This window comes from Halpernia humi (genome assembly GCF_900108025.1).
Lineage (GTDB): Bacteria > Bacteroidota > Bacteroidia > Flavobacteriales > Weeksellaceae > Halpernia > Halpernia humi.
Genome location: NZ_FNUS01000008.1, coordinates 1 through 115,343, shown reverse-complemented (window position 1 = coordinate 115,343; position 115,343 = coordinate 1). Strand labels below are relative to the sequence as shown.

Here is a 115,343-nt window from a genome sequence, read left to right as displayed (position 1 = left end):
TGAATGTTTATCTGTATTTTTTAGGCTTAATTTGTCTTCGAGTTTGTTAATAAAAATTTCTGTTTCGCCATCATTTGGCAGAAAATAACCGTTTTTTATCTCATTTTTTACGGGCAAAAACCACGCATTTGCAACGCCTTCTGTGTCTATTAATAATTTTCTGTAATCTATTTCCGTTAAAGCCGCGTTGGTAAAAATATTAGCAGCGGTAAAAAAAGTATTATTTTTTATCTCTCCATTTTTAACTGCAAGAATATCTTTAATGTCAAAATTTGCACGATAGCCGAGTTCTGTTATGGCGTAACTTAAAACTTCCAAAATACTAATTCCTGGATCGTGCGGATTGTAATCTGTCCAGAATTTGTTACCCAATTTTTCCACATATTTCATCCCTTCTTTTAGCAAGAATTCGTAATCTTGCGAAGCGGGCAACTTTCTGTCTTTTTCTATGTAATAATTTGTTGACATTCTGTTTTAAATTTCTTTTATTGGGTAAGATTCATTCGGAATAAACAAACTGAAATCTGTTTGCGGCGTAATTTTCGTTAAATTTTGAATCGCATTTCCAACGGTATTATTGTTTTCATCTAATAAATATTGCAGTATTTTAAAATCGGTTAAATAATCTACATAAGGTAGATTATCAATTAATTGTATGATGGAAGAAAATTCTATGTTGTTTGCAAAATTTAATTCATCATTTTCGTAAGCCCACGGAGAAAGATATCGGTTAATGGTATCCGTTAATTCGGCAATGTAAAGTCGCGTATCCATATTTTCTGCAGGTCGAAATTTCACGTTAAACTGAACGACAACTTTCTCTAATTTCGGTGGTTTCACATTAATCTGAACGTGTGGAGACGTAATTTTCGACAGAAATTTTTTAATTAAAGTCATTTTATTCAAACTCAACATGGGTTTCCAACTCACATTTTCTGTGTTTGAAGTTTTTGCAAACGGAATTAATGTTACAAAACCCGCAGAACTGTTATTAATTTCTGTGTCATATCTATAATGATTCAAAGTTTTTACCCGAAAAACTTCTGGAAATTCTTGCAAAATAATACGTTCATAATCCCAAGAAGTAATTGCTCTGGCTTTGTGGCGCAATCTTTCGCTGCTTCTTTGGTAAAGATTTTCGTCTTTTTCTGCCAATTTTCCGCCGAAAGAATCATAAGGTTGCGATACTTTTTTCACTTCAATAATATTGCTGAACAATTTGCTGATGGTTTCTTTGGGCGTGGTTTCTAAAAATGCAGTTCCGATATTTTCAAAATCTGTTAAAACCACTTTTAAAGCCTGTGTATGAACGCCAAGAAAATTGCAAACCGCTTGAATATCTGAAACAGAAATTTTTACCCAAAATAAATTTGGTGGTAAAATGGTATTTTTTGATGCATTAAAATCTGGAATTGTAATTCCAACCAAGCCCGATTGCGAGAAAGAAAAAGTTTCGTCTGCAAGAGCATCAGATTCTAAAGAATTCCATTTGTTTTGACTTAAATAATACCAAGAAATTTTTGCAGATTCTACCATCGGATTTGCCGTTCCATCTTGCAATTGAATTAAAAAAGTAAGCGTATCTTTTGGTGTCGCGTTTTCAAAACCCAGAAAAATATCTCCTTCAAAATCATTCATTTTAGAAAAATGTAATGCTTTGTTTTCTAGTTTTAAAAAACCGTAAGGAAAAACCTGAAAAAGTTCTAACAAATTATTTTTAGTTGATTTTTTAGTAAAATCAATCACTTCAGAAACCGAATAATTAAAAGTAAATTCTTTTATTTTTGGCTTGTAAGGCAATGCAGAACCATCTTTACTTGCTGCAATGAAGGTTTCCAAAAAAGTTTCATTTTCAAAACTAGAATTCTGTAATTCTATCCGAAATTTTCCGTTGGAAGTGATTTCTGGGTTTGCAATATCTTTAAAATTGAAATTTAAAAGCGGATAATTATTTGGCAGAGAATCAAAAATAGAATCTACTTTTGCTGTTTTTCTCGTTTCATTAAAACCATTACGTTTTTCTAAATATTCTTTTGAAACTGGCGGAAACGCAACAAATTTGCCGTCATTTAAAAAGAAAGTTTCACAATTATTGTCGAAATAATTAGCCGCTTTTCCGTCGGGTATTAAACTTAAAGTTGCAACTGCATTTTCTTTCATAAAAAACTCATTAGACTCTAAAGTAATTCCGTTTCCAGATTTGGGAAATTCGCCAAAAGGGTAAAATGGTTTTTCGGGATTTATGGTGCCAAAATCTGATTCTAATATGAAAGATTTAAAATCTGTGACTTCAATATTGAGTTCAATTTTATTGATAGTAGAAATAATGCTTCTATTTTTTGGCATAATTTTCAACACAGGAAAACTGGTTTTAACCAAAAATTCTGGATGCAGTTTTTCATCAAAAGGAATTATTTTTTTCTCGGTTGCGGGAATATTTAACGCGATAAAATTGCCTTCATTTTTACCAGAAATTTCAATCACTTTTTTTTCACCTGTTAGATAAAAACTGAAATCTTTTGCGCTATAATTTTTACTATTAAATCTAATATTGATGGTTCTTTCGCCGCTTTGTAAATACAAAATTGGACTCGCAATCATAATCCCTTCCTGAAATTCCGTTGCTGTGGAAGTGAAAACATTAAAACCTTTATTAACACCATTAAAAGGAAGCAAATTTTCTGTTTTGAAATATTGCGCTCCGTTTCTGGATTGGCTGTAAAATGCGTTTAAAGAAATGCCGTTTACGGTTTGGTCTGAAGTAGAAGCAAAATATTTTTTTTGTCCGCTGGAATTTTTACCTCCAAGAAAAATGGTGTTTTTTGGAATTAAAAAAGGTAAATTTTTGTAAGGTGTAATTGCCAAATGTGCGAAATCTGGCTTTGCAATTTGGTTTTCTATGTGCAAAATATCTTTATAATAAAAATCTAAATGTTTCTTGGTAAAGCCATTAAGTTGATTTTTTGCAAAGTTTAATAATTTTAAAAATGAAAGAAAAAGCGCATAATGCGGTGAATGTTTAGAGTAATTATTTAACTGAAAATCTACGGCGATTTGTGAAAAATTTTTCCAAGATAAAAGCAAACCAAACAATTGTTGAGCGGCTTTCAAGAAGGTAAAATGTTTTAATAAAGAAGGAATATTTGTAGAGGCATTGATTTGATTTTTTATCTGTGTGAAATTTTCTGAAATGGCGTAAGAGGAAGCGGTTAAATTTTCTTTTTCAGAAATATCGTTATCTAAAAGATTGATTTTACCTAATAATTGGTTAAAAATACTTTCAAGATCATTAAAAAAATCCAATAATAAATTTTGCTGAATAGCGAAGTCTGTGTTTAATAAAATTTCGTTTTTCTTGATTTCAAAGGAATTTTGAACCAAATCTATATTCCAATTGGCGATTAAAATGAGAATTGCTGTGGATTCTTTTTCGTAAAAATTGGCCCAATTTCCTTCCTCAATATTAAAGCCATTAAAATATTTTACGTAATGCGATAATTTTTGCACAAATAGAATGAAATCTTCTTCATTTCTTTCATCTAATAAAATAAAATTTGTTTGTAAAGCAGCATTAAACCTGTCGATTTGGGTGGTTCCCATTCCGTTATGTATTGATAATATGTTGTTACAATTTCCCATTTTTTATGATTGATTTACAAAAGTGCCTTCTTCTAAATAGTATGGAAAAACATAATTTTTCCGAGAATTAGTGGCGTTGATTTGGTAAATAATTTCAATGTTTATTAAGCCTGAAAGTTCATCAGTTCGGGTAAAATCTGTATCTATTAATTTAATGCGAGGTTCGTATAATAAAATGGCCGTTTTAATAATATCTTTCATTTTTGTGAGGAGTGTTACGGTAATATTTTCATATAATAAAGGCGTGAGATCGCAGCCAAAATCTGAGCGCAAAATTCTTTCTTTTAATTGTGTAGAAAGCAAAATTTGCAAACTTTGAAGGATGTCTATTTCCTGGGAAACAGTTTCAACCGTTCCCGCGCTTTTACTAAATGTGGGTGGAAATGCCCAACCAATACCTAAAAATGAATTTTCTGCCATGATATTTATTTTTTTTAACCTCCTATTAAAACTGTTGCACTACCAAGAACAACCGTTCCGCCATGCGCTGTGGAATCTCCCATTCTTACGGCGGGACTTCCTGCAATAAGAACCGTTGATGAACCTTGGACGAGAGAATCTGGCGGCCCGATGCAAACGCAAGAATCTCCTACAATTGCCGCTGGTAAATTTTCTATTAAAACCGTGGAGTTGCTTCCTGGCAAAATTGGACCGCCAACGTGTGGAACAGAACCCGATGCGGCGGGACAAACATGCATATCTGATGCTCTTGCTGCGGCTCCCATTTTAATTTAATTTAATTAATGATCCTTTTAATTCCATAATTGCTTGTGATTCTACTTTTACTTGTACGCCTTCAATTTTAACATTTCCGTTTGCTTTTACATTAAAATCTTTGCAACTTTCTATTGAAATTCCGTTATCGTCTAACACTATTTTATTACTATTTTCATCTTCTATGGTAACGCCTTTTAAATCGTCACTAATCGTAATTTTATTTCCTTTTTTGGTGCTGATTTCTACGCTTTTATTATCATCATCCATTAAAATTTTTGTGCCTTCTTTGGTTACAAATCCTTTAAAAAAATTGTCATTATCAATTGTAAAAGGCATTGCTCTATTGCTGCTGTAAAGACTTCCCAAAATAATGGGTGAATCTGGATTATTGCCCAAACAACCGACGATCACTTCATCTCCAACATCTGGAATAAAAAAACTTCCCATGTCTTTTGAAGCATTTAAAGTTGCCAATCTTGCCCAAACGCCTTCTCCGTTTTCCGCCAAAAGTGGAAGTCTTACTTTTATTCTAAATTGATTTTCCGAATCTTCAATATCTGTTACAATCCCAATTTGCAAACCATTGATGGAATTGGATTGGCCCACTTGCGCTTGACTATTATTTACGCCAGTCGTAGTTTTTTCGGTGAAAGATTTTTCAGTTTCTAAACCGAAAGTGTATTCTGTTTTCCAGGAGCCATTTTCTATGGTGTGAACTTCTGCGGTGATAAGGAAATTTTGATTGTCCACATCATTATTTAGGTGGCTAAACCCAATATAATCTCCGGCTTTAGCTTCTAAATTTCCGAATGTAGAAACTTTGCCGTGCATTGAAGCGATATTGCTTTTAATTTTGATGGCATCGGCCATTCTTTGAAGTGTAGATTCTTCGTAATTATGATCATTTTTTATGATTTGCTCATTTTTTTCAGCGTCTTGTGTAGATTCTACTCTTTTTACTTCTTGGTTATCTGCGTCCCAAGTTTCTATAACTACGGAAGATTTAATAATTTCTGTATTTTTTTTACCAGAAAAAGAGAAAATATTGGTTCCATTTTCTGCGACAAATTTTTCTGTTTCAGGATTTGTAACGTCTATTAACTTAAATTCGCTATTGCGCAAAGCCGTCATCAAACCAACTGAATCTAAATATCCTTCCAAATAATCCCACGGAACAGTTGCCGAATTGTGGGTAATAAATTCATTTAAAAACGAATATTGTGAGATAGAATCTAATTGAAGATTGGCATCAGAAACATATTTTTCTAATTTATCTGAAAAAGTATCAGTATTATTTTCATTTACATTGATGGGTTTTGTTAAAATATAGCCTTCATCTTTGCATTCTATTTTTGCAACAATCTGGTTATTATCGTTTTGATTTTCTAAAGATTTAATAAAACCTTTAAAAAAAGTTACAGAATTATCTTTATAAGACACTTTTACTTCTATTTTTCGGGGAGAATCTTCGGAGGTTCTGGTAAGAGAATCAATTGCTGTTGTTTCTTGGCCTGTTGTTTCTTGGGTAGAAATAAAAGTAAATTTAGCGAACGGAATTTTATTTAATTCAAAATTTATGGAAGCCTCATTTAAAAAGTTACTTAGACCCATGTTTTGCCCATCAATTAAAATTTCTAGTTTTAAAGGTGATTCATTTGGGATATATGGATTTATTAGTGGCATAAAATCTTATTTTATGGGCGGAAAATTTATTTTTTGTCCGACAGTTACATTTCTAAAACTGAGCAAATTATTGGTTTTTGCCACGTCTATATAAAAATCTTTATTATTGTAAATGGATTCTGCTACTAATGGAATTTTGTCATTCATCGTCATTATTCTTTCGTGTGTAAGATCTGGTGATTGGTTATTTTGCTCTGCAAGCATTAGTTTATATTCCACAGTTCCTTTAAAAGTGCATTTTGCTTTTGCACGAATTGGTCGGCCGTCTTTTCTGAAAAGTGAAAATTCTATGTCCATACTTTTCAATCTGCAACTTAGATTATAGCCGCCCCAAAGTAATTTTAAAAAAGGCGTTTGATGTTGGTCTCCATTGTATTCCATTATTGCTTTTCTAAAATCTTCCACTTGTTTTTCTACCGATTCTACTTCTGCAAGTGGATTAATGAAAGTGGGAGAAATAGAATCTGTAATATCACTTAAAGAAAGACCTACACCTGCGGCTCCTTCTACAATTTTTCCCGGTGGAACTACGCCAGAACTATCGAAAACAAAATCAAAAGATACTTCTTCGGGTTCTATTTTATTAAATTGCAAATCGGATGATGTGCTGCCAATTGCTTGCCCTTCGTAAAATACCACATTGTGTTTCATAGTATATTTTTCGGGATTTAACTGCACGAAAATGGTCTTTTTTGGCGGCACTGTTAAATCTTTCGTATCGAAAACTTCGATGCGCATTTTATCAATAATTCCAAGGGCAGATTGTATCATCTTTCAGATTTTTCTTTAATTTTTTCTAAAACTTTTTGCACACATTCGTTCACAATTTCAGCTTTCAGTTGCTGCAATTTTATAGCCTCTACTTTTTTATGAGAAGCATTATTGTCTGTATTTTCATCACTTACATTTACTTTAATGCGAAGTTCTTTTATTTCGATTGGCATCATTTTAAATTTAAAAACCAGGGATTGGTAATTCTTTGAAAAAATTATATTTCAATGTAATGGTTTCAATCACGATTTTGTTTTCTTCTGCATTAAAATCACTGAACTCATAACTCAAAGGAATGGCGTGCGAAACGTACCAAACCTTTACAGGAAGCCCGTTTTCATTTAATAAAGAAATAACCAAATTGGCGGGCGAAAAAACAAAATCTTCAATGGCTTGGTTGCACCACATTGCAAGAGCGGAAAATTCTGAAGTTAAACCTCTTTTTAAAATCAAATCTTGATAGCCACTTCGCAGCGGCAAATTATGTTTAAATCTATTTTGTCCGCCTTCTGTGTAGGGTTCGGTCTCGATTGTTGCTTTTAAACCATTTACGCTTTGAAACTTTGTATCCACAAGCGTTTGCGGTAGTAATTCAAACACCACAGAAAAATAAAAACCTACAATAGGATCATTACTAGCCATTTTTTAGTTTATAAATATTCAATTTTGAAACCGTGATTGGCAATTTCTACCGTGTCGATCGCCGCTTCATTAACGTCTGATTTCATATCGGTACATTTTAATGACACAATGAAACAGTCTTTTACCGTCCAAACCACTTTTGGCTCATGGTTTTCATCTAAAAGCGAAATGGTAATATTTCTTCGTTCTACGGTGTTCAGAGCGACAGTGTTGTACCAGTCGAAGAATTCGTTATCATTAATGAAAACCCCTCTTTTTAAAGTAATGTTGCTGAGTTTTTGCAAACCGGGCATTTTTCTTTTAAAAAATTCTGGGCTAGATCCAACGCGATGCTCTATCACATCCATCTCTTTGTTTAGGCCAGAAACTTCTGTGAAGGCTATTTTGCTTCCGCCCCAGGCAACGCTAAAATGAAACTTCGGTAGTGGAAAATCTGTATTTGGCATGATGTTTAATTTTTAAATTTTGTTAATATTTTTTTAAGCACGTTGTTGCATTTGTTTGAATTCTAGGATGATGAATTCGGCTGGTCTTGAAGGCGCATAACCGATTTTCACTATCATTCTTCCTTCTAAAATATCTTGAGCAGACATGGTTTGTCCCAACCCGATTTGTACAAAAAAGGCATCATTTGCTTTAGAACCGACCAACGCGCCGTCATTCCAAAGAGAGTTGAGATAATTGTCTATCATTCCTTTTACGTTTACCCAAGTTTGCGGTGCATTTGGCTCGAATACAAATTGCATACAAGCTTTTTTTGTAGATTCTTCAATCATATTTGCAAGTCTGCGAACGTTGATATAGCGCCAATCGTTAGAATTTCCTGCTAAAGTTCTACCGCCCCACACCAAAAATCCTTGCCCTGTAAATTTTCTTAAAGCATTGATGGATTTCCCAGTCTCGTGGATGTTCATTTCCATTTGATCGGCGTCATTAATATCATCCGTTAAACCAACAACTCCGCTGATACTGATGTTTGCCGGAGATTTCCAAACGCCACGGTTTCTATCTGTTTGCGCGTAAATCCCTGCCATTGCACCAGAAGGTGGAACAGTGTTCATGGATTGTGAAAGTTTGGCAACAATTCCAGACCAAATCGGGATGTTGGAAACCAGATTATTTTCTTCCTCGTTTTTGTAACTATTAATAGCAACAATTAAATTTTTCAAACTTGCAACAACTGCTGTATAAAGTTTATCTAACTGTGCTTTTATTTTAGTATAATCTGCGGCATTATCTGGGCCATCTGGATTTGAAGTCAGTAATTTATCGTACAAATTCGGTACTGAAGGTGCAAAAGCCACATTTTTGCGCCACGGAACGGCATCAAAATCTGGACTTAAAGCAATGTATTTTGCAGTATAAGTGATGCCGGTTAAACTTGCATATTTTGCTTCAATATCTAGCACTTTTTGGGCAATTCCTTGCAAAGAAATTGCAATAATGTTATTCAAATAAGTTGTTAAACCTGCATTTGTTAACGCACTTGGTGCTTTAAAGACGGATAAAAGATTCCAAATATTGGTGGCATAGTTTCCAAAATCAGTTTTATTGGCAACTGGATTTACCGCTAAATTTGCTGTTTTGGCATCGTTCCAATTTTTTATTAAACCAGAAGTTTCATCGCCAATATCAGTGGTAAGTGTGGCGAAACTTTCTATAAGTGGTTTTATTTTTGTGTCTGATGAATAAATGGTTTTGAAATCAACTTTCCCTGAAGCAGTTCCGTTGATGTCATTAAATCTGTAAACATAAGGAAACGCACATTGCAAATAAGGGTAATATGCAGATCCGTATTTCAGGTTTTGATTGCCAGTTCCATCTCGGAAATTTTTAGAATCTGTGATTAATCCTGCATCTTGTTTTACATCCATAATTGTAAAGCGATCCATCAAATCGCCACATTGTGTTAAAGCGTTTTGCTGCACCAAACCTAATTTTATAGCGTCTAAATTAACAGCGTCTGGAAATAAAAGCAATGTAGGCTCATCGAATTTCTTCAATAAATCTAAACCATCGGTAAAGGCAGAATCGCTTGTGATTGCTGTTTTATAATTTCCGATAGAAACGATGTAGCAAACGCCACCGCCATTATTATAAAATAGCCGCATACTGTTGTATAATTTATAATTGCTTTCAGTAACGGCGCAATTATCTGTTGGCATCAGATTAACATCTAATTCCACTGAAACTGATGCCGGAACTGGTGCGCCGCCAAAAACTTGCGAAAATTCCATAAATGAAGAAATTCTTGTAGGTTCTGGCGGTCCTTTTTCTGTATAACCTACAAATGCTGGTATCGCAGTGGCTACTTGCGCGACTGACGGAGGAAAAGCATCAATCTCATTGATGTAAACTCCAGGCGTTTTAATTGAACTTAAATTCATGATGTTTTTATTTTAAAGTTATTACTCAAATTTTTCTATTATTTTACCATTTTCGTCCTTTCCAAATTTTAAATTTTGGGAACTTTCTAGCAAACCTGCGGCATCTTTTTTATCGTTTTCCCAAAGTTTAATTTTTATTTCTTCTATGCTTTTCACAACTTGCACAGTATCTTGCTGCACTGGAAGAACTCGCATTTCGTATAAAACTGAAGGCATATATTTGGAACCCAAATAAGACCACATTTGGTTGGTTTGTTCTAAACTTAAATCTACCGACAAGACGGTGAACTTAGAATATTTATCTTTTTCATTTTCTGTTTTCAAACTATATTGCGCAGAAGTGAGCACTTCATTTTTATTTGGCGCCGATATTTTGTAAAAAAATAAATTGTTTTGCTGAAAAAAATCGATCACGGTTTGCAACTTTCCAAGTCCATCTAAATATTTTAGTGGATCGATATTATATGAAGCAAAAAGGATAGAAACAACCAAATATTTCGTAGGATGTGCAAAGCGATTAAAATTATTATCTATTATATTTCTTTGAAAAACAGGTTGGTTTTTCATGGTTTTATCTTCCTGAATATTTACAACAGACATTGTAATACTCGATTTCTGCTCCAAAAACTCGTCACCATCACTTAGCGTTGCAATGTTTACAAGATTTATAAAACTCGAGTTGTTGGGATCAATTAATTTTGAAAATCTATCTAAGATTACACCTAAATCCATAATTAAAACTTTGTAAATGAATGACTTGGATTTTTAACCTAGTAAAGAAATCACTTATTAAAATAGATTTTATAAGGAAATACACTAAAAATAAGAGGGTGTTTTTCCTGTTTTTTATAGGGTGTTTACACCTTTTATTTTTTAAAAAAAATGTAGGATTCACTCAACTTGTTCCAAATAATTGGCTTTATGAAAAGGCTTTCCCGAAAGAATTGATTGTAATTTTAAAAACTTTAATTTTAATTTTTAAACTTATGGGTGACAATTAATTTCAAAAATACGGCAACTGCCTTATAGTTTTTCAAGTTGTATTTTCAGAATTTTACCCTAATAAATAATCGAAGTTATGAACAAGGAATCTGATTTCTTAATACAAGATTTTGAGGATTATTAATGAACCTTAAAAACATAAATGATGAAAAATTTTATTTTATTTAAAACAAAACTGCTTCTATTTCTGCTTGCTTATAGTTTGGGCTTTTCACAAGTTTTCGAACAAAATTATGAGGCTAATAAATCGCAAGAAGCAATTCTAATAGCAGCAAAATATTATGAAGCAGCGATGAGCGCTGAAAAATGGACTATTACCAAAACGAATGTAGAATCTCCGTTTAAATACAATATTATTTGGGAAAATATATCCGATAATCAATTTAAAATGAAAACAACTGTTCATTATGATTTGCAAAATAAAAAGGCGGTTCTCAATCTAATTTCCACCCAGTATATTTATCCAAACAAAGAAATTTTAATTACATCAACCGACACAGAAACCAATAGAAAAAAAGCCTACGAAGTTAGCCGACAACTTTTTATAGATTCTTTTTTCGATTTTTTAAAATACTAAACTCACTTTTAAAACAATAAATTTCAACCTTAAAACCACAATTATGACCACAACAACAATCACCAAAAGAATTGTATTATTTGCCTTATTATTTATTGCACAACTCAGTTTTGCACAAGTATTTAACATGACTTATGCTGATGGCATTACTAAAGAAAAAGCACTCGCAAACTCTAGATTTTATGAAGAAGACATTGCGAAGTACGACTACACCTTCGAAAAATCTAATGTTATCTCACCCGAAAATTATGAAATATATTGGAGTAAACCCGATAAGAAAGGCGGTCTATTGAAGGTGAGAATGGGCTATCACTTTGAAGAAAAAGGAATGAAAATAGAAATAATTAATGCATTATATTCTACCAATGGCAAAGTGATTGCCATCACACAAAACGATCCACTGCCTGCAGTGAAAAATGTGTATGATGCCAACAAAAACCTTTTCGTAGATGTATTTATGAAATATATCAATCTTAATGAATAGTTAGAATTTTGCACGCTGCAAAGTCATAAATCATAAACTGCTTTCTTAAAAATTTATGTTTACTTTATCACTTCTCATTTTTTGTGGGATTGCTTTAATTATGGCAATTGCGCGGGAAATTTTTAAAAAAAAACAAACATTTACCGCGCTTCATTTAGATTTGACTAATGAAAAATTAAAACTAGATTCTAACTCTAAAGAATTAGAAATTTATCAAATTGAAAATGAACAACTTCTCATGAGACTTGCCTGCTTAAAAACAATTTACAAACAAGAAATAGATCATCCAATTCTATTAGAATATTGGTTAAACGCCGAAAATTTAAACGAATCTATTTATAAAATTTCAAAGACAAATATTTAAAATTTACCAACTTTATTAATTAGAATTATAATTACTGCAAATCGAATTTTATCTTAAAAACATTTTTCGAAAAATAAAAAATAACAAGTTAGCCACTTGTTATTTTTTTTATATTATCTTTAACTTTACAATTGATATATTTAAAGTAATGAAGAAAAAATACTTATTTACTATCTTATTAATAATCTTTACGCTTTTTTCTGCTCGCGCACAGATTAGCACAAAAGAAGCCGACAGTTTGGAATTAGTTTTCAAAAACAAAACAGATGCGCAGAAAATTATTTTACTTAAAAATACTTTCGAAAAAGTAAAACCAGACAATGTTGATCTTACTTTGCACCTCAGCAAAATTGGTTTTAAACTAGCCAAAGAACTGAAAGACACCAAAAATTACGCTTTTTTCACAGAAAATACAGCCATCGCTTTTCACAAAAAACAGCAGATGGATTCTGCGATGTATTACCACATTGCCGCACTTGAAACTTACCAAAAATTGGGCGATAAAAAAGCAGAAGCCAATATTTACAACGAAATTGCAAAACTAAACCGAAAACTAAATAATAATGAGCGTGCTTTGAAATATTACGACAAAGCACTCACTTTATTTAATGAACTTGGAGATTTAGAAGGAAAAGCCACAGTTCTAAATGAAAGCGGCGTGGTTTATGAGCAAATGAACCGAATGGATGAGGCCTTAAAACGCTATCAAAGTTCTTTAGCAATACAACGCGCAAGAAAAGACAGCGTGGGAATTGGCTATTCCCTAGAATTTATCGGCTACAACCAAATGCTGCAAAAGAATTTTAAAAAAAGTGAAAATTATTTGCTTCAAGCACTAGAAATTCGGCAGAAATTAAAAGATGAATTTGCCCTTTGCCTTAATTATTTTGCCATTGGAGAACTCTATTCTAAAATGGGGAAAGTAGCAGAATCTAATCAATACATTAAAAAAACCTTCGAACTTTCGGATAAATTAAGTTATGCGCCAATAAAAAAAGAAGCGTACCAAATTTTAATTGCAAATGAAGTGCTGCAAAATAATTTTAAAACAGCATACGAACTTCAAAATAAACTGAAAAAGTTTAATGACAGTTTGTTTAACGTAGAAAAAGAAAAAAATGTAGAACTTCTTACCCAAAAATATGAAGCGGTTGAAAAAGAAAACAAAATTTTAGAGCAAAAAAACATGCTCAATAACCGAAAACTTTGGCTGATTTGGGTTCTAGCAATTACCGTAATAACCGCGCTTTTAGGTTTGCTTTTTTACTTTAAACAACGCAATAAAATACGCAGCCAAAAGAAAGAAAATGAACTTCAACTGGCGCTATCAGAAATAAAAACACAAAATAAGCTTCAAGAACAAAGGCTAGCAATTTCACGAGATTTGCACGATAATATCGGCTCGCAACTCACTTTTATCATTTCATCGGTAGATACCATAAAACATTTTATGGGCGCAGAAAATAGCAAAATAAGCGAAAAATTAACGCGCGTAAGCAGTTTTACGAGAGAAACTATTTCTGAACTTCGAGACACGGTTTGGGCAATGAATAAATCTGTGATTTCTACAAAAGATTTAATAGCAAGACTTTCAAAATGCATCAACAAAGCCAGCGAAAGTTTAGAACATATTAATTTTCGGCTAAATTTTGAAAATGCTGCAGATAAAAATTACGATTCTAAAACCGGAATGTATGTTTATAGAATAGCACAAGAAGCTGTAAATAATGCGATAAAACACTCTGGTGCAAGTGAAATCTGTGTGAAAATTGAAGCTGAAAATGATGGCAATTATTTTCAGATTTCAGATAACGGAAAAGGTTTTAATCCTGATAATCCCGACCATCACAATCTGCAAAGTATGCGTTCTCGGGCTAAAGAATTAGAAATTCCATTTGAAGTAAAAAGCAACGAAAATGGCAGCCAAATTTTATTTAAAATTTAAAATATGAATCCGATTATAAATATCGCGGTAGTTGATGATAATCATTTTTTAATAAAAGCGGTTGAAGAAAAACTATCTTTTTTTGATGATATTAAAATTAAATTTACGGCTTACAATGGTGCAGAAATAATTGAAAAACTACAAACATCCGTGCCTCATTTAATTTTGATGGATATAGAAATGCCTGTGAAAAATGGCATTGAAGCCACCGTAGAAATTAAGAATAAATGGCCGCAAATAAAAATAATTATGCTGACTGTTTTTGATAATGATGAAAATATTTATAAAGCCATAAAAGGCGGCGCAGACGGCTATTTACTAAAAGACATTGAAGCCCCAAAATTATACGAAGCTATTTTAGAAACTCTAAATGGTGGCGCTGCGATGACGCCGTCTGTGGCCATGAAAACTTTAAAATTATTAAAAAATCCGGTGGAATTTTCAGATATTTCTGAAATAGAAAATATAAAATTAGGCAAGCGTGAAATAGAAGTTTTGGAGCAATTGAGCAGTGGTTTACAGTATGTTGCAATTGCAGAAAACCTATTTATTTCGCCCGCTACAGTGCGAAAGCATATCGAAAATATTTACGCTAAATTAGAAGTGCATTCTAAATTAGAAGCTGTGCAAAAGGCGAGAAAAAATAATTTAATTTAAAAATAATATCTCACAGATTTTGCGGATTTTTTTTTGAAATTGAAATCTGCTTTATTTAGGGAAAATACCGGTTTGTAATAAAAAAAAGAGCAGAAATTTCTGCTCTTTTTTTCTTTATTTGTTTGAAGAATCTTCAGAAGGTTTGTCTTCTTTACCTTCCGGTTTTACCTCCTTCTTCTGATCTTCTTTTGGCTTTTGTGGAAATACTTTTTTTTGTTCTTTCTCAAAAGCGCTTAGTTTCTCATCCCCTTTTAAGTAGTTTGGTAAATTTAATCCAGCCATATTAAATAAGTCATTCAACGGTGGTACAGATTTCATCATTCCTGACACGAAATTAGCGGTAGAAGTGTTTCCATCTACATTATTTCCGCCGTCCCAAACGGTGATTTTATCTATTTTAATATTTTTAACGGCTTCCACTTGTGTTTTCACCAATTCTGGCAATTTTTCAATTAATAGTAACTGGAATGCGCTATCGGTATTTCCGCCAGCCGCTTGTACAATTTTATCATAACCTTGCGCTTGCTTGGTTAAGATTTCATATAAACCTTTTGCTTCGGCATCCATTTTTGCAAAAATAGCGTCGGCTTCACCTCTCGCTTGTAATCTTATTTTTTCGGCATCTGCTTCGGCATCAATAATTTGTTTTTGTTTCGCGATTTGCGCTGGTATTACAATATTTGCGTTTTGCGTGGCGCGTTCTCTTTCCGCTCTAGCGTTTTCTGCCATTTGCTCAGCAACATAAGATTCTTCTAAGGCTTTTGCTGACTGTACTTTTTCTGCAGTCATTGCTAATTTTAAAGCTTCTGCTTCTTTCTCACGGCGCAAAGCATCCGATTGTGCGATGGTAATTTTCGCGGCATTTTCACCTTTCACGGCTAATGAATTGGCTTCAGAAGTTGCAACTCTAGACTCTTTTTCGGCTTCAGCTTTACCAATATTTTCATCTTTTGCAGCTGCAGCGATGCTTACTTCACGGTCTTTATTGGTAATAGCAATTTTTACATCACGATCGCGGTGCGTTTCTGCAATTTGTGTTTCGCGTTCTCGATCGGCAATTGCTTTTCCAGTCTCACCAATTTTTTCTTGTTCTGCGACAGAGACTTTTGCTTCATTGATGGCTTTAGCAGCCGCTTCTTTCCCCAATGCTTCAATGTAGCCAGACTCATCTTTAATATCTGTAACGTTGACATTTATTAATTTTAAACCAATTTTTTTGAGTTCTGTATCAACATTTTTAGCAATATTTTCTAAAAATTTATCGCGGTCGGAGTTTATTTCCTCAATAGTCATCATCGCAACTACCAAACGTAATTGCCCGAAAAGAATGTCTTTAGACAATTCCTGGATTTGTTCAGTAGATAAACCGAGAAGGCGCTCCGCTGCATTTCCCATAGAATCTGGCTCTGTGGATATTGCAATTGTAAATCTACACGGCACATCTACTCTAATATTTTGTTTAGATAAAGCGTTCGTTAGATTAGCCTCAATTGAAATTGGTTTTAAATCCAAGTACGAATAATCTTGAATAACGGGCCATATAAATGCACCGCCGCCATGAACGCATTTTGCAGATTGACCGCCAGTTTTTCCGTAAATCACTAAAATTTTGTCTGACGGACAACGTTTGTAGCGTGATACTAAAGCGAGAATTGTAATAAAAACTACAAATGCGCCAATCGCAATTAAAATAAATCCTTCCATTAATTATTGTTTTATTTAAATTTTTTCTACTATTAAAATTTGGTTTTCTACTTTTACTACTTTCACCATTTCGCTGGCGAATATTGTTTCTGATTCTTCGGTGACGGCTTCCAATTCGTGAAAACTCCCTTTTATACTCATCTGGATTTTACCAATACCATTTTTATGAGGCGGGATATTCATGTAAACTTGTGCGGTTTTGCCCAAAGTATTTTCAATCTTAAAACTATTGTCTTCTTGTAATTTTAGCATTTGCTTAATGATGAAAAAGAACATTGCCACGAAAATAATCCCTACAACGGCGGCAAAAATTACGACTAAAGTATCGCTATATTTTCCATAAAATGCAACGCCCGTCCAACCAAATCCGAGTAAAAAATTAATTAAATTTCGGAAGGTAAAAAGCACAAAAGGCGCATCAAAATGATTGGTATCGGCATCAAAATCTGTGCTTAAATCTCCTGAATGTGTGCCCAAAAGCGTCAAAATCGTTTGAAAAATAAATATCAAACTTGCAAATGCGGCAAGGTACCAAAAAGATTGTTGCAAAACTGGCAAGGCCGAAAATGTTTCTGGAATCATAAGTGTTAAAATGAAATGCTAATATATGGAAATTTAAGATAAATTAATCTATAATTTTAGCCGTTGTTTTTTGCTATTTATATTAAAAATAAATGTAATAAATTTTCGAAATTTTGCTTCAATAAATCAACAAAAGACCTAATTTTGACTAGAAAAATAACTAAAATGGCAAAAAATAAAAATCTTTTCGAAAAATTTTCAAATGCTGCAACTACATTTACGGGAAGCAGTTATGCTTTTTTGGGCTCGGTTGCGATTGTATTGATTTGGGCAGTTTCTGGCCCTCTTTTTAATTATTCAGAAACTTGGCAATTGGTAATTAATACTGGGACTACGATTATCACATTCTTAATGGTTTTTTTAATTCAAAAAACGCAAAATAAAGATTCAAAAGCCATACAAATAAAACTGAATGAATTGATTGCTGCGAGCAAAAACGCTAGTAATAGAATTGTAGATATTGAAGATTTAACCGAAGACGAATTAGACCAATTGCATAAATATTACGTAAAACTAGCAATGGAAGCAAAAGATGATATTGATATACACAAATCGCATTCTATAGATGTTGCGACTAAAAATCAAAAAATCAAATATTTAAATAGAAAAAAAACCTATTTTTCAGATGAACATTAGATTAACAAGCAATTAAAATAAAACCACTTTTAAAAAAGTGGTTTTTGAATTTAAAGATTTAATGCATGGCTTCGCTTAAATCTATTTTTGTTTTGCCTTTTCTCTCTTTTACGAGTAAAATAAAGGGAATACAAATAAGAAATAACAAGCCTAAATATAGGAAAACATCCATATAAGAAAGTACTGCTGCCTGCTTTTCTACACTATATCTCAAAGATTGATAGGCAGATTTTAGCGCTACATTTGGCGCCATTCCTTTTGCAATAAATGCGTTTTTCAGGCCAATTATTCTTTGCTGAACCATCAAGCTATTGGCGTCTAATTTCGAGGCCAAATCTGTGGCGTAACCAACGTTTCTATTTGCCATAAATGTAGTGATAGAAGCAATCCCAAAAGAACCGCCTAATTGACGCATCATCCCAGAAAATGCTGCACCCTGCCCAATTTCTTGCCCTTTTAGTGTACTTAAAGCCAATGAGGTAATCGGGATAAAAAGCATTCCGAGACCTGCGCCACGCACAATTAGCATCCAGAAAAATGCATCTTTACTGGTGTCTGGCGTTAATATTCTGTAACCCCAAAAACTATAAACGAAAAATAACAATAAGCCACCCGCCACTAAATATTGCTGTTTAACCCCGGCTGTTAGAAGCCTGCCAATTATTGGCATCATTACAGCGGTGGTTAATGCCGCTGGAATCATTAAAGCACCGGATTCTAAAGCCGTCCAACCCAAGATAGTTTGTGTATAAAGTGGAACAATAAAGGTTGAACCATACAAGCCAAAACCAAGCACGAAGGACATTATAGTTCCAAGCCTTAAATTTCCATTTTTCAAAACTCGTAATTCTACAATTGGATACCGAAAACTGAGTTCACGCCAGATAAAACTTACAAAACCTAGAACTGCAAAAGTGGTAAACAAAATAATTGTATTACTATCAAACCAATCATCTTCATGGCCACGTTCCAACACAAACTGCAAAGAGCCAACAGTAACCGCAAGAAGTGCAATCCCCAACCAATCCACATCTGAAGCACTCCTTTTTTCTGAAAATTTGGGACTTCGCACAAACTGAATCGTCATAATTGTAGCGATAATCCCGATAGGAATATTAATATAAAAAATAAAAGGCCAACTAAAATTATCTACAATATATCCGCCCAAAGGTGGCCCTAAAGTTGGCCCAATAATAACACCTAAACCATAAATAGCTTGCGCCATACTTCTTTTCGCTATTGGATAAGACTCGGTGATGATGGTTTGCGAAGTCACCAAAAGTGCACCACCACCAATACCTTGTATAAATCTAAAGCCAACCAATTCCCAAATATTTGTCGCATTACCACACAGAAATGAAAAAAGTGTAAAAATCATTATAGAAGCTGCGAAATAATTTCTACGTCCAAATTGTTGAGACAGCCAACTCGTCATCGGAACTATGATTACGTTACCAATCGCGTACGCCGTAATTACCCAACCAACCTCCGACAAAGTTGTGCCCAAATTCCCTTTCATTTCTGGCAATGCAACATTCACAATCGTGGTATCCACAATTTCTAAAAGTGCACATAAAATAGCGGTAATGGTTATAATAAAGCGTCTTGCGCCATATTCTACTAAAGAATCGTCTTGCATTTATTTTTATTAAATATTAAAAGATTAAACTGTGAAAAATCTTGGTTAATCATCTATCATTTATCAATTATTCTACTGATACCGTTACATTCACATTCATACCTGCGCGCAATCGATCTTCTATTTTCTGGTCTATATTTACAAAATTTATCTTTACAGGTAATCTTTGTACCACTTTCACAAAATTTCCGCTGGCATTATCTGGAGGCAAAATAGAAAATGTAGAACCAGTTGCGGGTGAAAATGAACTTACCACGCCTTCAAATTTTTTGTTTGGGTAAGCATCAATATCGATTTCTACTTTCTGGCCTTCTAGCATTTTAGAAAGTTGCGTTTCTTTGAAATTGGCGACCACCCATTTGCTATTGTCTAAAACGATACTAAATAATTGCGCGCCCGCTTGCAAAAACTGCCCTTTTTGAATCGGTACTTTTGAAACAAAACCATCTGCTGGAGCTGTAATTACGGTATAAGATAAATTTAGTTTTGCATTTTCAACATCTACTTCTCTCTGTTTTGCTACAGAAGTTGCCACAGCAATTTGCTCTGAACTTGCTGCAGTTTGCGAATTTACAACGCCTTGTTGCTGTGCAATTTGATTTCTTTGGTCTATGAGCACTTTTAATTGTGCATCCGCCGTTTGCTTGGCTGCCAAAGCCACATCATACTGTTGTTGAGTGATGCTATGATCTTTTATTAAATTTGAATATCTGGCTAAATCTTGTGATGTTCTTCTTACATTCACTTTTGCAGCTTCAATTTGCGAGGTCGCAGTTATAACAGCGGCACGTGACGTATTAATATTTTTCCCAGTTGCGGCAGAAGCAGCTCTTGCACTTGCAATGTTGCTTTGCGCCGTTCCCAGTGCGGCTTCCGCTTGATCTAGCATTAATTTTTGATCTTTGTTGTCTAAAATAATCAAAGTATCCCCTTTTTTCACAAACTGATTGTCTTTTACTTTCACTTCAGAAACATAGCCAGAGATTTTCGAAATTACCGGACTTAAATTAGCCGCAATTTGCGCATCATCTGTTTCTTCATGTGCTTGGCTATATTTGTAATACCGGTAGCCAAAAAAACCTCCTACTAAAATTATCGCTCCAAAAATTATCGGAAAAAGTATACTTTTTTTCTTTTTCGCTTTTGGGAACAATTCATCTTGCAATTCCTCTTTTTCGTTAATATTTTCCATTATAGTTTATTTCTTTTTTTTATTATTTATTAATTAAAATTCCACTAGTTTGCAAAAGTTTTCTATAAGCCAAAGCGGCGTCTGCTTGTGCATTTGCAATATTTACATCCGTAGAAATTTTTGCTACATTGGCATCCAATAGATCTGTGATTGTGGCTAAACCATTGTCGTATTTATTTTTTACGATTCTAAAATTTTCCGCTGCTTGTTCTTGCGCTTTTTTATAAACTTCAATTTTTTCTTTTGCAAAGTTTAAGTTTAAATAATCTCTATTAATTTCTAATTTAATTTGATCATTTAGTAAATCATTATTTGCTGCCAATTCTGCTTCCATTGCTTGTGATTTACTGTAAGCCGAATTTTTCTTCCAAAGATTCGCGAGGTTATAATTAATGCCTACACCAATATTTACCACATTATACGCCGTTAAAATTTTAGGAACATCTGCGGCAATGTAACCGCCTGTTAACGCGACACTTGGTAAATTTTCCGCTTTTGCAGATTTTGTTCCTAATTCTGCTGCTCTTCTTTGTAAAGTTAAAGCCTGCAAATCTTTGCGATTTTGTTGTGCTGCTTTCAGATAATAATCTACAAAATTTACGTCGTTTTGCTCCGAAATATAACTATCATCAACCTCTAGAGCCGTGCTTTCGGGCAAACCAATCAATAAATCCATATTAATTGTTGCAATGGAATAATTATTTTTGGCTTCTAACAGTTGTAATTCAATATTTGAAGTTTGAAGATTGGCCTTCAACCGATCATTTCTAGCAAGAAGACCGTTATTTTCTAATTTTAAAAAAGTTTCATCGCGTTTTTGCGAAGCCGATAAATTTTCTTGTAGCACTTTTATGGCTTGGTGGGCTTTAAACAAATTATTGTAGGCCTGCGCAATATTATAAGAAACGGCTTGCTCATTATTTTCGTTTCTAAGTTTAGCGGCTTCTACTAAATACTCTGCCGATTGAATGCCGTATTTTATTCTTCCGCCAGCATAAATGGGAAGAGACAAATTGGCTTGCGCAAGCATTGCAGAAGATGGACTTGGTGCGCCGCTTCCGGAACTAGAATTCAAAAATTTTAAATCTACATTTGCATTTCCTAATCTTAAATAAGAGGCAGATAATTTAAAATCTGGCAATTGGCGATTTTTAGCTGCCAACAAATCTGCTGTTGCCTCCGAAATTTTCGCCGCGTCGATTTTTAAATTTTTACTATTTTTCAGGCCCATTTCTATGGCTTCGTCCAGAGTGAGCAATTTGGTTTCTTGCGCACCCACGAATGAAATGCCCAGAAACAAACTAAAAGCGAATAGGCTTTTATTAATTTTCTTCATAACCCAATAGGTTTTTTAAAACTTGTTTAATATGTATATTTAATTCTGCGTAATAATTATCATCAAAAGTAGTGTCTGAGGCTGTTTTCTTGTAATATTCCTTGTACATTGGCAGACCATTCATTGCGTAAAACATCGTCCCAATTAAAGTGGCATGCAAAAGAGCAATGTTTGGGCGGAGTTTAAAAATTTTATTTTCAAATCCTTGCTTTGCTAAATCTTCATAAACCTTTAAATAACCTAATTTTGAATTTTTAAGATATTTAATAATTTGCTCGTTTTTATTCGTTAATTGTTCTGTTTGCAGGATATTATAAAAAACCTTCAATTCGCGCACTCTACTTGTATAGCGATCGATTATTAAAGAAATTTTTTGCCATTCATTGATGTCTTGGCGTATCAATATCTCATCTAAAAAAGATTGGCTTTCTGCCATTCTCATATCAAATAGACTAACGAGCAGGTTTTCTTTAGAGCCAAAATAGTAGGAAATCATAGAAATATTAACGTTTGCTTCTCGCGAAATTTCTCTCGTAGAAGTCTTCTCGAAGCCTTTTTCGGAAAATAATTTCTCCGCTGCAAATAAAATATTGTGTTCTTTTGAAATCATCTTTTGATTTTTTTGACGGTGCAAAGTTACAAAATAATTAAGCAAATCAAACGTTTGATTGATTTTTTTTAATTAAATTTTTAGTCGTTAATTTTCCTTGGATAATCAACTTAAATTTATTGACAAGAAAATCTAATGAATGTTACGCCGTGCGATGTATAAAACGCGTTAATTTTATACCTAAATCTGTCCAAACGATTTTAGAATTGGCGTTTCTAGTTAAATGATAATCTGCTTCAGAAATTTCTTCTAAAATAGATTCTATATTTTTCCCGTGGATGAAGTTGGCGAAACTTTCCCATTTAAAGTTTCCTTGTGCAATTTTTTTATAGACTAAATTTTCAGCGCCATAATTTTGCATCAAAGCCAAACGAAACATTTCTGCACAATAATCGAGAAACTGTTTCTGTTTTTCCTTATTCCAACCCGCAATATTTCTACCCCACTTCACAATATCCTTTAAAACTTGTGGTTTCTTTTTGGCCTGAAAAGCAAAACGAACCCAATTCACAAAAAGTGTTTCAAATTCTGAAACAGATTCATTTGCACTCAATAAACTTTGCGCAATATTCCAATTACCTTCCGCCGAAAAAATAATTTCATCTATTTTTTCTTCCGAAACAGTAGTTCCTTTTAATTTTTTTCTAATCGCTTCATCAGAAATTCTTGGCACTTCTACCAACTGGCATCTTGAAAAAATAGTTGGTAAAATATCTTCTGCACTTTCTGCAATTAGAAAAATAAGTGTGTTTTTTGGCGGTTCTTCTAGGAATTTTAAGAATTTATTAGCAGCGGCTGTATTCATTTTGTCGGCTTGCCAAACGATTAAAATTTTTGTGCCACCTTCAAAACTTTTAAGAGAAAAATTATTGTTTTGCTCTTCCACTTCATCAGCGGAAATAAAAAGTTGCTTGTTTTGTGAATCTAAAATATCTTTCCAATCATTGAAATCGGCGTAAGGATTTTCTAAAATCATTTGCCGAAATTCTGGATATAATCTTTTGCTTAGTGATTTACCATTTTCAGAAAATACTGGGAAACTAAAATGAAAATCGAGATGATTAAGATGTTCCACCTTTTCTGCGGACGATTCTTTCTCTGCCGTAAAAATTTCTTTAGCATAACTTAAAACCAACGGCAAAACACCGTAACCTGCATTTCCAACGAACAATTGAGCATGGCTAACTCGCTTTTCAGCAACACTTTCTTTTAAAATAGTTTGCAAATTTTCTTGCCCAATGATTTTTTCCCAATCCATTTTTCAAAGATAAAGTTTATTGTAATAATGTCAATCATCTATTCGTCTATCATCCATTTGTCTATTTCCCTGAAGTATGATAATAAGCCAACATTTTATAGTACAATTTTGCGGCAAGAAATGCGCTTGGTTTTGGCATTGGAGAATCCATTAATTCCACAATATCAAAAGCAACGACATTGCATTTTTCGAAAACTTTTTTTAATAATTCTAAAGTTGGATACCATTGCAAACCTCCCGGTTCTGGTGTTCCTGTTGAAGGACAAATCGATGGATCGAACGCATCTAAATCTATCGTGATGTAAACATTTCCTGAGACTTTTTCCAAAACATCATCAATCCAATCTTCTTTTTTTGCAATTACATGCGCCCAGAAACATTGATCTTCATTCACATATTCCATCTCTTCAACGTCGCAAGAACGAATTCCAACTTGAACTAGATTGTGTTTCTGGCTCGCTTCAAAAACCGCACATGCGTGATTAGAAGTGGAACCGTGATAATCCGGCCGCAAATCTGTATGCGCATCCAATTGCAAAACAGTTAAATTTTCAAATTTTTCGCCTACTGCTCTTATCGAACCAATGGAAACCGAATGTTCGCCACCAAAAAGTGTGAACAATTTTCCCTCATTCTCCAAAAGTGATTTTGTTTTTTGATAAACGGCTTCTGTCATGGCTTCGGGCGAAGATTTTTCAGAAATTTCTCCTGCAAGAAAAACACCTTCTAAATACGGTTCTGTGGAGGTTTCAATATCATACAATTCCATATTTTCTGAAGCGTCTAAAAATAATTCTGGTCCTTTGTCTGCGCCTTTTCCCCAAGTTGAAGTTCCGTCATAAGGAACAGTTACGAGCATTACTTTTGAGTTTTCTAAAGTGGCGTTTTCTTCTGGAATTCCGGCGTAGGTTTTTGTCATGATTGATTGTTGATTGTTGATAATTGATTGTTTTGCAAAGGTAAGAAATTTGTAATTTTATCCCCTATTTTGGTAAACATTAAAGAAATAGAAAACGATCATAATAAATATTGGAAATGGAAAATTTTCTATTACAATCCCGAAGACAAAAGACTTTTTCCACCTAAAAGGAATCCGGCTTTTGGATGGACCATTAATTTTGCCAACTGGAAATCAATTTTTGCATTTGTTTTATTGCTTGCTTTTTTTGCTTTTATATTAGGAATGATAGAATCTAGATCCTAAAAGGTTAACTATCCTTGTCAAGGTTTTGAACCTTGACAAGGATAGTTGCGTGGGATGTTAACGTCTGTTTTTTCTATTTGTCGATTCTTTTCAGAACCTTGACAATGATGAAACACGGAAAAACTTCATCAAAGACTTTTAACTTTGGCGACACCGAATCTTCGATTTGATATTTTGGAAAAAGAAATAGTAGAAATTTTAAAAAAACTATTTTTGCAAAAAAAAACAAATGCAATTAAAAGCAGTACTTTTCGATATGGACGGCGTGATTGTAGATACAGAACCGCTTCACAGAAAAGCCTATTTCAAAACTTTTGAAGATTTAAACATTAATGTTTCCGAGGAATTTTACAGTTCTTTTACTGGACTTTCTACCAAAAAAGTCTGTGAGATTTTGAAAACTACATTTGATCTTCCTATTTCTGCGGAAGAGATTGCATCCATAAAAAGAAAATATTTTAAACATTTTTTTGATCATGATACCGATTTTGATTTGCTTCCTGGTGTTTTACATTTAATAAAAAATTACCACGAAAATAGCATCAAACTCATTTTAGCATCTTCTGCTAGTGAGAACACCATCAATTCGGTTTTTGAAAAATTTAATTTAAACTTCTATTTTTCTGGAAAAATTAGTGGCGACAGCTTAAAAGAATCTAAACCCAACCCAGAAATTTTTGAAATCGCTGCGAAATTGTCTGGCGAAAAAAAGGAAAATTGCATCGTCATAGAAGATTCCACTAACGGAATTTTAGCGGCACATCTTGCAAATATTTTTTGTGTGGCTTACAAAAGTGAGCATTCTAAAAACCAAAATTATGAGAAGGCGAATTTGGTGATTTCCGATTTTAGGGAAATTGAAACTGAAAAAATGTTGAAATATTTTTGAATTTTTAAATGAATTTTTACTTTTTAAGAACCTTGTCAAGGATAAAAGCGCACGCTTCCCTTCGAAAGGCAAAATACCTGAACTTTTAGCCCCGATTGAAACGGCATCCTTTTTTGGCGCGATCCGCCAAAGGCGGAGAAGCGGCAAAAAAGATACAGTGGAAAGCGGGACCAAATAAACTAAGAAGCGAAATTGTGTTGCTTCTAATTAATACCCCAAAATTTTCAAAACATCTTCTGCTTTTTGCTCTTCGCGGAAGACTTTGTAGGTGAAATTTCCGTCTTGGTCTTTGTCTATTAAAATATGTTTTGGTTGCGGCATCAAACAGTGGTGAACGCCGCCGTAGCCGCCGATGGTTTCTTGGTATGCGCCGGTGTTAAAAAACCCAATGTACATTGGTTTTGTATCGGAAAAAACGGGTAAATAAATGGCATTTGTGTGCTGTTCAGAATTGTAGTAATCGTCTGAATCACAGGTTAATCCGCCCAAGAAAACCCGTTCGTAAGTATCTTCCCAACGGTTTAAAGGTAACATAATAAATTTGCGAGAAATGGCCCAAGTATCTGGCAAAGTCGTCATAAATGAGGAATCTATCATATTCCACTTTTCGCGGTCATTTTGGCGTTTTTGCGAAATTACTTTATAAAGATGACCACCACTTTCGCCGACGGTGAAACTACCAAATTCTGTATAAATATTGGGTTCTTCTACGCCTTCTTCTTCGCAGAATTTTTTTATTTGAGACACAATTTCATTCACCATATATTGGTAATCGTATTCAAAATTTAGCGAAGTTTTTATCGGAAAACCGCCGCCAATATTTAGACAATCTACTTCTGGTGCAATTTTTTTCAAACGGGCGTAAACGCGCAAACATTTGTACAATTCATTCCAATAATATGCGGTGTCTTTTATGCCAGTATTGATGAAAAAATGCAGCATTTTTAAGCGTGCATTAGGATGTTCTGCAATTTTTTGGGAATAATAAGGGATAATATCTTTGTAACCAATACCTAATCTGGAGGTGTAAAATTCAAATTTTGGCTCTTCTTCTGCTGCAATTCTGATACCGATATTAAAATTAGAATCTATACTATCCGTCAATTTATCCAATTCACGATAGTTATCTAAAATGGGAATAATGTTTTCAAATCCATTATTGATTAAATCTGAAATTTTTTCTAAATAATCGTCTGTTTTAAAACCATTGCAAATGACTTCTACATCTTGTTGAACTTTACCATTTTGATACAAGGCTTTTACGATATCGATATCATACGCAGAGGAGGTTTCTAAAGAAATATCGTTTTTTAAGGCTTCTTCAACTACGAACGCAAACTGGCTAGATTTTGTGCAATAGCAATATCTATAGCCTTTTTTATAGTTGTTTTTTTCGATGGCTTCTTTAAACCAGGCTTTTGCGCGCTCGATATTCATCGAAATTTTTGGTAAATAATTAAATTTCAGAGGCGTTCCAAACTGCTCGACGACTTCCATCAAAGGAATATCGTGAAATTTTAAACTATTTTCTTCTACGTTGAATTCTTCTGTGGGAAAATATAAAGTTTGGTCTATTAATTCTGAATATTTAATTTTCATTCTAGGATGCCGTATTTTTTAGGGTTGAAACGTCTTTGCAAAAATCGTGAAAAAAGTTGGGTTTATTTTAAAAGTTTGTAAAAATTTTTAAATCACTTCTATAGGCTATTTTGACAACATTATTTATTGTAATTTAAAACGAAGACCATTTAAGCAAGTTGAAAATCTTCTGTAATAAAAGCTTAATGCTGCAAAAAAATAATTAATTCTCCGTTTTCAAAATTTATTTCGACTTGGTCTTGAACCGCCAGATTTCTCGTTCCGATTCGGCTTTGAAGGTTTAGATTTTCATTATTTAATTGCCATTTTAAACCTATTGTACTTATATTTTCTGCAATAGGAAACGGATAAAGCGAAATCATTTTATCTTTTACATTTTCTAAAACCAAATGTTTTGGCGAAAAAAAATAAGTTGAGAATTCATCAAAAAAAGTGATTTTTAGTCTTTCTTTAAATAAAAAAGCCACACTTAAATTTCCTAGAAAATGATCCATTTCGCCGCCACTTCCGCCGTAAACCTGAACTTCTGAAATATTTTTTTCTTCTAAAATTTCTAATGCTTTTTGGAAATCAGTTTTATCTTGATTGGGCGTTTCTATGATTTCAAATTTATAAATTTTGTCACGCTGAGCTTTTCGAAGCGCCTCATATTCTTCGACAAGTTCAGCATGACAATGCGAATCAAAATCACCGGAAATAAAATCTAATTTTTCCAGGGGAAAATTCTTTTCTTTTAAATAATGAAAAGCGCCGTCTGTGCAGGCAATCAAAGAATAGTCTTCTGTTTTAGGAAGATTTTTTGGTGGAATTCCGTTGATGAAAAGAAGGGATTTCAATTTTTTAATTGCAATTTGCGGTGTAATAATCAAAAACTTTTACAGGATCATATTTTACATTGAATGTTCCGTTATTGATGTCTGCAACTAACTTTGGGCACAAATCTTTAAAAATAACTTTTGCATTCTTTTCTAAATTTTTGTCTTTCCCAATTCTCACGGTAATGCCTGAAGTTTTATTAATATCTCCCAAAAGTTGTGCAACATCTTCATTTTTTTTCTTGACAACAAAGAAAGTATAAGAATCCGTAACATAAAAATTACCTCGCGTTGCAATTTTAAAATCGTCTTCATAAGTAAAAGTAGCAAGTAAATCTGCATCTTGTCCCGCTTTGACGAAAATCATCGGTGTCCAGATATCTTCATAATTTAAAACTAATTTCTTATTGAATTTGCCTAAATCTTTTTTGGTTTGGTTAAATTCTTCCATCGTTGGTTTTACGAAAACCAGTTTTACAGGCTGATCTTTTCTGTTAAAAACCGACATTTCTTTGATTTCGTCTTTTGAAAAGGCCTTGAAAGAAGATTTTTTCTTTTTTTTACCATTATAAAGGTTAATTTTAAAAAGATCAGCAGAACTTTTATCTAAATCTGATGCTTCCATTGCAAATGTGTAGCCTGTTTTTACACTTCCATCATTAAGAACCAGTTTTGTTTTAATTTGTGAAAAAGAGAAGTTTGCTGCAATTAAACTGCAAAGAATAAGTAGTTTTTGTTTCATGTTTTAGTTATATATTAGTTAATTATCTATCATTCGGGTTCCAATATTCTTCAGTTTCATTATTTAATTTTGAAACAAAACGCGCCAAAACAAAGAGATAATCTGAAAGTCGGTTTAGATATTTTATTAATTCTGGGCGAACGGGTTCTGTTTCATTTAAGAAAACCAAACTTCTTTCTGCTCGTCTGCAAACGGTTCTTGCAACGTGAAAAGCTGTTGCAGAAACTCCGCCGCCGGGAAGTATGAAATATTGCAAAGGTTCTAATTGCGTTTCCATTTCGTCCATCCAAATTTCAAGTTCTTCAATTTCTTTCTCAGAAATTACTAAACTTAACCTTGAATTTCCGTTGGCTAAAGTTAATTTATCGGTCGGTGTTGCTGCTTCTGAACCAACGGTAAAAAGGTTAAACTGAATTTTTTTTAATTGATTTAAAATATTTTCGTCAGAAATTTGCGCTTTTGCAACACCAATAAAACTGTTTAGTTCATCGATGTTTCCGTAAGAATCAACTCTCGCAGAAGATTTGGAAACGCGTGTTCCGCCGTAAAGTGAAGTTTCGCCGTTGTCGCCGGTTTTGGTATAGATTTTCATTAAATGAGATTTGAGATGTGAGACCTGAGATTTGAGACTTATTAAATTTTATAATTAAAATTTAAAATAAGTCTTATATTTTTTCAAACTTAAAGTTTTCGCCTAAATAGGCTTGTCGAACATCTGGATCGTTCGCTAAATCTTCAGGCAAACCTTCTTTTAAAATTTTACCTTCAAACATAATATAGGTTTTATTTGTAATGGCTAAAGTCTGTTGCACATTGTGATCGGTGATTAAAATACCGATGTTTTTCTCTACCAAAGAGCGCACAATTTTCTGAATATCTTCTACCGCAATTGGATCAACGCCAGCAAAAGGTTCATCTAATAAAATAAAATTGGGACTTGTTGCCAAACATCTTGCAATTTCGGTTCTTCGTCTTTCACCGCCAGAAAGCAAATCGCCGCGGTTTTTGCGAACGTGTTCCAAAGAAAACTCTTCAATGAGTTCGTCTGTTTTATATTGTTGCTCTTTTTTGGATAATTTTGTGAGTTCTAAAACGCCTTTAATATTATCTTCTACAGACAATTTTCTAAAAACGGAGGCTTCTTGTGCGAGATAACCAATTCCCATTTGTGCCCGACGGTACATTGCATCTTTGGTAATATTTTTATTATCTATAAAAACATTGCCAGAAGTGGGTTTTACTAAACCTACTATCATGTAAAAAGAGGTAGTTTTCCCAGCGCCATTTGGCCCCAACAATCCTACAATTTCGCCTTGCTGCACTTCTAAAGTAACGCCTTTCACAACTTTTTTTGAGCCGTATTCTTTTATTAAATTTTCTCCGCGTAAAATCATAAAGACAAAGATAATATTTTTTACAAGTCTAATTTTAACTAAAATTTCATTTAACTAAATATTAAGACTAATGAAAGGAAAAAATGCCTAAATTTGTTTTTATTGAGGTTTAAAACGCAATATTTAGCAGCCCGGCTTGAGTGGAGCTCTCCGCCGCGGCGGAAGCGGGAACGGAAGACGGAAAAAACTGCCCAAAAAAAACACTGAATTAAATATCTTATAAAAAATAATTATTATGGAAAAAATCCCGAGTGTAGATCTAAGAGATTTTCTTTCTGAAGATGCGAAACGAAAACAAAAATTTGTAGATGAAATCGGTAAAGCTTATGAAGAAATTGGCTTTGTTGCACTTAAAGGACACTTTTTAGAGGAAAAATTAGTGGAAGAACTTTATACAGAAGTAAAGCATTTTTTTGAATTGCCACTTGAAGCCAAAGAAAAATATGAAATACCGGAAATTGGCGGACAAAGAGGTTACATCAGTTTTGGAAAAGAACACGCAAAAGGACGATCAACAGGTGATTTGAAGGAATTTTGGCATTTTGGTCAATATGTAGATAAAGATTCTAAATGGGCGAAAGAATATCCGGATAATGTTGAAGTAAAAGAATTACCAAATTTCAACAAAGTGGGAAAAGAAACCTATCAAATGCTTGAAAAAACTGGAGTTTATGTTTTGAGAGCTTTGGCTTTGTATATTGGTTTAGACGAATTTTATTTTGACAAATTTGCTAAAGACGGAAATTCTATTTTAAGACCCATTCATTATCCGCCGATTACAAGTGAGCCAAAAGATGCGGTGAGAGCCGCTGCGCACGGCGATATTAATTTAATTACGCTTTTGATGGGCGCTCAAGGAAAAGGTTTGCAAGTGAAAAATCATAAAGATGAATGGATTGACGCGATTGCGCAACCCGATGAATTGATGATTAATGTGGGCGATATGCTTTCTAGATTGACGAATAACAAATTAAAATCTACGATCCATCAAGTGGTAAATCCGCCGCGAGAAATGTGGGGAAAATCTAGATATTCTGTGCCGTTTTTTATGCATCCGGTAAGTGATATGCCTTTAAATTGTTTGCCAGAGTGCATTGATGAAGACCACCCGAAATTGTATGAAGATATTACGGCGGGCGAATTTCTACACGAAAGATTGGTGGAATTGGGATTGATTAAGAAATAATTTATTTAAAATAAAAAAAGACGAATTAACTTTCGTCTTTTTTTGTTATAGGTAATGAAGTGATTTTTTAATGTTTATTTCTAAAGAATCACATTAATCATATTTTGCTGCATATTTCATTAAATCTGGATAAAGCCGATCACCTGGTTTAAAATATAATTTTATTAAAGTTCTTAAGTCTTCAATTTTAAAATCGGTCTTAAAAACTTTAGAATAAGTTACATTATCCTTGGCCATTTCGTTCTCATCTGCCTGAAAACCTTTTAAATAGTCACCTTTAGCACTATAATACAAAATAAAATTATCTGGTGAGTAGCCATTTTTACCTTTTATAATTCTTGCAGTTTTTCCAGCAATCAAATTCAAAACCAAATCATCATCTTTCGAATTATAATCTAAGGTTATGACGGCATCGTATTCGGCTATTTTTGTAGTAGCACCACCGTCGAGAGAATATTTAACACGAACTAAAGCAGGTTTCTTTTGATTTAATCCTTCAAATTTTTCTGAAATGAAGATAAAATCATAATGCGTCCCATTACTGGCGGTCCAATTATAAAAATCTACAACATCAACATTTTTTAATTGAGCATTAAAAATTGAAAAGAATGCCAAAAAGATAAATAATACAAATTTTTTCATAGCAAAAGTATTTGTATCAAATATAAAAAAAATTGCTTTATATAAAAAACCTGGTTTTAATTGTTGAGTAAAACAGCAGCTTCCTTCGCTGCATAGGTGAAAATCATATCTGCACCTGCTCTTTTTATGCATGTTAAACTTTCGATAATGGCTTTGTCGTTATCTAGCCAACCATTTTGTGCAGCGGCTTTTAGCATTGCATATTCGCCGCTCACATTGTAAACTGCAATTGGCAAATCTATGGATTCACGCACTTTAGACACAATATCTAAATATGGCATTCCTGGTTTTATCATAATAATATCTGCGCCTTCAGCGACATCTTTGTAAACCTCATCTAAGGCTTCACGAGAATTATGAAAATCCATTTGATAGGTTTTTTTATCTTTTGGAATATCTTGATTATCGACTGGCGCACTGTCTAAAGCACTTCTAAACGGGCCATAAAAGGAACTCGCATATTTTGCAGCATAACTTAAAATTCCCACATCGGTAAAATTATTTTCTTCCAACGCTTCCCTCATCGCCAAAACTCTGCCGTCCATCATATCACTTGGCGCTAGAATATCTGCACCGGCTTCTGCTAAAGACAAAGACATTTTCACCAATGCCTCATTCGTAGAATCATTATCAATTTTTCCATCTTTTATAATGCCGTCGTGGCCATAAATTGAAAATGGATCGAGCGCCACGTCGGGCATAATGATCATTTCAGGAACAGCATCTTTTATGGCTTTAATGGTATTTTGCATTAAGCCATTTTGGTTCCACGCCTCTTTTCCTGTATTATCTTTAAGATTTTCTGAAACTTTCATATAAAGATTTACAGCCTTTACGCCCAAAGAAAAAAGTTCTTTGCATTCTAAAATTGTTAAATCTAAACTGCGGCGGAAAATTCCAGGCATTGAAGAAATTGCTTCTTTTTTCCCCGAACCTTCCATCACGAAAATGGGCATTACAAAATCATTTGTGGTAAGAACCGTTTCCTGCACTAAACTTCTTAAAGTTTCGCTGGTTCTTAATCTTCTATTTCTTGAATAAATTATCATTTTTGGTATAATTTTTGAGAATTTTGTACAAATTTAAAAATACTTTATTTAAAAAACTATTGCAAAATAAATTCTTAAAGTATATATTTGTACTAATATTCTATTTATAGATCATTAATGAAAAAACTTCTACTTTTAATTCTTTTTTCAGCAACATTTACTTTCAGCGTTAAGATGAAAGCTCAGCAAAGTGCAAGAGACATTTCATCTTCTGTGCAAAAAAGTGATGATGGCGTTTTGCAGGCATTTCCAAATCCCGCAAAAGATTTTATTATTTTAAAGTCTAAAGATTCTAATTTAAAAATAAAAACTGTCACTTTCTACAGTATTCTTGGGGTGCAAGTGGCGCAATATAATATTAATATGAATTCTGCGCAGATTAATTTAGATAAATTAAGACCAGGAAAATATCTTATGAAATATGTGATGAGCGACGACACTCAAAAAGTTACTCAGATTATAAAACAATAAAAAAGGCTTCATTTTTGAAGCCTTTTTTTTATTCTTTCTTAAATTATTTATTTAATAATTCTCTTCACTTTTTTGATTTTCTAATAACGCTTTAGCAGAAGAAGTCCCAATTCTTTTCACTCCCAGATTAATCATTTCTACAGCGTCTTCGTATGTTTTCACACCGCCTGCCGCTTTTATTGGTAGCCCGCCAGAATTTTCTAAAATTATTTTTATGCCCTCAAAAGTTGCCCCGTTTGGTTTTCCGTTTTCTGTTTTATAGAATCCTGTGGAAGATTTAATGAAAATATTTTGAAGCAAATTTTCTTCAAAATTTTCTTTAGCCCAAGTAGAAATTTTCTGGCATAAATCTGCAATTTGCTCATTATTTAAGGCCGCAATTTCAATAATCCATTTTGCGATTTTATCATTTTTTAAAGCCAAAGAAGTGCAATTTATAAATTCACTTTTCACTAAATCTAAATTTCCTTTTTTAAATGCTTCATAGTTAATAACGAAATCCAGTTCATCTGCGCCGTCAGAAATGGCTTTTTCTGCTTCTTCTAATTTTTCATTTTCTGCAAAAGTGCCTTCAGGAAAACCAATTACAGTTCCTAGTTTGACATCAACGTTTTTAGAATCTAAATAATTTCTAATTTCTTTCACAAAATCTGGACGAATCATCACGGCAAAAATATGATTTTCGATCGCTTCATCCGTTAAATTTTTTAGAATTGAAAGTGTTTCCTCTTTTGTGATTGCTGCTTGCTGTGGGGTTTTTAGATAAGTAGAATCTAAATATTTTTGTAATTGCATGATATTTTTATAATTATTTATTCGTTTATTTTAAGTTTAACCAAAACTGGAAAGTGATCGCTGTAACCGCCCAAATATCTGGTTCCAGCATAAGTTCGAAAAGGTCTTCCGTGAAATTTACGGTCCCAACTTCCTAATTTTATATTGTTAAAAACAAAAGCCTTCTCAAAATTTATCGGATAATTTGGCGTGAAAAATTCTGAACTTAATAATATTTGATCAAATAAAAGTCCGTCTGAATTATGAAAAGTTGAAAATTGTTTATTCCTAAAAAGTTCAGAAAACGGATTTATCATTAGTTGGTTTTCTCCATTTGAACTAAAATTTTCAAGCAAATCATCATTTGCATTTTCATTAAAATCGCCCATCACAATAAAGGCTTCCGCGTTTTCTTGTTTTTCTTTTAAAATTCTTTGTTTGATATTGTTTAAAATATATTGGCGTTTTGGTTTATTAATATCTTTATCTCGTTTTGAAGGCAAATGAACCACATAAAAATTGATGATTTTATTTTTAAATTTCACTTTGCAAAACAAAACATCGCGTGTTGTATCAAAACTTTCATCGCCAGGATTTTCAAATTCAAAAATAAAACTGATGGGTTCTGAATCTAAAATTTCACATTTGGTTTTGTCATAAAGCAAGGCTACATCAACTCCACGCTCATCCATAGATTCATATTGGATGAAAGCATAATTATTTTCGAAAACGGGTTGCTTAATAATATCTTCTAAAACCGAGTCTGAAGAAATCTCTGCAAGACCAATAAAAACGGGTAAATTCTGATGTTCCTCTTTTACCAATTCTAAAACGTGGGCAATTTTTTTAATTTTATTCTCATACCTTTTTTCATCCCAATTTCGTAAGCCAGAATCTGTGGGATTTAGAATATGCTGCGCTTTCTCATCAGGCGGAAAAAGATTTTCTACATTGTAAAAAAAAATAAGTTCTTCTTGGCTTTGGTTGGGCATTTGGCAGTGATTTTTACCATTAAGGCTAATAAAAAATTAAATTAATTCAGAATTAAAAAAACTTTTTAAATTATTCAAAAATAAGGTTTTTCAAAATATAAATTTAACTAATATCGTTTGAATAATTATTTAATTTCTAAATTTGAAAATATCAAATTTAATAAATGAATTTAGTGAAATTTTCCTTTGGTTTTATTTTAATGCTATTTTTATTTTCTTGTAATAGAAGTGAAAATTCTCCGCAAAAAACGCCAGAAAACAATTCTAAAATTTTAGAAATAAAAGGTGCCGAACTTTCTTTTTTACCAGAAATAAGAGCGAGTAATGAGGTTTTTTATAACCAAAAAAATGTTGCAGAAGATATGCTCACTACTTTAAAAAACGCAGGTGTAAATACCATTCGCTTAAGACTTTGGGTAAATCCAAGCACTTCAAATTCAAGTTTTGAAAGTGTGAAAAATTTAGCCCAAGAAATAAAAAATAATGGTTTAAAAGTATTGTTAAGTGTTCATTATTCTGATACTTGGGCAGATCCTGCTCATCAAGTGAAACCAAAATTATGGGAAAATGATGATTTTGAAACTTTAAAAAGCGATGTTTACAATTACACTAAAAAAATTGTGCAAGAAATTAATCCAGATTATATACAAATTGGGAACGAAAATAATAACGGTTTTCTTTTCCCAGAAGGCAATATAAATCAATTTTCACAATTTAAAGCATTACTAGAGAACGGTATTTCGGCAGTTAGAAATACCAATTCTTCAACAAAAATCATCATTCATTTTGCGGGTTTTGTTGGCGCTGAAAATTTTTATTCTCAAATTTCTGATGTAGATTTTGATATTATTGGGCTTAGTTATTACCCAATGTTTCATGGTAAAAATTTATCCGTTTTACAAAATAATTTAACCCAAATCTCTGAGAAATTTAATAAACCCATTTGCATTGTAGAAACTTCTTATCCGTTTACTTTTGGCTTTAATGACGCTACAACTAATATAATTGGTGATAATTCGCAAATAATTTCAGATTTTGCAGCCACACCAGACGGACAAAAAGCCTATCTTTTAAAAATAAAACAAATTATTTCTGATGTTCCGAAGGGCATTGGTTTTTGTTATTGGGGCGATGAATGGACGGCTTTTAAAGGGAAAAATTCTACCAACGGTTCTTCTTATGAAAACCAAGCATTTTGGGATTTTAATAATAAAGCGCTTCCAGTTTTAGATGTTTATTAATAAATTTTATTCTAGCAAATCTGGCCTTTTTTTCTTTGTGATTTCCACGGCTTGCTCGTGTCGCCATTCTTCAATTTTAGCAAAATTTCCGTTCAATAAAATTTTAGGAACTTCTAAATTTTTATAAATTTCTGGTCTCGTATAAATGGGTGGCGAAAGCAAATTGTCTTGAAAACTGTCCGTCAACGCAGATTGCTCATCGCTAATTACGCCAGGAATTAAACGAATAATAGAATCTGCCAAAACGCAAGCGGCTAATTCTCCGCCTGTTAAAACAAAATCACCTATAGAAATTTCTTTGGTAATATGCAACTCGCGAACACGTTGATCGATGCCTTTATAATGACCACAGAGAAAAATTAAATTTTCTTTTAAAGAAAGTGTATTTGCTATTTTTTGGTTTAAAGTTTCGCCATCTGGTGTGAGGTAAATAATTTCGTCGTAATCTCGCTCAGATTTTAATTTAGAAATACATTTATCAATCGGCTCAATCATCATCACCATTCCTGCGCCGCCACCGTAAGGCGAATCATCAATTTGTTTGTATTTATTGGTAGAAAAATCGCGCAATTGGTGAAAATAAATTTCAACTAAACCTTTTTCCTGCGCTCTTTTTAAAATAGACGCTTGAAACGGACTTTGCATTAATTCTGGCAAAACCGTTATTATATCAATTCTCATTGTTCTGTATCATTATGTTGAGTAGGAATTATAATCAACCTTAAAGAAGAATCTTTGTTGATGTAACTCCACATCCAATTAAAAAAAATAGCTAATTTATTTCTTACACTCAATATTAACATTAAATGCAAAAACATCCAAAAATACCACGCCAAACGACCTTGAAAAGAAAATTTTGGTAAATCTACAACTGCTCTATGCTTCCCAATTGTAGCCAAGGAACCTAAATCTTCATATTCATATTCTCGCCAAGATTTTTTGTCTTTTTTTAAGAAATTATCTGCTAAATTTTTGGCTTGATTAATAGCAACATTTGCAACTTGAGGATGTCCTTTTGGATATTTTGGCGTTTCCATATATGCAATATCTCCGATGGCGTAGATATTTTCAAAATTTTTTAATTTATTAAATCGATCTACAATGTAGCGGTTTTTCACCATATCGCTTTCCGAAAAACCCTTTAAAATATTGCCAGTTACACCTGCTGCCCAAATCACATTGTTAGAAGGAATTGTTTTCCCCGAAGCCAGAAAAACTTTGTCGCCATCATAATCTGTAACGCGCTCTCCGTTCATAAAATTAACGCCAAGATTTTTTAAATATTCTTCAGATTTATTTTGAGATTCTGCACTCATATTCGCCAAAGGCTTTTCTGTGGAACTGATGAGAATAATTTGCAATTCTTTAAAATTCATGTGCGGATAATCTCTCGGCAGAATATTTTTTTTCATTTCAGAAAATGCGCCTGCTAATTCTACGCCAGTGGGCCCGCTTCCAACAATTACAATGTTCCAGTTGCCATCGTCGGTGCGTTTTTTTTCAATAATTAGTTTTTCGAAAGTTTGTAATACGTGATTTCTAATACTGATTGCTTGCTGCGTATCTTTCATTCCAAAAGTTAGATGCTCCATTTTTTCGTTACCAAAAAAATTGGTTTTGCAACCCGTTGCAATTACGAGTTTGTCATAATTAAAAGTGCCGTCTTCACAAATCAATTTATTCTCTTCTGGAATAACCTCTAAAACCTCAGTCATCCGAAACTGAATATTTCTAGATTTTTGAAATATTTTTCTGAACGGAAAGGAAATGTTTGAAGGTTCTATGCGCCCACAAGCGACTTGATAAAACAATGGCTGAAACATGTGATGGTTCACTTTATCAATCATCATCACTTTTTGCCCAGATTTATTATTGAGTTTTCTGGCAAATTGCAAACCAGCAAATCCGCCACCAACGACTATTATTTTTTCGCGCATCATCTTATTGAGATTTCACACAAATTTACGGAATTAAATTTCGTCTAAAACTTTTAAAATTATTGCGCAGCCTTCTTTTATTTCTTCTAAACTTAAATTTAATGGTGGTGAAATTCGTAAAAACTCATTTCTGTAAAGTTGCCAAAAAACCACTAAACCATTTTCCATACAGCGTTTTGCAACTTCTAAGGTAAATTCTGGCGAACCGAGATTTACAGCCAACATTAAACCTTTTCCGTTGATATTTTTAATTTTTGGGTGTACCAAAAGATTTCTGAAAAGTTTTTCTTTTTCGTCAATTTCTGTCATTAAATTAGATTCTAAAACTTCTTTTAAAGTTGCTAAACTTGCTGCAGCAATCAAAGGATTTCCACCGAAAGTTGTGATATGACCGAGTTTCGGTGAGTGCGATAAACTTTCCATAATTTTTTTGCTGCTCATAAAAGCACCAACTGGAACGCCGCCGCCCATCCCTTTTCCCATCACCAAAATATCGGGAACAATGCCGTAATGTTCGAACGCAAAAAGTTTTCCTGTTCTTCCAAAACCTGGCTGAATTTCGTCTAATATTAAAAGTGCGCCTACTTCTTCACACTTTTTCTTTAATTTTCTTAAATAATTTTCCTCTGGCAAAAGAAATCCGGCCGCTCCTTGAATGGTTTCTAAAATAACACAAGCCGTTTTATCGGTAATTTTTTCTAAATCTTTTTCTTCATTAAAGCCAACAAAATCTACCAAAGGCAAAAGAGGGCGAAATTCTCTTTTGTGATATTCATTCCCTGAAACAGAGAGTGCGCCGTGTGTATTTCCGTGATAAGAGTTTTTGAAAGAAATTATTTCTTCTCTTCCTGTAAATCTTTTTGCGAGTTTCAAAGCGCCATCAATGGCTTCCGCACCAGAATTTACGAGATAGGTAACTTCTAAAGGTTCGGGTGTGTTTTCTGCTAAAAGTTTACAAAGTGCAACGGGATTTTTTTGCGCATATTCTCCGTAAACCATGACGTGCAAATATTTATCCGCTTGGTTTTTTATTGCGGAAATAATTTTCGGGTGAGAATGTCCCAAAGTATTGGCTGAAACTCCGGCAACAAAATCTAAATATTTTTTGCCGTTTTTGCCATAGATGTAACTTCCTTCAGCACGTTCAACTTCAAAACCTGCGGCGAATTGTGTGGTTTGTGCTTGGAAATTGAAGAAATCTTGTTGCATAGATTTTTATTGATTTTGTTTAAAAAAAATTAATCCCAAGATTGGTGTAAAAAAATACAAATTGAAAACTATTTTATTTTAAACGTGATGAATCGCGTTTCTACCTGCGCTCGCGTTTAATTTCTTTTGGTCTATTTTTTTCTTTTAATCTTTTGCATTCATAAACGCGATGAATCGCGTTTCTACCTGCGCTCGCGTTTAATTTCCTTCGGTTTATTTTTTTCTTCCAATTTTTTCCTTTCTTCTTCGGCTTTTTGGTAGATAGAATCGTCTGAAGTGTAAATGATTTCTGGGTTATTGGGAGAATCTTTAAAAATATCTTGCCATTTGAGAAGTCGGTCTTTTGTATTCCAATTAAAATCTGGGAAAAATCTTTGCTTTTTAGAGATTTTACTCATCGGATAAATGTCTGAATTTGCACCAATATTACAGGAAATAATCTGAATTTTTTGGTTGGTAAAATCGGCTTCAATCGTTCCGCAAGTAGAAAGTGCGATACCAATTCGCTCTGGAACGCCAGTTTTTGTGTTATCGTCATCGGCATAAGTGATGGCTTGCGCGTTGCCTATTACTTTGGCGAGTTTTACTTCATTTTCTTTATAATAAACCGTCATCAATTTTCCTTTGATTTGGTTGAATTCATCCTTTAAATTCATAGAATCTGCTTTGCTAATGGCGAAGGCGTTTCCGATCACTTTTAGGGAATCTATGTATTCTTTTTTGGTGTTAAAAAAAACATCAATTTTGTCGCCTGTTACTTGTTTTGTACCGCTCCAAAGCATTGGTGCTCCATTCAAATGCATCACGCCATCTGTTTCATTAAAACTTAAAGAATCTGCTCTTGCTTGTGCGTTAGATTTATAAAAACGGGCTTTTTTGTAGGCGCGCAAGAAACTTTTTTTCACCAAATTGGAATCTGGTTTTTGAAAAGTTAAAAATTTATCGGCAGAAAAATAAAGCGAATCATTTTGCAAAACTTTTACGGCGTAAGGTTTATCTGTTACCATCGCAGAATCTTTAAACTGATAAATTTCGCCATAGCCACCTTTTATATAGCGATTTTCTTTTGGATCGTCTAAAGTTACATTGCCTTTAGAAGTTCCAAAACCTGTGGTTTGGTTAAAATACATGGTATCGCCTGTTAAAACTTTTCCGTTGTAATATATTTTTGAATTTTTATTGAGGTAAACTTCTTTAGAATTTTGGTTGTAAGATCCCTTTTCGGTGTAAATAACGTTACTTGTGTTTTTTTTATTAGTAATGGTTGTTGGTCCATTAATCGTGGCTATGTTTGTATTTTGATCCTGCACAATATTATCTCCGATAAGCGTATATTGATTATTCTCAATCTTAATATTATTGGTAAGATTAATCACTTTTGTGGCTATGTTGTAACTTGCATTTTTAACATAAGTTACGCTATTGTTAGCGTAAATACTTCCACCAGTATTGAAATATGCAAGATTTGAAACCCTATCGTAGTATAAAGTTTCGGTTTTTATCGTTTGTTTGGGATCGGTAAGAATCACATTATTTCGGGCAATTCCGCGTTCCGTTTCTCCGTCGTATTCCATTTCTCCAGCGGTGATGACAGAACCATCAGGGTTGACCAATTTTACGTTTCCGATGGCTTTTACAAAATTTTGTTCTTGGTAAAGTATTACAATATCTGCAGTTAAAGTGGAGCCTTTATGCTCAAATTTCACATGGCCTTCAAAAAAGGGATTGCCATCATATTTTAGCGGATTTTTGCCAAACGTATCAGAGTGCACATGGTGTACTTTTTCCGCAGGTGGCGCTTGTGGATTCATTTTGGCATTAAAAAAAGGATCTTTTTGTGCCGGTTGACGGGGTGTCATGAGATCGACTTGCGCGAAAACATTTAGGGATAAAAAAAAGAAAAAAGTTAGAAAAAATCGCATTATTTGGGTTTCTTATAGCCGTAAAAATAAAGTGAATGCGTGTCAATATTTACGCCAAAAACCTCTTCTATTGAATCTTTAATGCTTTGAATTCTTGGATCACAAAATTCTATTATTTCTTCTATTTCTTTATCAGAACCTGTTTTATAAACTACCAAATGATCGTGTTGCTTATCAAAATAAGATTTTTCGTAGGAAGATGAAGTTAAAGTTTTTTCGCCAAACTGGTGCTTCCTCACTAAACCCGCATCTAAAAAAATTTCGATTGTATTGTAAATAGTGGCTTTGCTGACATGGTATTTTTTCTGCATCATCAGCAAATAAAGATCATCCACATTGAAGTGGTGATCCATATCATAAATTTCATCTAAAATAGTATAGCGTTCTGGCGTATTTCTAAAGCCTTTTTCTTGCAAATACTGTTTTAAAACTTCCTTTATAATTTTGCGATTATTTTCTTTTTGCGCTACGTTTGTCATAATATTAAACATCAAATTTAATGATAATTTAATTAATATTTCGTTTGAAATTAAGAATCAAATCGAATAAAATCTTTCTGTTGAATTTTTTTCCGATTGTCATTAAAATCTAAAAGAGGCGCAGATTCTACAACGACATTATGTGGAGAAACGCCATAAGATTTAAAATCTGTGCTGCCAATATATTTCACAAAATTGTAAATATTAAGTATAATTTTTTCACGAATGGTTAGCAAATATTCATTGATATAAACATTATCTATAATGACATATTTAAGATCTGGCGGAATATTGTGATCGCGCAAAGATGGATGCGGACTGCGAGACGGAAGTGTTTCATCTGCCATCAAATCTTTTAAAACCTGCTGAAAATAATCGTTTATTCTACGATCTACTTTAAAACCACGTATAAAACTTACTTTATAAATAGTTCCTGGTAAAATTTCATCGACCGTATATTTGAAAGTGAAAGGATCTTCTTGGTTGATAATATTTAAAATAAAATAATGATCGGCTCTTTTAGGTTGAGAACGAATAATAGAATAAATAATTTTGGATTCTACCTCATTTTCTCGTTTTGCACGACTAAAGAAGGCCAAATTTGTAGCAAATTTGGGAATGGTTTCATCCAATTTCATATCCTGAATAGTTGAAATATATTTTTTGAGGTTGACGAATTTTATAAATTTAGTTTTAATTAAACGTCCGTTGTACCAAGCATACATGCAAACACCGATGAAACCTGCCAAAACTACTGTAATCCAACCGCCTTCAAAAAATTTAATGACATTTGCACTAAAGAAACCAAGTTCAATACTCAAATAAACGAGCGCAAAACCAAGAATTACAAATTTATTAACCCGTTTTTTTAAGAGCCAAAAACCGAGCAAAACGGTTGTCATAAGCATTGTTATGGTAATTGAAAGTCCATAAGCCGCCTCCATTTTCCCAGATTCTTTAAAATGCAAAACAACAATTAAGCAGAAAAAAAGAAGCCCCCAATTAATTTTCGGAATGTACATTTGTCCTTTAATTCCGGAAGGATAATCAATTTCTTGGTTAGGCCAAAAATTAAGTGACATGGCTTCAGAAAATATTGTGAATGAACCAGTAATCAAAGCCTGACTTGCGATAATTGCGGCCGCAGTAGCGATTATAATTCCCGGAATAAGCATCCATTCGGGCATTACACCAAAAAACGGATTAATGCCGCCGGTATGTACTGCGTCATAATTTTTTAAAATCCATGCGCCTTGCCCGAGATAATTTAAAATCAGCATTATTTTCACGAAAAGCCAACTAACCCTAATATTTTTTGCGCCGCAGTGACCCAAATCTGAATATAAGGCTTCTGCGCCCGTCGTACAAAGGAAAACAGCGCCCAAAATCACAATTGCGCTCGGCGAATGAACGATTAATTTGTATGCATAATACGGATTAAAAGAGCGCAAAATGCCAAAATTATCGCTCAAATGATTCAATCCTAAACCGCCCAAAACTAGAAACCAAATCACCATAACTGGTCCAAAAAGTTTACCGATAGAATTGGTTCCAAATTGCTGAACAGTGAAAATAACTATTAAAATTATACAAGTTATAAGAACAACTGGCGTTTGTGGATTATAAATTTTTAAACCTTCTATTGCGGAAATCACTGTAAGTGAAGGCGTTATAACACCGTCTGCTATTAAAGCGGAAGCACCAATAATTGCAATGAGATAGAGCCAACCTTTTTTAATATTTTTAACCAAAGAAAAGAGGGCTAAAATTCCGCCTTCACCTTTATTGTCAGCGCGAAGTGAAATCATCACATATTTCACGGTAGTTTGTAAAGTTAGTGTCCAAATAATGCAGGACAGGGCGCCTTCTATATACTCATCGAAGCGCATATTTCCACCATCAATGCGGGCATTTACGATGGCTTTCATTACGTATAGCGGCGAAGTTCCGATGTCTCCGAAGACGATTCCAAGGGAAACTAAAATCCCAATTGCTGTGAGTTTTTTGGTGTTTAAATGACCACCTAAATCTTGCGACATATCTTAAAAAATATTTGCAAATGTAGATTAAATAATAAATATTCGAATGAAAAAACCTCCTAATTTGGAGGTTTTTGGTTACGCTTTTAGATACATTGCGTTTTTTATTTCTTCTTTTACTTTCTCTAATTTAGGGAACCACTCATCAAATAATGCTGCAGAATATGGCGCAGGTGCATCTGGTGTAGTAATTCTTTTAATAGGCGCATCTAAATAATCGAAAGCTTTTTGCTGAACCATGTAAGTAATTTCTGAGGCTACAGAACCAAACGGCCATGCTTCTTCTAAAATCACCAAACGATTGGTTTTTTTCACAGATTCTAAAACGGTGTCATAATCTAGCGGACGAACGGTTCTCAAATCTATCACTTCAACAGAAATTCCTTCTTTTTCTAAATCTTGAGCCGCTTGCAGAGCCAGTTTCATAATTTTTCCGAAAGAAACCAAAGTGACATCTTTCCCTTCTTTTTTAATATCTGCTTTGCCAATCGGTAAATAATATTCTTCTTCAGGAATTTCCATTTTATCGCCATACATTTGTTCAGATTCCATAAAAATTACAGGATCATTATCTTGAATGGCCGATTTCAATAAGCCTTTTGCGTCATAACAATTAGACGGAACAACAACTTTTAAACCTGGAATATTGGCAAACCAACTTTCCAAGGCTTGAGAATGTGTTGCACCCAATTGTCCTGCAGAAGCAGTTGGACCACGAAAAACGATAGGACAATTCCATTGCCCGCCAGTCATTTGGCGAATTTTTGCAGCATTGTTGATAATTTGATCAATCCCAACCAAACAAAAATTAAAAGTCATATATTCTACAATCGGACGGTTACCATTCATTGCAGAACCAACTGCAATTCCTGTAAAACCCAATTCCGCAATTGGCGTATCAATTATGCGTTTTGCGCCAAACTCATCCAGCATTCCTTTTGAGGCTTTGTATGCACCATTATATTCTGCAACTTCTTCGCCCATTAAATAAATGGATTCATCTTTGCGCATTTCCTCGCTCATGGCTTGGCAAATTACTTCACGAAATGTATATTCTTTCATAGTATTTTAAAAAAATTTAAAGTACAAAAATAATGATTTTATATTTAATTAATCTCTATTTTACTTAACTCTTTATAATTCGCTTTTAATCTATCTAAGAGTCTGCCGTAAATTCTTTTATATAGAAAATAGAGGATGATTATACCAAGTGAAAATGTTGTGAAATATAAGAAATAACCAAAAATATTTCCTAAATCTGATTGTAAAAGTGGTTTCATTCTTTTTTCATTAGCACTATTCCATCCGTTAACAAAACCTCTCAAAGAATCCGCTGCATTATGACTGACATCTAAAATTCCAAATATTAAAATTAAAATAAATGTTAAAATAATGTAGATTAAAATAATTTTACGAAGATTGAGAATTTGCTGCATCAATTTTTTAGCATTGCTTTCATTTTTTATTACCATAAAGCTGTAGATGAGCGTTCCCATAAAAACCACAAAAAGCACAGTTCTTAAAATATATTCAACACTAAAAAAACTTTCGTTTTTTGAAATATCTAAATAATTAAAAAACATCCAAAAGCAAATTTCAAGCAAGCCAATAATTAATAAAATTCTGGCAATAGAAAACGATTTTCCTTTTATCATTTTAAATATATCTTGTTCTGAATAATTTTTATAATCATCAAATTTTGAATTCCAATCTTTTTTTAATAATTCTAATTCTTCCATTTTTAATTTTTTATTAAAGATTTAAGATGATTTTTCGCTCTGTTGAGTTTTACTCTCGCATTTCCTTCTGTAATACCAAGAATTTCCGCAATTTCACGATGCGATTTATCATCCAAATACATCATTACCAAAGCCTTTTCTATATCTGAAAGTTGATGAATAGCGGCGTACATTTTTTTTAATTTTTCTTCTTCCTCATCTTTATAAGTTTCTGAATTTATTTTTAAAATATTGACATCAATTTCTGAACTTGTGAGAATGGTGCGCTGCTTTTTCTTCATTAAAGAAAGTGCTGTGTTTAATGCAATGCGATACATCCAAGTAGAAAATTTTGCCTCGCCTCTGAAATTGGCAAAAGATTTCCAAACCTGAATGGCAATTTCTTGAAATAAATCTTCGTGTGATTGTGAATCGTTGGTATAAATTCTACAAATTTTATGTACCAACCTTTGGTGTTCTTTCAGAAGTGAAACAAATTCTTTTTCTAAATCTCTTTGCATAATGTATAAGTGTAACTTTCTATTTTTCGTTACAGTTTTGAGCAAAAAAAAAGCAACTCATTTCTGAATTGCTTTTAACTTTAATAGAATAAAGTTTAATTAACTTTCGTCCAAGTTTGCGATCTTCCAAAAACTGAAAAACCGATGTAACCTCGCACATTTAATTTTTCGCCGTCTCTAGAAATAGTACATTTATACGTTTTTCCATTTTTCGGGTCTGTAATTGTTCCGCCGTCAAAATCATTTCCGTCTTTAGAAAGACCACGGATAATTTCTAAACCTAGAACTGGTTTGTTTTTCCGATCGTCTTTGCAATTTACGCAATTGTTATTTTCTGGTTTTATAAGCAATTGCACTATTTTTCCATAATATTTACCGTCTGTTTTTTTGAAAATTTCAACTATAGATTTCGCTTGTCCCGTTTCGTCATCAATGGTTTTCCATTTTCCTTCGATTTGGGCATAAGACAAAACACTAAAGAACAAGGCAAATGTTGCAAATAATAATTTTTTCATTTTTTTTAAAATTTTATTGGGTTAAAAATAGATAAATTTACTGAACCTGCAAATTTATTTATTTATTGGTGCAATAATTACAATTGCCGTGCCGAATCTTTAATAATTAAACAAGCGTTTTAAGCCTAAAATTATTTATCTAATTTTTTATTAATTACGCGGTTCATATAATCCTGGTACCAGGCTTTTGCAATCAATTTTCCTTTCTCTATTTCTGGTGTTTTTTCGGTTGCAATGACGTTTTTTTCTAAACCCAAATCATCTTTATGATAGATGCCCGTGAAATTTTTTCCATCAAAAAGATAGTAGTAATTTCCAATTAAAAACTGCTCCAAAGTGCCGTTAGAATTCACAATGATAGGCTGCTCCTTCTTATCCGAAAGCAAACTTCTACCCCAACTTCTAAAGGGTTTATTGTAACCCATCAAATCTACCAAAGTGGGATAAATATCCATTTGCTGTGCTGGTTGGGTAAATTCGCCCTTTAAATTATATTTCGGGTTGGGCGAAAAAAACAGAATTGGAATGGCAAAACGATTCATCGCTTTTTGATATTCTGGGTAATAAATTTGATTGGTATGATCGGCTACCAAAACAAAAATTGTGTTTTTATACCAAGGCATTTTCTTCGCAGTTTCAAAGAATTTTTTTAGAGAATAATCTGTGTAACCAATTGGTTCATCTATTTGCAAAGGTCCTTTTCTAAATTTTCCTTTGTATTTCGCTGGCACTTTAAACGGATCGTGTGAAGAAACGGAAAATAAAGTGGCCATAAATGGTGATTTTTTTTGGTTTAATGTTCTAGCAAAATATTGAAAAAACGGCTCGTCCCAAATACCCCAAATACCATCATAATCTGCATCATTATTATATTCAGTTTTTCCATAATAATGCTTGAATCCTAAAATATTACCAAAACCTAAAAATCCCATCGAGCCGTTTGCTGCGCCATGAAAAAAGGATGTATCGTAGCCCATTTCATTTGAAACCGAAACTATACTTTGAATTTTTTGGTTAGAATACGGCGAACTTGTGAAAGCATCCGTCAAACTTGGGATTCCTGCCAAAACAGAACTCATCGCGTGGATGGATTGTCTGCCATTTGCAAAAGCATCGGTTGCAATAAAACTTTGCGTTGCTAAACTATCAAAAAATGGCGTGTATGACACAAAATTTTTAATTCTTGTGTCTTTATTAAAAGCACCAGAATATTCTTTGGCGAAACTTTCAAGAATAAAAATCACCACATTTGGCTTTGGTTCTACATTTTCGCGAACATAAATTTTTTCAGATTTGATATTTTCATCAATAAATTTCTGATCCACAAAATGGACTAATTTAAAATTATTGGTATCTATCGTTCTAAAAAAGGAGAAAACACTATTTAAAACAAAATTGGCTTGCACAGGATTTGAGACGTGCCGATTGGCATCTACCAAATTAATCGGTCTGGTTGAATGTTTAAAATCGCCTCTAATGCCGCCCACAACCAATGTGGCAACAATGAGCAAAGTTGCAATTGAAGAAGCAAAATAAACCCATAAAGTTTGTGGTTTGCGCTCTGTAATTTTTACTTTTTTATAAAGAAAAATCCATAAAATCATTAAAACGATAAACCAAATGAGAACAAAAGGATGATCGAGAATTGCCGCAAAAAATACTTTTCCCAGATTATTTTCGTGCTTTGAAACGTCAATTGCTGCGGAAGTTAATCGGGTTTGCGAAAATCTGTAATAAATAAAATCGCCAAAATTAAGCGAATACGCCAAACCGTTGGTGATGAAATACAAATAAAAAAGAAAGCTTTGGTATTGCTTTTTTGTATTGATAACTATAGGAATTAAACTCAACAGAATAAAGAGCGCATTTACATAAAAAATCGCCGTTGTATCAAACGCGAAACCATGGAAAGAAAGCCTGAAATAATCTGCAACAGAATCTACTTTAAGTAAATCATTATTATAAAACCAAAATAAAAATCGTGCAATTTGATAGAAAACAAAGGCTAAAAATAGGCGGTAAACTAAGGCGAAAATCTCTTGTAATCTGAAGTTTTTCATATGTAGATTTATATATTTTTAAAGGTCATCTGGTATCGCCTTAATCTTCATTTGTGTTTGTTTGTAAACTTTTTGATGGCGATTTCATTCTAAAAATTTAAAATAATGTTGCAAATTTACATTAAATACTTTTTTTGATATTCACAATTTATCTTAAAAAAAAGTGACTTACTACTTTTAATAAAAACCTTACTTTTGTGTTTATGAACTTTTTTAAAAATAATTTAGCCAACGCATTCACGCTCGGCAATCTTTTTTCTGGAACCATTGGCGTTATCAATTTAATTGAAGGGCGTTATGATATTACGGCAATTTGTATCGTTATTTCTCTGGTTTTAGATTTTTTTGATGGTTTTATTGCACGCGCTCTAAAATCTAATTCAAATCTTGGTGCGCAACTCGATTCTCTTGCAGATATGGTGACTTTTGGGGTTTTGCCGGGAATTGCAATGTATAAAATGTTAGAACCTTTTGGAAATCTGTTATTTGGATTTAATTTACCTTTTGAACTAAAATATTTTGGGCTTTTAATTACGCTTTTTTCTTGTTTAAGATTAGCAATTTTTAATATTGATGAAGACCAAAAATATTATTTTAAAGGTTTAAATACGCCTTCAAACACGATTTTAATTTTTGGCATTTATATTTTAACCACGCCTTATTTTCCATTTGATAATTACACTTTTTATAAAAGTTCTAGTGCAATATTAATTTTAATTACGATTTTTAGTTCGTGGCTTTTAATTTCGCCCATAAAAATGATTGCCATGAAATTCAAATCCATGAAATGGCAAGATAATATTCCGAAAATTGTTTTGGTTTTGGGTGCAATTTTAATTTTAATTATATTTAAGTTTTACGGAATTCCATTGATAATTTTGTATTATATTTTGGTTTCATTAATTTTTCAGAAAAGTTTAAAATAAAAAAATATTATCAAAAGTCTAAAATCTCATATCTCATATCTCACTTCTCATATCTCACTTCTCATATCTAAAATCTAAAATCTAAAATCTATTAATTAATGAACTTAAAACTCCACAAACCACTTTGCATATTCGATTTAGAAACCACAGGAACCAATATTTCTAAAGACAGAATTGTAGAAATCTGTATTTTAAAAGTAAATCCTGATGCGTCTCGAGAAAGCAAAACATGGCTTGTAAATCCGCAAATACCAATTCCTGCGGAAACTTCAGAAATTCACGGCATCACAAATGAGGACGTAAAAGATGCGCCGACTTTTAAAGAATTGGCACCAAAAATTATGGCCATGATTTCTGGGACAGATTTAGGCGGTTTTAATTCTAACCGATTTGATGTGCCACTTTTAGCCGAAGAATTGCTGCGTGCAGAAATAGATTTCGACTTAAGTAAATTCAAATTGGTTGATGCGCAAACTATTTTCCACAAAATGGAACCTCGCACTTTGACGGCCGCTTATAAATTTTATTGCGGAAAACCTTTAGAAAATGCGCATTCTGCGGAAGCCGATGTTCTCGCCACATTTGAAGTTTTAGACGCGCAAGTTGGCCACTATGATGAAATCCCAAATGATATTTCTGGTTTAAGCGACTTGTCTTTTCATAAAAAATTTGCAGATTTAGCAGGTATGATTCAATTTGATGACGATGAAAATGAAATTTTTGCTTTCGGAAAATATAAAGGGCAAATTGTGAAAGAGGTTTTCAAAAAAGATTTGGGTTATTATAATTGGATTCAAAATGCTGATTTCCCGCTTTATACCAAGAAAATTTTAACTGGAATTCAGTTGAAATCGAAGTTTTAAAACCACAAACCTGTCTGCTGACAGGCAGGAGGAACAAAAGTTTTTGATTTTTTAAAGTTGAAATTTATTCTTATAAACGTTAGAATAAGTTGAAAAATAAAGTTCTAAAATTAAGAGCCTGTTTAAATTTCATTCAATAAATTTTTTATAGCCTTTTCTTAATTTTCTAAATTAAAATAAAATCTGTTTATTCTTAAATTTAACATTAAGAATTTCAGTGAGTTAAGTTTATTCTGATTAAGCAATCAATAAATTGATTTTTATTAAGTTTTTTAAGCGAAAATGGCTTAATTCCTTAATGGTAAAAATAAATTATAAATTTAAACAGGCTCTAAGATCTATTAAGAAATTAAGTTTTTTTAAGATTTATGCAAAAAATCCTTAATTAAGTTAAAAAAATATCTTAAATCTTGGCTTTTAATTTGTATCGATTCTGGAGTTTAAATAAAAAAAATATGTCAAATCTGGTTAAGTTTAAATATTATAATAACAGCCTAGAAGCGAACCGAGACAAACAAATCTTGGCAGACAATAATGTTATAAGCTATATTGCAAATGAGCAAACCATTCAGTCAGATTGGCTTTTATCAAATGCTTTAGGCGGCATTCAACTTCAGGTTTTTGACAATGATTTGGATAAAGCAAGAGAAATTTTAGAAGATTTTTTAGAAAACGAACATGTAGAATTGGAAGTAGAACACACGATTTCTAATCCAGATTTTGATTTACTTTGCCCAAAATGCGGTTCCAATCATTTATACAGAAATGATAATCCTGATAAAATTTTCGGTTTTGCAATGCCTTTTTTAAATTTTGGTTCAGATGAAAATACTTATAATTGCTATTTTTGTGGAAATGAGTTTAAAAAATAAAATGTAATAGAAAACTTTGTCAAAGATTTCTTTGCTTCACAAAACTTTGACAAAGTAAAAACAATAAAATAAATGAAAATACTTTGCATCGGTAGAAATTACGTAGAACACGCAAAAGAGTTGGGAAATGAAGTTCCCACAGAACCTGTGATTTTTATGAAGCCAGATTCGGCAATTTTAAAAGGGACTGACTTTTATATTCCAGAATTTTCCGAGGATATTCACTATGAATTGGAAGTGGTTTTAAAAATCTCGAAAGTTGGCAAATATATTTCTGAACAAAATGCAGGACAATATTTTGATGAAATTGGTTTGGGAATAGATTTCACAGCGCGTGATTTGCAAAGTAAACTAAAAGAAAAAGGCTTGCCGTGGGAGTTGGCAAAAGCGTTTGATGGTTCTGCTGTTGTTTCAGATTTTTACCAAAAAGAAAATTTTGATTTAAAAAAACTGAACTTTTCTTTATTTAAAAATAAAAAAGAAGTACAGAACGGAAATACTTCATTAATGATTTTTAGCCCCGAAAAAATAATTGCATTTGTATCAAAATATTTCACTTTAAAAAAAGGCGATTTAATTTTTACCGGAACACCAAAAGGCGTGGGAAAAGTGGCTGAAAAGGACGTTTTAGAAGGTTTTTTAGAAGATGAAAAAGTATTTGATATTAGAATACAGTAATTTTTTTTAACTGAAATTTTATTTGTAACTTTAGTATATAAAAATTAGAACAAATGATAAATATTGTATTACCAATCGATTTTAGCGACTCAACAGATAAATTGTTGGAAGGCGCTATAAAATTTGCGAAAACTTGTGGTGGCAAAATATTTTTAATTCACGTTGCACCTACAGACATCGGTTTTGCAATTGGGGACATGGGATTTCAATATTTCCCCGAAGTGGAGCAAAATGAAGTGAAACAAGAACTGGTAGAACTCAATAATTTGGAACAGCGAATAATCGCTCAAGATGTAGATTGTGAGCATCTTATGAAACAAGGCGTTGCTGGCGATATTATTTTGGAGTATGCCGCGGAAAAAAATGCAGATTACATCGTGATGGGATCACACGGCAGAAGCAATATGTATGACGTGTTTGTTGGTAGTTTAACTAAAGAATTAACGCGGCGGTCAGAAATACCGGTGTTGGTAATTCCGATGCATAATTAACAAGATTTAAAAGATTAAAAAACCCGTCCTGATATTAATCGGGACGGGTTTTTTATGAATCAATTATTTATTTATAACTTTTTACTTTAGTCTTTTTTACTATAAATTTTTGGGTCGTAATAAGGATGTTTTCCGTAGGTATCATTTGTATATTCTTTATCCGTATTATTTCCTAATTTAGAGATAAGCACGTAGCACCAAAAACAAAAAAAGCCTACTGCAACAAAGAATAAAACCCAATTGAGCACATTTCCGGCAAAATCAAAAAAGCCGAAACTCCATTTAAATACACTACTTAAGAATAACCAGAAAGATGTCATTTTTTTTCTATTTTAAATTAACTTTGCACAAATTTATAAAAAATGTTTAGATTACTTTCTAAAGAAAGCAATATATTTTCAATACCTGTTTATATGGCATTTTTACTGATGGTTCTATCAGTATTTAATGCACTGAATATTAATGCTTTAAACTTATTTTCTGCAATTGTAAATTTTATAGGAATTGCTTTGGGATATTTTATATTCAACCAAATAAAACTCAATTATAAAACGCATCTGCCACTTTTTCTTTATACTTTTTTTATTTTTTCCTTTTTTCCTGGCGATTTAGACATTGGCATTTCTGTATCACTTTTTACAAATTCAATCTTACTTTTATTTCTGACATCAACAGACGATGATGTGAGAAAACATTCCTACCCCCTAATTGGCGCTTTACTGGCTATTAATTTTATCTTTTTGCCCAGTACTTGGCCACTTATTTTCTTTGTGATTTTGCATATCTTGGGAACTTCTAAACGAATAGGTTTAGATTTATTCAATCTTTTTTTTGGAGGCGTATTAATTGGCATCAGTTATTTCAGCGTGATGTTTCTCTTAAATTATAATTCTTGGGATTCTCGTTATTTCCCGTTTAGGAATTTTCAATTAATTAATGATTTTTACCCTTTGTATTTGTTGCTTCCAATTGTATTGCTATTAATTTTAGCAATTATAGATCATTTTAATAATTTTAATAAAAAAAGTTTAGCAAGTCGCTTTAAGTATAGTTTTATTTTAATTTTCACGTTGGCACAATTGGTTACGATAACTTTGTACATGGGAAAAAATTATGAATATTTACTATTTCTTGCCTTGCCAATGAGCATTATACTTGCACGATATTTAAGATTTTTGCCAAAATATTGGATGCGCGAAACAGGGATTTGGTTGCTGATTTTCTTCGCCGTTTTGTTTAAAATAGGTGGTTATTTTGAGTTGTTTTAGTTTGTCTTTGTTAAAATGAAAATATATTATAAAAAAAAACAAAGTTGAAAATTTCGAAAAATTGCAGCCCGACTTGAGTGTAGCTCTCCGCCGCGGCGGAAGCGGGAACGGAAGGCGGAAATGTCTGCCAAAAAAAATATAAAAACTAGGCTTTCAACGTAGTAAAAAGCTGCCCAAATAAAATTAAATAAATAAGTTTTCGGCGATGCCAGAAACTTTTCTAAATAATAAAAAAAATGATTCAGATAGACGATAAGTTGATTTCAGAGGATTTGTTTACCGAGCAATTTGTTTGTAATCTAAGTAAATGTAAAGGTGCGTGCTGCGTGGAAGGCGATGTAGGTGCGCCTTTAGAAAAGTACGAAACGAAAATTTTAGAAAGAATTTTTCCGCAAGTGAAACCGTATTTGCGCCCAGAAGGTGTGAAAGCTTTAGAAGAGCAAGGCGCCTGGACTTTGGATCCAAGTGATAATGATTTTGTGACACCGATGATTGAAGGAAAAGAGTGCGCTTATGTAGTTTTTGACGAAAAAGGAATTACAAAATGTGGCATTGAAAAAGCCTATGAAGACGGTGCTGTAGATTGGCAAAAACCAATTTCTTGCCATTTATATCCGATTAGAGCCAATCAATATTCTACTTTTGTGGCTATGAATTACCATGAATGGGACATTTGCAGCGATGCTTGCGTTTTGGGTAAAGAATTGCAAGTGCCAGTTTACAAGTTCTTAAAAACGCCACTTATCCGCAAATATGGTGAGGAATTTTATAATACTTTGTGTGATGCGGCGGATGAATGGCAGAAGGAATATGGGAAATAGATTTTAAAATTTCTCGCAGATTTTGCAGATAACGCAGATTTTCTTTTCTTTCTGTGTAAATCTTTGTGAAATTATGCGCACGGATTTGCACAGATTTTTTTCTTTTTATTGATCTCGCAGATTTTTTCTTTTTCTTAAAGCATTATTTCTGTGAAAATCTGTGAAATCTTTGTGAAATTATGCGCACGGATTTCACAGATTTCCACGGTTTTTTTTATTTTTTTTACTCTCGCAGATTTTGCAGATAACGCAGATTTTTTTCTTTTTCTTAAAGCATTATTTCTGTGAAAATCTGTGAAATCTGTGTGAAATTATGAGCACGGATTTCACAGATTTCCACGGTTTTTTTTATTTTTTTTACTCTCGCAGATTTTGCAGATAACGCAGATTTTTTTCTTTTTCTTAAAGCATTATTTCTGTGAAAATCTGTGAAATCTGTGTGAAATTATGCGCACGGATTTCACAGATTTCCACGGTTTTTTTTATTTTTTTTACTCTCGCAGATTTTGCAGATAACGCAGATTTTTTCTTTTTCTTCAAGCATTATTTCTGTGTAAACCTTTGTGAAATTATGCGCACGGATTTCACGGATTTGCACAGATTTTTTCTTTTTATTGTTCTCGCAGATTTATTCTTTTTCTTGATACTTCTGTGAAACAAAAAACCACCGAAAATTTCGGTGGTTTTTGCTAATATTTTTTAGAAAGAATTATTTTTTTAGTTCTTCTAAAAATTCATCATGGGAAATTTTGCTTTCTTTTTTTGTCGCTTTCTCCAGAATAACGTCTTTTAATTTAGACATTGCTACTTCACCAGAAATCTGACGAACCTGCTCTTCATTTTTCAACATTTCTACGGCATATTTCTGCACTTCAGAATCTGGTAATTGGTGAATGCCATACATCGCCAACTGGTTTCTCACCAATTGCTCTGCTTGAAGTAAAACGTCAGTATAATCAATTTTAATGTCGTTATCTGTCATTAATTTACCTTCAATTACTTGGTGTTTTAATTGATTTTTTTCTTGCTCCAAGGCTTGTTTCGCTTGATCTTCTGTTTGAATTTGCTCGTTGGAAAACAGTAACCATTTTACCAAAAATGCTTCAGGAAGTTTTACTTCTTCTTTTTCGGTAATTTGCTCTAATATTTTGTTTACAAAATGTACATCGGCATTTTGCTGAAAATATTCATCTAGCTCGGTTTTTACTTTCGCTTTTAGTTCTTCTTCAGTTTTGATATTGCCTTCACCATACACTTTATCAAATAAATCTTGATCGAGCGCGGCCAATTTCAAATTGTGAAAATCTTTTACTGTTACTTCTACTTCGTTGTGGTGCAAGTGTTCTGCTTCTTCTTTGCTGAAACCCAATTCTTTCGCTAATTCTTCTTTTGCAAGCAAATCTTCTTTGGATACTTTTGCAGAATCACCTACGTTTAAAGATTTTACAAGTCCGTACGCTTCTTTTTGGTCTTTATTGATAGCAATAGTTTTCGGTGCGTGGTTGTGTTCTCCTTCTGCAGTTTCTTCTACCACTTGTTTTATTTCGAGTGTGATGAAAGAATCTTTTCCTAATTTTTCAACTTCTTCTCTTTCTGCGAATCTTTTCTGCATATTTTCTATGCTTTGCCCAATTTCTTTTTCGCCGGCTTCTACGTTATAATATGGCGCTTCATATTTTGCTAAATCTATGGTGAAGTTTGGCTCATAGCCAACTTCGAAAGCGACAGATAGTTGTTCGGCATTATAATCCAATTCGTTCACAGGCTGTGGAATTGGCTGGCCCATCAATCTTAAATTGTTTTCGTTGCTATAATTATTAATTGCTTCAGAAACTTGTTTATTGATTTCTTCAAAAGCAATTCCTGCTTCGTATTGCTTTCTGACCATGCTTAATGGCACTTTTCCTTTTCTAAAACCTGGAACTGTGGCTGTTTTCGCGTAGTTCATCAGTTGTTTATCTACTTTCTCTTTATAATCAGATTTATTTAATGTTACTGTAAGCAAAGCACTTACATCATCATGATTGGTCGCTGTAACGTTCATTTAATTCAATTTTTTTAGGTTGCAAAAGTAAGAAATTTAATTTAAAATTTCGCATTAAACTTCGCTAATTCTTAAAGAAAAACATCTTTTTATCGGACTTTGCAGCCCGACTTGAGTGGAACTCTCCGCCGCGGCGGAAGTGGGAACGGAAGGCGGAAATGTCTGCCATAAAAAAAACAAGAAAAAGCTTTCGAAGGCGTGAAATGTTTGCCCAAAAATAAATTTCAAACAATGGCTTGTCTTTGCTGGTAAAGACAAAAATGCGTAACTTTGTAGTCTTACAAAAATCGGGGTTGACTGGTTTCGACAGCAAGATCGATGGGTAAGTAAGCATGCAGAGAACCGTAGCGCGATCTCTTTAATCCCTTGCTACACAATTTTAACTGGCGACCAAGAGTTTGCTCTTGCAGCATAATCTGAATTATAGTAGGATTTTGCGCTTTCCCGAAGTATAGTAAGGAAGCAAGATGTCTCCCAAATGCTTCGTTCTGCGGCGTTTGATTTTGAGGCATAGCAATGCGGAAATAAGTTCTGAAAGACTTCGGTTCAGGATCGAAAACCAAAGAAGATAAGTTGCGAATTGGGTGTCTGTGCTCTGTTTGCAATCGAAAAATAATTACAGAATAAGCATGTAGAAATCTTACGTATTGCTTGTTTGGACGAGGGTTCGAATCCCTCCAACTCCACCATTTTTAAAATAGTCGACTTTTGCGAGTCGACTATTTTTTTTCAAACTAATTTTTATATCTTTATTTTAAATACTTTTAGATTATGAAACACTGCATTTTTTTACTTGTTCTGCTTTTTAATTTTTCCTTTGTTAATGCGCAAAGCAAAAATGAATTAGATAAATACCAACCAAAACCTTACGTCAATCTTACACATCCAGAATGGTCAAGAAACGCAACAATTTATGAAGTTAATGTTCGGCAATATTCTAAAGAAGGCACTTTTAAAGCGGTTGAAAATGATTTACCGAGAATAAAAAAATTAGGAATTGATATTATTTGGTTAATGCCAATTCACCCAATTGGTGAGAAAAACAGAAAAGGAAGTCTTGGAAGTTATTATTCTGTGAAAGATTTTCGTGGCATCAATCCGGAATTTGGAAATCTGCAAGATTTTAAAAATTTAGTTAATAAAATTCACGACATGGGAATGCACGTGATTATTGATTGGGTAGGAAATCATTCCGCTTGGGACAATCCTTTAGCAAAAGAGCACCCAGATTGGTACACCAAAACCCGAGAAGGAAATTTTCAACCAACGCCGTGGTACGATTGGGATGATGTGATTGATTTTGATTATGACAACCCAAACTTGCGAAAATACATGACGGAATCTTTAAAATATTGGATTACCGAAACCAATATTGATGGTTTTAGATGCGACACAGCAGGTTTTATTCCTGTTGATTTTTGGGACGAAGCGCGAAAAGAATTAGATGAAATAAAACCCGTTTTTATGCTCGCCGAATGGGAATCTAGAGATTTGCTGAAAAACGCTTTCGACATGGAATATTCTTGGAGTTTATTTGAAAAAATGGAAGATGCCACAACCAGAAATAAAGGCATCGCCAATTTGGTAGAATATCTGGCGCACGACGTGAATACTTTCCCTATAAATGCTTACAAAATGAATTTCGTAGATAACCACGATATGAATTCTTGGAACGGAACGCCACAGAAAAATTTCGGTGCAGGCCTAGAAACGGCGATGGTTTTTGCCGCAACCGTAAATGGAATGCCACTCGTTTACAACGGACAAGAAGCCGGTTTAGATAGAAGTTTAAACTTTTTCGAGAAAGACCCGATTGTTTGGAAAGCGAGTCCTTATTATGCGATGTATCAAAAATTATTCAAATTAAAACATGAAAACCACGCACTTTGGAACGGAAAATATGGTGGCGAAATGATTCGTGTTGTGAACAACCAACCAGACAAAATAATAGCAATTTACCGCGAAAGTTCTGGCGACGCTGTTTTACCGATTTTTAACTTTTCTAATGAAACCGTTTCTGTAGATTTAAATACCCATTATTACAAAGGAAATTACACCGAATTATTTTCGGAAAAAAAATATAATTTAACAGATAAAACTTCTTTGGTGATGAAGCCTTGGAGTTATTTAGTTCTAGTAAAAAATTAAATATCTGGGAATTAAATATTTTAGTCTATTCTGTCTTCTTTTTCTTTGTTTAAATTCTTTTAAAAAAGACGAAAAAATTGTAGAAAATACTGTAAATGACGATTCGTTGAAAGTTAAAAGTATATAAATTACCGCCCCAGAAAATTTAAATAAATAACCTGCGATTGTCTTTACTGGAATTTTCCCGAAGTGAATGTTGAACTTGAAAATAAGGAAGTAATTTTAAAAAATATTTCTGTGCAAGATTGTCGCGATATCGCGGATTTACGAACCGTGACGAATTAAAAATATTGTTTGCCCATCAAAATTATCAATTATTATTGTTTTAAATTTTGGTGAATTTTTTATAAATAAAAGTAAGAAAAAAAAGTTTATTTGTGGTATGTTTTACGAGCACGGATTGCAAATCTGCGCTATCGATATCGGCGACATCGGATTTTGCTTATTACGGGCTCAAAGTCACAGACTTTGCGCAGCGGGATAAGGATTATTGTTATACTATTTTTCAATAAATTTCTACTCTTATTTAATAATTTTGTTATTTTATATTTACTGATTATCAGTTCTTTACATTCCAAAAATTTAGTATAACTAACTTTGAATCATTGCCAACTTTAATAATCGAAACCTGTGAAACGTACTCCTTTTGGAATTAACAAAATTATCCTTCCTTGCTTAGCATTTAATATTTTTAAAGTGTACTTCGCGGAATCACTATCTACACAATAAATCTTATTATAATTATAAAAAGCGAAATTAAATCCTCCATCAACTTTGTCAAAAAGTCTATAACTATATTTTGAATCTTCGTGGTGTACAATTTTATTATTTTTTAAAAAAATAATACTTTCTCCAACCAAACCATCCTCTGATGAATTTTCTAAATATGGATAATCATAACCTAATTTATTATCAATTAAGGTTTTGTTATTTGAAAAAATGATCTTATCCCATTTAAAAGGAAATTTATTTTTCAGATTTATCATGTCATACCCTTTGGCAACTTGGTTGTCTAAAGTGGTAAACATAATTGATTTTTTCTCACATCCTATTAAAAATATGATTAACATTATTAAAAAATGCGTGGATTTATTTTTCATAAAAAAAATTAATTACCATGAACCGCTTCCCTGCTGCGCAAAGTCTCCCGACTTTGAGCCTTAAAAAAAACCGAAGGCGCGGATTTACGAACCGTTACGAATTAAAAATATGGTTTGCCCATCAAAATTATCAATTATTATTGTTTTAAATTTTGGTGAATTTTTTATAAATAAAAGTAAGAAAAAAAAGTTTATTTGTGGTATGTTTTACGAGCACGGATTGCAAATCTGCGCTATCGATATCGGCGACATCGGATTTTGCTTATTACGGGCTCAAAGTCACAGACTTTGCGCAGCGGGGGATACTCATACCAGTTTGTTACATTATACTCTTGTTATTTAATACCATATTTTTATTTTTTACTGATTATCAATACTTTATCTTCTACAATTTAATTATCACTAACTTTAGAACATTACCAACTCTATTCTTTAAAGTCAATGTAGAAAATGCTGTCTTTTCTAAAAACCTGTATTTTAGTGGAATTTCTATTTTTTGCAATCGAATCTCCTTCTTGAATGCGATTATAAACATGTCCTAAATATATTTTTTCACCATTTTTCAAAATTGCATAGTCAATACTATGATTTTTTAAGTCAGTGTATATTTCCACAACCTTTCCATTATAGTCTTCTTTCTTTAAAGTTATATTATGGAAGGTTGCTCCACCATAATAATTCGCAATAATATTGATGGCGATTACTATCATGATGAAAATAATTAAATGAGTAATATTGTTTTTAAGAAATTGCATTTTTAAAACTTAAATGTTCTTCCGCTGCGCAAAGTCTCCCGACTTTGAGCCTTAAAAAACCCAATGTCGCGTATTTACGAACCGTGACGAAGTAAACATATTGTTTGCCCATCAAAATCATCAATTATTATTGTTTTAAATTTTGGTGATTTTTTTTAATAAAAGTAAGAAAAAAAAGTTTATTTATGGTAAGTTTTACGAGCACGGATTGCAAATCTGCGCTATTAGGTAAATATTTCTGTGCAAGATTGAAAGGTGTATTAAAATTTAATAAAAAAAGTGTTCTTTCTTTTTCCCAATTCTTATCGGGATGGAAAATAAACGAACTTATAGCCCTGATTGAAATGAAAATCCTTTTTTGTCTCGTCCCTAGACGAGACAAAAAAGATTGTAATGGAAAGCAGGAAGAGTCTTCAAAATAAACTAAAATCTTCGGGCTTCTAATTTTTTTAAAAAGCCGCTTTTAAAACACGTTCCAGATTAGCGCTTTTCCCCATAGAATAGTAGTGCAAAACGGGCACTTTATTTTTCAATAAATCTTTGCTTTGCTCTATGCACCACTCTATTCCGATTTCTTTGGCTTCTTTATTATCCTTAGATTTCGCAATAGCAATCACCAAATCGTTGGGTAAATCTACTTTAAACCGATGCGGAATCATACTCAATTGGCTTTTCGTGACCAAAGGTTTTAAGCCGGGAATTATCGGCACGGTGATTCCTATTGCGCGGCAACTATCTACAAAATCATAATATTTTTGATTATCAAAAAACATTTGCGTGATGATATAATCTGCGCCCGCTTCAACTTTCTTTTTTAAATGGTATAAATCCTGCTCAAAACTTGCCGCTTCCATGTGTTTTTCCGGATATCCTCCCACGCCAATGTCGAAATTTGTGCAAGAAGAATTTTGCAAAGTTTCATCTAAATATTCTCCCGAATTCATCGCTTTTATTTGCTTCACCAAGTCTTTTGTAAAAGCATGCCCATCTTTTTCTGGTCTGAAATAAGTTTCGGTTTTCACCGCATCGCCACGTAAGGCCACTACATTTTCGATTCCCAAAAAGTCGATTTCTATCAAAAAATTTTCCGTGTCTTCTTTGGTGAAACCGCCACACAAAATATGTGGCACCGCATCTACGTGGTATTTATTTTGGATTGCGGCACAAATTCCCACAGTTCCGGGGCGCTTTCTTACGACGCGTTTTTCTAAAAGTCCGTCGCCGCGCTCGATATAATCGTATTCCTCTCGGTGGTAAGTGACGTCGATAAATTTTGGATCGTATTCCATCAAAGGATCAATCGCATCAAAAATGGACTGTATATTTTGCCCTTTCAAAGGCGGAAGAATTTCAAAAGAAAATATGGTTTTGTCTTTTGAATTATTGATGTGTTCTGTTATTTTCATATTTTATTACGCTTCTGACGTTTCATCTTTTGTATGATTTTTAATTTCATCCATTAGATATTTAATAATGAATTTGGTAATTTCTTCAAAAATTGGCTGAGGATTTTCTGAATATAAAATTTCTTTTAAATAAATTTCATTTTTCATCAGACCAAACATAGTTTCTGAATAAAATTTATAAACATTAATTTCTAAAGTCTTATTTTTAAACTCAAACATAATCTCAAAATCTAAAGTATATTTTCCAGCAACGGCTTCTTCAAAACAAAAATTATATATTGCTTTAGAATTATTTAATTTCAATAAATTATTAAAAGCAACTGAATGAAAATCGTTAGAATTAACAAATCCATATTTTTTTTTATTAAAATTCACATAAAAATTTTGAAAAAACTGCTCAATTTTATTTAACTTAGGAAATAAATATTCAAAAAAACCTCTTATGTAAGTTTCAATCAAAAAATCTTTATCTTCTTGAAAATCAACCGTTTTTATATTTTGAACATTCATTTCTTTGGTAAAAAGATCTATCTCTTTGTCTAAATCATCTGGTTCATTTATATTCTCTCCAGCAAGTGCTTTTTCATAAATATTAAAACTGTGGGATATATTTTCTACAAACAATAAAATTAAATCTTTATAAATTCCATTGTCTGCTATGTTTAAGGCAGAATAATATTGATTTTTATCTTTATTTTTAATCACAATAACTGGATATTGATGTTGTAGCAAAATAAAGTTGCTGATAATTCTTGCCAATCTTCCGTTTCCATCATCAAAAGGATGTATTGCTGTAAATTTATGATGAAAAATTGCTGAAAGAAGAATTGGGTGTAAGTTGTCTTTTTCTGCTTCTTTCAACCATTCTAAAAGTTCATTCATTTTGAAAGGAACTTCTTCAGGATTTGTGTAGTAATGAATATCTCCCGAAATTGTTTTTACGTGATTAGGCGAGGTTTTGTATTGTCCAATTTTTATTTCCTTTTGAAAGTCAATTCCTTCTGGTGAAATTGTTGTAGAAAAATAAGGCTCTACCAAAATAATTTTATGCAGATCTTTAATATCATTTTCCGAAAGTGGACGGTTTTCTTTAATTAATTGAAGCATAAATTGAATGGCTTCATTATGACCTTTTATATCCAAATGATCTTTAAAAGGTTTTCCTTTTGCGGTAAGTCCGAAATTGAGAAACGCAATAGTTTCGCCATAACTTAATTGGTTGCCTTCAATTGCATTAGAATTATAATTCCAATCTAATTTTAATTTTTGAAAAACTTTATCTTCCATTTCTTTTGAAAAAGGACGAAATTGATCTATTGATAGTTTTTGTTCATCAACAGATATTATCTCTTCTAAATTTTCAAATTCACTAAATTTTTTCATAATTAAATTTTTTATAAAAATACAATTTAATCCGCTAAATTCGGATTCAACCAACGTTTAGCATAATCATAATCCACATTTTTTCGCGCCACATAATCTTTCAGTTGGTCTTCTTTTATTTTCCCCACACCAAAATACTTCGCCTGCGGATTTGCAAAATAATACCCGGAAACTGCCGCAGTCGGAAACATCGCCATACTTTCTGTTAATTCCAAACCAATATTTTCTTTTACTTTCAGAAGTTCCCAAATCGTTGGTTTTTCTAAATGATCCGGACAAGCGGGATAACCCGGCGCAGGACGAATTCCGGAATATTTTTCGGCAATTAAATCTTCATTTGGCAAATTTTCATTTTCTGCATAACCCCAGAATTCGGCTCTAACTTTATAATGTAAAAATTCTGCAAAGGCTTCTGCAAGTCTGTCCGCCAATGCTTTCACAATGATTGCGTTATAATCATCACCTTTATCGTAGAAAGTTTGCGCAAATTCTTCGCAACCAAAGCCCGTAGTTACTGCAAATGCACCAATATAATCTTGTTTTCCGGATTCTCTTGGCGCAATAAAATCACTTAAGGCAAAATATTTTTTCCCAGCCGATTTTTTTAATTGCTGCCTTAAAGTATGGAATTTTTTAAAGGTTTTTCCCTTTTCATCAAACACCAAAATATCATCTTCATTATTGGAATTTGCAGGGAAAATGCCAAAAATTCCTTTTGCGGTAAATAATTTCTCGTCAATAATTTTCTTTAATAAAACCTGGGCTTCAGCAAAAAGTTCTGTCGCTTGTTCGCCCACGATTTCATCAGTTAATATTTCCGGATATTTTCCATGTAATTCCCACGCACGAAAAAACGGCGACCAATCTATAAATGGTAAAAGTTCTGCTAAATCCTGATTTTCAATGATTTTTATGCCTAGAAAATTGGGTTTCGCAATTGTTTCATGTCGCCAGTCGATTTCAAATTTTTGAGCGCGTGCTTCTGCAATTTTCACATATTCTTTTTCAATTTGTCGGTTGAGAAATTTCTGCCGAAAATCTTCATAATCTAATTTTAATTCTTCTTTATATTTTAAATGATTTTGATCTAATAACTGCGAAACAACGCCGACTGCACGCGAAGCATCATTTACATGAACGACAGTTTGCGAATATTTTGGAAAAATTTTAACGGAAGTGTGCGCTTTTGAAGTGGTTGCACCGCCGATTAACAAAGGGAATTTTAAATTTTGCCGCTCTAATTCATCTGCAACGTGCACCATTTCATCTAAACTTGGCGTGATCAAACCACTTAAACCAATTACATCAACTTGATGCTCAATCGCCGCTGCAATAATTTTTTCCGCCGGAACCATCACGCCCAAATCTATGATTTCATAGTTATTACAACCCAAAACCACGCTCACAATATTTTTCCCGATATCATGAACATCGCCTTTCACGGTTGCCATTAAAATTTTTCCGTTGGGTTTTGCTTTTTCATCTTTTAAGGCTTCGATAAATGGTTGCAAATAAGCGACGGCTTTTTTCATCACACGCGCCGATTTCACCACTTGCGGCAAAAACATTTTTCCGCTGCCGAACAAATCGCCCACAACGCTCATTCCGGCCATTAAATTTATTTCAATCACATCCAAAGGTCGGGCAGATTGCAATCTTGCTTCTTCTACATCTTCAATAATAAATCGATCCGTTCCTTTCACCAAAGCGTGCGTAATTCTATCTTGTAATGAATTTTTGCGCCATTCCAGTTCTTCTACGACATCTTTTTTGACTGATTTAATACGTTCAGAATAATCTAAAAGTCGCTCTGTGGCATCTTCTCTTCTATCAAGCATCACATCTTCCACTAAATCCAGCAATTCTTTTGGGATATCGTCGTAAACTGTTAATAAACTTGGGTTTACAATTCCCATGTTCATTCCTGCTTTTATGGCGTGATACAAGAAAACGGAATGCATCGCTTCCCGAACATTATCATTTCCGCGGAATGAAAATGAAACGTTGGAAACGCCGCCGCTCACTGAAACGTAAGGTAAATTTTCTCGAACCCATTTTGTAGCACGGATAAAATCTAAAGCGTTTTTGCGGTGTTCTTCCATTCCGGTCGCAACAGGAAAAATATTCAAATCGAAAATGATATCTTCAGGCGGAAAATGGACTTCATTAACCAAAATATCATAACTTCTCTTGCAAATTTCTATTCTTCGGTCATAATTATCGGCTTGTCCCTTTTCGTCGAAAGCCATCACAATAACTGCAGCGCCGTATCTTTTTATTTTTTTTGCTTGTTTAATAAACTCTTCCTCGCCGCCTTTTAAACTGATAGAATTTACCACACATTTCCCCTGAACAACCTGTAAACCGGCTTCTAAAATTTCCCATTTAGAAGAATCGATCATTAGTGGAATTCGGGATATATCGGGTTCAGAAGCAATTAAATTTAAAAATTTTACCATGCAGTATTTGCCATCAAGTAAACCGTCATCAAAATTGACATCCAAAATTTGCGCACCATTTTCTACTTGATGCAAAGCCACTTCCAAGGCTTCAGAAAATTTTTCTTCTTTTATTAAGCGCAAAAATTTCTTTGAACCTGCAACATTAGTACGTTCGCCAACATTAATAAAGTTGGATTCTGGGGTGATGATTAATGGTTCGAGACCAGAAAGTTTAAGGAATCTGGTTGTCGGTTGTCGGTTGATAGTTGTCAGATTTATCGTATCATTTTCCATTGTTCAAATTTTTATAATAATTGATAAATCCGTTTACAAGTTTTTTGCATAATAAAATTTGATCCGATATCTCTGCAAATTCTATTTCCGAAATATAATTTTGATCTAATGACAAATAAATCTGAGTTTCCAATTCGTAAAGTGAACCCCTTGATATATGTAAAAATTGAATGGTATCATTTGACGTTCTTCTTCCGCAACCTTCTGCGATATTTGAAGGAACTGAAACTGCACATCTTATAATCTGATTTATTAAACCAAATAGTTCTTCTTTAGGAAACCCTTTAGTCTTGTCATAAACTAAATTCGTTAATTTCCTTGCTTCCTTCCAAACCTCTAAACTGATAAATTCCATAAACTGTTAACTAAATAAATTTTAAAATACTGACAACTATAAACTGACAACCGACAACTTTCTTGGTTCAAAATCTTTCACCAAATTTGCAATCGCTTTGATATGTTCCGGCGTTGTTCCGCAGCAACCACCGATGATGTTGATGAGTCCTCTTTCCGCATATTCTCTGATTTGTTCTGCCATAAATTCTGGTGATTCATCATATTGCCCAAAAGCATTTGGCAAACCTGCATTTGGATAAGCAGAAATATAAAATTCTGAATTATTGGCAAGACTTTCTAAATAGGGCGTTAATTGTTTTGCGCCAAGAGCACAGTTTAAACCAACGCTTAAAAGGTTTAAATGAGAAATTGAAATCAAAAATGCTTCTGCGGTTTGTCCGCTCAAAGTTCTACCCGAAGCATCAGTTATCGTTCCCGAAACCATAATCGGAATTTTGATGTTTCTTTCTTCCTGTATTTCATCAATGGCAAAAAGTGCGGCTTTAGCATTTAAAGTATCAAAGATTGTTTCTACCAAAAGTAAATCTGAACCGCCGTCTAAAAGTGCTTCTGCTTGCTGTTTGTATGCAATTCGCAATTCATCAAAAGTGATCGCGCGAAAACCCGGATCATTGACGTCGGGAGAAAGACTTGCAGTTCTGTTGGTTGGTCCCATAGAACCCGCAACGAATCTTGGTTTTTCAGGATTTTTTAAAGTAAATTCTTCACAAACTTTTTTGGCGATTTTGGCAGATTCAAAATTGAGTTCATAAACCAGATCTTCCATGTGATAATCAGCCATCGCGATGGTTGTTCCGGAAAAAGTATTGGTTTCAATGATATCTGCGCCGGCTTCTAAATATTTCCGGTGCACTTCTGCGATTGCTTCCGGTTGGGTTAAAGACAATAAATCATTATTTCCCTTTAAAGAAAATTTCCAGTCTTTAAAACGCTCGCCGCGGTAATCTTCTTCTGTGAATTTATAGCGTTGAAGCATCGTTCCCATTGCGCCATCTAGCACAAGAATGCGTTTATTGAGTTCGGTCTGTAATAATTGGTTTGAATTCATTTTCAAAATTTTAAATAAAATAATTTTGAAAATGCTGCCTTTGAAAGGTAGAATTAAATTTAAGTTATCTTCTCCGCCAGTGGCGGATAGAATGTAGCACCTTTTCTCCGAAGAGAGGTTGCCAAGGTTTCTTAGGGTCTATTCCCTCCACCTTTCTGGATAACATTTTCAATATTTAAAAGAACAATTCTGATGCAAAGGTAGAGAATTTTTACCTAAATATGTTAAATTTTTAATTAAAAAAAAAGTAATTAAAAACAAATATCACATTGGCTCAAAATGATAATATAAGAAGTATTAATCGGTCTTTATAAAGCAATTACTTCTTTTAAAAATTATTAATTTTGCAGAAAAATAAATAAGACAATAATCTATACCGATGAAAAATATGAACACTGAAAATGAAAGATTGAAAGATGAAGCTTGGCGTGAGTGGGGACCTTACGTGAGCAATAGACAGTGGGGAAATGTGCGCGAAGATTACAGCCCAGATGGAAATGCTTGGGAAAACACAAGCCACGACCAAGCCGAAAGCAAAGTTTATAGATGGGCAGAAGAAGGGATCGCAGGCCTCAGCGACAGCAAACAACTACTCTGTTTCGCTTTTTCATTTTGGAATAAAAAAGATAAAATGGTAAAAGAGCGCTTTTTTGGCGTTTCTAATTACCAAGGAAACCACGGCGAAGATGTGAAAGAATTGTTTTATTATCTAGACAATACGCCAACGCACACGTACATGAAAATGGTATACAAATACCCAATTTCAGCTTTTCCCTATGATCAATTGGTTCAAGAAAGTTTAAGGCGAAGCAAAAGCGAACCCGAATACGAATTAATAGACACAGGGATTTTTAACGAAAATAAATATTTTGATATTTTTATTGAATATTGCAAGGTAGATGCAGATGATATCTTTATTCGCGTTACTGCGTGTAACCGAAGCAAAGAAAATGCACCACTCGTAATTTTACCGACGATTTGGTATAGAAATAACTGGAGTTGGGGTTACAATGATTATAAGCCAGAATTAAAAAAATCAAAAAATGGCGTTATCGATATTTTGCACGATAGTCTTTCTATAAAAAAGTTTTACGCCAGAAATGCAAATTCAGAAGCACTTTTCTGCGAAAACGAAACTAATATTTCAAAAATTTACAACAGACCAAAAACAGAAGGCTATTTTAAAGATGGTATTAATGATTTTATAATAAAAGGCACTAAAACGGTAAATCCAAAAAAAATAGGAACAAAAGCCTGTTTTAAAATCGACACAGAAATTGCGGCCGGAGAATCAAAAACTTTCGATTTCAGATTGTCGCCGCACGAAATGAATGATGCATTTTATGATTTTGATGAAATTTTTGAAATTCGAAAAGAAGAAGCAAATGATTTTTACCAGAATTTACAAGCCAATATCCCGAACGAAGATGAAAAAAACGTGCAAAGACAAGCCTTTGCTGGCCTTCTCTGGAACAAACAATTTTACCACTATAACATTGCAAAATGGTTAAAAGGCGATCCCAATTTAGAAGCGCCACGCAATTTCAAAAATTTTGTACGAAATACAGAATGGAAACATTTGCACAATAAAGACATTATTTCAATGCCCGATAAATGGGAATATCCGTGGTATGCAACTTGGGATTTGGCGTTCCATTGTGTTTCTTTCGCCATGATTGATGCTGGTTTTGCAAAAAATCAATTGACACTTTTAACCAAAGAATGGTACATGCATCCGAACGGACAAATGCCCGCTTATGAATGGAATTTAAGTGATGTAAATCCGCCAGTTCACGCATGGTCTGTCTTTAGGGTTTTTAAAATTGATGAAAATATCAATGGGAAAGCCGACATTAAATTTCTGGAAAGTGTTTTTCAAAAATTATTATTAAATTTTACTTGGTGGGTAAACCGAAAAGATATCAAAGGAAACAACCTTTTTGGCGGTGGATTTCTCGGTTTGGATAATATCGGTGCCTTCGACCGAAATATGGAAATGAAAGATGGCGAACATCTTGACCAAGCCGATGGAACCAGTTGGATGGCAATGTATTCTTTAAACATGATGCGAATTGCGATGGAACTCGCGATGTATAATGATGTTTATGAAGATATGGCGATTAAATTTTTCGAACATTACCTTTATATCGCAGATGCAATGGAACATATCGGAGATGGTAAAAATGGACTTTGGAATGAAGAAGACGGCTTTTTCTATGACGTTTTGCAACTTTCAAACGGCGACAGTATTTCCTTAAAACTTCGCAGCATCGTCGGTTTAATCCCAATGTTTGCCGTAGAAGTGATTGATCATGAAATGATAGAAAGCCTACCAAAATTTAAAGAAAGAATGGATTGGGTTTTGAGAAATAAACCAGAACTCACCAAATTGGTTTCTCATTGGCAAGTAGAAGGTGAAGGTAAAAAGCATCTTTTAAGTATTTTACGAAAAACAAGATTAACCAAAGTGTTACACAGAATGCTTTGCGAAGAAGAGTTTTTGGGTGATTATGGCATTCGGGCAATGTCGAAAATTTATGAAAAAAATCCGTTTATTTTTTACGCGCATGATCGCCAATATGTGGTGCATTATACGCCCGCAGAAAGCGATAGTTCTATGTTTGGCGGCAATAGCAACTGGCGTGGACCAATTTGGTTTCCTATTAATTTCTTAATTGTGGAAAGTTTGCAAAGATTCCATTATTATTATGGCAACAATATCAAAGTAGAATTCCCCACAAACAGTGAAAATTATTTTAACTTAAATGAAGTTGCAGAGAAATTGAGCAAGCGACTTTGCAGTATATTTTTAAAAGATGAAAACGGCAACCGGCCATTTAATGGCGGTGTAGAAAAATTCAACCAAGACCCTTATTTTAAAGATTATATTTTATTTCACGAGTATTTTAATGGCGATACCGGAAAAGGTTTAGGCGCGTCACACCAAACCGGCTGGACTTCTACCGTTGCGAAAATGTTGCAACCAAGAAATCTTTTAAGTGGTTTAAATAAAGAGTTGATTACGAGGGATTAGGTAAGAAAGTAATTTTTGTGGAAGTGAATATTTTCAGTGTATTCGTAACTATTTACGCTCCATTATATTTCCATTTGTATCAAATAAAATACATGGAAATTGAACGCCTGGATATTTTCCAAATTTTTTATAGTCAAAGCTTAGTATTTTTTCTCCTTGACCAAGATAAAGTAGAACCTTATTGTCAGGCAAAAGAAACCAAACTGAAGAACCTTGTTCTTTATCTGTAATCTCAAAAAATATTGCTTTCTCTATAAAGCTTCGTTCAAATCTATAATTGCATCCACAATGATTCCTTTCCGAAATTTTTATTGCTTCATTTAAATCAAAAGTTGGTTTTAGGTTATTTTTTTGTAAAAATCTAAACTTTTAATGTAATCATCTTGTTTTTTCCATTCTGCTGGATTTTTATTTACGCCATCAATATCATAATCATTTATCGGTTTATTATTAAAAAAATAAATATCCAATTTCGATTCTGGATTTTGAGAGAGGTAATTTTTAACAAAATTAATATTTTGAACTTTTTCAACAATTCTTTTATATTTTAAAAGTAAAGAATCTTTTGTATAAAGTTTTTTTCCAACTACTTCCGCCAAAAATTGGATGTTCACATTTGGTAACATTTCATCATTATGAAGAGAAATTTTTATAGTTTTTCCCTCATCCCAAATATATCTTCCTCTTCCATAAACCTCTTCGAAAGAATCAACTTTAAAATTTGATTTTAAACCATTAATGTCGTCGATGTAAGAATATGCTGAAAGTTTATATAATTCGTTAATATTAGACTCAATAATTTTATTAACTAAATATTTTAAAAGTTCATCATCATGAAGTGGTTGTTTATTTTTAGAATTTTCATTAAAAACATCTTCAACTATTTTTTCTATTTTATAATTGTAAATCTTATTTCCTAAATTATCTGTCCACGGAAATTTATAACCGTAAGAAAATTTGCGTGACTTGTATTCGTTTAAAAGAGTTGAATTATTGTAAACTTTTATGATGTATTGATTTCGATAATAATTATGCATTGAGTAACAACAGCCATTATCAAAATATTCCTTTTGTTTTTCTTTATAATTAGAGATATTGCTTAGTTCTTTTATAATGAAATTTCGTTGCTCTTTATTCCAACTTACATCATTTCTATTATCGTAAAGCGAAATCAATTTTTCTGGATTATTTTTTATAGAAATTGTATCAATTCCAAATTTTGAAAGCAATGATTCATCATTTTTTTCCGACAATAATTTATATAAGTTTTGAATTTCATTTTTCTTTGAAATCACTTTACTGAAAACTTTGTATAAATTTTCAGATTCTTCTCCAAATGAAGCACTATAAACAACTTTGGTGATTTCGATTTTTGTTGCATCATTTTGAGAATACGTTTTAATTGAAATAAATAAAACAAAAAATAATAAAAAGTTTTTCATGATAATTTTATTTATTCCTTACAAAATCCCTCTCGCTTTTATTTCCAAATATTTATTAATTACTTCAATATTTAGATTTTCTGGCGCGGTATAAATGCTGTAAATGCCGTATTTTCTTAATTCTTGAATGATGAGTTTCTTTTCAAACTCAAATTTTTCTGCGATAATTTCATCATAAATTTCCTGCATATTTTCAGGATTTTTGTGGATGAGTTCTTGCAATTCAGAATTTTTAAAGAAAACCACCACCAAAACGTGGTTTTTTGCAATGCCGCGCAAATATTTCATTTGTCGGTTTACGGCGTCTAAAGTTTCAAAATTAGTGAAGAGTAAAAGCAAACTTCGCTGCGTAACATTAAATTTTAAATCTTGATACAATCGGCTGAAATCGCTTTCGTAGAAGTTAGTTTGGATATTGTAAAGTGCTTCGGAAATCTTGCGCAATTGTCCACTTTTGTTTTCTGCTGCGACTTTATTTTCAGTTTTTTTAGAAAAAGTCATCATTCCTGCACGATCCGATTTTTTTAAAATAATGTGGCTCAAAGCCATCACGGCGTTAATAGAATAATCTAGCAAACTCAAGCCATTGAAAGGCATTTGCATCGTTCTGCCTTTATCAATCAGCATAAAAATGCGTTGCGCTTTTTCATCTTGAAATTGGTTCACCATCAATTGATTTCGTTTCCCAGTCGCTTTCCAATTAATCGTTCTAATGTCGTCACCTGGAACATATTCTTTAATTTGCTCAAATTCCATTGTGTGGCCAAGTTTTCGAATTTTTTTGATGCCACCCAATAAAAATTCATTCTGCAAAGCCATCAATTCATATTTCCGAAGATGAATAAAAGATGGAAAACTAGGCAAATTTTCATTTTTCTGAAAAGTAAAACGTCGCGAAACGAAGCCCAATCTACTTTCTGCATAAATATTGAGATTTCCGAAACTGTATTCGCCACGTTGTTTTGGCGTAAGAATATACTTTAAAAAAACATTATTTCTAGGCAAAATTTCTTTAAAAATAAAAAAATCTCGAACTTGAAACTGGAAAGGAATTTCATCTATAATTTTAACTTTAATTTTAAAATTATAATTATTTTTTACGTCTAATTTCACTTCGTTGTCATCGCCATTGCTCAATTTTTCAGGTAAGATTCTGACCGCAGAAACACCATTTTTAGTATTAAATAAAAACAAATAATCTATAAAAAACGCCACAAAAACTAATACCAGAACAAAATGAGCAACATTTAGAATAAAAGGAAAGAAAAAGCCTAAAATATAGAGAATTCCCACGCCGAAAAGTGCGAAGAATAAGCGGTTGTTCAGGAAGAGGTTTTTCATAATTTAAATTTTTCTCGCAATGTCGCAAAGATTTTACGCAATGCTCGCAAAGGTTTTTATTGCTTATAAAGATTAAAAAAACGTTTGTTCAACTATTAAAATTTATTTCAAATTTTGTCCTTTTTTTTAACTTAATAGTATTATTCTATAATTTTACTTAAATTTTTCTCGCAATGTCGCAAAGATTTTACGCAATGCTCGCAAAGGTTTTTATTGCTTATAAAGATTAAAAAAACGTTTGTTCAACTATTAAAATTTATTTCAAATTTTGTCCTTTTTTTTAACTTAATAGTATTATTCTATAATTTTACTTAAATTTTTCTCGCAATGTCGCAAAGATTTTACGCAATGCTCGCAAAGGTTTTTATTGCTTATAAAGATTAAAAAAACGTTTGTTCAACTATTAAAAATTTTAAACGTAAGGAAAAGGTTTTTCATAATTTAAATTTTTCTCACAATGTCGCAAAGATTTTACGCAATGCTCGCAAAGGTTTTTAATGCTTTTAAAAAATGAAATTTTCAACTATTATTTTATAAATTTAATACCTAAAATCTTTTGTTTCTTTCGCCTGTTAGCAAACTGATTTTTGATTAAAAAAATTTATCTCGGGATTTCAATACTTTCCAAGATTTGTCTGATAATTTCATCCGCCGTTAAACCCTCCATTTCACGCTCTGGGGAAACCATTATTCTGTGGCGCAAAACCGCAAAAGCTGAATCTTTAATATCTTCTGGCGTTACAAAATCTCTTCCACGAATGGCAGCAAATGCTTTTGAAGCAACAAGCAAAGCCAAACTTGCACGTGGCGATGCGCCTAAATATAAGAATTGATTTTCCCTGGTGTTCACAATTATTTTTGCGATATAATCTAATAACTGCGGCTCCACTAAAATTTCTTTTACCAAATGTTGATATTGCGACAATTGCGTTGCAGAAATCACTTGATGAACTTCACTTGTTTTATCGTCTAATTTACTTTCGTGCTGGTTTTTAATAATCTGAATTTCTTGTTCCAAATTTGGATAACCGACTTCAATTTTAAATAAAAACCGGTCTAGTTGTGCTTCAGGAAGCCTGTAAGTTCCTTCATGCTCGATCGGATTTTGTGTTGCAACTACTAAAAAAGGTTCATTCATTTTATATTCCGTTCCGTCCATTGTGATTTGGCGCTCCTCCATTACTTCAAAAAGTGCGGCTTGAGTCTTTGCCGGCGAACGGTTAATTTCATCAATCAAAACAAAATTTGAAAAAATCGGTCCTTTTTTAAATTCAAATTCAGAGTTTTTGATATTAAAAATGGAAGTTCCTAAAATATCCGACGGCATCAAATCCGGCGTAAACTGAATTCTGCTAAAATCGACCGCAATAGTTTTTGCCAAAAGTTTCGCCGTAATTGTTTTTGCAACGCCTGGAACACCTTCGATAATCACGTGCCCATTGGAAAGCAAAGCCGCCAAAAGATGTTCTATCATTTTTTCTTGGCCGACAATTACTTTTCCGATTTCGGCTTTTACGCGTTCGAGGTTTTCCCGCAATTCCGCCATATCTAATCGGGATTCGAAAGCAGGATTTGTATTTTCCGGTTCTATATTTTCGTTTTCCATATTCTTAAGTTCTGTGTTTTCGAAGTTTTCCATAAATTTATTTAATATCGTGATTTGGAATTAGCTAAAGTCTTTTTAAGACGGCTTCGAAGAAGCCGAACTATTATAAAAAATAACAAGTTTAAAACTGAGCTCCGTAGGAGCGACAAGGTTTAATCTTCATAAAATTCAAAGATATATTCATTTTTGTATTCAATTTCAAATTTATTTAAAAATTCGACATATTCCTCTTTAAAAGATTTTATCTTATGATGCTCCTTTTGATTTATAATATATTTAACAACTTTATCAATCTGGCTTTTTGAATAAGAAAATGCGCCATATCCTTCCTGCCAATTAAATTTACCATTAAACCAATTTTCATCATTCATCATTTTTGAAGAATTAGATTTAATATCTCTTACCAAATCAGGAATTAAGATATTTAAATTATTATAACCCATTAAAATATGAAAATGATCTGGATTTGCATAAATAGCCAAAAGTTTTTGTTTCTTATTCTGAATAATACCTGTTAAATATTTTTCTAAACAAATACGTTTCTCTTCATTAATTAATCTTTCTCTGTCCTTTACGGCGAAAATAAACTGAATATATATTTGAGAATAGGTATTTGCCATTTTATTTAATTTAAAATTAGTGTCGCGCCTACGGCGCTTTCCTTTTATTCTGCATAAATTTCTACAAAGGGTTGGCTTTTGCGAATCCCAAGTACAAATTATTGCCCTAAAATTTCATCCAAAAGCGAATTTAATCGCGCCAAATCTTCTTTCATCACGGAAGAATAAGGGTTTTGACTTTTTTTAATTAAAACTAAAGCTTCTTTTATTTTATCTAGATTTTTACCTGTTTTAAGATGGAGTTTTTGTGCGAAATTATCATCTAAATCTGATGTTTCGAGCATGAATTCTAACCGCACTTTATGTAGAAAATACTGTGATTTTTTCGCCATCATATCGTGGAAATCGCCTTCTTGAAGATAAAGATTTCCGATACTTTTTACAAATTCTACTGATTTGTTTTTTGGAACTTCTATAATCGGAATAATTCTTTGCTTGCGACGAACATTAAATAAAACAAACAACAGCAAACTTGCCAAAAGCAAATACCAAGCGTATCTTAACGCAGGATTTGCCAAAATAAAACGCATCGGTGAAGGTGCAACCGCATCTGAATCTGAATCTGCCGATTGTCTATTTAAAAACCAAACCGTTTTTCGAACTGGCAAATAAGAAAAAATATCTTGCAAATATTTCTTGTTTCCGGGTTTTAAAATATAGTAGTTTGTTAACACCAGAGGTTCAGAATGCAAATAAAAATGGCCTTTTCCATAATTTACTTTTATAAAATTAGCCTGCAATTCTTCCTTGTAAAAATCTGACTTTCCTAAAATTTGATTTGTTGGTTTCAAATAATAAAAACCATTGCTTCCTGGGAATTTATCTAAAAGTAAACTGTCATTTTTAAATTTAATATCAGTGAGTTTTAAGACATTTTTATCTTCATAATTCACAACTGTAGTGAGAAATTTTAATTTATCTGAAAGATTTTTTGGGAATTGATCATTCAGCAAAAACGCATCTGATCCTTTTTTTACCTGTTCTAAAATTTTATTAATAGAGGCATCACCAAAATTATTTTGTACGACCAAAATATTGTGTGCTGGCATATTCACATGGTCAGAATAATAAGAAAAGGGCGATCTCTTTGATTTTTCAACCTTATTATTGAGTAAAGAATTCACTTCTTGGTTAAAAACATACAAACCAAACGGACTTTTTTGGTCAATATCGAAATTCTTACGCCAATCGGTAACGTCTTTCTTTGTCAGTTCTAAAACTGCCATTAAACCCACAATGACGAGGAACAAAATACCATATATTTTTAAAGTTTTATTCATTACAGTTTCGTGTTTTGAAATTTACTTTTATAATATTGATAATCGCTTTCTGAGATGGAAAATTCGCCATACCAAACATAATCAAAAATATAAACCAATTCTAAAAACGAGGCTTTTAGGCTAGAATCTTTGAATTCAACGGCATAATCTTTATTGGTTTTTTCTGGCATCCAAAGAATTTTATTTTTATCTGAAAGCTGCTTTAAAACCTGCAAAAATCTGTAGCGAATGGCAGAACGGAAATCTTTTTCAAGTTCAAATTTTGCAATAATTTCAGGGAAATTAATCTCGTGGATGTTTTCAGTAATTTCTCCTTCTTTGATGGCGACTTTCTTATTTTTTTTGCCGAAAAAGAAGTTGCCATTTTTAGACATTAAATATTTAATTAAAAAATAAAGCAAAAAGGAAAGCGCTAAAATACCCAGAAAACGCAAAAAATTAATGGTGTATCGATTGGCCGTCATCACATCAATATCACCAAAAATTTTGCGAAAAAGTTTGGCGATATTTCTTTTAATTCTTTGCCAGAGAGATTCGTGTGGTTTTATTGTAGAATAATCAAAATCTTTCCCACGGTACTTTTCTTGAAATTTATCTGTAAAATTTTTGGGATAAACGGCGTTTTCTGTCTCGTAATTTTTAACCAATATAGAATCTGCGGGAAGCATATCTACTTTGGAACTATTTACAGAATCTAAAATTTTGGTCACGGGCATTTTACCTTCTTGCGCAGATAAAAAGGTTATAGAAAAACTTAGAAAAAATAAAATGGATTTAATTTTCATTTGCACCTATACTTTCAATTTCAGTAAAATCTTTATTTTGGTGCAAATCTAAACGGCTGTCGTAATAAATAAAACCCGCGTTAATATAATTGGCGTTCATTAAAACAAACGTACATAAAATAGAAATTGCATAAAAAATAAAGAAAATGATGCCCATTGTACTATTGAAAAAATTACCAAATGCCGCAGGTTGATTTTGAGTGGGAACGGTAAAAACTGAAACCATCATTAAAATCATGGGTACAAAAAGTATCACGCTAGAAATGGTTTGCACAATTAGATACATCACCAAAGAGGAAGCCCAATATTTCCAAAATGGCGATTTTAAACGGCTGTTGCTATAAGAAAACTGGCTTCTAAAACCGTAACTTAAAGCGGCAAAAAAACCATTTTCAGTATTAAAATAATGAAAAAGCGTCAAATTTACAACGTTTGCCAAAACTGGAAATATTAAAATTAAAAGAAAAAAACCGATAATGATGAACATTAGAAAAAATGAAATCGTCATTAAAATTGCGGTAAGTGGCAACATGATGAGAAACATACCTAAAACAAATTTTATGAATTTCCAGATGTTCTTTTTAAAATCGCCCAATAATTGAGCGTTTGTGATATTTTTATCGCCCGTTTCTGATAATCTTTTAAGATAAAGAACGGGAAAAGTGTAGATTAAAAAAATACTTATTAATCCCAAAAGCAAAAACACTAAGCCGAAAACCACCATCATTGCGGCATTTTCTTGAAAATATTGCTCGAAATAGTAAGATTGTCCGCTTACATTTCCGGCAAATAACTGTGCGAAAATATTTTTGTAACCGACTATATAAAGCACCACTAAAATGAGCAATAAAGTGCCATTTAATGCTAAATAATTTTTAAAATAATTTTTGCCATAGGTTTTAAAAAAATTAAACGTATCGCTAATTAGTTGTCCGAAATCTCTCTGTTGGTAAAATTGCATCTTTGGTAATAGTTTTATGTCTAAGGACAGAATAGATAAAATAGTAAAAAACGATGATGGAAAGTGTGCCGAAAATTATAATTATGTTCAAATAAATAGGCATTTTTAAAGCATATCTTGTAACGAAACCTTCGATTAATCCAGCAAAAATAGTGAAAGGAACGGTAGATAGAAAAATTTTGAAACTGTCTTTGAAACCGATTTTAAAGGAATTCATTCGGCTAAAAGTTCTTGGAAATAAAATAGATGCGCCTAAAATTAAGCCCGCCATCGTTTCTATCACCATACCAAAAATTTCGAAAACACCATGTAACCAAATGCCGCGCGCACTTTCTTTTAGAGCACCTTGTGATTCAAAAAAATATTGAAACGCACCGAGCATTATAGAATTTTGAAGCATCACATACAAACTTCCGATGCCACCAAAAACACCATAAACGTAAAGTTTTGCACCAACAATTAAATTATTAAAAATAATAGCGAACGCAGTTCCCCAGTTAGAGCCACTTGCATAAACACCAACTGCATCGCCTTTCTTGATATTTGCAATCGTCATATTCACATAATCGTCACCCAAAATTAGTCGCGGAAAATCTTTATCATAAAAACTAGAAATAAAACCAATCGCGGTAAAAAGGAAAAAAAAGATAAACGCATAAAGCATATATCTTCTGTATTGATAAACCAAAAGCGGCACTTCAGTCTTAAAAAAATGCACAAAACGGTTTTTCTCGATTCTTTTCGTTTTATAAATCTGCTGAAAAATTTGCGCAGAAAGATGGTTCAAGTAAACGCCAACCTTACTTTTCGGATAATAAGTTTGGGCGAAAGACAAGTCGTTTACAAGATTGATGTAGATTGAAGAAAGGTCATCGGGATTTTTTTTAATTTTTCCGCTAATGATTTGTTCAATTCCCAACCATTTTTCTTTATTTTGTTTAATAAAAGCAACCTCTCTCATAATTAGTTGCTAAAATATAAAATATGTCTCAAATTCCAATTAATACTTCGCAAAATGTTAATATAAATTTTGCCACTGCGAGTGTGGGCGAAAGAATTGCCGCATTTTTTATCGATTTAGCAATAATGATTTCCTACATATTGGTTATTTTTTATGTTTTTTTTAAATTATTAAATTTATCGGCTTACGTTGCAACTTTAGACGATTGGTCGGCGAGGACGATTTTCATTATTTTATATTTGCCCGCAATTGTTTACACACTTGTTTTAGAAAGTTTGATGGAAGGCCAAACTTTCGGCAAAAAATTAATGAAAATAAGAGTGGTGAAAATCGACGGATACCAAGCGAGTTTTAGTGATTATCTCACGCGTTGGTTTTTTCGCATTTTAGAAGTCTGGACCAATAGCGGTGTGATTGCGCTTTTAAGCATTATTCTATCAAAAAACAATCAAAGATTAGGCGATATGGCGGCTGGGACAGCGGTGATTTCTTTAAAAAACAAAATCAATATTTCGCATACTATTTTGGTTAATTTAAAAGAAGATTACGTTCCAAGTTTTCCAACGGTGGTTTCTTTAAATGATAATGACATGCGGATCATTAAAGAAAATTTCCAAAAAGCGATGAAGATTGATGACCGACAATTGATGACCAAACTTTCCAATAAAATAAAAGAAACGATGAAAATTCAGGTGGATTCTCGTGATTTTACCGAGCGACAGTTTATCCAAACAATTATTAAAGATTATAATTTTTATACTGGGAAAGATTCATAAGCAAAGGTATTTGTGTTTGGTATTTGGTAAAAATAAACCCTTTCAAATTTGAAAGGGTTTATTTTGTTTTTCAAAATTTAATCTCTTCTCTCAAGTCTCAAATCTCAAATCTCAAATCTCTTTTAAGAATTTTCCAAAATATAAGAAAACATCAGCGGCGCACAAATCGTCGCATCACTTTCTACAATAAATTTCGGGGTGTGAATATCCAATTTTCCCCAAGTAATTTTTTCATTTGGAACAGCGCCAGAATAAGAACCATAACTCGTCGTAGAATCTGAAATCTGACAGAAATATGACCAGAACGGAATATCCGTCATTTCCATATCTTGGTACAACATTGGAACCACGCAAATTGGGAAATCACCCGCAATTCCGCCACCAACTTGGAAAAAACCAACGCCTTTTCCGCCAGAATTTTTAGGATACCAATCTGCTAAATACATCATATATTCAATCCCAGATTTCATGGTGGAAGGATTCAATTCACCTTTAATACAATAACTGGAAAAAATATTTCCCATCGTAGAATCTTCCCAACCTGGAACCACAATTGGCAGATTTTTTTCCGCCGCAGCCAACATCCAAGAATTTTCTTTCGGAATTTCATAATATTGTTCTAAAACGCCTGATAAAAGCAATTTATACATATATTCGTGCGGGAAATAACGCTCGCCTTTCGCTTCTGCATCTTTCCAAATTTCTACAATATGTTTTTGCAAACGTCGGAACGCTTCCTCTTCCGGAATACACGTATCGGTCACACGGTTCAAGCCTTTTTCTAATAAATTCCATTCATCTTGCGCGGTTAAATCTCTGTAATGCGGCACTCTTTCGTAGTGAGAATGCGCGACTAAATTCATTAAATCTTCCTCGAGATTTGCGCCGGTGCAAGAAATAATATCTACTTTATCTTGACGGATCATTTCCGCTAAAATTTTCCCGATTTCTGCGGTGGACATTGCGCCCGCCAAAGTAATCATCATTTTTCCGCCGTCTTTCAGGTGCGCAACATAGCCTTTTGAAGCATCTACTAACGCCGCAGAGTTGAAATGCAGGTAATATTTTTCTATAAATTCCGTGATCGGTTTGCTCATTGTTTTAAATTTCAACAAAGATAATATTTTAAAATTTTGGGAGCAAGAAGTCAGTGTGAGGAACGAAGCAATCTTTAATGTCATTGCGAGGAACAAAGCAATCTGTTGTAGTTATCGTAAAAATAATTAGGAGCAAGACAGTTTTCGCATTTTTGAAGATTGGTCCCGCTTTCCGTTACAATCTTTTATCCCGATTTAAAATCGGGATAAAAGGATTTCCACTACAATCGGGGCTAGAATTTCGGGTGGTTTTTCTTTCCACGAGAAGAAAGTTTAGTTAAACAAAAAATAATTCATCTGTTTGCGGTTTACCGCAACTATCATAATGTTTATTTTTTTAAATTTGACATCTAGATAAAATATGAAAGTAGTTTTACTTTTAAATAAGTTTGCTATAATTTTATAAAATAATTAATACCAATACTTTATATAAATAATAAAATTAAATAATTAACAAATGAAAAGAATTTTTATTCAATTTACTCTTTTAGTTGCAACATTTTCTTACGCTCAAACACAAACTAAAGTTGAAAATGTGCAACAAACTTCCCAGAACTCACAAAAAATAATTCTTCCTGAAGGAACACTTGTTAAAGCGTCTTTGAAAAGTGAAATTCGTGGAGGAAGTATGAAGGTAGGAGATCAAGTAGAATTAATACTTAACCAACCATTAGTGGTTGGAGACCAAGTTGTAGTTGCACCAGGCGCAAAAGTGATGGGTACAGTTACGGAAGCAAGAGCGAGTGGAGTTTTAGGAAGAAAAGGAAAATTAGGGTTTTCACTTGATTATCTCTACCTTGATAACGGACAAGTTATAAAATTAATAGGCCAAACTTCAAAAAATTTAAAGGGTTCAGGTGTAATTGTTGGAGTTGCTACCGCAGTAAATCCATTAGGATTATTAATACCCGGAAAAGGAGCAAAATACAAAGCAGGAACTGTTTTTGAAGCGTATATCGCCAAAGATACCGAATTGCGAAAATAATAAACTACTTCAGATGTCGCGGATTTGCAAACCAAAAAAGTAGAGAAATTAGAAATAGTAAATTCTTTCATTTCTGCCCTTGCTCCCGCACGATTGCATCGTGTCGTTAGAATATAAGAAAAGGTATAAATGAAAAATTGATTTAGAAATAGAAAGAATTTCAGAAGTAAGAACTATATTTTATAATTACAAAAACCACACGAAAGGATTCGTGCGGCGGCGTGGGCCGACAATTGTGAAACCATCGTTGCATTCGCACGACGTTTTCACAACTGTCGCCTTTGACGCATTCTGAAAAAGAAGTTTTCAACTTCCTTTTCAGAACGACGACAAAGCCCAGCCGTACGTTACCTGCCATTTAAACAAACCCTAGAATAAAACGACAAACACTAATGAATGAATATAACTTCTTGAACCTATCATCATTTGAATTTGAAAATTTTTCTAGAGATATTCTGCAAGAAAAACTTGATGTATTTTTTGAAAGTTTTACAAGTGGACAAGATGGCGGAATTGACTTGAGAGCCACGATTAATAAAGACGAAAACATAATCGTCCAAGCAAAAAGATATACAAAGTATAGTGATTTAAAATCTACTTTAAAGAATGAATTAAAAAGTGTACAATCTTTAAAACCTGATAGATATATTATTACCACTAGCGTAGGTCTAACACCACCAAATAAAGCAGAAATACTGAAATTATTTCACCCCTTCATTAAGTCAACAGAAGATATATTAGGACAAACGGATTTAAATAATCTTTTAGGATTGCATCCAAAAATTGAAGAAAAGTATTATAAGCTATGGCTCACTAGCACAAATATCCTAAATAGACTTATTAACAGCACAGTATATAATCAATCGAAATTTGAACTTGACGAAATAAAAGAAACTTTAAAAGTCTATGTTCAAAACAATAGTTTTAAAGAAGCTTTAGATATTATAAAAACGAATAATTATGTGATAATTTCTGGAATTCCAGGAATTGGAAAAACAACATTGTCAAGAATGCTAGTTTATAGACTTTTAGCCAAAGACTTTGACGACTTCGTTTATGTATCTGATAGCATAAATGATGCTTATTCATATTACGAAGACGGCAAAAAACAAATATTCTTTTTTGATGATTTTCTCGGGAGAAACTTTTTAGAAACTGGATTATCAGTGAATGAGGACAGTAAATTATTGAAATTCATAGAAAAAATAAGAAAATCGAAGAATAAAATATTCATTCTCGCTACGCGAGAATATATATTAAATCAAGCCAAAAATTCTTTTGAATCTCTAAATAATCCAGCATTGGAATTAGTTAAATGTACTTTGGATTTGTCAAAATACACCAAAATTATTAAAGCAGAGATTTTATATAATCACCTCTTTTTTGCTGATGTACCGAAAAAGCATATTCAAAATCTTGTTAAAAACAAAAGCTACGTAAAGCTTATCGAACATAGAAGTTATAACCCTAGAATAATTGAAACATTTGTACAAAATCAATTTTGGGATGATTGTGAACCAGAAGAATTTTCAAAAACAATTTTATCTTTCTTTGATAATCCGGAAAGCGTTTGGCTTCACGCTTTTGAAAATACAATTTCAAAAGGTTCTCAAATTACTCTTTTAATTTTATCAACTATTGGAACACCTGTTCTTTTAGAGGATTTAAGAATTGCACTTAACTCATTTATTATTGCCAATGTCCAGAAGTATCCTTTAAAAATAGATTCTATTGAGTTTAGAAAAATAATTAAAGAACTAGAGAGTACTTTCATTAGTACTAAAATGGATTCTTACAAAAAAATTGCAATTGAGTTTCAAAACCCATCAATACAAGATTTCTTAATAAACTATGTCAAAGGTAAAAATGAATTAATCGAAGATTTAATAAACTCTTTTTCTTTTGTAAGTCAATTTTTTAGAATTTTTACTTTTGATAAATCCGAAAATGAATTTAACCGAAGAATATCATTAAATAATAATCTTCTAGAAAAATATGTAGATAAAATTATTTCGGATTTCACTTTATTCAAATCCTCATATATCTACAGAGCAAATTTTGCTAATAGCAATCGATTTGGATGGTACAAGACAGATGGGTTTAAATATTCATTTCTAATCCAAATATTGGAAGAATTAGAAAATTCATCAAATCAAAAATTATATGATTTTGTAATTCAAGAATTTCAGCAGAGTATTGAACCTGAATTTGAGGGATATAGTGAGCGAAAATCCTATATTAAATTATTAAAAAAACTTAAAAAGAATGAGATAATAATTAGTAGTGAAAAACTGATAAAAGACTTCGCCAAAAAAGTAAATTCGATAGAATCCCTGAAGGATTTCTCTTCACTCAAAGAATTATTTTCCGATGAGTATGAGGATTTTGTATCAAGTCCAAAGTTTGTAAACAAAATCGAGGAAGTGGTAGAATATGAAATTGACTCAACAGAAGTTAACCAATATGAGCAACTAATCGATGAACTAAAAGAATTAGAAAAGGATTTTGATTATTTGCTAGACGCAGAAATTAATAATCTATCAGAAAAGCACGCTGAATTAATGGACGAAATTGATAGAAAAATGGAAAAAGAGGATATGGATTATTCTTATGAAGCTCAAGAGTATGAAGAAGCAATGGAAAGAGAAGAACAATTTATTTCAAACCTATTTGATGGATTGGCTGAAGAATAAAAACGGCAGGTAACAACGTATATAATCCATTGCTAGTACTCGCCTATTTACGAAAATCCTCGCGGATTTTCTATTCGGTTTTTATTTGCTAAATTACGTACTAAACCACGCAACGTATCATATACAAAACCGTTGGGAAATTGTCCTACCATTAAAAACAGTTGATTTTTCGCTCTATCGATTTAATTATAATTAAAAGAAAATTAGTACACTAATTTAACGTTAATCCGAATGCTAAATCCAAAAATACTTAAGTAAAAGAATAATAAAAATAAAAAAACCTATGATAAAAGGACTTTACGAAACGCATTTGTATGTCGAAAATTTAGAAACTTCAATTGATTTTTATAAAAACATTCTCGGATTAAAACAATGTTATTTTGAAGAAAAAAGAAGAGCCGCATTCTTTTGGATAGGACAACCAAAAGAAGCAATGTTGGGACTTTGGGAAAAGCCAAAATCAGAAATTGATATTCGGCATTTTGCTTTTCGGTGCGACAAAGAATTTATTTTGAACCAAGCGACAGATTTTTTAAATAAACACCAACTTAAACCCTACAATTTTTTAAAAGATGGAACAGACAGGCCAATGGTTTTTTCGTGGATGCCTGCAATTGCCATTTACTTTAATGATCCAGATGGACATATTTTGGAATTTATTTGTATTTTAGACCAAAAAGAAAGACCAGAATTGGGAGTGATTTCTTATGAAGAATGGACTAAAATTACTGAAGAAAACTAAAAAAATTCTAAATTTTAAAATGCATCCACTTTTTAAAGAACAGGTTTTTGAAATCATAAAATTAATCCCAAAAGGAAGAGTCACTTCTTATGGCGCGATTGCAAAAGCGGTCGGTTTTCCCAATCATTCACGGCATGTTGGAAATGCCTTGCGCAATTATGAGGAAGATTTTCCGGCGCATCGGGTTTGCAATGCTTCGGGTTTTATCACGGCCGATTGTTTGGAAAAATTTACTAAAAAATTGGAAAAAGAAGGTGTTTCGGTTGAAGGCAATAAGATTCAAAATTTTAAAAAAATCTTTTGGAATCCTTTGGAGGAATTGTAGTCAAATACAAACCTTAAAGGTTTGATTAAGTGAAACCTCATAGGTTTTATAAAACCTATGAGGTTTTTTAGGTTTAAACGAAATTTCATTCTCCCCGAAAATTTCGGTTGATTTTTTTCTCGGATAATTTCTTTTTATCGTTCAAGCGTTTCTGGATTTTAGATTTTGAAGGTTTGGTTTTCAGCCGTTTTTTGGGAATAATTAAAGCCGAATTTACCAATTCCAAAATTTTTTCAGTAGCCAATTTTTTATTTTGATACTGCGTTCTAGTTTCAGAAACAGTGAGTTGCAAAACACCTTCAGAATTGATTCTGTTGATTAATTTATCGTAAATCCGCGATTTTTGAAAACTTGAGAAAAACTGGCTTTCGCCGCCTTTCCACATCACGGTAACTGCGGTTTCTACTTTATTCACGTTTTGCCCGCCTGCGCCGCTGCTGCGGGAAGTTTTGTAAAATAATTCTGTAGAAAAATCAATCATTATTCTCGATGATTTTTTTAGTTTTTAATCTTAAAATTTTCCCTGTTTCAGAACGTGGAAATTCTTTTAAAAATACAACTTCTTTTGGTTCTTGATTTTTGGTCGGGGAACTTATCGTCTTTATTTTATCCAAAATCTGTTCGTCTTTTTCGCCTTCAATGGCCAAAACCAATTTTTCGCCAAGTATTTCATCTTTAATACCAACAAAAATGAGTTCATTTGAAATTTCTTTTTTAACTAATTTTTCTAAAACTTCTGGTGAAATTTTTAATCCGCCAGAATTGATTATAAAATCGGCTCGACCTATAAATTTAAACTGATTTTCATTTTCTAATTCTACAATGTCGTTGGTTTGCAAAACTTCAGAATTCAACATTGGAGCAAAAATATTTAGACAATTTCTTTCATCTAATGAAATTTTAATGCCTTCAAAAACGGTGAAAAATTCTTCACTTTCTGGCGCAATTTGTTTTAAAGCAATGTGAGAAAGTGTTTCGCTCATTCCGTAGGTTTCGTAAATTTCAGATTTAAGATTTGGAATTTGAGATATTTTAAATTTTAACTGCTCTGAAACTTTTGCGCCACCGATAATTAATTTTTTAATGAGATGTATTTTATCCAAAGAATTTTCAACTTGCAAAGGCGTCATCGCACAAAAATCGATTTTTTCCGAGAAATTTTCTAACGGTTTTAAAGAAGAATTTTCAACAAAAATTTTCAAGTTTCTTTCTATTGCTCTCACAAGCATCATTTTTCCAGAAATATAATCGACTGGCAAACACAATAAAGCGGAATTTCCATCTTTTAAATTTAAAAAATCGCAAGTCATTTTTGCAGAAGAACGCATTTTTTCTTTTTCGACTTGAATGATTTTTGGCGTTCCCGTGGAACCGGAAGTTTTTACGAAAACATATTTTTCGTCAAAAAACCAAAGTTTAATGAAATCTAAAACGTCATGCTCAAATTTAGTTTTTGGAGCAAGTTTTTCAAGATTAAAATTTTGGAAATCGATGAGCATAAGTTCAGAGCAAAATGTTGAAGTATTATATAAACCACAAAAGTAGCAAAAGTTTATTTTGCTTTAAAGATATAATTTAACCTGTTGTGCATTTAGACAAGCTGCATAATTAGCCGTAAATCAAGTTAAACGCAAAGGCGCAAGAACTTAGTTATTCTGAAAATGGAGTTCTTTTTCAATATTGTTCATTTTTTCTACAAAGATATTGCTCCTCCGGAGCAATTTTATTTTTCGGAAAATTCACAGATAAACTGTTAATATATAAGGCTTTAGCCGAAATTATTTATTTTGACTAAAAGCCAATACTAATTTTAAAATCAAAAAAAATGAGCTTAAGCCCATTCCTATTGATTTTACTACTTTATTTTACAAAAAATTAAATTTAGTTTAATCATTAAAAGTGACACTAATGAAAGTTATTTGTACACAAATTTTCATGCTTTAAAGGCAGAATAGTTTTACTGATTTCGAGTTTTGAAAATATGAATGCTCCCGCGTGAGGGCGTAGGCGGAACTCTTTTTTATAATTTTTTCCAAAAAAAATTATAAAAAAAGTGGGAGCCGAAGACCGACCGCTTTTTTTGGAGCGGCGCGAGCGAAGCGAGCGCCGATCCAAAAAAAGGGGACACGCCCAAAATATTCTACATTCTGTTTACGACACCAATGCCCAATAAAGCCAAACATTTTTTGATGGTTTGTGCCGTAATTGCAGATAATTTTAGTTTGAATTGCTTCTCATTTTCATCTTCTAATTTCATGATATTATTGTTTTGATAAAATGAGTTGTAAGATTTTACTAATTCGTAAACATAGTTGGCAACTTGCGCCGGGCTCAATGTTTCAGCCGCTTTTGAAACTATATCTTTATAATTTGAAAGTTGAAGAATGAGTTCTTTTTCAAAGGTATTAATCTTAATTTCTGAACTTATTTTTTGATTGTCGTTAAAATTCGCCTTGCTTAGCAATGATTGAATTCGAGCGTAAGTGTATTGAATAAATGGACCTGTATTTCCCTGAAAATCTATACTTTCGGCCGGATTGAAGAGCATTTTTTTCTTGGGATCTATCTTTAGCATAAAATATTTCAACGCGCCTAAGCCAACAGTTTTGTAAGAATCTTCTTTTTCTACGGGTGAAAGATTTTCTAATTTGCCCAATTCTTGTGCTTTTGCTTTGGCCGTTTCCACCATTTCTAGCATCAAATCGTCGGCATCCACAACTGTTCCTTCGCGAGATTTCATTTTGCCATCGGGTAATTCAACCATTCCGTAGGATAAGTGAAAGAGTTGATTTGCCCAAGTGTAACCTAATTTTTTTAGAATTAAAAATAAAACCTGAAAATGATAATCCTGCTCATTTCCAACGGTGTATATTAATTTTGAGATGTTATTTTCTTTAAATCTTTGAACTGCTGTTCCTAAATCTTGGGTCATATAAACAGCGGTTCCATCGGAACGGAGCAATAATTTCTCGTCTAAACCTTCATCTGAAAGATCGCACCAAACGGAACCATCTTCTCTTTTATAAAGCACGTTTTTATTTAAACCTTCTTCAATAATGTCTTTTCCTAAAATGTAAGTCTGACTTTCATATTGAACTTGATCGAAATTAACACCTAAATTTTTATAAGTTTCTTCAAAACCTTTATAAACCCACGCATTCATTTTATTCCAAAGTGTGCGCACTTCCGGATCGTTTTTCTCCCATTTTAGAAGCATTTCTTGGGCTTCTAAAATTAAAGGTGCTTGTTTTTTGGCAGCATCTTCATCTAGCCCATTTGCAACTAATTCTGCAATTTGCTTTTTATATTCTTGATCAAATTTCACATAAAAATTGCCAACTAATTTATCCCCTTTTAGATGTTCACTTTCTGGTGTTTGGTTATTTCCCCATTTTTCCCAAGCGAGCATAGATTTGCAAATATGAATACCACGATCATTTATAACTTGTGTTTTGATGACATTATAGCCGTCTTCTTGCAAAATTTCCGCGATGGAAAATCCTAAAAGATTATTTCTGATATGCCCTAAATGAAGTGGTTTATTGGTATTTGGCGAGGAATATTCTACCATTACGGTTTTGTTTCTATTTACTTTTTTGCCAATTTCACTACTAATGAAATCAAGTTGTTTTAGAAAAAAGCTTTCTTTAATAGTGACGTTTAAGAAACCTTTCTCAACCATAAAACTTTTTATAAAATTTGTTTTGATGACAAGTTCATTACCTAAAAGAAGCGCTAACTCTTCTGGTTTTCTTTGTGCCACTTTAACCAGCGGAAATACAACTATGGTATAGTCGCCTTCAAAATTGGTTTTATTATCTTGAACTTCAAGTTCTAATTGATCAACCTGAAAAATAGAAATTATTATTTCTCCAAGGCTTTTTTGAAGTTGTTCTTTAATATTCATAGTTTGATATTTGTTGTTTTTAAAATCATATTTAATCGCTGAAACGATAGATTAATTGCAAAACTTATCTTTTGTTTCTATTTGCAAATCTTAGCGATTTCATAGATTAAAATTTCAATATGCAAAGATAAGGAAATAAAAAAACCGCCCGAGGGCGGTTTGAGAAAAAATTATTTAAACTGAGGATTAAAATTTATCCCAGAATAATTTAGTAGTTGCCTTATCTCCTCCTATTTTAGAAGCGGCAGCAGTTACATTTCCTTTATTAAGAACATACTCTTGATCAGAATATGGCATTCTTACAGGTACTCCATCTAATCTAGAATTTGTTGGGTTTACAAAAACTGGATAATCTAATCTTCTTGAGAAATTCCATTCCGCAAAACCTCTATTGTGTAAAGCGATATACGCTTCTTCACCAATAGATTTTTTCCAGTTTGCTGCATCATAAGGATGCGCAAGAAGGTAAGCACTAGTATCTCCAGCCGCAACTCCATATTCATTCATAGAATTTGTAACAGCCATTTTGTACCATGTATCAGCAGTTCCACCAACAGAATAACCTCTTGCAGCTGCTTCTGTAAGCATAAATAATACTTCAGTGTAACTTAAAAGAGTAGCTGGCGCCGTTGGTTGCAACCATGTTGTTTCTTGATAGTGAGAATAATTTGGATAAGGGTTTCCATCACCAAATACACCTCCAACATAAGCCCCTCCAACTGTTGTAAAATACATAGGTCTTCTAGGATCCATTTTGGCATTCATCATATTGACAACCAATTCAGAAGGTACAAAATCCTTTCTACCAGATGCTATTAAATCATCAAACAATGGATTAGAAAACAGACCACCTGGAAATGCTAACGCATAAGAATCAGCATCTGAAGTCATCAAACCACTAGCGTAAGCTGCTTCTCCAGCCGCCTTCGCGGTAGCGTGATCAGTATCATCAAGATTTAGTGCTAGTCTTAATTTTATTGAATTAGCTAGTTTCTTCCATTTCATCATATCACCACCATAAACCAAATCCTCAGAATAACCAGTTCCTGCAGTAATGGTAGGGATTACAGCATTTATTCTTTTGAACAAATCTGTATAGATTGATTTTGCATCATCATAAGCTGGTGCAAACTGACCCGTACTTGCTTGCAATGCTTGGGTATAAGGAACGTCACCATAAGTATCAACGATTGTTTCCCAAGCAGAAATTTCAGCAATTTCTAAAGTAGCCATTTTATTGGCATCTCCACCTTCAGCAACTAAATTCTTTTTTGCTTGCTCGTAATTATTTAATACGCCATTATACATAACGTTAAAATTATTACGCGGTTGATTTCTTGTAACTATATCATAGTTAGTTTCATCTGTATAGGTTGTTTCAGCCCACATTTGGGTGAAAAACTTAAAGTTATTATAGTTTACACTTCCGGTGTAAGTATAATAAAATTGTTGTTGTTGCCCTTTTGCCATTAAATTAGCAGAAGGCAAAACGGTCGGGTGTTTCGGATCTATGTTCAAATCAGTAAGATCACTTGTACACGAAGACAAAGCCATCCCTGCGAAAACCGTTCCTAATATTATTTTTGATATATTTTTCATTTCTTTTTAAATTTATTAATTAAAATTTAACGGTTACATTTACACCGATGTCTCTTGTAGTAGGAAGTGAACCTACACTGAAACCAGGATTTCCAGTTTCGATGCCATTTACCGAACCACCTACAACCGCTTCAGGATCTGCGTAAGGTAAGTTTTTGTGGATGATCCATAAATTTCTACCCACTAAAGATATTTTAGCATCTGTAAGGAAAGTACCAGCAATTAGGGATTTTGGTAATGTCCAACCAATACTTGCTTCTCTTAATTTTACGTAACCACCATCATATACAAATCTTTTCGCAGGCATTCTTGCGTAACCGTCTAATGAACCAAAAGAACTTGGATTTATTGTAGTAGTTTGGTTGACTTGCCCATTAGGGTTTACACCTGGCCAAACAATACCGTTTTCACGAACACCATTTGCAGCTGTTTCAGGATATAAACCTGTTGCTAAACCATAATATTGATCAAGTGAAAAAATATCTCCACCTTTTCTAACGTCTATTAAGAAGGACACTGAAATACCTTTATAGTCAAAAGTATTTCTAACCCCACCTAACCAATCTGGTGTTGTATTCCCAATAATTTGATTAGTTGTAGATTTGAGATATCTACCAGTAGTCGCACTGATGACTGGTTGCCCATTAATATATTGATAGTCGCTACCTACCAATGCACCAAAAGCATAACCTTCAGTGGCATTTAATGAAACTCCTCCTTGGTATGAACCTAATAAAATATTAGACACATCTGTGGTTTCATTATGTAGTAATGAAACTACTTTATTCTCATTTTTAGACCAGTTGGCATCGATTTGCCAAGTAAAGTTTTGAGATTTAATTGGCGTTAAACCCAATTGAACTTCAATACCTTTATTATCAATTTGTCCTGCATTAATATTTGCGGTGTATAATCCACTACCTCTAGAGATTGGAAGACTGATAATTTGGTCTAGTGTTTTAGTTTTATAAGCCGCTACGTCTAAAGTAATTCTATCTCTTAAAACGTGAATCTCTGTACCTACTTCAATCTCTTTAGATCTTTGTGGTTTCAAGTCAGTATTTGGTAAGGTTGTTTGACTGCCAAATAAACCTGTCGTACCAAATAGACCTGTAGAACCATAAGCATTCGAAGTATAATATGAAGGTGCAGTTCCACCAACTTCCGCGTAATTTGCTCTTACTTTCCAGAAATTCAACCAAGAAGGTTTGAATAATTCAGATAAAATTAAAGCACCAGTTACAGAAGGATACCCATACACGTTATTTCCAGCTGGTAAAGTTGAAGATTTATCAACTCTATATGTTCCATCTAAATAGAATATTTTATAAAAATCAAATGATGCTGTAGCAAATAAAGAGTTTGATTCTGTTGTAGCTTGACTTTCAGAAGGTGCTAGAGTTGCTCCCGCTGAATTGGATAATGAATACAAACCAGGTACTACTAAACCACCTTCGGTAGAGTTATAGATAGAACTAGAATAATTTCTTCTTACGTTACCACCTGCAACACCACTTACATTAATTTTATCAGTAATATCAAATTTATAATTTAATAATAAATCGTAATTAGTCTCATTTCGGTTAATATTTTGTCTTGCATAACCGGAAGTTGTACTGTTACCAGACTGGCCAAAACCTTGCGCAATTGAACCAGCTGCTAATCTATTTTCTATAAAAAGATCAGTATTATCATAAGACACTTTACCGGTTAAAGAAACATGCTTACTAAAATCATAAGTAAGGGAAGCATAAGAGAAAGATCTCGTTCTACTATCCGTAGTTTGATTTTCTAAAGCTTGGAAATAAGGGTTGTTCCAGAAAATTGCAGTAGCATCATCGGCACTATTTCTATTCCATGAAATATTTTGGTGTCCGCTTTGCTCATACGCTCTTTTTTGTTGAAGAACATCCACGTTTACTTGCCACCACTCTCTAAAACCAGTAATGAAGTTATCACCATAGTTAGTAGTTGCTCTACCTGCCGTTTTTTGCAAAGTTAATGTGGTATATACAGACGTGTGTAATTTATCTGTAAGGTCATAATTTATTTTAGCAGATAAAGTATTTTTGTTAATCTTAGAACCTGGCATCAAACCATTTTGCTGAAGATTATCAAAACCAATATTAATATTTTTACCTTTAGTTCCTTTTGCTAAATTTACACTATTTGTAAATGAAAAAGGAGTATCAAAAAATTTGATTGGTCCGTTTTTCGCCGCTACCCAAGGTGTAGATTTTTTATAATTTGGTGAATTTGGATCAAAATAATCCCATCCATAAACCTGCAAATTTGGATCAAATTTTGGCCCCCAAGAAGCATCCTCTGGGAAATTAACGTAATCTATACCATTAGGTCCTGTTCCTGTGTAAAATGATGGGTCATAACCAGCACCATATTCTGTTTGATATTCGGGGAATGTAGATTTATCAATAAAACCCGCTTGAACAGCACTAGATAGCGTTACACCCCAAGAACCATCATCTTTACCACGGCCATTTTTAGTTGTAATAACAATTACCCCGTTCAAACCTCTTTCACCATAAAGAGCAGATGCAGCAGCACCTTTCAATACGTTTACAGAAGCAATGTCGTCTTGGTTAATATCAGATAATGCATTTCCATAATCTGTTTGACTGCCATAAGTTGTGGAGTTATTAACTGGCGATCCGTCAATCACGATAAGTGGACTACCGCCACCTAAACTTTTAACACCCCTAATCAATAAGTTGGCAGTACCGCCAAAGTTGTTGTTGGTGTTTACTTGCAAACCCGCTACCTTACCAGATAATTGGGAAGCAATGTTTCCTGTGTTTGTGGTCCCATCAGAAAGCGCATCCGCTTTAATCTCTTGAGACGCATAACCTAGAGATTTTTTTTCTCTTTGAATACCCAAGGCAGTTACAACAACGCCTTCGATATCTTGCACATTAGCAGAGTCTTTTTTTTGTTGAGCATTTGCGATTGCAAATGATGAACTTAAAACTACTGCTAAAACGCTTGTTGTTAGTTTCTTCATATCAAATTAAATTTTTCATTGCCACAAATTTGCAAAACTTTTATAAGACGACCAAATATTTTTGTTAATAATTCTTAATAAATTTGGGGCGTATTTCACTTTTAAAGCATAAATTTTTAGATAAAACAAATATGATTCTCAATAAAAGTTATTCAAATACGAACCCAGAGGCCGGCTGCGATGAAGTGGGGCGTGGATGCCTCTGTGGCCCTGTGGTTGCAGCAGTAGTTATTTTGCCTAAAAACTTTAAACAAAATTTTGTTAATGATTCAAAATTATTAACATTTAAAAAAAGACTAGAACTCGATACTTATATAAAGGACAACTGTGTAGATTTTGCAATAGCAGAAATTTCCCCCGAAATAATAGATATGCAAAACATATTGAATGCGAGTATTTCAGCAATGCACAAAGCATTAGACCAATTAAGGATAAAGCCAAAATTTATAATTGTAGATGGTAATAAATTTCATCCTTATAAAACTATTCCTTATGAATGTATTATAAAGGGGGATTCTAAATATTTAAGTATTGCTGCAGCCTCTATTTTAGCGAAAAATTACCGCGATCAACTCATGATTAATCTTCACGAACAATTCCCAGAATATGGTTGGAATAAAAACATGGGTTACGCCACTAAAATTCACCGGGAAGCTTTAATGAAATTTGGCCCAACTATACATCATAGAAAATCATTTAGATTAAATTATGATTGATGATTGATGATTGATGAGTAATATTTGAAATTTCCCTTATCTTCGTAACTTAAAAAATTAAAATTTGACCGCCAAAGAGCAAGAATTTTCTAAATTAATAGATGATAATCAAGGTTTGATTATCAAGGTTTCTCGGCTCTATACCAATACCTTGGAAGATGAGGAAGACCTTTTTCAAGAGATTGTGTTACAATTATGGCGAAGTTACGACACATTTAAAGGGCAATCTAAAATTTCTACTTGGATGTATCGCGTGGCTTTAAACACTGCAATTACCATTTTTAGAAAGAAGAAAAAATCTCCTGAAACGGATGAATTGCAAGATTTTCATCAGAAGAATATTTTAGAGGATGACGATGAAAAGCAACAGCAAATTTCTGCGCTATACAGAAGTATAAAAATATTACCAAAAATAGAACGCGCCATTGTAACAATGTATTTAGACGATTTGCCGTATCGGGATATTGCGCAAAATTTAGGTATTTCTGAAGTAAATGCCCGTGTAAAAATGAACCGTTTAAAAAAAGTTTTAAAAGAATTAATGGAAAAAAATGTATGATTTCAACCTAGACGATTTTAAGAAAACTTGGCAAGAGCAAGATGTTCAATCCAAATACGCCGCCTCTGAAATATCGGAAATGCTGCACAAAAAATCGCGCAATTATGTGAAATATATTTTCTGGATTTCGCTGGCAGAATTTCTCCTTTTTTTCTGTCTTGGCATCTTTTATATTTTTCAGTCTGAAAGCAATAGTAGTTTTTTGGAACTTCTAAGAAAGTTGGGCGTACAAGAAACGCCAGAGTTACAGCAGAGTTTTGAAAAACTTTACCTATCATTAAAATTAGTAAGTTTAATAATCACAGCCTACTTCGTTGTGCAGTTTTACTTAAATTACAAAAAAATAAAAGTGCAGGATAATCTAAAACTTTTAATTTTGCAAATTGTGAAATTTAGAAAAACTGTAAACGCTTTTATTTTTATTAATATATTTCTAATATTCGCATTCACAGGTGTATTAACAGGTTTTGTATTTCATATTTTTTCTGAGCAAAACATTGCATTAACACATCCAAAATTAATCGGTTTTATAGTTGGGTTGATTTTTACTACTTTGCTAGCCATTGTCCTAATCTGGCTTTACTATAAGATTGTTTACGGAATTATTATGCGAAAACTTGGGCGAAATTTAGAAGAATTAAGAAAAATTGAAGAGGAATAAGAAGTGCTTGCCAAAAGTATTCTTTTTACAAGTTATTAAAGTCAAGCATTTTTCATAGAAATCCTGAACGTTGTCCCCTGCCCTAATTCTGAATTCAAAATTCTAATATCACCATTGTGGTACTCTTTTACCACTCTTTTTGCCAAAGACAAGCCCAAACCCCAGCCGCGTTTTTTCGTAGAAAACCCAGGGTTAAAAGCATTCCGAACTTGTGAAGGCGTCATTCCACTGCCAGAATCTTTGATATCAATTAAAACAAAATTATTTTTTTCAGATAAATTAATCTCTAAATTTCCCTCGCCTCGCATCGCATCTACAGCATTTTTTACTAAATTTTCTATCACCCAACTCATCAAAATCTGACTGTGCGGAACTAAAATCGCACGTGTTGGTAATTTTAAACTAAATTTAATTTTACCAGAAATTCTATTTTGTAAATAATCGAAATTTTGCTGCAGCGTCTCATTGATGTTCAAATCATTTAAAGTAGGCGCAGAACCAATTTTAGAAAATCTTTCGCTAATTGTTTTTAAACGATAAATGTCTTTTTCCACTTCTTTCACACCGAGAGAATCTGGGCTTTCAACGCGCAAAACTTCGATCCAACCAATCATTGAAGATAATGGCGTCCCAATTTGGTGCGCCGTCTCTTTAGCCAAACCCGCCCACAGAAATCCTTCATCAGTTTTTTTTATAGTTCGCAAAAACCAAAACGAAAAAAGCAAATACAAACCTATGATTAAACCCAAAACATAAGGATAATAACGCAGATTATTTAATAAAGCAGAGTTATCATAAAAAACATATTGCGTTTGGGAATTTGAAATTTTTATTTTAATTGGTTTGTAAACTTTCTCCATAGATTGCAGGCGCTGAAGCAAAGCATTTTTGCTGTTTGAAATGTTATCTGGGAGATTTCTAGTGTCTTCTTTATTAGGGATTTTTGTTTCGTTTGTAACGATAATTGGTATTTCTTTGTTCTCCGAAATTATCGCCAAAAGCAAATCTTGAATATTAGAATCTAACTGTTTGTTTTCTTGCAAAATTTGCATTGCACTTGCAAAAACCTTCATTCTATCTGTTTCTTTTTCGCGTAGTTTTTTAATTAAAATATTTGATGAAACTATAAATATCAATACAATTGTAGTCAACAAAACAAATACAAACCAATTATTAAAGCGGGAAAAAAAACTGCGTCTTTTCATAAAAAACTATTCTTTGTTTTCAAAGGAATTGTGCAATTGCCAGTTACATTTAAAAATAAATAAGTATAATTTGCTGAATTATTTTAAAACATTAAGAACCTTGTACAATGCATTGCTAACGTTGTTTCCGCTATAATTATTGATGATGATTGAAAAAACGTAATCGCCGCTTTTAGATTTAAGATAACCTGCGAAAGATTTACTATCTTTTATAGTGCCACTTTTCATCTTCATACCGTTGCCTTGAGTTGGAAAACCATCATAAAATTCAGGGAAATAATTTTGTTTTTTCGCATAAAGCAAAGCCTGAACTTCTGCTCTAGCGGACACATAATTTTGGGGTGAAAGTCCGCTTCCATCTGCAAAATTTATCATTTCAGATTTAATACCTTTTGCCTTCCAAAAATTTTTTAAAAAATCTACACCTACTTCAAAACTGCCTTCACCGCGTTTTTCTTTTGCCATTGTTTTTATTAAAGTTTCACCATAAAGATTCACACTTTTTCGCAAAAACCAAAAAACGATTTTTTCTAATTCTGGAGAATTGTAGGTAAAAAAAATATTGTTTTTTGGACTAGAAATAATTTTTTGTCCATTAAGTAAATTTTGAGAATTTGTAATTAATTTTCCATTAAAACTAATTCCTGCCTTTTTCAATGCATCTTCAATTTCTACTGCCAATTGCAGAGGTGGATTTGGCGTTGCACCAGAAACCGTGGTTGTTTTTCCTGCGGGTAAAGTGCCGTTGATGTAAGCTGCATCTGAAAGTGGCGCTGTAAACACTAAACTTTGATCAGAATTTCCACCTGTTTTTAATTGATTTACCCATTTTACGCCGCGCAAATCTATGTTGAAATTTTTAAATTTATCACCATAAATATTAAGATCAAACTGGTTTTCGCGCCAGTTCACGCTCCAAACACCCGCGCCGTAATAATTCCCAAGGTCATCCCAAGGCCAACCTCCAGGAATGGTTTGAAAATCAAAATAAGTATCATCAATAACGATATCACCACTTATTTTGCCAATGCTTTTTTCCTTTAATGCTGCCAATAATTTTTTCTGAAAATCTTCCGGTTTATAGCCTTCGTAACGCCAACTTCCTAAAGTTGGATCGCCGTTCGAAGTAATTATTAAATCTCCTACAAGTTCATTATTAGAAATATTTCCATTATAAGAAGCCGTTGTAGTATATTTATAATCTTTTCCTAAAGTTTCTAAAGCTGCTGCAGCGGTAAAAATTTTCTGTGTAGATGCTGTAGAAAGACCCTTGTTTCCATTAAATTCATAAATTAAATTTCCCGCATTATCCGAAACGAAAAAAGTAAGATTTGCCGAATAGGCTGCCGAGCTAGACATTAACTCTTTTGTGGCTTTATCTAATTTTTGCGAAATGCTTTGCGCTGCAAACACCTGCAAGGAAAGGAGAAATAAAACGGTAATATTTTTCATAGCACTAAATTCTTTCCAAATATAAAGAATTAAATTTTTTGAAATATGAAAAAAAATAGTGGTGAAATTAAATTTTTATTATCAAATTCAATTGTAAATCGCACATATTTGTATAATTTAAAAAATATTTGTAACTTTTGTTGTGAATTTAAAAACCAAAACACCATGTCGTCAATCATTACCGGTTTATTTAAAAGCCAAAGCCAATCCACGAAAATTTCGCAGGATTTAGAAGATGCAGGAGTTCCAGAAAATAATTTTATTGTTTATCTGCACGACAAACCTATTTCAAAAGAAGTAAAAACCTCACTTTGGCAGTCGTTTTTTGGCGACACAACCGTTTTAGAGGATGAAAGTTTAGTGGTAAGTGTGAAAGTAAAAGATGCAGAAACAAAGGAGAAAGTCTCAAATATTTTTGATGAAAATGATTGTATTCATCAGAACTATATTGAAAATATTAAATTTAAAGAGGCCCAATCGCTACAATTCTTAAAAAAAATCGTTGCTCTGCGTGCAAAAGCTTTGATTTATTCTTCGCCAGAAATAAAACACCACGGGCAAAATGGCGGCATCAATTCTGAGGTTTTCTTTGGTAAAAATTAATAGTTAAAAAATATTTAAACATTAATTTTGAAAAAAAGAAAAAACTAGGAAAATTCATAAAATTATAAATTTATCTGGCGTTATTTTCATTTTTAAAGCCATTTCAATCCAAGTCCTTCAAAACCCCAAAATGATTTTGTGAATTTTTAGATTTTGTGAATTGCACTCTTAATTTCTATGTAATTAAACTATAATATCGTTCGATAAAAAAAATAGGAATAAAAATCTTTTTTTTGTATTTTCGTGGGAAATAGACACAAACGATGCCGTACGATTTAGAGCAAGAAAACAAAGAAATTCTTGCGAGATATAAAGATTTAATTTCCAACACTTACCGAAGTCTTGATGAGGAAAACAATAAACTCATCCGAAAGGCTTTCGATATTGCTTTGGACGCACACAAAGACCAACGCCGAAAAACTGGCGAACCCTACATTTATCACCCCATTGAAGTTGCAAAAATTGTAGCCAATGAAATTGGTTTAGGCGCTACTTCTATCGCTTGCGCACTTTTGCACGACGTGGTGGAAGATTCTGAATATACAGATGAAGATATCAAGAAACTTTTTGGCGAAAAAATCTCTCAAATTGTTAGCGGTTTGACGAAAATTTCTGTGATGAACCACCAGAATATTTCTGTTCAATCTGAAAATTATAGAAAATTACTCCTCACCCTTTCCGAAGATTTTCGAGTAATTTTAATAAAAATTGCAGATAGACTTCATAATATGCGCACGTTAGAAAGTATGGCGCCGTCTAAACAACGCAAAATTGCAAGCGAAACAGTGTATATTTACGCCCCTTTAGCGCACAGATTAGGGCTTTACAATATAAAATCTGAACTCGAAGATTTATCTTTAAAATACAATAATCCTGAAGTTTTTAATGAAATCACCACAAAATTAGAATCTGCTGAAGCCAACAGAAAAAAATATGTGGAAGAATTTAAAAATGAAGTATCGGAACAATTAGAAGCGGAACATCTTAATTTCACCATAAAAGGTCGCGCAAAAGCAATCAGTTCTATTTATCGCAAAATGCAGAAACAGAATGTGAGTTTTGAAGAAGTTTATGATAATTATGCTATTAGAATTATTTACAAATCTGATTCTAAAAATGAAAAATTTATAGCCTGGAAAATTTATTCAATTGTAACCGATTTATACCACAGCAATCCACATAGGATGCGCGATTGGATCTCTCACCCACGTTCTACAGGCTACGAAAGTTTGCATCTCACCGTTTTAGGACCCGATAAAAAGTGGATAGAAGTACAAATCCGAAGTGAAAGAATGGACGATATTGCCGAGAAAGGCGTTGCTGCGCATTACAAATACAAAGAAGGATATCGTTCAAATTCTGACGATAAAACAATAGAAAACTGGGTTGCAGAAATTCGTGAAGTTTTAGAAAATCAACAGTCTTTAACTACATCTGAACTTCTAGATTCTGTGAAATTAAACCTTTACAGCAAAGAAGTTTTTGTTTTTACACCAAAAGGTGAAATTAAAATTTTGCCAGCGGGTTCAACTGCTTTAGATTTTGCTTTTTCTGTGCATTCAGATTTGGGCATGAAATGTTTGGGCGCGAAAGTGAACGGAAAATTAGTACCTATTAGTTACAAATTGCATAACGGCGACCAAATCGATATTTTATCATCGCAAAACCAAAAACCAAAATCAGATTGGTTAGATTTCGTGGTAACATCTAAAGCGAAATCTAAAATAAAAGCGATTCTTAATTCGGAAAAGAGCCACTTGGTGGAGGAAGGAAAAGAAACGCTACAACGCAAAATGCGACACGCAAAAATAAATTTTAATGATGAGGAGATTAATAAAATGCAGAAATTTTTTAATCTAAAAACGTCGCAAGATTTATTTTTATCTTTTCAAAATGGCGCTTTGGATACCGGAGATGTGAAGCGATATACCGAAAGCAAGGGACTTATTAATAATTTATTTAACCGCTTTAAAAAATCGCCTAGCAAAAATATTGAGTTTGAAGAAAAATCGCAATCAGATCTAGATTTAATTGTGTTTGGAAAAGATGAAGAAAAACTTAACTATTCTTTTGCAAAATGTTGCACCGTTATTCCTGGCGACAAAATGTTTGGTTTTATTACAATTTCTGATGGTATAAAAGTTCATAATGACCTCTGCCCGAATGCGATAAATCTACGCGCCAATTACGATTACCGTGTGATACCTGCAAAATGGGTAAATGAAGAGCGATTTAAAAATAGAATAAAAGTTGAAATAGAAGGTTTAGACAGAATGGGAATGATAAACGATATCACCGCAGTAATAAGTAACGGAATGAATATCGATATGAAAAGTATGACTATTGAATCTAACGATGGTGTTTTTAAAGGTATCATTAACTTAGAAGTACGCAACAAAGCGCAGTTAGAAGAGAGTTTTAAACAACTGAAAAATATAAATGGTGTTTCTCGAGTGAAGCGAATTTAATTAAAAATAATTGCTTACTTTCTCCATAACTATTTCAAACAACATAATTTAAAATATGGTATTGACATCCTACTTCAAAAAGTTCTTTAGCAGCAGCGAAACATCCGGAATTTTGCTGATAATGTGCGTTCTTGTGTCGCTCTTTATCGCCAATTCTTCTATTGCAGAATCGTTTCAGAATCTTCTGCATTCTTATGTGGGTATAGAAAGTATTGATTTAAAATTCTCTGTAAGCCATTGGATTAATGATGGTTTGATGACTGTATTCTTTCTTTTGGTAGGTTTAGAAATAAAAAGAGAGGTGATAGAAGGTGAACTTTCTACAATAAAAAGCGCTTCTCTACCACTTTTTGCAGCAATTGGTGGTATGATTGTTCCTGCAATTATTTATTTTATATTTAATCATAACACGCCCTATGCAAAAGGTTGGGCCATCCCAATGGCTACAGATATTGCATTTTCTTTGGCGATTGTGGGAATGCTCGGAAAATCTATACCGCCTTCCGTAAAAATTTTTTTGGCGGCATTGGCTATTGTAGATGATTTGGGTGCCATTTTAATTATTGCATTTTTCTATACAGACTCTCTGCATTGGATAAATTTGGGCATTTGTGCTGGTATAATTTTGATACTTATTTTATTTAATTATTTGAATTTTAAAAACTATTTTTATTATCTAATTCCTGGCGCTTTTCTCTGGTATTTTATGATACATTCTGGGATTCACGCCACTATTGCAGGTGTAATTTTAGCATTTACAATCCCAACAAATATCCCAGCAGATGTACCTTCGCCGCTAGAAAAATTAGAATCTAAACTACAGCTACCCGTTAGTTTTTTTATAATGCCGATATTTGCTTTGTCTAATACCAATATTACTTTCCATCCGGGGATGATAGACGGTCTTTTTACCAATTTCGGCGCAGGTATAATTTTAGGTTTAGTTCTTGGAAAAGTGATCGGAATTAATTTATTTTCTTGGCTTGCCGTTAAATTTGGCTTCAGCGAATTGCCTTACAAAAGCGATTGGAAACAAATGGGCGGCATAGGATTATTAGCAGGAATTGGCTTTACAATGTCGATTTTCATCGCCCTACTAAGTTTCAAAGGACATCCAAATATTCAAGACGAGGGGAAATTTGCCGTTTTGGTTGCGTCCTTAATAGCAGGTTTTTCTGGCTATTTAATTTTAAAATATAGCAAAAGAAAAAAATTAGTTTTATCTGATTATAGAAAACAGTACCACGAAAGATTTTAAACTTTTTTTTGCGAATTGTCTGTCCAAGCGATATGATGACTTTCAGTTTCCTCTTCGGTATTTGAAAGTTGTGCCGTGTTAACATTATCATTAAAAATCCCCAATTCTTCAGACATTATTTTTTCTAAACGCACTTTTTTGATGGCGATATTTAGTTCATTTCCCAAAAGAATTAAAATGATATTCAAATTAATCCAAACCATCATCAAAATAATTGAACCTATTGAGCCATAAAGTACATTTTGACGGGCAAATTTTTTAACATAAAATGCAAAAATAAAAGTAACGGTCATAAAAAGAATGGTTGTGAAAACTGCACCTGGAACTGCTTGCTTCATCGAGGTAATTTTTAAACAGCCCACCCAATAAAAAAACATCAGCAAAATAAAATAGAAAATTGGAAAAGAAATATAGCCGATAATTTTTGTCAAATTTTGTACAAACCAACTAATATTATATTGTGGTGTGAATAATTTTAGCACAACTTCACTGTAATAAATGCCAAATAGAGAAAGCAAAATTATCACCACAAATGCAAGCGTAATAGCAAAAGAAACCAAATACTCTTTCACAAAAGTGCGTTTGAGTTCGGTGTTTAAATTAAACCCATTTATTAAAGAATGCGCGCCATTTGTAGCGAACACTAATGCAAAAATAATGGTCACATTGCTGAAATTTTTTAGATTTGGAATGATAGAATTCTGAATATAACTAGAAACATCACTTTGCATGTGCGCCGGAAAAATATTTCGCATTAAAATTTCGAAAACGTAGAACTGCAATTTGTCATAGTGCGGCAAATAGGGCAAAAGCGAAAGCAAAAAAAGCAAAAACGGAAAAACACTTAAGAAAAAACTCCAAGATATACTTGCCGCTTGTCTGCCGAGTTTTATCTCGAAAATTCCCTTTCCATAAATTTCAAACATTTTCCACAAAGAAATACCTAAAAACGGAATGTGAATTCCATCTAAAAAAGTGTGAATTTTTTTTATAAATAGCGGCGTTTTTAAGCCCATTAAACTAATTTTGTAAAACAAAGATAAGAAATGAGAATCAATTTAGTATGTATTGGGAAAACCGACGATAAAGAAATCTCTCACCTACTATCCTACTACACCGCGCGTTTGCCGAAACACTGGAAATTTGAAATCAATATTTTGCCAGATGTGAAAAATGCAAAAAGTTTAACACCAGATTTAATTAAAAAAGAAGAAGCAAAATTATTTTTAAATTTAATAGAAACATCAGATTACATCGTACTTTTAGACGAAAAAGGAAAGCAATTTACCAGCCGAGAGTTTTCTGAAAAAATTGATTTCTATATGAATTCATCTCTAAAAAGAATTTGCTTTTTAGTAGGCGGCGCTTACGGTTTTTCAGAAGAAATATACGAGAAATCAGCCGAAAAAATATCACTTTCGAAAATGACTTTTACACATCAAATGATTCGCCTTTTTTTTGTGGAACAATTATACCGAGCAGCCAGCATTTTGCAAGGAAAACCTTATCATAATGATTAGAAAAAATGTAAATTTTAAAACCAAAAAAAACTCAAAAGTTTTATGCTTGTAAAGCGTAAATGTTTAGAAAAGCTTTAAAGTAAATTTATTCTACTTCCTTTAAATTTTGATAATTAGTGGTTTTTTTCGCAAGAACTGAAAATAAGCCACCCAAAAGAAAACCAACTGCAGCCCCAAAAGCAACATCAAACGGAAAATGAACGCCAAGGTATATTCTACTATATGCAATAATAGATGCCCAAAGGAAAATAGAGACTGTGAAAAATTTATATTTTTTCCCAAGAAGTGAAGAGAGAAATGTTGCAATAAAAAACATATTAGAAGCGTGCGAAGAATAGAAACCATACATTCCGCCACAAGTTACCAAGCGCATTTTTGCTTCTAAAGAAGGCGTGTGGCAAGGTCTCAGCCTTAAAATTCCATTTTTGAAAATACCCGCCAACTGATCTGAAATCGAAATCCCAATCCCAATAAAAATTAAAATAAAAATAAAATTACGCAAACGGTAATTTTTGTAAAGTAAGTATAGAAATATAATATAAAGCGGGATCCAAACAAATTTATCTGACATTAAAATCCAAAAAGGATCAAAACTTTTATTGCCTAAACCATTTAGAAATAATAATGCTTTTTGATCTTCTGAAATAAATTCATCCATCTATGATCGACTTACTGGGCCTTCGTGGGTTTCATCTTCTATCAAATTTTGTGGTTTCGGAGTTTCAAGCAAATCCTTTTCCACATCTGCCAACGGATTAAAATCTTTGGCAGCATCCCGAATTTTATCTATTTCCCGCTTTATTTCAGACACGGGATTATCGGTTTCCTTCATAATATCAGTTTTGATATCTTCTACGGCGCCTCGCATTTTGCGTACACCTTCGCCCAATCCACGGGCAATTTCCGGTATTTTATCCGGTCCAAATAATACTACAATTGCCAACACAATCATTAGCATTTCACCAAAGCTCAATTCCATGCGTCAAAATTACAAAAGATTTTCATTGAAAAATTTTTTTTATGAAAATTTTAATATTTCACTTCAAATGAATAATCTTAAAAATTTAATTCTAAAATCTTCACAAAAGAGAACTTGATATTTTTAAACCATTTTTCATACTTTAAAGATATGCTGATTTACATGAAAATTCCTTAATTTTACACCCTTAAAGTAATGCTTAATTTCAAATTTTGAAGAAAATTTTTGAAGAAGAACAATAAAAAATACTTTCAAATTATTTAATATGGATTCAAATTCTGAGGCTGACAAAATCATTAAATTTAGATGGCGTAAAATTGTTCACTATTCGCTCATCCTGTCCATTTTATTGATTCAGTTATTGGTTGCTGGCTATTTTTATAATGAATTTACAAGCAGAAAAAACTTACACTTTATTGAAAATCAATTAAATGATGTTCAAAAGGTAGAAAACTTAACCGAAAATTCGCGTCAGAAACTTTTTGATGCACAAGAAAATTTTCAAAATTATGTAGTAAGCGGTGAGCAAAAATTTCTGCAAAACTATTTTACTTTGGTGAAAGATCTCGCGCAAAATCTCGATAGGATTAACGAATTTAAAACAAAGAATCTTCCGCTCATCAACATTCTATCTACACAGAAAAACAAAACGCCACAAGTAAAAGATTTTAAGAAATTAATAGATTCTACCTATCAATATTCTACATCAAGCCATTTTAAAGTCAACAACACTTTACCACAAATAAAAAAGTTTGATGTGAAATACGAACTTCCTAACATAGAAGTTCAAACGAAAACTTATTCGGACACGCTTGCAAAAAAAGGATTATTTGGGAGGCTAAAAGATGCTGTTGTTGGCAAAGAAAACGTAAGAAAAGACTCCACAGTTGTGATCATGAAACAAGGACGATCGCCACAAACGCTAAAAATTCAATCTAAATTAGATAGTGTCATAAACGTCGTAAACAACCATTACTATAGAGAGATAAAGACTTTGCAAAACAAGCAAAGCAAAAAGGAAATTGAAAGTAAAAGCAAAAGCGACAAATATTTTAAAATGTTTAATAATCTTTTGGTTTATAGCAACGATTTGGTGAAGGTTTATGAGACTTCTGTGAAAGAATCTAAATCTAAATTAGAAAAAGAAATCGAAAGTCAAACTTCGGCAAGCATTAAAATTAGAAAATATCTTGTTTTGGGACTTATGATTTTAATGTTTTTCGTCTCCATTTTAATAATGTATTTTACTAGAATGGCATTTATATACGAGAAAAAACTAAAGGCAGCTAATATCTTAATTAATGAAAATCTAAATTTCCGAAACCGAATATTAGGAATGCTAAGCCACGAATTGCGCTCTCCGCTGAAAATTATTGGTATTTTCATTAATAAAATTAAAAATAAGACGGATGATATTAAAATTAAAGACTATTTAAAATCAATCAGTTTTACGAATAATACCCTTTTGATACAAGCAAACCAGATTCTAGAATACACAAAAAATCAGCAAGTAGAAAATAAATTAATTTCGGTAGCATTTAATCTAAAAGCAGAAGTACATTCAATTTTAAACGCAATTGAACCCTACGTTGAAACTAGAAATAATAAATTTATTATTAATGAAAAAGTAGATGATGTAATGGTTTTCTCGGATAACACAAAGATTAATCAGATTTTTATAAATATTTTGGGAAATGCGAATAAATTTACAGAAAATGGTCAAATTTGGGTTGATACCAAAACAGAGCGCATTTCTGAAAACAAAATTTCATTAATAACAAGTATTCGCGATAGTGGCGTTGGGATTTCAGAATCGGATTTAGAAAAAATATTCAAACCTTATTATCAAGGCGTTTTATCGGATGAAATTGATAATTTAGGTGCAGGTTTGGGCTTGAGTTTGTGTAAAGAAATCATCGAATTATATGACGGTAAAATAACTGTAGAAAGCGAAAAAAATAAAGGGACAACGGTAAACTTTACTATTAATCTAGATTTAAAAAATTAATGCAAAATAAACTTCAAAAAATTAATTTTTTGCTTGCAGACGACCATAGTCTCATAAGACAAGGCATGCTTTTCTTGATCGAAGATTTCGATTTAGACGCCGAGGTCTTTCAAGCAACAAACTTCGCGCAGATTTTAGAAACGTTAAAAACACAAGCGATCCATATTGCAATTTTGGATGCTCAATTTCCAGAAGGTAATGTCCTTACTATTTTACCAGAAATAAGAAAAATAAGACCAGAAATAAAAATTTTAATATTGACAGGTCTTGAAGAAAGCACACACGCTTTGCGATTCATAAATGCTGGTGCAAATGGCTTTTTAAGCAAATTAAGCGAAGAAGATGAAATGAAAAATGCGCTTCAAAAAATGATTCAAGACGGCGAGTATCTTTCAACAGCAACCCAATCTTTACTATTAAAATCTTTACAAAACCGCAATCTCATCAATCCTCTTTCTTCTTTGTCGCAGCGAGAATTACAAATTGCAGAAATGTATGCCGCAGGTTTGGGAAATCTTGAAATAGCCAACGAATTGGAAATCAAACAAAACACAGTGAGCACAATGAAAAAAAGATTGTTTGAAAAACTTGAAATCGAAAATATAGTGCAATTGATTGATTTAATGAAAGAACATCATTAATCATTAATTTTATTTAAACTAAAATTCAATTTTTAGAAAGTTGACTTTTTGCTTATTCATTTTTTTTCAAGACAAAATAATTTAATTTTTATTCGATAATAATTTAAAATTATTTGGATGTCCGCTTTCAACCATAATGCTAATTTTTAACGGAAGAACCCAAAGATTTCTATTGACTCTCTGTCTAAATCATGTTTTTAGGGTCGCAAATCGATGATTTATCAATTCCTCTAAAACTATTATAAAAACATTGATAAAGGCGTTTGACTTCGTCGAATCTTTGATTTTCACTTAGCAAAGGCCTTAAAGAATAAAAAACAATTGTGATGAATGACGGATATACAGTTTAAATTATTTCTATTCTTTTCTAACTCTCAATTAATTTGTAGATAAACATCTACGAGCAAATCGACAAAAATCGAGACCAATTTTGGTAACTCGATGCTGTAGGATTGTAAATTTGCAGTAGTAATAAAGTGTAATTTTTAATAAAAAAATGCTTCTTTTTAAAGATTTGAAATTTCGTTCTAAAGACACAAATGATGAAAATAAGTTTCAAGGATTCTTTAAACACAAATGAAGAAGCATTTATCCCACGAAAATTTTTCGTGGGATTTTTTTTGAATATGATGTGATTAAAATAAAAGTTGTAAAAATTTGACTTGACCAAAAAATCAACACGCTTTTTAAAAGGGAGAAATTTTTATTTACAATGAATTTTTGAGGATTGTTTTAAGATAAAAACTCTGCCAAACTATCTCGTTCCGCCGTGACCGCCAGCAACAACAATCATTATTTTTATGCTTAAATAAATAAATGTAAAAAATTGAATGATGGGATTCATCATTTTAAATCTCTGGTATTTTGATATTCTCTCTGTCATTTTATTTTTTTTTAGAGTTAGATTTTAAAAAATTTTTACTAAAATTCGAAAACATATTGGTGATTCTAATTATATTTAAAATATTTATTCTGGAATCAACCACCAGAAAGGTTTCATTTTGGCTTTGTAGATAAAGGCATAGTGCAGCATTAGTTTTAACCAATGGCCGGCTAAACCTATTTCACCAAAGGTTTGTCCTAGTTTTCTTCCATGTGTATTTGGATATTTTTCATAATCTGGAACAATTGGATATGTGGTGATACTTACGCCGCTTCCAGATGTCATTCCATAACCGGCCGAAGCGATACAAGCAGCACCCATGTTTCCTAAACTTCCTTTGTGGTGAAGAGATTCTTTATTGCTTTTGATAGAATCTATAATATTGTCTGCTACCAATTTTGCCGTTATCCCAGAAGGCATTCCGGTTCTTGGTGGTGCAGGAAAAATTTCTGTTCCGTTTTTGCTATTTCTTGGTTTTGAAATAGCGTGCGGCGGTGCAAATGCAATACCAGGTGCAAAAATATTTTTATAACTTGGGTTTTGATAGGTTTCTGGCCAATCTTTTACGCTCCATTCTTCATAAGGTTTAGGCGTATAATCTGCGTCAACAATCATAAAACCTTTAAAAAGTTTTTCGGTAATGTCATTTTCATTTTTATCAAATGCTTTGAAACCGTGACCAGAAAACGCAGGAATTAGCATTGCGAAATCATAATTTTCCGTTTTTTGCTCGCCTTCTAGATTTTCGTAATGGGCAATTCCATCTTCAATTTTGTTAACACCTGCACCAAGAATCCATTTTATACCGCGGTCTTCAAAAACCATTCCCACCATTTCAGCAGATTTCATGGTCATACTTCCATAGCTGAGTAGCATTCCGTCCATCCCAAAATCGCCAAGTTCATATTCATTGGATATCCATGTTATTTCTGCCATATCTCTTACTTTATGGCGACGTAATTCTTGCTCTACGTTCAAAATATATTCAAAAGCAGCACCTTGGCAAGTAGATTTTGCATGCCCAGTTCCGATTAATATTTTGGCTTTTTTACCTTTTTTCATCTCCTGAATTAAAGCGTTTAATCCTTCCCACGCATGATCTGCGTGTGTATAAGTACAGACAGAATAGGTTTTGTTTTCACCAGGAATTAGGCCTTCTGTGCCCTCAAAATTCAATTTTGGGCCAGTTGCATTGATGAGATAATCGTAGGTTACTTTTTCTTGTTTTCCTTTGTTTTCGCCTACTACATATTCTGCTAAAACATAAGGCTTCGTTTCAGAAGAATCTCCTTCTGGATGGAAGGTAACTACTTTTGCTTGTTTGAAACCGATGCCCTTTTTTTTGTACAACGGTGCTAATGGAAAAAGAATTTCTTTAGATTTCATTCTCCCAATTCCCACCCAAATATTAGACGGAATCCATTGGTAATTAGAATTTGGTGAAACCACGACCACCTCGTGTGTTTTATCTAGTTTTCTACGAAGATGTGCTGCTGCAACGTGCCCTGAAATTCCTGCTCCTAATATTACAATTTTAGACATATAATTAATTTTTTTTGATTTTAAATAATTTCAATTTATAATATTAAAAAATTGATTTGCAATGGTTTGAAATTATTTACGTTTTACAAAGTTGCCAATAATTAAAGTGATAATCTGTAACATTTGTTACATACAACAAAAAAATTTGAATTAGTTATTTGTCGTGATTTTATCCCCAATAATTTTAAAAATATGCAAACTAATAAATCCTTAAAGTTAAAGCATATTCGTGAGCAGCAATATTTAAAAATCGTTAAAGATGGATTTACAGTAGTCCTAAAAAATAATACTTGGGTGCCAATGTAACAAGGATAGTAGTTAAGCCAAGAAATAGAAAAAGGCACGAAATTAGAAATCCTAAAGATTAATTCATTTAGATATTCATTTTAGTAGAGCAAAAACTCCTATAAATATAATTAATGGAAAAAATTCACAGCCAAAGATGATGAACAAATTTTGAAAGGCTTTTGGCTTTATTTTATGCCAAGTTGATAAAGATTTGAATGTCTGTTTTCAATCATATTGCTAATTTTTAACGCTAAAAATGCAAAGATTTCCATTGATTCTTTTTCTAAATCATGTTTTTAAGGTCGCAACAGCGTTTGACTTCGTCGAATCTTTGATTTCACTTAACAAAGTCCTCTAACAATAAAAAACATTTATGATGAATTAAGGACATACAGATAAAGATTTAAAAACAAATACCAGCAAAAAAAATTTAAAGTTTAAACCAACTTTTTTACGTTGATTGGCTTTAAAAATAGTACTTAATAAAATTAAAAAGGGAAAGTATCAATCGTTCTACATCATTAGCATATTGCTACTTCAGAAAACACTTTCCCTTTAAAAACACAACTTAACTTTAGCAAATTTTATGAAAATTTAAAACGATAATTTTCCATAAAAATACTTTTAGGCGAAGAAGCCATTACAAATTTTTCTTTGCGAGATACCAATCTACTTTTTCAAGAGAATCGTCTGCTAAGCGAGTATTTAGTTCATCGAGCGTTTTTGGTGCACCCACAATTACTTTGTCTCCTTTTTTCCAATCCAAAGGCATCGCAACTTTGTACTCATCTGAAGTTTGCAGTGCTTCCAAAGCGCGCAAAATCTCGTTCATATTGCGACCTACATTGAGTGGATAATACATCATCAATCGTATTTTTTTGCTCGGATCTATAAAGAATACGGCACGCACTGCAGAAGTTTCACTTTCATTGGGTTGAAGCATTCCATATAATTTAGAAACTTTCATATCAATATCTGCGATGATGGGAAAATCAAAATAAACTCCTGTATTTTCTCTTACGTTTTGCACCCAACCTAAATGCGCGTGAATACTGTCTATACTTAAACCCAAAAGTTCTGTATTCAAGGCATCAAACTCTGCTTTTCTTGTAGCGAAACCACTCATTTCTGTAGTACAAACTGGTGTAAAATCTGCAGGATGCGAAAACATCACCACCCATTTATCTTTTGCAAAATCTGAGAATTTTATCTTTCCTTTTGTTGTAACTGCTTCAAAATCTGGTGCTTGATCACCGATTCTTGGCATTGAATTCACTTGTTGTAGCTCTAAACTATTTTCCATAAGATTTAACTTTTAAATTTTTGATAAAATTATAGCATTTGCAAAAAACTGGCTGTAACAATGGTTACACAAGATTCAATAAAAAACCGAAATGAAAATAGTAGTAAAGAAAATTGAAACGCTTTAGATCACAAAGTGAAAAACACCAAACTTTTCTTCGATAAACTAAACTACCAAAGAATACAGGATAATAAGAATTATTCTTGTAGAAAGGTTTATGTTCAAATGTAAAATGACACTTAAGACCATATTACTTCTAAAAATCTGGTGTTTTGGCGAGAAAGTAAAATTTTGTTTTTGTGTAAAAACAATTTTTCGAAAAAAATCAAAATTTGTCAGCAAAAATAAGCGGTTCGAAAATTCGAACTGTTTATTTAAGAAACTATAGTTATTTGTAACACCTATTAATTTTGCGTTTAATGAAAAATTAGAAAAGAATTTTAAGATTATTGGCAATTAGACGGAGCCATATTATAATACAATAAACGCTAACCTTTTTACAGATAAGCGTTTTTTGTTATTGATGGAGCAAAGTTGTAAACTTCACAGAGCGGGATGCTTTTGTTTATTCTTGTTTCAAATAATAAAAAGGACGATTTATAGAGGGCACTGATTTGATATAAATAACTTTTATAGTATCACCAATCTTATAATTACTGCTCTGGGAATCTCCTGTATATGTTTTGCCATTTAAATTAAATGAATAACAATATACAATTGCATCTCCATTATTTTCCTTTAAAAAATGTCCATTTGTACCGTTATTACCTCTTTCATTAATTATTTTACCCATTGTAACTACTCCAGATTGATTTAAATAATAATCCTGAATAGGCCATTTAAAAAATGCATAAAGAAAATAAAGAAATACAGCCAATAAAAATATTTTTGATAAAGTTCTACTTTTCATCGGTTTTACTTTTCAGATTATTTATAGGTATTTGAATTTTTGCATTTACAGCATTTTCAGTAGCTTTCTTAATTGTTGTATTGATCCCGATGGCGATGATTTGCAATCCGTGACAAGTTCTAAACATTCTACTTGGCTTTAAAAATTACTGATTTCAAGTATCATACTTTTTAGATTTTTGTTCATTATTTAAAAATAAGAAAAAACATTCAAACTTCTTATAAATTATTACGAGCACGAATCGCAAAACCGCGAACTCGATATCCACAAGATCGGGCTATTGTGGTATCGGTAAATCAAAATAGCATTTAATTTTTAGATTTTTTCCCTTATTAGTCAATATACAATAATTGCTATTGGGCAATTTCTTTATCGTATCTCCAACTTCAGCATTTTCATAAAGTTCTGCTGTCGCATATATGATATGATTTCTATTTTTTACATGAGTGTCCGCACAATTAATTTTACTTACTCTATAATCATTCTTTTTATAAATGACTCCAACAAAAGAATTAGAAAACAATTCTTTATTATTTTTTTTCTCCAAAGAATTACTATATAACCAGCCAATAAATAAAAATGTGATTACAATAATTTTAAAAACTAGATTATTATTTCTGAAATCCTGCACGTTGTAAAATTGTATTAATTATTGGTCTGTAAATATATCGCACAGTTCCAATTGTAATGCTCCCAGATGGTGCGGATTTGCAATCCGCGACGAATTAAAAATAGTATTTCCCTATTTAAATTATTACTATTTATATTTTGAAAATATTTATCATTAAATAAAAGTAAGAAAAAAAGTTTATTTATGGAATGTTTTTCGAATTCTGATTTTAGATCACCACTGTCGATATCGGCGAGATTGGATACTAACTATTTCAAGTCTCTAACATAAAATATTACACACTTTTTAAGACAGTACCACAAAAAAATTCAAAAGTTTAAAATTTAGACACAAAAAAAATCCCCACACAAAAAAATGTGTGGGGATAAAAAAAACTGGCGGCGACCTACTCTCCCGCGTGTTGCAGTACCATCGGCGCTAGAGGG

General features: G+C 32.7%; 108 protein-coding genes, 1 other RNA gene and 1 riboswitch (1 of these 110 running past the window's edge). Of the genes, 36 read left to right on the top strand and 73 right to left on the bottom strand.

All coding sequences use genetic code 11. The annotated features are described in order from the left end of the window. The 11 genes in view from C4S29_RS14185 to C4S29_RS14135 are tightly spaced (at most 33 nt apart) and all read right to left on the bottom strand, a layout consistent with a single transcriptional unit that may run on beyond the window. On the bottom strand, positions 1-468 hold the start of the coding sequence (locus tag C4S29_RS14185; RefSeq protein ID WP_103914768.1) for a hypothetical protein. The gene continues 2,553 nt to the left of window position 1, outside the view; 468 of the gene's 3,021 nt are visible here — the first part of the coding sequence; the start codon lies at positions 466-468; the stop codon falls past the left edge of the window. A 6-nt stretch (positions 469-474) separates the two neighbouring features. Continuing rightward, positions 475-3,639 carry a baseplate J/gp47 family protein gene (locus C4S29_RS14180; RefSeq protein WP_103914767.1) on the bottom strand — a complete coding sequence of 1,055 codons (3,165 nt, stop codon included), beginning with the start codon at positions 3,637-3,639 and terminating at the stop codon, positions 475-477. A 3-nt stretch (positions 3,640-3,642) separates the two neighbouring features. Beyond that, positions 3,643-4,059 (bottom strand): GPW/gp25 family protein, encoded by a 417-nt coding sequence (locus C4S29_RS14175; RefSeq protein ID WP_103914766.1) that lies wholly within the window; start codon positions 4,057-4,059, stop codon positions 3,643-3,645. A gap of 14 nt (positions 4,060-4,073) precedes the next feature. Further along, positions 4,074-4,364: a PAAR domain-containing protein gene (locus tag C4S29_RS14170; protein ID WP_103914765.1), complete on the bottom strand. Its 291-nt coding sequence runs from the start codon at positions 4,362-4,364 to the stop codon at positions 4,074-4,076. A gap of 1 nt (position 4,365) precedes the next feature. After that, positions 4,366-6,039 (bottom strand): phage baseplate assembly protein V, encoded by a 1,674-nt coding sequence (locus C4S29_RS14165; protein ID WP_103914764.1) that lies wholly within the window; start codon positions 6,037-6,039, stop codon positions 4,366-4,368. Positions 6,040-6,045: 6 nt separating this feature from the next. Further along, positions 6,046-6,810 carry a CIS tube protein gene (locus tag C4S29_RS14160; RefSeq protein WP_103914763.1) on the bottom strand — a complete coding sequence of 255 codons (765 nt, stop codon included), beginning with the start codon at positions 6,808-6,810 and terminating at the stop codon, positions 6,046-6,048. Further along, positions 6,807-6,986 (bottom strand): DUF5908 family protein, encoded by a 180-nt coding sequence (locus tag C4S29_RS14155; protein ID WP_103914762.1) that lies wholly within the window; start codon positions 6,984-6,986, stop codon positions 6,807-6,809. The genes C4S29_RS14160 and C4S29_RS14155 overlap by 4 nt, the downstream gene beginning before the upstream one ends. Before the next feature lie 7 nt (positions 6,987-6,993). Further along, entirely contained in the window at positions 6,994-7,452 is a 459-nt protein-coding gene (locus C4S29_RS14150; RefSeq protein WP_103914761.1) for a phage tail protein, read from the bottom strand. A gap of 8 nt (positions 7,453-7,460) precedes the next feature. After that, complete coding sequence (locus tag C4S29_RS14145) at positions 7,461-7,898, bottom strand: phage tail protein (protein WP_103914760.1); 438 nt, start codon at positions 7,896-7,898, stop codon at positions 7,461-7,463. 33 nt (positions 7,899-7,931) lie between these two features. Then, the gene (locus C4S29_RS14140) at positions 7,932-9,839 is read right to left on the bottom strand and encodes a phage tail sheath C-terminal domain-containing protein (protein WP_103914759.1); all 1,908 of its coding nucleotides are present in this window, start codon (positions 9,837-9,839) and stop codon (positions 7,932-7,934) included. 21 nt (positions 9,840-9,860) lie between these two features. Beyond that, positions 9,861-10,571, bottom strand: a complete 711-nt coding sequence (locus C4S29_RS14135) for a Pvc16 family protein (RefSeq protein ID WP_103914758.1) — start codon at positions 10,569-10,571, stop codon at positions 9,861-9,863. A 20-nt stretch (positions 10,572-10,591) separates the two neighbouring features. Between C4S29_RS14135 and C4S29_RS14785 the strand changes: the two genes are divergently transcribed. The 6 genes from C4S29_RS14785 (at position 10,592) to C4S29_RS14105 (ending at position 14,868) form a co-directional block, all read left to right on the top strand. Further along, positions 10,592-10,840: a hypothetical protein gene (locus C4S29_RS14785; protein WP_103914757.1), complete on the top strand. Its 249-nt coding sequence runs from the start codon at positions 10,592-10,594 to the stop codon at positions 10,838-10,840. A gap of 143 nt (positions 10,841-10,983) precedes the next feature. Further along, positions 10,984-11,418, top strand: coding sequence for a hypothetical protein (locus C4S29_RS14125; RefSeq protein WP_146063332.1), 435 nt, complete (start codon positions 10,984-10,986; stop codon positions 11,416-11,418). Positions 11,419-11,461: 43 nt separating this feature from the next. After that, the gene (locus C4S29_RS14120; RefSeq protein ID WP_146063331.1) at positions 11,462-11,902 is read left to right on the top strand and encodes a hypothetical protein; all 441 of its coding nucleotides are present in this window, start codon (positions 11,462-11,464) and stop codon (positions 11,900-11,902) included. A 55-nt stretch (positions 11,903-11,957) separates the two neighbouring features. Next, complete coding sequence (locus tag C4S29_RS14115; protein ID WP_146063330.1) at positions 11,958-12,266, top strand: hypothetical protein; 309 nt, start codon at positions 11,958-11,960, stop codon at positions 12,264-12,266. Between the two features lie 148 nt (positions 12,267-12,414). Beyond that, on the top strand, positions 12,415-14,211 hold the full coding sequence (locus tag C4S29_RS14110) for a tetratricopeptide repeat-containing sensor histidine kinase (protein WP_103914753.1): 1,797 nt from the start codon (positions 12,415-12,417) through the stop codon (positions 14,209-14,211). A 3-nt stretch (positions 14,212-14,214) separates the two neighbouring features. Continuing rightward, complete coding sequence (locus C4S29_RS14105; protein WP_103914752.1) at positions 14,215-14,868, top strand: response regulator transcription factor; 654 nt, start codon at positions 14,215-14,217, stop codon at positions 14,866-14,868. A gap of 114 nt (positions 14,869-14,982) precedes the next feature. Here C4S29_RS14105 and C4S29_RS14100 read toward each other — a convergent pair whose 3' ends face one another. Together C4S29_RS14100 and C4S29_RS14095 are read right to left on the bottom strand one after the other, a co-directional pair. Next, positions 14,983-16,572, bottom strand: a complete 1,590-nt coding sequence (locus tag C4S29_RS14100) for a flotillin family protein (RefSeq protein WP_103914751.1) — start codon at positions 16,570-16,572, stop codon at positions 14,983-14,985. A 15-nt stretch (positions 16,573-16,587) separates the two neighbouring features. After that, the gene (locus C4S29_RS14095) at positions 16,588-17,154 is read right to left on the bottom strand and encodes an NfeD family protein (protein WP_103914750.1); all 567 of its coding nucleotides are present in this window, start codon (positions 17,152-17,154) and stop codon (positions 16,588-16,590) included. Between the two features lie 165 nt (positions 17,155-17,319). Between C4S29_RS14095 and C4S29_RS14090 the strand changes: the two genes are divergently transcribed. Next, positions 17,320-17,790: a low affinity iron permease family protein gene (locus C4S29_RS14090; RefSeq protein WP_103914749.1), complete on the top strand. Its 471-nt coding sequence runs from the start codon at positions 17,320-17,322 to the stop codon at positions 17,788-17,790. 58 nt (positions 17,791-17,848) lie between these two features. On the opposite strand, the gene C4S29_RS14085 is transcribed toward C4S29_RS14090, so the two are convergent. The 6 genes from C4S29_RS14085 to speB form a co-directional block, all read right to left on the bottom strand. Further along, positions 17,849-19,429 carry a DHA2 family efflux MFS transporter permease subunit gene (locus C4S29_RS14085; protein WP_103914748.1) on the bottom strand — a complete coding sequence of 527 codons (1,581 nt, stop codon included), beginning with the start codon at positions 19,427-19,429 and terminating at the stop codon, positions 17,849-17,851. A gap of 67 nt (positions 19,430-19,496) precedes the next feature. Continuing rightward, positions 19,497-20,621: an HlyD family secretion protein gene (locus C4S29_RS14080; protein ID WP_103914747.1), complete on the bottom strand. Its 1,125-nt coding sequence runs from the start codon at positions 20,619-20,621 to the stop codon at positions 19,497-19,499. Between the two features lie 22 nt (positions 20,622-20,643). Continuing rightward, entirely contained in the window at positions 20,644-21,957 is a 1,314-nt protein-coding gene (locus tag C4S29_RS14075; RefSeq protein WP_103914746.1) for a TolC family protein, read from the bottom strand. Further along, positions 21,944-22,567, bottom strand: coding sequence for a TetR/AcrR family transcriptional regulator (locus C4S29_RS14070; RefSeq protein ID WP_103914745.1), 624 nt, complete (start codon positions 22,565-22,567; stop codon positions 21,944-21,946). Before C4S29_RS14070 ends, C4S29_RS14075 begins: the two co-directional genes overlap by 14 nt. 142 nt (positions 22,568-22,709) lie before the next feature. After that, complete coding sequence (locus tag C4S29_RS14065) at positions 22,710-23,825, bottom strand: DNA polymerase III subunit (protein WP_103914744.1); 1,116 nt, start codon at positions 23,823-23,825, stop codon at positions 22,710-22,712. Positions 23,826-23,886: 61 nt separating this feature from the next. Further along, complete coding sequence (gene speB, locus C4S29_RS14060) at positions 23,887-24,744, bottom strand: agmatinase (protein WP_103914743.1); 858 nt, start codon at positions 24,742-24,744, stop codon at positions 23,887-23,889. A gap of 27 nt (positions 24,745-24,771) precedes the next feature. Between speB and C4S29_RS14860 the strand changes: the two genes are divergently transcribed. Together C4S29_RS14860 and C4S29_RS14050 are read left to right on the top strand one after the other, a co-directional pair. Next, the gene (locus C4S29_RS14860; protein ID WP_317045081.1) at positions 24,772-25,029 is read left to right on the top strand and encodes a DUF5808 domain-containing protein; all 258 of its coding nucleotides are present in this window, start codon (positions 24,772-24,774) and stop codon (positions 25,027-25,029) included. Between the two features lie 229 nt (positions 25,030-25,258). After that, positions 25,259-25,918, top strand: a complete 660-nt coding sequence (locus tag C4S29_RS14050; RefSeq protein WP_103914742.1) for an HAD family hydrolase — start codon at positions 25,259-25,261, stop codon at positions 25,916-25,918. Between the two features lie 207 nt (positions 25,919-26,125). Here C4S29_RS14050 and C4S29_RS14045 read toward each other — a convergent pair whose 3' ends face one another. From C4S29_RS14045 to lptB, 5 genes are all read right to left on the bottom strand, one after another. Then, entirely contained in the window at positions 26,126-27,517 is a 1,392-nt protein-coding gene (locus C4S29_RS14045; RefSeq protein ID WP_103914741.1) for a type III PLP-dependent enzyme domain-containing protein, read from the bottom strand. Between the two features lie 182 nt (positions 27,518-27,699). After that, positions 27,700-28,353 carry a thiamine diphosphokinase gene (locus C4S29_RS14040; RefSeq protein ID WP_103914843.1) on the bottom strand — a complete coding sequence of 218 codons (654 nt, stop codon included), beginning with the start codon at positions 28,351-28,353 and terminating at the stop codon, positions 27,700-27,702. Positions 28,354-28,357: 4 nt separating this feature from the next. After that, on the bottom strand, positions 28,358-29,074 hold the full coding sequence (locus C4S29_RS14035; protein ID WP_103914740.1) for a hypothetical protein: 717 nt from the start codon (positions 29,072-29,074) through the stop codon (positions 28,358-28,360). A gap of 22 nt (positions 29,075-29,096) precedes the next feature. Next, complete coding sequence (locus C4S29_RS14030) at positions 29,097-29,666, bottom strand: cob(I)yrinic acid a,c-diamide adenosyltransferase (RefSeq protein ID WP_103914739.1); 570 nt, start codon at positions 29,664-29,666, stop codon at positions 29,097-29,099. A 73-nt stretch (positions 29,667-29,739) separates the two neighbouring features. Then, positions 29,740-30,468, bottom strand: coding sequence for an LPS export ABC transporter ATP-binding protein (gene lptB, locus C4S29_RS14025; protein WP_103914738.1), 729 nt, complete (start codon positions 30,466-30,468; stop codon positions 29,740-29,742). 235 nt (positions 30,469-30,703) lie between these two features. Here lptB and C4S29_RS14020 point away from each other — a divergent pair, with 235 nt between their 5' ends. Further along, positions 30,704-31,654: an isopenicillin N synthase family dioxygenase gene (locus C4S29_RS14020; RefSeq protein WP_103914737.1), complete on the top strand. Its 951-nt coding sequence runs from the start codon at positions 30,704-30,706 to the stop codon at positions 31,652-31,654. A 93-nt stretch (positions 31,655-31,747) separates the two neighbouring features. On the opposite strand, the gene C4S29_RS14015 is transcribed toward C4S29_RS14020, so the two are convergent. Together C4S29_RS14015 and hemB are read right to left on the bottom strand one after the other, a co-directional pair. After that, positions 31,748-32,296, bottom strand: a complete 549-nt coding sequence (locus C4S29_RS14015) for a hypothetical protein (RefSeq protein WP_103914736.1) — start codon at positions 32,294-32,296, stop codon at positions 31,748-31,750. Positions 32,297-32,352: 56 nt separating this feature from the next. Continuing rightward, positions 32,353-33,345, bottom strand: a complete 993-nt coding sequence (gene hemB, locus C4S29_RS14010) for a porphobilinogen synthase (protein WP_103914735.1) — start codon at positions 33,343-33,345, stop codon at positions 32,353-32,355. Positions 33,346-33,462: 117 nt separating this feature from the next. Here hemB and C4S29_RS14005 point away from each other — a divergent pair, with 117 nt between their 5' ends. After that, positions 33,463-33,816, top strand: coding sequence for a T9SS type A sorting domain-containing protein (locus C4S29_RS14005; RefSeq protein WP_103914734.1), 354 nt, complete (start codon positions 33,463-33,465; stop codon positions 33,814-33,816). Between the two features lie 51 nt (positions 33,817-33,867). On the opposite strand, the gene deoC is transcribed toward C4S29_RS14005, so the two are convergent. Further along, complete coding sequence (gene deoC / locus C4S29_RS14000) at positions 33,868-34,614, bottom strand: deoxyribose-phosphate aldolase (RefSeq protein ID WP_103914733.1); 747 nt, start codon at positions 34,612-34,614, stop codon at positions 33,868-33,870. 14 nt (positions 34,615-34,628) lie between these two features. After that, the gene (locus tag C4S29_RS13995) at positions 34,629-35,582 is read right to left on the bottom strand and encodes an endonuclease/exonuclease/phosphatase family protein (protein WP_103914732.1); all 954 of its coding nucleotides are present in this window, start codon (positions 35,580-35,582) and stop codon (positions 34,629-34,631) included. Positions 35,583-35,746: 164 nt separating this feature from the next. Here C4S29_RS13995 and C4S29_RS13990 point away from each other — a divergent pair, with 164 nt between their 5' ends. Next, positions 35,747-36,823, top strand: a complete 1,077-nt coding sequence (locus tag C4S29_RS13990) for a glycoside hydrolase family 53 protein (RefSeq protein WP_103914731.1) — start codon at positions 35,747-35,749, stop codon at positions 36,821-36,823. A gap of 6 nt (positions 36,824-36,829) precedes the next feature. Here the strand turns inward: C4S29_RS13990 and trmD are convergent, their stop codons facing one another. The 11 genes from trmD to C4S29_RS13935 all read right to left on the bottom strand — a co-directional run bounded on the left by trmD (position 36,830) and on the right by C4S29_RS13935 (position 49,223). Then, positions 36,830-37,504 carry a tRNA (guanosine(37)-N1)-methyltransferase TrmD gene (trmD, locus tag C4S29_RS13985; RefSeq protein ID WP_103914730.1) on the bottom strand — a complete coding sequence of 225 codons (675 nt, stop codon included), beginning with the start codon at positions 37,502-37,504 and terminating at the stop codon, positions 36,830-36,832. Continuing rightward, positions 37,501-38,760 (bottom strand): NAD(P)/FAD-dependent oxidoreductase, encoded by a 1,260-nt coding sequence (locus C4S29_RS13980; protein WP_103914842.1) that lies wholly within the window; start codon positions 38,758-38,760, stop codon positions 37,501-37,503. Before C4S29_RS13980 ends, trmD begins: the two co-directional genes overlap by 4 nt. 33 nt (positions 38,761-38,793) lie before the next feature. Further along, on the bottom strand, positions 38,794-39,969 hold the full coding sequence (locus tag C4S29_RS13975) for an aspartate aminotransferase family protein (RefSeq protein ID WP_103914729.1): 1,176 nt from the start codon (positions 39,967-39,969) through the stop codon (positions 38,794-38,796). Between the two features lie 182 nt (positions 39,970-40,151). Beyond that, entirely contained in the window at positions 40,152-41,891 is a 1,740-nt protein-coding gene (locus tag C4S29_RS13970; RefSeq protein ID WP_103914728.1) for an OstA-like protein, read from the bottom strand. Continuing rightward, entirely contained in the window at positions 41,891-42,370 is a 480-nt protein-coding gene (locus tag C4S29_RS13965) for a Fur family transcriptional regulator (protein ID WP_103914727.1), read from the bottom strand. Before C4S29_RS13965 ends, C4S29_RS13970 begins: the two co-directional genes overlap by 1 nt. 50 nt (positions 42,371-42,420) lie before the next feature. Continuing rightward, the gene (locus C4S29_RS13960) at positions 42,421-44,409 is read right to left on the bottom strand and encodes a KUP/HAK/KT family potassium transporter (protein ID WP_103914726.1); all 1,989 of its coding nucleotides are present in this window, start codon (positions 44,407-44,409) and stop codon (positions 42,421-42,423) included. A 78-nt stretch (positions 44,410-44,487) separates the two neighbouring features. Further along, positions 44,488-45,471: a pyruvate dehydrogenase complex E1 component subunit beta gene (locus tag C4S29_RS13955; protein WP_103914725.1), complete on the bottom strand. Its 984-nt coding sequence runs from the start codon at positions 45,469-45,471 to the stop codon at positions 44,488-44,490. 44 nt (positions 45,472-45,515) lie between these two features. After that, a complete protein-coding gene (locus C4S29_RS13950; protein ID WP_103914724.1) occupies positions 45,516-46,148 on the bottom strand; it encodes a hypothetical protein in 633 nt (210 codons plus the stop codon). A gap of 2 nt (positions 46,149-46,150) precedes the next feature. Beyond that, on the bottom strand, positions 46,151-46,648 hold the full coding sequence (locus C4S29_RS13945) for an RNA polymerase sigma factor (RefSeq protein WP_103914723.1): 498 nt from the start codon (positions 46,646-46,648) through the stop codon (positions 46,151-46,153). 95 nt (positions 46,649-46,743) lie between these two features. After that, on the bottom strand, positions 46,744-47,163 hold the full coding sequence (locus C4S29_RS13940; RefSeq protein WP_103914722.1) for a DUF2147 domain-containing protein: 420 nt from the start codon (positions 47,161-47,163) through the stop codon (positions 46,744-46,746). A 131-nt stretch (positions 47,164-47,294) separates the two neighbouring features. Next, a complete protein-coding gene (locus C4S29_RS13935) occupies positions 47,295-49,223 on the bottom strand; it encodes an LTA synthase family protein (protein WP_103914721.1) in 1,929 nt (642 codons plus the stop codon). A 203-nt stretch (positions 49,224-49,426) separates the two neighbouring features. On the opposite strand from C4S29_RS13935, the gene C4S29_RS13930 reads away from it, so the two are divergent. The 5 genes from C4S29_RS13930 (at position 49,427) to C4S29_RS13910 (ending at position 53,053) form a co-directional block, all read left to right on the top strand. Then, on the top strand, positions 49,427-50,149 hold the full coding sequence (locus tag C4S29_RS13930; RefSeq protein ID WP_103914720.1) for a CDP-alcohol phosphatidyltransferase family protein: 723 nt from the start codon (positions 49,427-49,429) through the stop codon (positions 50,147-50,149). Between the two features lie 98 nt (positions 50,150-50,247). Further along, positions 50,248-51,012, top strand: coding sequence for a 3'-5' exonuclease (locus C4S29_RS13925; protein WP_103914719.1), 765 nt, complete (start codon positions 50,248-50,250; stop codon positions 51,010-51,012). A gap of 455 nt (positions 51,013-51,467) precedes the next feature. Continuing rightward, positions 51,468-51,884, top strand: coding sequence for a putative signal transducing protein (locus tag C4S29_RS13920; protein WP_103914718.1), 417 nt, complete (start codon positions 51,468-51,470; stop codon positions 51,882-51,884). Positions 51,885-51,956: 72 nt separating this feature from the next. Further along, positions 51,957-52,562, top strand: coding sequence for a fumarylacetoacetate hydrolase family protein (locus C4S29_RS13915; RefSeq protein WP_103914717.1), 606 nt, complete (start codon positions 51,957-51,959; stop codon positions 52,560-52,562). Positions 52,563-52,615: 53 nt separating this feature from the next. Beyond that, on the top strand, positions 52,616-53,053 hold the full coding sequence (locus C4S29_RS13910; RefSeq protein WP_103914716.1) for a universal stress protein: 438 nt from the start codon (positions 52,616-52,618) through the stop codon (positions 53,051-53,053). Positions 53,054-53,139: 86 nt separating this feature from the next. Here C4S29_RS13910 and C4S29_RS13905 read toward each other — a convergent pair whose 3' ends face one another. Beyond that, positions 53,140-53,373, bottom strand: a complete 234-nt coding sequence (locus C4S29_RS13905; RefSeq protein WP_103914715.1) for a hypothetical protein — start codon at positions 53,371-53,373, stop codon at positions 53,140-53,142. Between the two features lie 42 nt (positions 53,374-53,415). Between C4S29_RS13905 and C4S29_RS13900 the strand changes: the two genes are divergently transcribed. Then, complete coding sequence (locus tag C4S29_RS13900) at positions 53,416-54,321, top strand: DUF6427 family protein (RefSeq protein WP_103914714.1); 906 nt, start codon at positions 53,416-53,418, stop codon at positions 54,319-54,321. A 236-nt stretch (positions 54,322-54,557) separates the two neighbouring features. Beyond that, the gene (locus C4S29_RS13895; RefSeq protein WP_103914713.1) at positions 54,558-55,142 is read left to right on the top strand and encodes a DUF3109 family protein; all 585 of its coding nucleotides are present in this window, start codon (positions 54,558-54,560) and stop codon (positions 55,140-55,142) included. A 709-nt stretch (positions 55,143-55,851) separates the two neighbouring features. Here the strand turns inward: C4S29_RS13895 and C4S29_RS13890 are convergent. Then, positions 55,852-57,186 (bottom strand): trigger factor, encoded by a 1,335-nt coding sequence (locus C4S29_RS13890; protein ID WP_103914712.1) that lies wholly within the window; start codon positions 57,184-57,186, stop codon positions 55,852-55,854. Between the two features lie 289 nt (positions 57,187-57,475). Here C4S29_RS13890 and ssrA point away from each other — a divergent pair. After that, positions 57,476-57,875: a transfer-messenger RNA gene (gene ssrA, locus C4S29_RS13885) on the top strand. An 82-nt stretch (positions 57,876-57,957) separates the two neighbouring features. Continuing rightward, the gene (locus C4S29_RS13880) at positions 57,958-59,334 is read left to right on the top strand and encodes an alpha-amylase family glycosyl hydrolase (protein ID WP_103914711.1); all 1,377 of its coding nucleotides are present in this window, start codon (positions 57,958-57,960) and stop codon (positions 59,332-59,334) included. Positions 59,335-59,948: 614 nt separating this feature from the next. Here the strand turns inward: C4S29_RS13880 and C4S29_RS13875 are convergent. The 7 genes from C4S29_RS13875 to C4S29_RS13840 form a co-directional block, all read right to left on the bottom strand. Continuing rightward, complete coding sequence (locus C4S29_RS13875; protein ID WP_103914710.1) at positions 59,949-60,362, bottom strand: hypothetical protein; 414 nt, start codon at positions 60,360-60,362, stop codon at positions 59,949-59,951. Between the two features lie 497 nt (positions 60,363-60,859). Next, entirely contained in the window at positions 60,860-61,189 is a 330-nt protein-coding gene (locus C4S29_RS13870; RefSeq protein WP_103914709.1) for a hypothetical protein, read from the bottom strand. A 449-nt stretch (positions 61,190-61,638) separates the two neighbouring features. Further along, the gene (metF, locus tag C4S29_RS13860; protein WP_103914707.1) at positions 61,639-62,595 is read right to left on the bottom strand and encodes a methylenetetrahydrofolate reductase [NAD(P)H]; all 957 of its coding nucleotides are present in this window, start codon (positions 62,593-62,595) and stop codon (positions 61,639-61,641) included. Between the two features lie 6 nt (positions 62,596-62,601). Then, positions 62,602-63,978: a Fic family protein gene (locus C4S29_RS13855; RefSeq protein ID WP_103914706.1), complete on the bottom strand. Its 1,377-nt coding sequence runs from the start codon at positions 63,976-63,978 to the stop codon at positions 62,602-62,604. 26 nt (positions 63,979-64,004) lie between these two features. Continuing rightward, positions 64,005-66,713 (bottom strand): methionine synthase, encoded by a 2,709-nt coding sequence (gene metH, locus C4S29_RS13850; protein ID WP_103914705.1) that lies wholly within the window; start codon positions 66,711-66,713, stop codon positions 64,005-64,007. Beyond that, on the bottom strand, positions 66,703-67,068 hold the full coding sequence (locus C4S29_RS13845; RefSeq protein WP_103914704.1) for a four helix bundle protein: 366 nt from the start codon (positions 67,066-67,068) through the stop codon (positions 66,703-66,705). The genes metH and C4S29_RS13845 overlap by 11 nt, the downstream gene beginning before the upstream one ends. A gap of 36 nt (positions 67,069-67,104) precedes the next feature. Continuing rightward, the gene (locus tag C4S29_RS13840) at positions 67,105-68,118 is read right to left on the bottom strand and encodes a homocysteine S-methyltransferase family protein (RefSeq protein ID WP_103914841.1); all 1,014 of its coding nucleotides are present in this window, start codon (positions 68,116-68,118) and stop codon (positions 67,105-67,107) included. Between the two features lie 61 nt (positions 68,119-68,179). Further along, positions 68,180-68,284: riboswitch (SAM riboswitch) on the bottom strand. A gap of 222 nt (positions 68,285-68,506) precedes the next feature. Here C4S29_RS13840 and C4S29_RS13835 point away from each other — a divergent pair. Continuing rightward, entirely contained in the window at positions 68,507-71,152 is a 2,646-nt protein-coding gene (locus C4S29_RS13835; RefSeq protein WP_103914840.1) for an MGH1-like glycoside hydrolase domain-containing protein, read from the top strand. Between the two features lie 338 nt (positions 71,153-71,490). Here the strand turns inward: C4S29_RS13835 and C4S29_RS13830 are convergent, their stop codons facing one another. The 8 genes from C4S29_RS13830 to C4S29_RS13795 form a co-directional block, all read right to left on the bottom strand. Further along, positions 71,491-72,594, bottom strand: coding sequence for a hypothetical protein (locus C4S29_RS13830; RefSeq protein WP_103914703.1), 1,104 nt, complete (start codon positions 72,592-72,594; stop codon positions 71,491-71,493). 18 nt (positions 72,595-72,612) lie between these two features. After that, positions 72,613-73,935 (bottom strand): DUF58 domain-containing protein, encoded by a 1,323-nt coding sequence (locus tag C4S29_RS13825; RefSeq protein ID WP_103914702.1) that lies wholly within the window; start codon positions 73,933-73,935, stop codon positions 72,613-72,615. Between the two features lie 601 nt (positions 73,936-74,536). Then, entirely contained in the window at positions 74,537-75,541 is a 1,005-nt protein-coding gene (locus C4S29_RS13820) for an AAA family ATPase (protein ID WP_394338676.1), read from the bottom strand. 152 nt (positions 75,542-75,693) lie between these two features. Then, positions 75,694-76,161, bottom strand: coding sequence for a transposase (locus tag C4S29_RS13815; protein WP_103914700.1), 468 nt, complete (start codon positions 76,159-76,161; stop codon positions 75,694-75,696). A 98-nt stretch (positions 76,162-76,259) separates the two neighbouring features. Continuing rightward, the gene (locus C4S29_RS13810; RefSeq protein ID WP_103914699.1) at positions 76,260-77,441 is read right to left on the bottom strand and encodes a DUF4350 domain-containing protein; all 1,182 of its coding nucleotides are present in this window, start codon (positions 77,439-77,441) and stop codon (positions 76,260-76,262) included. Beyond that, positions 77,441-78,226 (bottom strand): DUF4129 domain-containing protein, encoded by a 786-nt coding sequence (locus C4S29_RS13805; protein WP_233740565.1) that lies wholly within the window; start codon positions 78,224-78,226, stop codon positions 77,441-77,443. Before C4S29_RS13805 ends, C4S29_RS13810 begins: the two co-directional genes overlap by 1 nt. Next, entirely contained in the window at positions 78,216-79,187 is a 972-nt protein-coding gene (locus C4S29_RS13800) for a DUF4013 domain-containing protein (protein ID WP_103914698.1), read from the bottom strand. The genes C4S29_RS13805 and C4S29_RS13800 overlap by 11 nt, the downstream gene beginning before the upstream one ends. Beyond that, positions 79,147-80,148, bottom strand: coding sequence for a stage II sporulation protein M (locus C4S29_RS13795; protein WP_103914697.1), 1,002 nt, complete (start codon positions 80,146-80,148; stop codon positions 79,147-79,149). Before C4S29_RS13795 ends, C4S29_RS13800 begins: the two co-directional genes overlap by 41 nt. A gap of 23 nt (positions 80,149-80,171) precedes the next feature. Between C4S29_RS13795 and C4S29_RS13790 the strand changes: the two genes are divergently transcribed. After that, a complete protein-coding gene (locus tag C4S29_RS13790; RefSeq protein ID WP_103914696.1) occupies positions 80,172-80,924 on the top strand; it encodes an RDD family protein in 753 nt (250 codons plus the stop codon). Positions 80,925-81,046: 122 nt separating this feature from the next. On the opposite strand, the gene C4S29_RS13785 is transcribed toward C4S29_RS13790, so the two are convergent. Beyond that, positions 81,047-82,021, bottom strand: a complete 975-nt coding sequence (locus tag C4S29_RS13785) for a deoxyhypusine synthase family protein (RefSeq protein ID WP_103914695.1) — start codon at positions 82,019-82,021, stop codon at positions 81,047-81,049. A 457-nt stretch (positions 82,022-82,478) separates the two neighbouring features. Here C4S29_RS13785 and C4S29_RS13780 point away from each other — a divergent pair, with 457 nt between their 5' ends. The 4 genes from C4S29_RS13780 (at position 82,479) to C4S29_RS13765 (ending at position 86,766) form a co-directional block, all read left to right on the top strand. Then, complete coding sequence (locus C4S29_RS13780) at positions 82,479-83,006, top strand: hypothetical protein (protein WP_103914694.1); 528 nt, start codon at positions 82,479-82,481, stop codon at positions 83,004-83,006. Between the two features lie 392 nt (positions 83,007-83,398). Next, entirely contained in the window at positions 83,399-85,699 is a 2,301-nt protein-coding gene (locus C4S29_RS13775) for an nSTAND3 domain-containing NTPase (RefSeq protein ID WP_103914693.1), read from the top strand. Positions 85,700-85,982: 283 nt separating this feature from the next. Next, complete coding sequence (locus tag C4S29_RS13770; RefSeq protein WP_103914692.1) at positions 85,983-86,441, top strand: VOC family protein; 459 nt, start codon at positions 85,983-85,985, stop codon at positions 86,439-86,441. Between the two features lie 19 nt (positions 86,442-86,460). Further along, entirely contained in the window at positions 86,461-86,766 is a 306-nt protein-coding gene (locus C4S29_RS13765; protein WP_103914838.1) for an MGMT family protein, read from the top strand. A gap of 85 nt (positions 86,767-86,851) precedes the next feature. On the opposite strand, the gene arfB is transcribed toward C4S29_RS13765, so the two are convergent. From arfB to C4S29_RS13740, 5 genes are all read right to left on the bottom strand, one after another. Beyond that, complete coding sequence (arfB, locus tag C4S29_RS13760) at positions 86,852-87,247, bottom strand: alternative ribosome rescue aminoacyl-tRNA hydrolase ArfB (RefSeq protein ID WP_103914691.1); 396 nt, start codon at positions 87,245-87,247, stop codon at positions 86,852-86,854. After that, a complete protein-coding gene (locus tag C4S29_RS13755) occupies positions 87,240-88,265 on the bottom strand; it encodes an AMP-binding protein (protein ID WP_103914690.1) in 1,026 nt (341 codons plus the stop codon). Before C4S29_RS13755 ends, arfB begins: the two co-directional genes overlap by 8 nt. Positions 88,266-88,906: 641 nt before the next feature. Continuing rightward, on the bottom strand, positions 88,907-90,673 hold the full coding sequence (gene argS, locus C4S29_RS13750; RefSeq protein WP_103914689.1) for an arginine--tRNA ligase: 1,767 nt from the start codon (positions 90,671-90,673) through the stop codon (positions 88,907-88,909). A gap of 186 nt (positions 90,674-90,859) precedes the next feature. Further along, positions 90,860-92,227 carry a SusD/RagB family nutrient-binding outer membrane lipoprotein gene (locus C4S29_RS13745; RefSeq protein WP_233740564.1) on the bottom strand — a complete coding sequence of 456 codons (1,368 nt, stop codon included), beginning with the start codon at positions 92,225-92,227 and terminating at the stop codon, positions 90,860-90,862. 64 nt (positions 92,228-92,291) lie between these two features. Continuing rightward, complete coding sequence (locus C4S29_RS13740; protein ID WP_103914687.1) at positions 92,292-95,291, bottom strand: SusC/RagA family TonB-linked outer membrane protein; 3,000 nt, start codon at positions 95,289-95,291, stop codon at positions 92,292-92,294. 131 nt (positions 95,292-95,422) lie between these two features. Here C4S29_RS13740 and C4S29_RS13735 point away from each other — a divergent pair, with 131 nt between their 5' ends. From C4S29_RS13735 to C4S29_RS13725, 3 genes are all read left to right on the top strand, one after another. Then, positions 95,423-96,007 (top strand): ribonuclease HII, encoded by a 585-nt coding sequence (locus C4S29_RS13735; protein ID WP_103914686.1) that lies wholly within the window; start codon positions 95,423-95,425, stop codon positions 96,005-96,007. Between the two features lie 64 nt (positions 96,008-96,071). Further along, positions 96,072-96,566, top strand: a complete 495-nt coding sequence (locus C4S29_RS13730; protein WP_103914685.1) for an RNA polymerase sigma factor — start codon at positions 96,072-96,074, stop codon at positions 96,564-96,566. Further along, positions 96,559-97,227 carry a beta-carotene 15,15'-monooxygenase gene (locus C4S29_RS13725; RefSeq protein WP_103914684.1) on the top strand — a complete coding sequence of 223 codons (669 nt, stop codon included), beginning with the start codon at positions 96,559-96,561 and terminating at the stop codon, positions 97,225-97,227. The genes C4S29_RS13730 and C4S29_RS13725 overlap by 8 nt, the downstream gene beginning before the upstream one ends. A 41-nt stretch (positions 97,228-97,268) precedes the next feature. On the opposite strand, the gene C4S29_RS13720 is transcribed toward C4S29_RS13725, so the two are convergent. Continuing rightward, a complete protein-coding gene (locus C4S29_RS13720; protein ID WP_103914683.1) occupies positions 97,269-98,432 on the bottom strand; it encodes a sensor histidine kinase in 1,164 nt (387 codons plus the stop codon). A gap of 78 nt (positions 98,433-98,510) precedes the next feature. Then, entirely contained in the window at positions 98,511-99,884 is a 1,374-nt protein-coding gene (gene dacB / locus C4S29_RS13715) for a D-alanyl-D-alanine carboxypeptidase/D-alanyl-D-alanine endopeptidase (RefSeq protein WP_103914682.1), read from the bottom strand. A 165-nt stretch (positions 99,885-100,049) separates the two neighbouring features. Here dacB and C4S29_RS13710 point away from each other — a divergent pair, with 165 nt between their 5' ends. The 3 genes from C4S29_RS13710 to nhaA all read left to right on the top strand — a co-directional run bounded on the left by C4S29_RS13710 (position 100,050) and on the right by nhaA (position 104,213). After that, positions 100,050-100,487, top strand: a complete 438-nt coding sequence (locus C4S29_RS13710) for a hypothetical protein (protein ID WP_146063329.1) — start codon at positions 100,050-100,052, stop codon at positions 100,485-100,487. Between the two features lie 263 nt (positions 100,488-100,750). Next, the gene (locus C4S29_RS13705; RefSeq protein WP_103914680.1) at positions 100,751-102,955 is read left to right on the top strand and encodes a RelA/SpoT family protein; all 2,205 of its coding nucleotides are present in this window, start codon (positions 100,751-100,753) and stop codon (positions 102,953-102,955) included. A gap of 55 nt (positions 102,956-103,010) precedes the next feature. Continuing rightward, positions 103,011-104,213, top strand: coding sequence for a Na+/H+ antiporter NhaA (nhaA, locus tag C4S29_RS13700; protein ID WP_103914679.1), 1,203 nt, complete (start codon positions 103,011-103,013; stop codon positions 104,211-104,213). Here nhaA and C4S29_RS13695 read toward each other — a convergent pair. Beyond that, the gene (locus C4S29_RS13695; protein WP_103914678.1) at positions 104,210-105,229 is read right to left on the bottom strand and encodes a YihY/virulence factor BrkB family protein; all 1,020 of its coding nucleotides are present in this window, start codon (positions 105,227-105,229) and stop codon (positions 104,210-104,212) included. The genes nhaA and C4S29_RS13695 overlap by 4 nt on opposite strands. Positions 105,230-105,259: 30 nt before the next feature. On the opposite strand from C4S29_RS13695, the gene rlmH reads away from it, so the two are divergent. Continuing rightward, entirely contained in the window at positions 105,260-105,733 is a 474-nt protein-coding gene (gene rlmH / locus C4S29_RS13690; RefSeq protein ID WP_103914677.1) for a 23S rRNA (pseudouridine(1915)-N(3))-methyltransferase RlmH, read from the top strand. 85 nt (positions 105,734-105,818) lie between these two features. On the opposite strand, the gene C4S29_RS13685 is transcribed toward rlmH, so the two are convergent. Next, positions 105,819-106,391: a phosphatase PAP2 family protein gene (locus C4S29_RS13685; protein WP_103914676.1), complete on the bottom strand. Its 573-nt coding sequence runs from the start codon at positions 106,389-106,391 to the stop codon at positions 105,819-105,821. Continuing rightward, entirely contained in the window at positions 106,392-106,712 is a 321-nt protein-coding gene (locus C4S29_RS13680) for a Sec-independent protein translocase subunit TatA/TatB (RefSeq protein ID WP_103914675.1), read from the bottom strand. 265 nt (positions 106,713-106,977) lie between these two features. On the opposite strand from C4S29_RS13680, the gene C4S29_RS13675 reads away from it, so the two are divergent. Together C4S29_RS13675 and C4S29_RS13670 are read left to right on the top strand one after the other, a co-directional pair. Continuing rightward, positions 106,978-108,720, top strand: a complete 1,743-nt coding sequence (locus tag C4S29_RS13675; RefSeq protein ID WP_103914674.1) for a sensor histidine kinase — start codon at positions 106,978-106,980, stop codon at positions 108,718-108,720. Then, positions 108,720-109,361 carry a response regulator transcription factor gene (locus C4S29_RS13670; RefSeq protein WP_103914673.1) on the top strand — a complete coding sequence of 214 codons (642 nt, stop codon included), beginning with the start codon at positions 108,720-108,722 and terminating at the stop codon, positions 109,359-109,361. The genes C4S29_RS13675 and C4S29_RS13670 overlap by 1 nt, the downstream gene beginning before the upstream one ends. Positions 109,362-110,115: 754 nt before the next feature. Here the strand turns inward: C4S29_RS13670 and C4S29_RS14975 are convergent. The 6 genes from C4S29_RS14975 to C4S29_RS14775 form a co-directional block, all read right to left on the bottom strand. Beyond that, positions 110,116-110,244: a hypothetical protein gene (locus C4S29_RS14975; RefSeq protein WP_262496771.1), complete on the bottom strand. Its 129-nt coding sequence runs from the start codon at positions 110,242-110,244 to the stop codon at positions 110,116-110,118. 84 nt (positions 110,245-110,328) lie between these two features. After that, entirely contained in the window at positions 110,329-111,786 is a 1,458-nt protein-coding gene (locus tag C4S29_RS13665) for an NAD(P)/FAD-dependent oxidoreductase (protein ID WP_103914672.1), read from the bottom strand. A 928-nt stretch (positions 111,787-112,714) separates the two neighbouring features. Next, entirely contained in the window at positions 112,715-113,377 is a 663-nt protein-coding gene (locus C4S29_RS13660; protein ID WP_103914671.1) for a peroxiredoxin, read from the bottom strand. 565 nt (positions 113,378-113,942) lie between these two features. Then, positions 113,943-114,287: a hypothetical protein gene (locus tag C4S29_RS13650; RefSeq protein WP_103914669.1), complete on the bottom strand. Its 345-nt coding sequence runs from the start codon at positions 114,285-114,287 to the stop codon at positions 113,943-113,945. Beyond that, positions 114,277-114,414 (bottom strand): hypothetical protein, encoded by a 138-nt coding sequence (locus C4S29_RS14780; RefSeq protein ID WP_159969861.1) that lies wholly within the window; start codon positions 114,412-114,414, stop codon positions 114,277-114,279. Before C4S29_RS14780 ends, C4S29_RS13650 begins: the two co-directional genes overlap by 11 nt. Positions 114,415-114,564: 150 nt before the next feature. Then, positions 114,565-114,918, bottom strand: a complete 354-nt coding sequence (locus C4S29_RS14775) for a hypothetical protein (protein ID WP_103914668.1) — start codon at positions 114,916-114,918, stop codon at positions 114,565-114,567. Between the last annotated feature and the right edge of the window lie 425 nt (positions 114,919-115,343).

What these genes read in the sequence shown, in the direction of transcription:
- lptB (WP_103914738.1), bottom strand. Translation starts at nt 30,468, where the DNA reads ATGATTTTACGCGGAGAAAATTTAATAAAAGAATACGGCTCAAAAAAA.
- C4S29_RS13650 (WP_103914669.1), bottom strand. Translation starts at nt 114,287, where the DNA reads ATGAAAAGTAGAACTTTATCAAAAATATTTTTATTGGCTGTATTTCTT.
- C4S29_RS14035 (WP_103914740.1), bottom strand. Translation starts at nt 29,074, where the DNA reads ATGAAACAAAAACTACTTATTCTTTGCAGTTTAATTGCAGCAAACTTC.
- C4S29_RS14050 (WP_103914742.1), top strand. Translation starts at nt 25,259, where the DNA reads ATGCAATTAAAAGCAGTACTTTTCGATATGGACGGCGTGATTGTAGAT.
- C4S29_RS13790 (WP_103914696.1), top strand. Translation starts at nt 80,172, where the DNA reads ATGTCTCAAATTCCAATTAATACTTCGCAAAATGTTAATATAAATTTT.
- C4S29_RS13900 (WP_103914714.1), top strand. Translation starts at nt 53,416, where the DNA reads ATGTTTAGATTACTTTCTAAAGAAAGCAATATATTTTCAATACCTGTT.
- C4S29_RS13685 (WP_103914676.1), bottom strand. Translation starts at nt 106,391, where the DNA reads ATGGATGAATTTATTTCAGAAGATCAAAAAGCATTATTATTTCTAAAT.
- C4S29_RS13915 (WP_103914717.1), top strand. Translation starts at nt 51,957, where the DNA reads ATGAAAATACTTTGCATCGGTAGAAATTACGTAGAACACGCAAAAGAG.
- C4S29_RS13965 (WP_103914727.1), bottom strand. Translation starts at nt 42,370, where the DNA reads ATGACAAACGTAGCGCAAAAAGAAAATAATCGCAAAATTATAAAGGAA.
- rlmH (WP_103914677.1), top strand. Translation starts at nt 105,260, where the DNA reads ATGAGAATCAATTTAGTATGTATTGGGAAAACCGACGATAAAGAAATC.
- C4S29_RS14100 (WP_103914751.1), bottom strand. Translation starts at nt 16,572, where the DNA reads ATGGAAGGATTTATTTTAATTGCGATTGGCGCATTTGTAGTTTTTATT.
- C4S29_RS13795 (WP_103914697.1), bottom strand. Translation starts at nt 80,148, where the DNA reads ATGAGAGAGGTTGCTTTTATTAAACAAAATAAAGAAAAATGGTTGGGA.
- C4S29_RS13825 (WP_103914702.1), bottom strand. Translation starts at nt 73,935, where the DNA reads ATGAAAAACCTCTTCCTGAACAACCGCTTATTCTTCGCACTTTTCGGC.
- nhaA (WP_103914679.1), top strand. Translation starts at nt 103,011, where the DNA reads ATGGTATTGACATCCTACTTCAAAAAGTTCTTTAGCAGCAGCGAAACA.
- C4S29_RS13680 (WP_103914675.1), bottom strand. Translation starts at nt 106,712, where the DNA reads ATGGAATTGAGCTTTGGTGAAATGCTAATGATTGTGTTGGCAATTGTA.
- C4S29_RS14095 (WP_103914750.1), bottom strand. Translation starts at nt 17,154, where the DNA reads ATGATTCCAGAAACATTTTCGGCCTTGCCAGTTTTGCAACAATCTTTT.
- C4S29_RS13665 (WP_103914672.1), bottom strand. Translation starts at nt 111,786, where the DNA reads ATGTCTAAAATTGTAATATTAGGAGCAGGAATTTCAGGGCACGTTGCA.
- C4S29_RS13905 (WP_103914715.1), bottom strand. Translation starts at nt 53,373, where the DNA reads ATGACATCTTTCTGGTTATTCTTAAGTAGTGTATTTAAATGGAGTTTC.
- speB (WP_103914743.1), bottom strand. Translation starts at nt 24,744, where the DNA reads ATGACAAAAACCTACGCCGGAATTCCAGAAGAAAACGCCACTTTAGAA.
- arfB (WP_103914691.1), bottom strand. Translation starts at nt 87,247, where the DNA reads ATGATTGATTTTTCTACAGAATTATTTTACAAAACTTCCCGCAGCAGC.
- argS (WP_103914689.1), bottom strand. Translation starts at nt 90,673, where the DNA reads ATGAATATTAAAGAACAACTTCAAAAAAGCCTTGGAGAAATAATAATT.
- C4S29_RS13810 (WP_103914699.1), bottom strand. Translation starts at nt 77,441, where the DNA reads ATGAATAAAACTTTAAAAATATATGGTATTTTGTTCCTCGTCATTGTG.
- C4S29_RS13945 (WP_103914723.1), bottom strand. Translation starts at nt 46,648, where the DNA reads ATGCAAAGAGATTTAGAAAAAGAATTTGTTTCACTTCTGAAAGAACAC.
- C4S29_RS13740 (WP_103914687.1), bottom strand. Translation starts at nt 95,291, where the DNA reads ATGAAGAAACTAACAACAAGCGTTTTAGCAGTAGTTTTAAGTTCATCA.
- C4S29_RS13710 (WP_146063329.1), top strand. Translation starts at nt 100,050, where the DNA reads ATGTCGTCAATCATTACCGGTTTATTTAAAAGCCAAAGCCAATCCACG.
- C4S29_RS14005 (WP_103914734.1), top strand. Translation starts at nt 33,463, where the DNA reads ATGAAAAAACTTCTACTTTTAATTCTTTTTTCAGCAACATTTACTTTC.
- C4S29_RS13660 (WP_103914671.1), bottom strand. Translation starts at nt 113,377, where the DNA reads ATGGAAAATAGTTTAGAGCTACAACAAGTGAATTCAATGCCAAGAATC.
- C4S29_RS14105 (WP_103914752.1), top strand. Translation starts at nt 14,215, where the DNA reads ATGAATCCGATTATAAATATCGCGGTAGTTGATGATAATCATTTTTTA.
- C4S29_RS14115 (WP_146063330.1), top strand. Translation starts at nt 11,958, where the DNA reads ATGTTTACTTTATCACTTCTCATTTTTTGTGGGATTGCTTTAATTATG.
- C4S29_RS13830 (WP_103914703.1), bottom strand. Translation starts at nt 72,594, where the DNA reads ATGAAAAACTTTTTATTATTTTTTGTTTTATTTATTTCAATTAAAACG.
- C4S29_RS13780 (WP_103914694.1), top strand. Translation starts at nt 82,479, where the DNA reads ATGAAAAGAATTTTTATTCAATTTACTCTTTTAGTTGCAACATTTTCT.
- hemB (WP_103914735.1), bottom strand. Translation starts at nt 33,345, where the DNA reads ATGATAATTTATTCAAGAAATAGAAGATTAAGAACCAGCGAAACTTTA.
- C4S29_RS13870 (WP_103914709.1), bottom strand. Translation starts at nt 61,189, where the DNA reads ATGCAATTTCTTAAAAACAATATTACTCATTTAATTATTTTCATCATG.
- C4S29_RS13670 (WP_103914673.1), top strand. Translation starts at nt 108,720, where the DNA reads ATGCAAAATAAACTTCAAAAAATTAATTTTTTGCTTGCAGACGACCAT.
- C4S29_RS13675 (WP_103914674.1), top strand. Translation starts at nt 106,978, where the DNA reads ATGGATTCAAATTCTGAGGCTGACAAAATCATTAAATTTAGATGGCGT.
- C4S29_RS14165 (WP_103914764.1), bottom strand. Translation starts at nt 6,039, where the DNA reads ATGCCACTAATAAATCCATATATCCCAAATGAATCACCTTTAAAACTA.
- C4S29_RS13910 (WP_103914716.1), top strand. Translation starts at nt 52,616, where the DNA reads ATGATAAATATTGTATTACCAATCGATTTTAGCGACTCAACAGATAAA.
- C4S29_RS14780 (WP_159969861.1), bottom strand. Translation starts at nt 114,414, where the DNA reads ATGTTTAGAACTTGTCACGGATTGCAAATCATCGCCATCGGGATCAAT.
- C4S29_RS14090 (WP_103914749.1), top strand. Translation starts at nt 17,320, where the DNA reads ATGGCAAAAAATAAAAATCTTTTCGAAAAATTTTCAAATGCTGCAACT.
- C4S29_RS13920 (WP_103914718.1), top strand. Translation starts at nt 51,468, where the DNA reads ATGTCAAATCTGGTTAAGTTTAAATATTATAATAACAGCCTAGAAGCG.
- C4S29_RS14135 (WP_103914758.1), bottom strand. Translation starts at nt 10,571, where the DNA reads ATGGATTTAGGTGTAATCTTAGATAGATTTTCAAAATTAATTGATCCC.
- C4S29_RS13720 (WP_103914683.1), bottom strand. Translation starts at nt 98,432, where the DNA reads ATGAAAAGACGCAGTTTTTTTTCCCGCTTTAATAATTGGTTTGTATTT.
- C4S29_RS13775 (WP_103914693.1), top strand. Translation starts at nt 83,399, where the DNA reads ATGAATGAATATAACTTCTTGAACCTATCATCATTTGAATTTGAAAAT.
- C4S29_RS14785 (WP_103914757.1), top strand. Translation starts at nt 10,592, where the DNA reads ATGACTTGGATTTTTAACCTAGTAAAGAAATCACTTATTAAAATAGAT.
- C4S29_RS13925 (WP_103914719.1), top strand. Translation starts at nt 50,248, where the DNA reads ATGAACTTAAAACTCCACAAACCACTTTGCATATTCGATTTAGAAACC.
- C4S29_RS14070 (WP_103914745.1), bottom strand. Translation starts at nt 22,567, where the DNA reads ATGATTTCAAAAGAACACAATATTTTATTTGCAGCGGAGAAATTATTT.
- C4S29_RS13890 (WP_103914712.1), bottom strand. Translation starts at nt 57,186, where the DNA reads ATGAACGTTACAGCGACCAATCATGATGATGTAAGTGCTTTGCTTACA.
- C4S29_RS14110 (WP_103914753.1), top strand. Translation starts at nt 12,415, where the DNA reads ATGAAGAAAAAATACTTATTTACTATCTTATTAATAATCTTTACGCTT.
- C4S29_RS14155 (WP_103914762.1), bottom strand. Translation starts at nt 6,986, where the DNA reads ATGATGCCAATCGAAATAAAAGAACTTCGCATTAAAGTAAATGTAAGT.
- C4S29_RS14080 (WP_103914747.1), bottom strand. Translation starts at nt 20,621, where the DNA reads ATGGAAAATATTAACGAAAAAGAGGAATTGCAAGATGAATTGTTCCCA.
- C4S29_RS14125 (WP_146063332.1), top strand. Translation starts at nt 10,984, where the DNA reads ATGATGAAAAATTTTATTTTATTTAAAACAAAACTGCTTCTATTTCTG.
- C4S29_RS13725 (WP_103914684.1), top strand. Translation starts at nt 96,559, where the DNA reads ATGTATGATTTCAACCTAGACGATTTTAAGAAAACTTGGCAAGAGCAA.
- C4S29_RS13770 (WP_103914692.1), top strand. Translation starts at nt 85,983, where the DNA reads ATGATAAAAGGACTTTACGAAACGCATTTGTATGTCGAAAATTTAGAA.
- C4S29_RS13940 (WP_103914722.1), bottom strand. Translation starts at nt 47,163, where the DNA reads ATGAAAAAATTATTATTTGCAACATTTGCCTTGTTCTTTAGTGTTTTG.
- dacB (WP_103914682.1), bottom strand. Translation starts at nt 99,884, where the DNA reads ATGAAAAATATTACCGTTTTATTTCTCCTTTCCTTGCAGGTGTTTGCA.
- metH (WP_103914705.1), bottom strand. Translation starts at nt 66,713, where the DNA reads ATGGAAAATGATACGATAAATCTGACAACTATCAACCGACAACCGACA.
- C4S29_RS14065 (WP_103914744.1), bottom strand. Translation starts at nt 23,825, where the DNA reads ATGGATTGGGAAAAAATCATTGGGCAAGAAAATTTGCAAACTATTTTA.
- C4S29_RS14150 (WP_103914761.1), bottom strand. Translation starts at nt 7,452, where the DNA reads ATGGCTAGTAATGATCCTATTGTAGGTTTTTATTTTTCTGTGGTGTTT.
- C4S29_RS14180 (WP_103914767.1), bottom strand. Translation starts at nt 3,639, where the DNA reads ATGGGAAATTGTAACAACATATTATCAATACATAACGGAATGGGAACC.
- C4S29_RS13960 (WP_103914726.1), bottom strand. Translation starts at nt 44,409, where the DNA reads ATGTCGCAAGATTTAGGTGGTCATTTAAACACCAAAAAACTCACAGCA.
- C4S29_RS13805 (WP_233740565.1), bottom strand. Translation starts at nt 78,226, where the DNA reads ATGAAAATTAAATCCATTTTATTTTTTCTAAGTTTTTCTATAACCTTT.
- C4S29_RS13955 (WP_103914725.1), bottom strand. Translation starts at nt 45,471, where the DNA reads ATGAAAGAATATACATTTCGTGAAGTAATTTGCCAAGCCATGAGCGAG.
- C4S29_RS14075 (WP_103914746.1), bottom strand. Translation starts at nt 21,957, where the DNA reads ATGAAGAAAATTAATAAAAGCCTATTCGCTTTTAGTTTGTTTCTGGGC.
- C4S29_RS13705 (WP_103914680.1), top strand. Translation starts at nt 100,751, where the DNA reads ATGCCGTACGATTTAGAGCAAGAAAACAAAGAAATTCTTGCGAGATAT.
- C4S29_RS13995 (WP_103914732.1), bottom strand. Translation starts at nt 35,582, where the DNA reads ATGCCCAACCAAAGCCAAGAAGAACTTATTTTTTTTTACAATGTAGAA.
- C4S29_RS14030 (WP_103914739.1), bottom strand. Translation starts at nt 29,666, where the DNA reads ATGAAAATCTATACCAAAACCGGCGACAACGGCGAAACTTCACTTTAC.
- C4S29_RS13820 (WP_394338676.1), bottom strand. Translation starts at nt 75,541, where the DNA reads ATGGAAAACGAAAATATAGAACCGGAAAATACAAATCCTGCTTTCGAA.
- C4S29_RS14140 (WP_103914759.1), bottom strand. Translation starts at nt 9,839, where the DNA reads ATGAATTTAAGTTCAATTAAAACGCCTGGAGTTTACATCAATGAGATT.
- C4S29_RS13980 (WP_103914842.1), bottom strand. Translation starts at nt 38,760, where the DNA reads ATGCGCGAAAAAATAATAGTCGTTGGTGGCGGATTTGCTGGTTTGCAA.
- C4S29_RS13845 (WP_103914704.1), bottom strand. Translation starts at nt 67,068, where the DNA reads ATGGAATTTATCAGTTTAGAGGTTTGGAAGGAAGCAAGGAAATTAACG.
- C4S29_RS13855 (WP_103914706.1), bottom strand. Translation starts at nt 63,978, where the DNA reads ATGAAAAAATTTAGTGAATTTGAAAATTTAGAAGAGATAATATCTGTT.
- C4S29_RS14145 (WP_103914760.1), bottom strand. Translation starts at nt 7,898, where the DNA reads ATGCCAAATACAGATTTTCCACTACCGAAGTTTCATTTTAGCGTTGCC.
- C4S29_RS13950 (WP_103914724.1), bottom strand. Translation starts at nt 46,148, where the DNA reads ATGGAAGAATTAGAATTATTAAAAAAAGATTGGAATTCAAAATTTGAT.
- C4S29_RS13975 (WP_103914729.1), bottom strand. Translation starts at nt 39,969, where the DNA reads ATGCAACAAGATTTCTTCAATTTCCAAGCACAAACCACACAATTCGCC.
- C4S29_RS13880 (WP_103914711.1), top strand. Translation starts at nt 57,958, where the DNA reads ATGAAACACTGCATTTTTTTACTTGTTCTGCTTTTTAATTTTTCCTTT.
- C4S29_RS14120 (WP_146063331.1), top strand. Translation starts at nt 11,462, where the DNA reads ATGACCACAACAACAATCACCAAAAGAATTGTATTATTTGCCTTATTA.
- C4S29_RS13930 (WP_103914720.1), top strand. Translation starts at nt 49,427, where the DNA reads ATGAACTTTTTTAAAAATAATTTAGCCAACGCATTCACGCTCGGCAAT.
- C4S29_RS13755 (WP_103914690.1), bottom strand. Translation starts at nt 88,265, where the DNA reads ATGCTCATCGATTTCCAAAATTTTAATCTTGAAAAACTTGCTCCAAAA.
- C4S29_RS14160 (WP_103914763.1), bottom strand. Translation starts at nt 6,810, where the DNA reads ATGATACAATCTGCCCTTGGAATTATTGATAAAATGCGCATCGAAGTT.
- C4S29_RS13765 (WP_103914838.1), top strand. Translation starts at nt 86,461, where the DNA reads ATGCATCCACTTTTTAAAGAACAGGTTTTTGAAATCATAAAATTAATC.
- C4S29_RS13840 (WP_103914841.1), bottom strand. Translation starts at nt 68,118, where the DNA reads ATGAATTCAAACCAATTATTACAGACCGAACTCAATAAACGCATTCTT.
- C4S29_RS14045 (WP_103914741.1), bottom strand. Translation starts at nt 27,517, where the DNA reads ATGAAAATTAAATATTCAGAATTAATAGACCAAACTTTATATTTTCCC.
- C4S29_RS14975 (WP_262496771.1), bottom strand. Translation starts at nt 110,244, where the DNA reads ATGACAGAGAGAATATCAAAATACCAGAGATTTAAAATGATGAATCCC.
- C4S29_RS13895 (WP_103914713.1), top strand. Translation starts at nt 54,558, where the DNA reads ATGATTCAGATAGACGATAAGTTGATTTCAGAGGATTTGTTTACCGAG.
- C4S29_RS13800 (WP_103914698.1), bottom strand. Translation starts at nt 79,187, where the DNA reads ATGCAATTTTACCAACAGAGAGATTTCGGACAACTAATTAGCGATACG.
- C4S29_RS13970 (WP_103914728.1), bottom strand. Translation starts at nt 41,891, where the DNA reads ATGCGATTTTTTCTAACTTTTTTCTTTTTTTTATCCCTAAATGTTTTC.
- C4S29_RS13835 (WP_103914840.1), top strand. Translation starts at nt 68,507, where the DNA reads ATGAACACTGAAAATGAAAGATTGAAAGATGAAGCTTGGCGTGAGTGG.
- C4S29_RS13695 (WP_103914678.1), bottom strand. Translation starts at nt 105,229, where the DNA reads ATGGGCTTAAAAACGCCGCTATTTATAAAAAAAATTCACACTTTTTTA.
- C4S29_RS13815 (WP_103914700.1), bottom strand. Translation starts at nt 76,161, where the DNA reads ATGGCAAATACCTATTCTCAAATATATATTCAGTTTATTTTCGCCGTA.
- metF (WP_103914707.1), bottom strand. Translation starts at nt 62,595, where the DNA reads ATGAAAATAACAGAACACATCAATAATTCAAAAGACAAAACCATATTT.
- C4S29_RS13990 (WP_103914731.1), top strand. Translation starts at nt 35,747, where the DNA reads ATGAATTTAGTGAAATTTTCCTTTGGTTTTATTTTAATGCTATTTTTA.
- C4S29_RS14015 (WP_103914736.1), bottom strand. Translation starts at nt 32,296, where the DNA reads ATGAAAAAATTTGTATTATTTATCTTTTTGGCATTCTTTTCAATTTTT.
- C4S29_RS13745 (WP_233740564.1), bottom strand. Translation starts at nt 92,227, where the DNA reads ATGGCTTTGTCTTCGTGTACAAGTGATCTTACTGATTTGAACATAGAT.
- C4S29_RS14170 (WP_103914765.1), bottom strand. Translation starts at nt 4,364, where the DNA reads ATGGGAGCCGCAGCAAGAGCATCAGATATGCATGTTTGTCCCGCCGCA.
- C4S29_RS14020 (WP_103914737.1), top strand. Translation starts at nt 30,704, where the DNA reads ATGGAAAAAATCCCGAGTGTAGATCTAAGAGATTTTCTTTCTGAAGAT.
- C4S29_RS13735 (WP_103914686.1), top strand. Translation starts at nt 95,423, where the DNA reads ATGATTCTCAATAAAAGTTATTCAAATACGAACCCAGAGGCCGGCTGC.
- C4S29_RS13785 (WP_103914695.1), bottom strand. Translation starts at nt 82,021, where the DNA reads ATGAGCAAACCGATCACGGAATTTATAGAAAAATATTACCTGCATTTC.
- C4S29_RS14175 (WP_103914766.1), bottom strand. Translation starts at nt 4,059, where the DNA reads ATGGCAGAAAATTCATTTTTAGGTATTGGTTGGGCATTTCCACCCACA.
- C4S29_RS14085 (WP_103914748.1), bottom strand. Translation starts at nt 19,429, where the DNA reads ATGCAAGACGATTCTTTAGTAGAATATGGCGCAAGACGCTTTATTATA.
- C4S29_RS13935 (WP_103914721.1), bottom strand. Translation starts at nt 49,223, where the DNA reads ATGAAAAACTTCAGATTACAAGAGATTTTCGCCTTAGTTTACCGCCTA.
- trmD (WP_103914730.1), bottom strand. Translation starts at nt 37,504, where the DNA reads ATGAGAATTGATATAATAACGGTTTTGCCAGAATTAATGCAAAGTCCG.
- C4S29_RS13875 (WP_103914710.1), bottom strand. Translation starts at nt 60,362, where the DNA reads ATGTTTACCACTTTAGACAACCAAGTTGCCAAAGGGTATGACATGATA.